Annotated in this window: 90 protein-coding genes and 4 tRNA genes (1 of these 94 only partly in view); 53 read left to right on the top strand and 41 right to left on the bottom strand. The window is 37.1% G+C overall.

Annotated elements, in window-relative coordinates:
* On the bottom strand, positions 1-487 hold the 5' portion of the coding sequence (locus QM491_RS04425) for an alkaline phosphatase family protein (RefSeq protein ID WP_283326036.1). Its footprint begins 743 nt before the window's first position; only the first 487 of its 1,230 coding nucleotides appear in the window; it begins with the start codon at positions 485-487; its stop codon lies off the left edge, out of view.
* A 241-nt stretch (positions 488-728) separates the two neighbouring features.
* On the opposite strand from QM491_RS04425, the gene upp reads away from it, so the two are divergent.
* Entirely contained in the window at positions 729-1,373 is a 645-nt protein-coding gene (gene upp, locus QM491_RS04430; protein WP_283326037.1) for a uracil phosphoribosyltransferase, read from the top strand.
* 98 nt (positions 1,374-1,471) lie between these two features.
* Here upp and QM491_RS04435 read toward each other — a convergent pair whose 3' ends face one another.
* A complete protein-coding gene (locus QM491_RS04435) occupies positions 1,472-2,071 on the bottom strand; it encodes a 3-keto-disaccharide hydrolase (protein WP_283326039.1) in 600 nt (199 codons plus the stop codon).
* Positions 2,072-2,271: 200 nt separating this feature from the next.
* Positions 2,272-3,564 carry a M20/M25/M40 family metallo-hydrolase gene (locus QM491_RS04440; protein WP_283326040.1) on the bottom strand — a complete coding sequence of 431 codons (1,293 nt, stop codon included), beginning with the start codon at positions 3,562-3,564 and terminating at the stop codon, positions 2,272-2,274.
* 283 nt (positions 3,565-3,847) lie between these two features.
* Here QM491_RS04440 and QM491_RS04445 point away from each other — a divergent pair, with 283 nt between their 5' ends.
* From QM491_RS04445 to QM491_RS04460, 4 genes are all read left to right on the top strand, one after another.
* Positions 3,848-4,528: a response regulator gene (locus QM491_RS04445; protein WP_283326041.1), complete on the top strand. Its 681-nt coding sequence runs from the start codon at positions 3,848-3,850 to the stop codon at positions 4,526-4,528.
* A gap of 24 nt (positions 4,529-4,552) precedes the next feature.
* The gene (locus tag QM491_RS04450; RefSeq protein ID WP_283326042.1) at positions 4,553-5,950 is read left to right on the top strand and encodes an ATP-binding protein; all 1,398 of its coding nucleotides are present in this window, start codon (positions 4,553-4,555) and stop codon (positions 5,948-5,950) included.
* A 438-nt stretch (positions 5,951-6,388) separates the two neighbouring features.
* A complete protein-coding gene (locus tag QM491_RS04455) occupies positions 6,389-7,330 on the top strand; it encodes a DUF8428 domain-containing protein (RefSeq protein ID WP_283326044.1) in 942 nt (313 codons plus the stop codon).
* A gap of 113 nt (positions 7,331-7,443) precedes the next feature.
* Positions 7,444-8,628: an endonuclease/exonuclease/phosphatase family protein gene (locus QM491_RS04460; protein WP_283326045.1), complete on the top strand. Its 1,185-nt coding sequence runs from the start codon at positions 7,444-7,446 to the stop codon at positions 8,626-8,628.
* A gap of 66 nt (positions 8,629-8,694) precedes the next feature.
* Here QM491_RS04460 and QM491_RS04465 read toward each other — a convergent pair whose 3' ends face one another.
* A complete protein-coding gene (locus tag QM491_RS04465) occupies positions 8,695-9,045 on the bottom strand; it encodes a LytR/AlgR family response regulator transcription factor (protein ID WP_283326047.1) in 351 nt (116 codons plus the stop codon).
* Positions 9,046-9,601: 556 nt separating this feature from the next.
* Positions 9,602-10,672, bottom strand: a complete 1,071-nt coding sequence (dinB, locus tag QM491_RS04470) for a DNA polymerase IV (RefSeq protein ID WP_283326048.1) — start codon at positions 10,670-10,672, stop codon at positions 9,602-9,604.
* Positions 10,673-11,025: 353 nt separating this feature from the next.
* On the opposite strand from dinB, the gene arfB reads away from it, so the two are divergent.
* The 6 genes from arfB (at position 11,026) to QM491_RS04500 (ending at position 18,807) form a co-directional block, all read left to right on the top strand.
* A complete protein-coding gene (gene arfB, locus QM491_RS04475) occupies positions 11,026-11,433 on the top strand; it encodes an alternative ribosome rescue aminoacyl-tRNA hydrolase ArfB (protein WP_283326050.1) in 408 nt (135 codons plus the stop codon).
* Positions 11,434-11,594: 161 nt separating this feature from the next.
* Entirely contained in the window at positions 11,595-12,632 is a 1,038-nt protein-coding gene (locus QM491_RS04480) for an agmatine deiminase family protein (RefSeq protein ID WP_283326051.1), read from the top strand.
* 58 nt (positions 12,633-12,690) lie between these two features.
* The gene (locus QM491_RS04485; protein ID WP_283326052.1) at positions 12,691-13,443 is read left to right on the top strand and encodes a hypothetical protein; all 753 of its coding nucleotides are present in this window, start codon (positions 12,691-12,693) and stop codon (positions 13,441-13,443) included.
* A gap of 139 nt (positions 13,444-13,582) precedes the next feature.
* A complete protein-coding gene (locus QM491_RS04490; protein ID WP_283326053.1) occupies positions 13,583-15,853 on the top strand; it encodes a peptidylprolyl isomerase in 2,271 nt (756 codons plus the stop codon).
* Positions 15,854-16,129: 276 nt separating this feature from the next.
* Positions 16,130-17,476, top strand: coding sequence for a peptidylprolyl isomerase (locus QM491_RS04495; RefSeq protein ID WP_283326054.1), 1,347 nt, complete (start codon positions 16,130-16,132; stop codon positions 17,474-17,476).
* A 365-nt stretch (positions 17,477-17,841) separates the two neighbouring features.
* The gene (locus QM491_RS04500) at positions 17,842-18,807 is read left to right on the top strand and encodes an AAA family ATPase (RefSeq protein ID WP_283326055.1); all 966 of its coding nucleotides are present in this window, start codon (positions 17,842-17,844) and stop codon (positions 18,805-18,807) included.
* A 260-nt stretch (positions 18,808-19,067) separates the two neighbouring features.
* Here QM491_RS04500 and QM491_RS04505 read toward each other — a convergent pair whose 3' ends face one another.
* The gene (locus QM491_RS04505) at positions 19,068-19,814 is read right to left on the bottom strand and encodes an ABC transporter ATP-binding protein (RefSeq protein WP_283326056.1); all 747 of its coding nucleotides are present in this window, start codon (positions 19,812-19,814) and stop codon (positions 19,068-19,070) included.
* Between the two features lie 82 nt (positions 19,815-19,896).
* On the bottom strand, positions 19,897-21,435 hold the full coding sequence (locus tag QM491_RS04510) for a cryptochrome/photolyase family protein (protein WP_283326057.1): 1,539 nt from the start codon (positions 21,433-21,435) through the stop codon (positions 19,897-19,899).
* A gap of 89 nt (positions 21,436-21,524) precedes the next feature.
* On the opposite strand from QM491_RS04510, the gene QM491_RS04515 reads away from it, so the two are divergent.
* A complete protein-coding gene (locus QM491_RS04515; protein ID WP_283326058.1) occupies positions 21,525-22,394 on the top strand; it encodes a M48 family metallopeptidase in 870 nt (289 codons plus the stop codon).
* Between the two features lie 42 nt (positions 22,395-22,436).
* Here QM491_RS04515 and QM491_RS04520 read toward each other — a convergent pair whose 3' ends face one another.
* The 4 genes from QM491_RS04520 to QM491_RS04535 form a co-directional block, all read right to left on the bottom strand.
* Positions 22,437-23,192 carry a succinate dehydrogenase/fumarate reductase iron-sulfur subunit gene (locus QM491_RS04520; RefSeq protein WP_283326059.1) on the bottom strand — a complete coding sequence of 252 codons (756 nt, stop codon included), beginning with the start codon at positions 23,190-23,192 and terminating at the stop codon, positions 22,437-22,439.
* A 195-nt stretch (positions 23,193-23,387) separates the two neighbouring features.
* The gene (locus QM491_RS04525; RefSeq protein WP_283326060.1) at positions 23,388-23,624 is read right to left on the bottom strand and encodes a four helix bundle protein; all 237 of its coding nucleotides are present in this window, start codon (positions 23,622-23,624) and stop codon (positions 23,388-23,390) included.
* An 83-nt stretch (positions 23,625-23,707) separates the two neighbouring features.
* On the bottom strand, positions 23,708-25,696 hold the full coding sequence (locus tag QM491_RS04530; RefSeq protein WP_283326061.1) for a fumarate reductase/succinate dehydrogenase flavoprotein subunit: 1,989 nt from the start codon (positions 25,694-25,696) through the stop codon (positions 23,708-23,710).
* Positions 25,697-25,766: 70 nt separating this feature from the next.
* Positions 25,767-26,435 (bottom strand): succinate dehydrogenase cytochrome b subunit, encoded by a 669-nt coding sequence (locus tag QM491_RS04535; protein WP_283326062.1) that lies wholly within the window; start codon positions 26,433-26,435, stop codon positions 25,767-25,769.
* Between the two features lie 545 nt (positions 26,436-26,980).
* Here QM491_RS04535 and QM491_RS04540 point away from each other — a divergent pair.
* The 12 genes from QM491_RS04540 (at position 26,981) to QM491_RS04595 (ending at position 39,935) form a co-directional block, all read left to right on the top strand.
* On the top strand, positions 26,981-29,743 hold the full coding sequence (locus QM491_RS04540; RefSeq protein ID WP_283326063.1) for a T9SS type B sorting domain-containing protein: 2,763 nt from the start codon (positions 26,981-26,983) through the stop codon (positions 29,741-29,743).
* Positions 29,744-29,826: 83 nt separating this feature from the next.
* On the top strand, positions 29,827-30,252 hold the full coding sequence (locus QM491_RS04545; protein ID WP_283326064.1) for a thiol-disulfide oxidoreductase DCC family protein: 426 nt from the start codon (positions 29,827-29,829) through the stop codon (positions 30,250-30,252).
* A 215-nt stretch (positions 30,253-30,467) separates the two neighbouring features.
* Positions 30,468-31,346: an ACP S-malonyltransferase gene (fabD, locus tag QM491_RS04550; protein ID WP_283326065.1), complete on the top strand. Its 879-nt coding sequence runs from the start codon at positions 30,468-30,470 to the stop codon at positions 31,344-31,346.
* Positions 31,347-31,506: 160 nt separating this feature from the next.
* Positions 31,507-31,577, top strand: a tRNA-Gln gene (locus QM491_RS04555).
* Between the two features lie 71 nt (positions 31,578-31,648).
* Positions 31,649-31,719 (top strand) — tRNA-Gln (locus tag QM491_RS04560).
* A 73-nt stretch (positions 31,720-31,792) separates the two neighbouring features.
* Positions 31,793-31,863, top strand: a tRNA-Gln gene (locus QM491_RS04565).
* A gap of 285 nt (positions 31,864-32,148) precedes the next feature.
* Positions 32,149-33,543 (top strand): phosphoglucosamine mutase, encoded by a 1,395-nt coding sequence (glmM, locus tag QM491_RS04570; RefSeq protein ID WP_283326066.1) that lies wholly within the window; start codon positions 32,149-32,151, stop codon positions 33,541-33,543.
* A 367-nt stretch (positions 33,544-33,910) separates the two neighbouring features.
* Positions 33,911-35,059 carry a cysteine desulfurase family protein gene (locus QM491_RS04575; protein ID WP_283326067.1) on the top strand — a complete coding sequence of 383 codons (1,149 nt, stop codon included), beginning with the start codon at positions 33,911-33,913 and terminating at the stop codon, positions 35,057-35,059.
* A gap of 146 nt (positions 35,060-35,205) precedes the next feature.
* A complete protein-coding gene (gene eat / locus QM491_RS04580) occupies positions 35,206-36,528 on the top strand; it encodes an ethanolamine permease (RefSeq protein WP_283326068.1) in 1,323 nt (440 codons plus the stop codon).
* Between the two features lie 278 nt (positions 36,529-36,806).
* A complete protein-coding gene (locus QM491_RS04585; protein WP_283326069.1) occupies positions 36,807-37,895 on the top strand; it encodes a hypothetical protein in 1,089 nt (362 codons plus the stop codon).
* Between the two features lie 12 nt (positions 37,896-37,907).
* Positions 37,908-39,302, top strand: a complete 1,395-nt coding sequence (locus QM491_RS04590) for a hypothetical protein (RefSeq protein WP_283326070.1) — start codon at positions 37,908-37,910, stop codon at positions 39,300-39,302.
* Between the two features lie 258 nt (positions 39,303-39,560).
* Positions 39,561-39,935 carry a PH domain-containing protein gene (locus QM491_RS04595; protein WP_166550546.1) on the top strand — a complete coding sequence of 125 codons (375 nt, stop codon included), beginning with the start codon at positions 39,561-39,563 and terminating at the stop codon, positions 39,933-39,935.
* A 92-nt stretch (positions 39,936-40,027) separates the two neighbouring features.
* On the opposite strand, the gene QM491_RS04600 is transcribed toward QM491_RS04595, so the two are convergent.
* A complete protein-coding gene (locus QM491_RS04600; RefSeq protein ID WP_283326071.1) occupies positions 40,028-40,447 on the bottom strand; it encodes a hypothetical protein in 420 nt (139 codons plus the stop codon).
* Positions 40,431-41,243, bottom strand: coding sequence for a hypothetical protein (locus tag QM491_RS04605; RefSeq protein WP_283326072.1), 813 nt, complete (start codon positions 41,241-41,243; stop codon positions 40,431-40,433). The genes QM491_RS04600 and QM491_RS04605 overlap by 17 nt, the downstream gene beginning before the upstream one ends.
* 175 nt (positions 41,244-41,418) lie before the next feature.
* Between QM491_RS04605 and QM491_RS04610 the strand changes: the two genes are divergently transcribed.
* A complete protein-coding gene (locus QM491_RS04610) occupies positions 41,419-41,934 on the top strand; it encodes a helix-turn-helix domain-containing protein (protein ID WP_283326073.1) in 516 nt (171 codons plus the stop codon).
* 475 nt (positions 41,935-42,409) lie between these two features.
* Here the strand turns inward: QM491_RS04610 and QM491_RS04615 are convergent, their stop codons facing one another.
* The 8 genes from QM491_RS04615 to QM491_RS04650 all read right to left on the bottom strand — a co-directional run bounded on the left by QM491_RS04615 (position 42,410) and on the right by QM491_RS04650 (position 53,336).
* Complete coding sequence (locus QM491_RS04615) at positions 42,410-43,123, bottom strand: GntR family transcriptional regulator (RefSeq protein ID WP_166550552.1); 714 nt, start codon at positions 43,121-43,123, stop codon at positions 42,410-42,412.
* 248 nt (positions 43,124-43,371) lie between these two features.
* Entirely contained in the window at positions 43,372-46,962 is a 3,591-nt protein-coding gene (locus tag QM491_RS04620; RefSeq protein ID WP_283326074.1) for an ABC transporter permease/M1 family aminopeptidase, read from the bottom strand.
* A 12-nt stretch (positions 46,963-46,974) separates the two neighbouring features.
* Positions 46,975-47,847: an ABC transporter ATP-binding protein gene (locus tag QM491_RS04625; protein ID WP_283326075.1), complete on the bottom strand. Its 873-nt coding sequence runs from the start codon at positions 47,845-47,847 to the stop codon at positions 46,975-46,977.
* Between the two features lie 313 nt (positions 47,848-48,160).
* On the bottom strand, positions 48,161-49,048 hold the full coding sequence (locus tag QM491_RS04630; protein ID WP_283326076.1) for an SDR family oxidoreductase: 888 nt from the start codon (positions 49,046-49,048) through the stop codon (positions 48,161-48,163).
* Positions 49,049-49,414: 366 nt separating this feature from the next.
* Positions 49,415-50,011, bottom strand: coding sequence for a YceI family protein (locus tag QM491_RS04635; RefSeq protein ID WP_283326077.1), 597 nt, complete (start codon positions 50,009-50,011; stop codon positions 49,415-49,417).
* Between the two features lie 98 nt (positions 50,012-50,109).
* Positions 50,110-50,568, bottom strand: coding sequence for a MarR family winged helix-turn-helix transcriptional regulator (locus QM491_RS04640; protein WP_283326078.1), 459 nt, complete (start codon positions 50,566-50,568; stop codon positions 50,110-50,112).
* A 203-nt stretch (positions 50,569-50,771) separates the two neighbouring features.
* On the bottom strand, positions 50,772-51,227 hold the full coding sequence (locus QM491_RS04645; protein ID WP_283326079.1) for a MarR family winged helix-turn-helix transcriptional regulator: 456 nt from the start codon (positions 51,225-51,227) through the stop codon (positions 50,772-50,774).
* A gap of 213 nt (positions 51,228-51,440) precedes the next feature.
* On the bottom strand, positions 51,441-53,336 hold the full coding sequence (locus QM491_RS04650; protein WP_283326081.1) for a hypothetical protein: 1,896 nt from the start codon (positions 53,334-53,336) through the stop codon (positions 51,441-51,443).
* Between the two features lie 86 nt (positions 53,337-53,422).
* On the opposite strand from QM491_RS04650, the gene QM491_RS04655 reads away from it, so the two are divergent.
* The 5 genes from QM491_RS04655 (at position 53,423) to QM491_RS04675 (ending at position 60,546) form a co-directional block, all read left to right on the top strand.
* Positions 53,423-54,001 (top strand): Maf family nucleotide pyrophosphatase, encoded by a 579-nt coding sequence (locus tag QM491_RS04655; RefSeq protein ID WP_283326083.1) that lies wholly within the window; start codon positions 53,423-53,425, stop codon positions 53,999-54,001.
* A 58-nt stretch (positions 54,002-54,059) separates the two neighbouring features.
* Positions 54,060-54,992, top strand: coding sequence for a 23S rRNA (adenine(1618)-N(6))-methyltransferase RlmF (rlmF, locus tag QM491_RS04660; RefSeq protein WP_283326084.1), 933 nt, complete (start codon positions 54,060-54,062; stop codon positions 54,990-54,992).
* A 339-nt stretch (positions 54,993-55,331) separates the two neighbouring features.
* Positions 55,332-56,780 carry a TlpA family protein disulfide reductase gene (locus QM491_RS04665; protein WP_283326085.1) on the top strand — a complete coding sequence of 483 codons (1,449 nt, stop codon included), beginning with the start codon at positions 55,332-55,334 and terminating at the stop codon, positions 56,778-56,780.
* Positions 56,781-57,065: 285 nt separating this feature from the next.
* Positions 57,066-59,897, top strand: coding sequence for an alpha-amylase family glycosyl hydrolase (locus QM491_RS04670; RefSeq protein ID WP_283326086.1), 2,832 nt, complete (start codon positions 57,066-57,068; stop codon positions 59,895-59,897).
* A gap of 355 nt (positions 59,898-60,252) precedes the next feature.
* Complete coding sequence (locus tag QM491_RS04675; RefSeq protein ID WP_283326087.1) at positions 60,253-60,546, top strand: hypothetical protein; 294 nt, start codon at positions 60,253-60,255, stop codon at positions 60,544-60,546.
* A gap of 281 nt (positions 60,547-60,827) precedes the next feature.
* On the opposite strand, the gene QM491_RS04680 is transcribed toward QM491_RS04675, so the two are convergent.
* From QM491_RS04680 to QM491_RS04725, 10 genes are all read right to left on the bottom strand, one after another.
* Positions 60,828-61,154, bottom strand: coding sequence for a HesB/IscA family protein (locus QM491_RS04680; RefSeq protein WP_283326088.1), 327 nt, complete (start codon positions 61,152-61,154; stop codon positions 60,828-60,830).
* A gap of 76 nt (positions 61,155-61,230) precedes the next feature.
* Entirely contained in the window at positions 61,231-62,160 is a 930-nt protein-coding gene (gene ctlX, locus QM491_RS04685) for a citrulline utilization hydrolase CtlX (RefSeq protein WP_283326089.1), read from the bottom strand.
* A gap of 178 nt (positions 62,161-62,338) precedes the next feature.
* The gene (locus tag QM491_RS04690; RefSeq protein ID WP_283326090.1) at positions 62,339-63,772 is read right to left on the bottom strand and encodes an arginine deiminase family protein; all 1,434 of its coding nucleotides are present in this window, start codon (positions 63,770-63,772) and stop codon (positions 62,339-62,341) included.
* 837 nt (positions 63,773-64,609) lie between these two features.
* Entirely contained in the window at positions 64,610-68,155 is a 3,546-nt protein-coding gene (locus QM491_RS04695; protein WP_283326092.1) for a hypothetical protein, read from the bottom strand.
* 459 nt (positions 68,156-68,614) lie between these two features.
* On the bottom strand, positions 68,615-69,808 hold the full coding sequence (locus tag QM491_RS04700; protein ID WP_283326093.1) for a VWA domain-containing protein: 1,194 nt from the start codon (positions 69,806-69,808) through the stop codon (positions 68,615-68,617).
* 5 nt (positions 69,809-69,813) lie between these two features.
* Positions 69,814-72,750, bottom strand: coding sequence for a DUF4132 domain-containing protein (locus tag QM491_RS04705; RefSeq protein WP_283326094.1), 2,937 nt, complete (start codon positions 72,748-72,750; stop codon positions 69,814-69,816).
* Positions 72,747-75,014, bottom strand: a complete 2,268-nt coding sequence (locus QM491_RS04710; RefSeq protein ID WP_283326095.1) for a DUF5682 family protein — start codon at positions 75,012-75,014, stop codon at positions 72,747-72,749. The genes QM491_RS04705 and QM491_RS04710 overlap by 4 nt, the downstream gene beginning before the upstream one ends.
* A gap of 89 nt (positions 75,015-75,103) precedes the next feature.
* Entirely contained in the window at positions 75,104-76,183 is a 1,080-nt protein-coding gene (locus tag QM491_RS04715; RefSeq protein WP_283326096.1) for an ATP-binding protein, read from the bottom strand.
* 96 nt (positions 76,184-76,279) lie between these two features.
* Complete coding sequence (locus QM491_RS04720) at positions 76,280-77,812, bottom strand: DUF5691 domain-containing protein (protein ID WP_283326097.1); 1,533 nt, start codon at positions 77,810-77,812, stop codon at positions 76,280-76,282.
* Between the two features lie 24 nt (positions 77,813-77,836).
* The gene (locus tag QM491_RS04725; protein WP_283326098.1) at positions 77,837-79,201 is read right to left on the bottom strand and encodes an SWIM zinc finger family protein; all 1,365 of its coding nucleotides are present in this window, start codon (positions 79,199-79,201) and stop codon (positions 77,837-77,839) included.
* 260 nt (positions 79,202-79,461) lie between these two features.
* Here QM491_RS04725 and QM491_RS04730 point away from each other — a divergent pair, with 260 nt between their 5' ends.
* From QM491_RS04730 to QM491_RS04765, 8 genes are all read left to right on the top strand, one after another.
* Positions 79,462-81,096, top strand: a complete 1,635-nt coding sequence (locus tag QM491_RS04730) for a CotH kinase family protein (RefSeq protein ID WP_283326099.1) — start codon at positions 79,462-79,464, stop codon at positions 81,094-81,096.
* Between the two features lie 440 nt (positions 81,097-81,536).
* Positions 81,537-82,304, top strand: coding sequence for a Fe-S cluster assembly ATPase SufC (gene sufC / locus QM491_RS04735; RefSeq protein WP_095160363.1), 768 nt, complete (start codon positions 81,537-81,539; stop codon positions 82,302-82,304).
* Positions 82,305-82,380: 76 nt separating this feature from the next.
* Positions 82,381-83,697, top strand: coding sequence for a Fe-S cluster assembly protein SufD (gene sufD, locus QM491_RS04740; protein WP_283326101.1), 1,317 nt, complete (start codon positions 82,381-82,383; stop codon positions 83,695-83,697).
* A gap of 326 nt (positions 83,698-84,023) precedes the next feature.
* Positions 84,024-84,458 (top strand): GNAT family N-acetyltransferase, encoded by a 435-nt coding sequence (locus tag QM491_RS04745; RefSeq protein WP_283326103.1) that lies wholly within the window; start codon positions 84,024-84,026, stop codon positions 84,456-84,458.
* A 5-nt stretch (positions 84,459-84,463) separates the two neighbouring features.
* Positions 84,464-85,696, top strand: a complete 1,233-nt coding sequence (locus tag QM491_RS04750) for a cysteine desulfurase (protein ID WP_283326104.1) — start codon at positions 84,464-84,466, stop codon at positions 85,694-85,696.
* A 98-nt stretch (positions 85,697-85,794) separates the two neighbouring features.
* On the top strand, positions 85,795-86,211 hold the full coding sequence (locus tag QM491_RS04755; protein WP_166551801.1) for a SufE family protein: 417 nt from the start codon (positions 85,795-85,797) through the stop codon (positions 86,209-86,211).
* Positions 86,212-86,275: 64 nt separating this feature from the next.
* Positions 86,276-86,587 carry a DUF59 domain-containing protein gene (locus tag QM491_RS04760; protein WP_095160368.1) on the top strand — a complete coding sequence of 104 codons (312 nt, stop codon included), beginning with the start codon at positions 86,276-86,278 and terminating at the stop codon, positions 86,585-86,587.
* Between the two features lie 99 nt (positions 86,588-86,686).
* Positions 86,687-87,100 carry a BrxA/BrxB family bacilliredoxin gene (locus QM491_RS04765; protein ID WP_166551799.1) on the top strand — a complete coding sequence of 138 codons (414 nt, stop codon included), beginning with the start codon at positions 86,687-86,689 and terminating at the stop codon, positions 87,098-87,100.
* Positions 87,101-87,419: 319 nt separating this feature from the next.
* On the opposite strand, the gene QM491_RS04770 is transcribed toward QM491_RS04765, so the two are convergent.
* The 3 genes from QM491_RS04770 to QM491_RS04780 all read right to left on the bottom strand — a co-directional run bounded on the left by QM491_RS04770 (position 87,420) and on the right by QM491_RS04780 (position 90,808).
* Positions 87,420-88,823, bottom strand: coding sequence for a tetratricopeptide repeat protein (locus QM491_RS04770; RefSeq protein WP_283326107.1), 1,404 nt, complete (start codon positions 88,821-88,823; stop codon positions 87,420-87,422).
* A 327-nt stretch (positions 88,824-89,150) separates the two neighbouring features.
* On the bottom strand, positions 89,151-89,603 hold the full coding sequence (locus QM491_RS04775; RefSeq protein ID WP_283326108.1) for a DinB family protein: 453 nt from the start codon (positions 89,601-89,603) through the stop codon (positions 89,151-89,153).
* A 77-nt stretch (positions 89,604-89,680) separates the two neighbouring features.
* A complete protein-coding gene (locus QM491_RS04780; RefSeq protein WP_283326109.1) occupies positions 89,681-90,808 on the bottom strand; it encodes an NAD-dependent epimerase/dehydratase family protein in 1,128 nt (375 codons plus the stop codon).
* Between QM491_RS04780 and QM491_RS04785 the strand changes: the two genes are divergently transcribed.
* From QM491_RS04785 to QM491_RS04805, 5 genes are all read left to right on the top strand, one after another.
* Positions 90,807-91,736 (top strand): Ppx/GppA phosphatase family protein, encoded by a 930-nt coding sequence (locus QM491_RS04785; RefSeq protein WP_283326111.1) that lies wholly within the window; start codon positions 90,807-90,809, stop codon positions 91,734-91,736. The two genes, QM491_RS04780 and QM491_RS04785, sit on opposite strands and share 2 nt — an antisense overlap.
* Positions 91,737-92,096: 360 nt before the next feature.
* Complete coding sequence (locus QM491_RS04790) at positions 92,097-92,810, top strand: MotA/TolQ/ExbB proton channel family protein (RefSeq protein WP_283326113.1); 714 nt, start codon at positions 92,097-92,099, stop codon at positions 92,808-92,810.
* Between the two features lie 25 nt (positions 92,811-92,835).
* Positions 92,836-93,234: an ExbD/TolR family protein gene (locus tag QM491_RS04795; protein ID WP_283326114.1), complete on the top strand. Its 399-nt coding sequence runs from the start codon at positions 92,836-92,838 to the stop codon at positions 93,232-93,234.
* Positions 93,235-93,440: 206 nt separating this feature from the next.
* Positions 93,441-94,112: an MgtC/SapB family protein gene (locus QM491_RS04800; RefSeq protein ID WP_283326116.1), complete on the top strand. Its 672-nt coding sequence runs from the start codon at positions 93,441-93,443 to the stop codon at positions 94,110-94,112.
* Between the two features lie 351 nt (positions 94,113-94,463).
* Positions 94,464-95,228, top strand: coding sequence for a response regulator transcription factor (locus QM491_RS04805; protein ID WP_283326117.1), 765 nt, complete (start codon positions 94,464-94,466; stop codon positions 95,226-95,228).
* A 43-nt stretch (positions 95,229-95,271) separates the two neighbouring features.
* Here QM491_RS04805 and QM491_RS04810 read toward each other — a convergent pair.
* From QM491_RS04810 to QM491_RS04825, 4 genes are all read right to left on the bottom strand, one after another.
* Positions 95,272-95,344, bottom strand: a tRNA-Thr gene (locus tag QM491_RS04810).
* A gap of 256 nt (positions 95,345-95,600) precedes the next feature.
* Complete coding sequence (locus QM491_RS04815; RefSeq protein ID WP_283326118.1) at positions 95,601-97,505, bottom strand: DUF349 domain-containing protein; 1,905 nt, start codon at positions 97,503-97,505, stop codon at positions 95,601-95,603.
* Positions 97,506-97,825: 320 nt separating this feature from the next.
* Complete coding sequence (locus QM491_RS04820; RefSeq protein WP_283326119.1) at positions 97,826-99,217, bottom strand: methyltransferase RsmF C-terminal domain-like protein; 1,392 nt, start codon at positions 99,215-99,217, stop codon at positions 97,826-97,828.
* 158 nt (positions 99,218-99,375) lie between these two features.
* Positions 99,376-100,698, bottom strand: a complete 1,323-nt coding sequence (locus QM491_RS04825; protein WP_283326121.1) for a vanadium-dependent haloperoxidase — start codon at positions 100,696-100,698, stop codon at positions 99,376-99,378.
* Positions 100,699-100,999: 301 nt separating this feature from the next.
* Here QM491_RS04825 and QM491_RS04830 point away from each other — a divergent pair, with 301 nt between their 5' ends.
* A complete protein-coding gene (locus QM491_RS04830; protein WP_283326123.1) occupies positions 101,000-101,932 on the top strand; it encodes an NAD(P)/FAD-dependent oxidoreductase in 933 nt (310 codons plus the stop codon).
* A 75-nt stretch (positions 101,933-102,007) separates the two neighbouring features.
* Here the strand turns inward: QM491_RS04830 and QM491_RS04835 are convergent, their stop codons facing one another.
* On the bottom strand, positions 102,008-103,228 hold the full coding sequence (locus QM491_RS04835; protein WP_283326124.1) for an NAD(P)/FAD-dependent oxidoreductase: 1,221 nt from the start codon (positions 103,226-103,228) through the stop codon (positions 102,008-102,010).
* Between the two features lie 609 nt (positions 103,229-103,837).
* Between QM491_RS04835 and QM491_RS04840 the strand changes: the two genes are divergently transcribed.
* The 9 genes from QM491_RS04840 (at position 103,838) to QM491_RS04880 (ending at position 113,810) form a co-directional block, all read left to right on the top strand.
* Complete coding sequence (locus tag QM491_RS04840) at positions 103,838-104,620, top strand: alpha/beta fold hydrolase (RefSeq protein ID WP_283326125.1); 783 nt, start codon at positions 103,838-103,840, stop codon at positions 104,618-104,620.
* Positions 104,621-104,745: 125 nt separating this feature from the next.
* A complete protein-coding gene (locus QM491_RS04845; RefSeq protein ID WP_283326126.1) occupies positions 104,746-105,411 on the top strand; it encodes a CBS domain-containing protein in 666 nt (221 codons plus the stop codon).
* A gap of 200 nt (positions 105,412-105,611) precedes the next feature.
* Positions 105,612-106,502 (top strand): NAD kinase, encoded by an 891-nt coding sequence (locus QM491_RS04850; protein WP_283326127.1) that lies wholly within the window; start codon positions 105,612-105,614, stop codon positions 106,500-106,502.
* Between the two features lie 142 nt (positions 106,503-106,644).
* Positions 106,645-107,688, top strand: a complete 1,044-nt coding sequence (locus QM491_RS04855) for a DUF6089 family protein (RefSeq protein WP_283326128.1) — start codon at positions 106,645-106,647, stop codon at positions 107,686-107,688.
* A 124-nt stretch (positions 107,689-107,812) separates the two neighbouring features.
* Entirely contained in the window at positions 107,813-108,493 is a 681-nt protein-coding gene (gene porG, locus QM491_RS04860) for a type IX secretion system protein PorG (RefSeq protein ID WP_283326129.1), read from the top strand.
* A gap of 352 nt (positions 108,494-108,845) precedes the next feature.
* Positions 108,846-109,595 (top strand): undecaprenyl pyrophosphate synthase, encoded by a 750-nt coding sequence (gene uppS, locus QM491_RS04865; RefSeq protein WP_283326130.1) that lies wholly within the window; start codon positions 108,846-108,848, stop codon positions 109,593-109,595.
* Between the two features lie 83 nt (positions 109,596-109,678).
* Positions 109,679-112,288 (top strand): outer membrane protein assembly factor BamA, encoded by a 2,610-nt coding sequence (gene bamA, locus QM491_RS04870; protein ID WP_283326132.1) that lies wholly within the window; start codon positions 109,679-109,681, stop codon positions 112,286-112,288.
* A gap of 309 nt (positions 112,289-112,597) precedes the next feature.
* Entirely contained in the window at positions 112,598-113,209 is a 612-nt protein-coding gene (locus QM491_RS04875; protein WP_283326133.1) for an OmpH/Skp family outer membrane protein, read from the top strand.
* A 22-nt stretch (positions 113,210-113,231) separates the two neighbouring features.
* Entirely contained in the window at positions 113,232-113,810 is a 579-nt protein-coding gene (locus QM491_RS04880) for an OmpH/Skp family outer membrane protein (protein WP_166551294.1), read from the top strand.
* A gap of 190 nt (positions 113,811-114,000) precedes the next feature.
* Here QM491_RS04880 and QM491_RS04885 read toward each other — a convergent pair whose 3' ends face one another.
* A complete protein-coding gene (locus tag QM491_RS04885) occupies positions 114,001-114,555 on the bottom strand; it encodes a methyltransferase family protein (RefSeq protein WP_283326134.1) in 555 nt (184 codons plus the stop codon).
* Between the two features lie 17 nt (positions 114,556-114,572).
* A complete protein-coding gene (locus QM491_RS04890) occupies positions 114,573-115,244 on the bottom strand; it encodes a lipoprotein signal peptidase (protein WP_283326135.1) in 672 nt (223 codons plus the stop codon).
* Positions 115,245-115,343: the final 99 nt, after the last annotated feature.

The raw sequence follows: 115,343 nt of genomic DNA on the forward strand, positions 1-115,343 counted from the left end.
TATAAGTCGCAGTATCTAACTCATAACCATCAGAATGGTAGTCAACTTTGAGTTGCTTGGTTTGTGTCAAACCATCGCCGACGAGCTTGGTACGATTGTCGAGCCAAGTAGAATATACCGCAATTTTTTTCTGAGGGTATTGTTCTTTAAAGAATCTAAAAATGGTCCAATAATTATAATTAGGCGCTTTGATATCGTTGTCCCATACGTTATGCTTATTCACCCAAGTACCCGTCAAAAGGCTATTATAACCAACTGCTGATATTGTTGGAGTCTGAGAATAAGTCCCTTTTTGACCACCCACATACGCACGTTTAAATCCGCCAACCTTGGCAATTGCCGAAAGGTTTGGAGTTTGTGCTTTTTCAATCACATCGGCAGGAATCCCATCTACAATGATAAATACCGCCTTCGGTGTTAATTTTTGAGCAAAAGAAAAAAGAGTATTTAAGAGAAAAAATGGAATGAGTAAACTGTATTTTTTCATAAAGGTAGTATCGTTATGGTAAGAAAATTGAGTAAAGAAAAGTTTAAGCTACAAACTTGAGAAAGGAATGAGGTAATTTTCAAAAGGTTTGGATTAAGCTTAGATTAATTTAGCAATGTACTCATCTACAAAGAGTTTTTTATCTAGTAGATAAAGCCTAAATTTGGCTTGATGAAATTGATTCTTCATTAATCCAAATTAGGTGCTTATATCATCAAAATACTAAAAATTCCAGAGCCTCATGTTCATACTCAATGCCCAAAATTCGATAGCTAATCAATTTTTAGCAGAAATGCGAGACATCACTGTTCAAAACGACTCTATGCGATTCCGTAAGAATATGGAGCGTTTGGGTGAAATTTTGGCGTATGAAATCTCAAAAACCTTAGATTATAAGCCAGCAAAAGTACAAACACCACTGGCAGAAGCATCAACGGAATTATTAACAGAGCAGCCTGTTTTGGTAGCAATTCTTCGAGCTAGTTTACCCTTCTATCAAGGTTTTTTAAATCTATTCGATAAGTCCGAAAATGCCTTTATTGGAGCCTATCGTGGCAAACATCGAGCTGATGAAACCTTCGATATTCAGATGGATTATCTGGCTTGTCCTTCGTTGGAAGGTAAAACCGTGATGTTGGTAGACCCCATGTTGGCAACAGGTAAATCTTTAGTAAAATCCTATCAAGCCCTTTTGCAATATGGTAAACCTGCCAAATTGATTATTGCCGCGGCCATTGCTGCCCCTGAAGGGTTGGCTTATATTCAAGAACACATTCCAGAAGCATCATTATTTATCGGAGCCAAAGACGAACGTCTCAACGAGAAATTTTATATTGTTCCTGGCCTTGGCGATGCTGGTGATTTGGCATACGGTGGGAAACTGTAAAGCCCAAAAACTGGGTAAAAGATAGAAAATTCCATCGGCAAGCACTCGTAATTTGCTTGCTGATGGAATTTCAAAATCCTATTTCTCTATTGAAGCTTTTATAATTCTACAATATTAATTTTTCTCCATTTTACCTTGATACCACCGCCAGAGTGAATTTGCAACGCAATAGAGCCTGAGCGAGAACCGATTTTTTCATCATCAAGTGTAATCATTTCCACACCGTTGAGCCATGTGGTTACTTTATTACCTACTACCTTGATTTTCATTGTATTCCATTCGCCCATTTTCAAAGCTTTGTCTTTTTCCTCAGCTGGCTTTATCAACCAACCTCTGCCATAAGATTCGTAAATACCACCAGTTGAGTGCCCTGGAGGGGCTACTTCTGCTTGCCAACCGCTAATTTTGGTTCCTTCGATACTCGAATGAAAAAATACCCCACTATTACCATCGGCTTCTTGCAAAAATTGAAGTGTCAATTCAAAATCCTTGAAGGTTTTATCTGTTGCCAGATAACCATATTCTTTGTCGGGACCACTTTCACAGATAAGCAACCCTTTTTCTACGTACCATTTTTCGGTTCCGTAAATTTTCCAACCGCTAAGGTCTTTTTTGTTGAATAATGATTGTTTTTTTTGTGCAATACCAAAACTGGTGCACGCTACCCACATGAGTAGGAGGAGAGATACTTTTTTCATAGTTAAAATTGGGTATAAATTGAGTAAAAGAGTTAAGCAACCAAGTAATGAAGCGCTGAAAATGTTTAATAGCTTACAAGCAAAAGTGTCGCTTACTTGAAAGCAAAATTAAAAGATAGAACGTTATAGAATATCCTTTTCTATGGTAGTATAAAAAAGGCAAAGAGGAATATATCTCATCTTTGCCTTTGCTTCAAAAATTATCTTGTCAATCTGTAAATCAATATAGCAGTGCGCTTGATTAATGCAGGAAGCTCTTTGATATTGAGGGTTTCGCCAGGGGCATGTGCGCCTTTTCCCGATGCACCTAGTCCATCCAAACAGGCTACATATTCTGCCACATACGAGATATCACCTGCACCTCTCGAACCTGGGTCGCCAGCTTTTACTTCGCCATAATCCAAATCTTTACTTACTTGATTGAGTTGTGCTAAAATTTGCTCGTTGGCTGCGGTTGGTTCCATTGCAGGAATGCCATCAGTGAAGCTAATCTCAGCTTTTGTTTCGGTAAGATTTTTGGCTACAATAGCCTTCATAACCTCACGTGCCTTATTTTTTTGAGTTTCTGTTAAAAAACGTAAATCACCATTTACGACTGTTTCGGGCGAAATAATATTCGTTTTTCCTACAGCTGAACCATTTGCTTTACCTTCGTTGTATTTGATTTCTGCACCGCCTAAAATCATGCCTGGGTTAAAAGTGAGATATTTTTCAGAACTTAATTGCTCTCTAAATTCATTTAGGATACGTGCTGCTTCATAAATTGAGCCATACCCCATTTCGGGACTAAATACTCTTGACGAATGCCCTGTTTTTCCGTAGGTTTTTAACGACCAGCCACTTGCACCACGACGAGCAGTAGCAACGGTGTGTAAGCCCACAGCCGTTTCGAATGCCAATGCTACATCATGTGTTTTGGCTCGGTCAATAAAATCTTTACGACTCACAGAGGTTGGTTTGCCTGCGCTTTCCTCATCGCCCGTAAAGTATGCTGTGATGGTAGCATTATCGAGTAGCTTTTGAGCTTGTAATGCTTGAAGCGCTGCTATGACCACCACATCGCCTCCTTTCATATCGTTGACACCTTGCCCTGTTATGGTTGAGTCGTTGAGATAAGTATATGGTGCAAAAGCCATTTCTTTTTCAAAAACGGTATCTAAGTGACCAATCAAGAAAAGCTTTTTACCTGCTTTCCCTTTTTTCTCAGCCACCAAATGCCCTGCTCTTTTGAGCGAATCAGGTAGATTGACCCAAGTGGTAGCAAAGCCTATTTTTTCAAATTCTTTTTTAAAAATATCACCTACTTGTTTTACACCAGCAGTGTTGAGTGTACCGCTATTGATATTTACAGCATCCTTGAGAAGTTGCTCGGTTTGAGCAAAATGTGCGTCAATATATTGGGCAATTTTTTGTTCGGTCGGATTTAGTTTTTGTGCTTGTGTGCCAAAACTCAAACCTAAAGCAAGGAGTGAGGGAAGTACGATTTTTTTCATCTAATTTAGAAAAGCGTTTGTTGGTTAAGAATTCAAATATCTAATATAACTTATAATGGCATTTTTGACAATAAAATAGGTTTTTTCAACGCTTACTTTACTGCATATTTTATTAGAAATTGATTATAAAATGTGTTAAATTAACTCTGAGTAAGTACTTTCGTCCTCTTTTTACGTTTTGGGGCTTAGGTAAAGCATAAAATCATGTTGAAGTATGCTTTTTGTCTTAATTCAAATGCCAAATGGGCATTGCTTCCCCACTCAATGACTTAACACAAGGCTTATGAGAATTTTATTGATAGAAGATGAGGTAAAAACGGTAAGAATTATCCAACAAGGTCTCGAAGAACAACAGTATGAAGTTGATGTTGCTTACGACGGTCCAATGGGTTTTCAGTTAGCCTCACGCCATCCTTACAGTTTAATTATTACTGATATTATTTTGCCAGGCTTCAATGGGCTCGAACTATGTAAAAAACTTCGGGAGGCTCAAATCGCCACGCCTGTCCTGATGCTTACGGCATTAGGCACTACCGATGACAAAATTGTGGGGCTCGATGCTGGAGCCGACGATTATCTTGCGAAACCCTTTGAATTTCGAGAGTTGGTTGCACGTATTCGAGCACTTACACGTCGTGGTAGTGCGCCTTTACAAACCACCAACGTACTCAAAATTGCCGACCTCGAAATGGATTTGGATATGAAGTCTGTAACAAGAGGCGGCAAGGCAATTCCGTTGACCGCCAAGGAGTTTGGTCTGTTGGAATATTTTATTCGTCACCAAGGTCGAGTGATTTCGAAGGTAGAATTAGCCGAAAAAATTTGGGATGTAACCTTCGACACAGGTACTAATGTGATAGAAGTATATGTAAATTTTTTACGTAAAAAAATTGATAAAGACTTTACAGTCAAGCTACTTCATACGCACATAGGCATGGGATACGTACTAAAGGTGATAAATTAGGTAAATCCTTCAGCAATCCAATATATGAATATCCGTCTCAGACTTACATTTCAGTTTATAGCCCTTGTAACCGCCATTATGATTTTGTTTTCGGTAGGGGTGTATTTTTTTAGTAAACTCTATTTAGAAAAACGTTTTTATAAGCGTCTTCAAAATAGCGCAGTTACGACTGCTACTTTACTGTTTGAGATTCAAGCGGCAGATACCACGGTACTGAAACTGGTTAATATTTCGGACAAAGAAATTTTGCACGATGAGTCGGTTTCGGTCTATAGCCAAGCAGAACATAAAATTGTATTTTCGACCAATCAGGGTAATACTATTGTGCATGAGCAAGTATTGCCTAAGGTAACAGCCACACAGGCAAGCTCCTATCTTGAGGCTGGCGCCTATCAAATATTTGGTATGTCTGTACAGTTCAAAGGCGTAAATTATTGGATTATTGTGAGTGCTGTAGATGAAGCAGGTAAAGAAGCTTTGTCGGATTTACGGAAAATTTTGATGGTCATGACACTGGTCGCTATTTTATTGGTGGGACTGAGTGGATGGATATTTGCCGATAAAGCATTAGCGCCTATGTCGGCTATTACGCGACAAGTAAACTCTATTTTTCCTAAAAATATTGGAAAAAGAGTTGAGCACCCAGATCGAGAAGATGAAATCGGCTTGTTGGTAGATACCTTCAATCGGCTACTTGATAGGGTAGAACAAACTCTTTTGACACAAAAAATATTCATTGCAAATGTTTCTCATGAACTCAAAAACCCATTAACCAAAATCTTTTCGCAGCTTGAAATAACTCTGCTACAGCCACGTTCTGTGGAGGTTTACCAAAAACTATTATCGTCTTTGAAAGACGATACTCGTACTCTAACTCAGTTGACCAATACCTTACTAGACTTGGCTAATACTGTCGTTGATTCAAAGGCTATCGCAAAAGCCTCTGTACGGATGGATGAGCTGCTTTGGGATGCTAAAAGTCAAGTCCAAAAATGGCACGAAAACTATCAAGTTAATATTTCTTTTCATGACTTTCCTGAAGAAGAAGATGCCCTAGTTGTAAATGGCAATGAAGCAGCCCTAAAGGTTGTTTTGATGAACTTGATAGATAATGCCTGTAAGTTTTCAGCAAATAATACTGTCAATGTTGATTTTTCGACAAGTAGTAATTGGATAAATCTATCCTTTTTTAATGATGGTCCCCCAATTCCTGTCAAAGACCTTCCTAATATTTTTGAGCCGTTCTATAGAAGCAACGCTACTGCACAATCTGTGAAAGGACATGGTGTCGGGCTCACAATTGTACATCGAATCACCCAGTTGCATAATGGTCAAATAACGGTGGATTCATCATCAGAAGGTACTACATTCCGAGTAAGCTTTCCTAATATTTTAATGCCTGTCACATTGAGTGATTTGTGATTAAGTGATTGTTTTAAAAATTGTATTCTAAAGGTAAAGACATTATACTTTACGTCTAAACAACCTATTAGAATTTAAAAGTGGTTAGGAAATCAATTTCTGACCACTTTTTTGATTTTAATAGGTTAAACGACACATTTAGTAAAGTTTTGAAAGGTATTTTGGAATAATATCGTCAACCATAGGAAAGCTGAAATAGATACTATGTTACAGACCATAAAGATGTTTTTATGAATTCCGCAATCTCTAATCCACAATTTTTAAGGTCGATTTAAGGTTGATTTAACTCCTCTTTAAAAGCATGATAGTTATTTTGCTAATGTAAAACGAACGAAAACAGGAACTTATAAATGATTGTGGTAACTAATTTTTTCCTTACTTTTTAAAATTTATTCTTAAAACAATCCCAACCATTCATTTTAAAGCAAATTAATAACTATGGAGAATAATAATAATCAGACCTTCTTTAAGGTAGCATTAGGAGTTACAGTAGGTGTTATCGCTTTGTTGAGTTATTTGTTCATTGGCGCTCGTAACGAAACATTCGAATTACAGAAAGCACTTACAACAAAAGTAGAACAGTTGTCTAGCACACAAATCAAATTAGATTCTATCTCAAAGTCGTTAGATGAGAAAATCAAAGAGGTAGAGATGTTGGGTGGTAATGTTGCTGAATTAGAAAAAGTAAAAGCTCAATTAGAATCGGATAAGAAGAAATTGAAATCAGATTTGAGTTTCTCTGTCCAAAAATATGAGGCTAAAATCAAAGAATACGAAACATTTTTGGCCACCAAAGATGAGGAGTTAACAAAGCTAAGAGAAGAAAACGGTGATTTGATGGCCCGTAATAAAAACTTAGAAACTGAAAAACAAGCTGCTTTGAATGAAAATGCAGGTTTGAAGTCAGATAAAGATAATTTGAGCAAAACAGTAGCCGATTATACTTCTCAAAACGAAGAATTGAAGCGTAAAGTAACTATAGCATCGGCTATGAAAGCAACCAACGTTGAGGTATATGCCTTGGCTTCTAATGGTAAAGTACGCGATGGTGGACGTTATAAAGCTTCAAAAATTGATCGTTTGAAAATTTCTTTTGGCTTAGCAACAAATCCTGTAGCCGAGAAAAACAACAAAGATATTTATATCCGTATTATGGATGCTACTGGCGCAGTAGTGAGTGCTGATGGTTCATCAGGTACTATGCAATATGATGGCAAAGAGGTAGGATACACAGTGAAACAAAATGTGTTGTTTGAAAATAACGACCAAAAAGTAGATGTAGTTTATGCCAAAGGTTCTGCTTATAAGTCTGGTAAGTATTCAATCGAATTGTATTCTGAAGGATTCAAAATTGGTGCAGGTACTTTCGAAGTAAAATAGTTTTTGCCCTTTATTTACTGAGTATATCTGGAACGGTGTAGGCATGCTTACATCGTTCTTTTATTAAACCGCTAATTGATTTCATTGAAATCAGTTTCTAAAACACAACACACATGAAGACGCTACACATCACTTTTCCCAAACATATTTCAATTCTGTATTGGATGATTCGGACCAGCGAAGCATTCGAAATAATGCAAGAATTTATCCGATTGTTGTGGATGGCTCTTTGTCGCTTTCCTTTTTCGTTTATGGGGCTAAGTTACATGTTTCTGAGTATGGCATTTTGTTATTGGCCAATATCGGGACATTGGTTTGCTGGATTTATGATGATGTCTTTGCCAGTAGCGTTGATTTGGGGTGGTTTAGCAACGATTTTTTTACTTATCAAAAAACAAAGAGTAATAGCTACTGTAGGTGTTGTTTGGTGTATGTTAGCAATGCCACTAGCTCGTAGATTTATGAGTATTGGTAGTGAAAAAACCACTACGGCATTGCAGGATGCTAGCTCACTCAAGGTATTGAGCTTTAATAGTGCTAAGTTTGCAGATTTTCCAAGCGATTTTGCTCAATGGAAAGAGCTAGATGCGGATATTGCGTGTTTTCAGGAATATTCGCCCAATGCCAATATCGAGAAAAACTACACTGAAAAAGCGGTATTATTAGCAGATGATTTGACTGAGGAGGTTGGTTTGGGGCTTTTGTCGAAATATCCGATTGTAAAAAAGTATGGTCGTATCTGGAATCGTAAAGGACAACCTAATATCAATGGCTATATCGTAGCAGATATTGCTTATAAAGGAGATACAGTAAGGGTAGTCAATGTACATTTCTGGTCGATGGGGATTCGTATCAATCAAGCCTTTGATGCCCTAAAAGAAGGTAAAGTTGCAAGCTTTTTTAGAGAACTTGGCGATAGTTTTGGAAGATTAAAATTTGGATTCGATTCTCGTTACCAACAAATTGACGAGGTACAAGAATATGTAGCTGGAAGTCGATATCCCGTAATTCTGTGTGGAGATTTTAATGAGACACCTTTTGGTTATGCTTATGGAAAAATGAGCTTATTATATAAAAATGCTTTTGAAGAAGTAGGCAAAGGAATGGGCTTCACTCTCAATCGTCAGCCCTATTTTGTAAGAATAGATCAGCAATTTTATAGCCATCAATGGGAAATTCAAAGCTGTAAAACCGTTTCATCGGTAAGCTTTTCTGACCATTTCCCATTAATGGCTCACTACAAACTAAATAAGCCTGTTGAGTTTAATTCTCAGGTGCTAGTTGCCAAAGTTGACTAAACAGACAAATCCTATATATCGTACTTATATAAACAAGGGATTAGGCAGTATTGCGCCTAATCCCTTTTAGTTTAATATTGATAATTGTCTTTTTAATTGATATTTGCGACGTCTTGATAAATTGGCTTTTAGGTTATTACTCAATACCAAAGACTCAGTTTTTGAGTCATAGCCAAGCAAATGATCACAGTTGATAATAAAGGTTTTATGAATGCGCTCAAAACTATAGTCTTTGAGCATATCCTCAAATAATTTGATTGTACGAGCGAATATAAATCGTTTTCCATCACTCAAATAAACATGAGTGTAGTTGCTATCTGCTTGTAGCATGACGATATCTTCGATAGCGATTTTAATTTTTTGAAATTTAAAGTCAAGGCTACCTTTAGAGACGATGCAAAAATTTTCAAAACTCATAGCGAAATAATTTTAAGTGTGTTACGATAAGAACAGACGGTAGATAATATGAGGTTTTTCTTACTAAAGTTCAATTATTGATTTCGGGTATTGTCTTAACAGTCACATAGTTATGTAAGTGTTTTTTATGGGAAATAAGAGAAAAGTACAGTAACAAAGATAAAAGGCTGTAGATAAATAAAATCTAAAATTGTGTGAATGTCGGTTTTTAGTATGTGAAAACCGCTTTAAAGTATGTCAAACGAGTTATTTGAAAGATTCGACAAATCTTGTGTGTAATACTAAAAGTGGTGTCTGTTTTTCAAAGCTTTTAAAGCCTATATAGAGATATGTGTTATCTCATTGATTAGCAAAATGTAGCGCTAGATGCGGTTATATAAAAGTCATTACTACTGGGTACAGTAAGACTATCAAATCGTATTGTTGATTGATAAAACTGACAAAAACTATGTGAATTTTGAAACGATTTAAAGTTTTTGTTAACAAAAGATAAGTGTTAAATTTCAGAAAAACAACTTTTTTCTAATAAATTGATTATAAGATAATTAATGCCTTTCTAAAATTCTAGTGTAAGTTGTTTGCCTTCCATATCCTGTTCGTTGGTAAGGTTTGATAGTGAAATTCCCAAAAGCCTAATACCTTTACAAGGGGGCATGATTTGGTCTAGAAGCTCATAAGATATTCTTTCAAATAGAGGTAAATCAAAAATAGGGGAGAGGGTAGTACGACTACGAGTCACAATTTGGAAATCACTGTATTTTACTTTTAATGATACCGTTCTGCCAAAAATCTCATGTTTGATACAGTATCGCCATACATCTTCAATCAAAGGTTCAAGTCCTAGCTGTATCTCGGCACGAGCCTCTAGGTTTTGCATGAAGGTATTTTCAGAGCCTACCGACTTGCGAATGCGCTCAGGATTTACGGCTCTTGTATCAATCCCCCTTGCAATTTGATAGTAGTACCTTCCAATTTTACCAAACTGTTTGATCAGAAAAGACTCATCATATTCTCTTAAGTCTTTTCCTGTAAAAATACCCATTTTGTGCATTTTTTGAGCTGTGACTTTTCCAATTCCATGAAAACGGTCGATTTCTAGGGTTTCTACAAACAAAGGACCTTGATTGGGTTTTATAATATAAAGTCCGTCAGGCTTATTAAAATCAGAGGCTATTTTGGCTAAAAATTTGTTATACGAAACACCAGCAGAAGCCGTGAGCTGAGTTTGTTTCTTGATTTTTTCTTTTATTTCAATTGCAATTTGTGTGGCACTAGCCATCTCTTTGAGATTGTTGGTTACGTCCAAATAGGCTTCGTCGAGTGATAGAGGCTCTATTAAAGGTGTGTATTCTGCAAAAATTTCTCTAATTTGATACGATACAGCTCTGTAACTCTCAAAACGAGGTTTTACAAAAATCAAATTCGGACATTTTTGAGCCGCTATCTTGGATGACATTGCCGAACGAACACCGTATTTGCGAGCTTCATAACTTGCTGCCGCCACAACGCCACGTTCGCTCGAACCACCTACAGCTACAGGCTTGCCTTTCAACGAAGGGTTATCCCGTTGCTCGACCGACGCAAAAAAGGCATCCATATCAATATGTATGATTTTTCGAGTTTCCACGTTTAAAGTAACAGCCGCTATTTGAGTTCTGTAAGGTAGAATTTTGAGTTAGGACTTAAACAATCTCTGATTTGGGAAATATTGAAAAATAGAATTATCAATTAATTTTATCAGCTCTAAGCTCTAGGCTTTATGCCGTAGGCTAAAATTTTCATGAAATAATAGAAGCTTTTTCCCCTACTGCTCATAGCTTAAAGTGTAATAAGACAATTTTATTTTATACTAATACTTGAGTATTCGTGCAGAATTAAGTCTCATAAGTTGTAGAGAAAAAATATTAATAGTCAAAATTTTACATTCACAATTCAGCACACATACTTACAGTTTTAATTTTAATTCAGAAAAACGACTTTATGAATATTTTAGCAATAGATTTTTTACCCGAACTACAATTTCAAGCCTCACGCAGTAGCGGTGCTGGCGGACAAAATGTAAACAAAGTTTCTTCAAAAGTAGAACTACGTTTTAATGTAGTAAATTCCCAATTACTTGATGAATCTCAGAAAGCTTTGATTTTACAAAAACTAAAAAATCAAATAAACTCTGAAGGAGAGCTCATTGTGGTATCTCAGGAAGATAGAAGCCAGCTTAAAAATAAGGTACTTGTAATTAAGAAATTTAAAGCATTGTTGGTCAAAGCCCTAACGGTAGCTTTACAAAGAAAGCCTACCAAACCCACAGCCGCTATGATTGCTGAGCGCTTGAAGGATAAGAAGAAAAAATCCGAAAGAAAGACCCAGCGAGGCAAAGTTGTATATTGAGTTAAGAGATTACAAAATTAACATCTTATTAAAAATAAATTATAAGTATTTGATAACTAAGGTGTTGTTTGTTTTGGATTGTTTGAATAGGATATGGGTAGCCGAAAACTCAGGTTACAAGGCAAGGTTTTTGTAACTTTGTGCTTTAAAATAAAGTAGACATGACTCCGAAGCAACAAGGATTTTTTTTCCCGCCTGAATGGCATCCACACGTAGCTACTTGGCTGACGTTCCCACATAATGAGGCATCTTGGCAAGGCAATAAGCGCCACCTAATGTACTCACAATATTTTGGTCTAATCAAAGCAATCTCTAAAGGAGAGAAAGTAGGCTTAAATGTTAATGATGAGACTTTGAAGAGCTTTATTTTGGGCGAATTGCCAAAATATGAAATCGACCTTAATCAAATCGAAATATTAGTAAATCCAACTAACGATGCTTGGTGTCGTGACCATGGTCCTGCATTCTTGATTAATCCCGAAACTAAAGAGCGCATGATTGTCAATTGGGGTTATAATGCTTGGGGCGGAAAATATCCACCATTTGATGATGACAACAATTTGCCTATGGCTATTGCTAAACATAGAGGATTAAACTATGTAACGCCTGGGATTATTATGGAAGGAGGCTCGGTTGAATTTAATGGCGCTGGTACCATCCTTACCAGCCGTGAATGTTTGTTGAATGAAAACCGTAACCCACATTTAACACAAGGACAAATCGAGCAATATTTGTATGATTATTATGGTGCCGAACAAGTACTTTGGGTAAACGATGGAATTGTTGGTGATGATACCGACGGACATATTGATGATACTGTTCGTTTTGTTAATGAAGACACCGTTATCACAATGGTTGAGCCGAATAAGGCCGACGACAATCACGAAATTTTGGAAGAAAATCTTCAGTTACTCAAGCAAATGCGTTTGCTAAATGGCAAACAATTGAATATTGTTGAAATTCCAATGCCATCGCCAGTGGTAGTAGATGATTTCAGAACGCCTGCTTCGTATGCAAACTTCTTGATTTGTAATGCAGGAGTATTAGTGCCTACCTTCGATTGCAAAAACGATGAGGTGGCTCTAGATATTCTTTCTCAGGTATTTACTGACCGTCCAGTGATTGGATTACCATCTAATAAAATCATTTGGGGACAAGGTAGTTTTCACTGCCTTACACAGCAAGAACCTGCCGTGTAAGTTCATAAGGTATCTCTACTTTTACGAAAATAGAGATACCTATAATTTTTTGCACACCATGAAAAAACAATTAGTGTATTTCGCTTCATTTGGACTTGTATGGGCATTGGGTGCGTGCAAAACCGCCAAACCTGTGACACAATCTACGTCGCAACAAAATACCCCTGTTGCTGAAACAATTGTGAAAACAGATTACCAAACTCGTATGCAAGTAAAGCAATTGAAAGCTGTAGATTTGGAAGAAGATTTATCCTTTGCTGATGAAATAGTGTTAAATTACGCACTCACTGCTGTTGATGACCAAGGCAAAATTGCTCAAGTTGTTACAGGTTCATTTGGGGTAGAGTCAGTCAAAGCTGGACAAATTCTTACTTCAGAACGCTTCAAACCTATCGAATTGGTAGTTCCTGAAAATGGGCGACTATTAGTTTCTGTAGTCTTAAATGAAATCGACGATTATACCAAAGCTCAAGAATTAGTCAAAAAAATCAATGAGTTTGGAGGCATAGCCAAAATTCCTGCCGTAATGGTAAGTATTGCAGAGTATCAAACACCATTAGCCATCGTGTTTGGTAGTTTGCAAGCCGCAGGTTTAGGGCTTAAAGCCGCTGAACGTTTTGATAAAGATGACCTTTTGGGACAAAATACTTTTCAATTGTCTGCTCAGGAGCTGAAATCAGGTAAAACACTTTATACCATACCATTGGTATTTAAAGGAGAACACCTCAAAAATTCATTCCAGTATGAGCTAACGTATGACCTACAACTCAAATTAATCAAAAGTAGCATTCAGAAATCATCTTCCAACTAAGTGGAACATGATGTGTCACTGCCATGACTTAATCTCAATTTTATTGTTATTTTTGTTTTTTTTGTACAATATTCCACTGTGCTTGCAAGTTAAAATGAACAAGTCAGGAAAGTTTTTCTGATTTAGTATGAATGAAAGAATGAACAAGTTATTTAAAATATACACTGTCATAGCTGCCTCTGTTGCATTGGCGACTCATGAGCAAACGGCTCTGGCGCAAAGCGAAGTGCCTGCTATTACTATAGGAACAAAAATCATCAGTTCAAGAGACCTTGAACAAACCTACAAAAAGCTAGTCCAAAGCGACAGCATCAAAAAAGAGAACTCTAAAGTTTTTTTGCAAGATTTTATCAATTACAAACTTAGCGTATTTGCTGCCGAAAAAGCAGGTTTAGACACCTCTAGGGCATTTGTCGATGAGCTAGATACCTACCGTAAAGAGCTAGCTTTGCCCTATTTGACAGATAAATCGATGCTCGAAAAGTTGATTCAAGATGCATACGAGCGTATGAAAGAGGAAGTAAGGGTTGCACAAATCTTTATCCCGATAACTTCACACGCAACTCCTGCGGATACTTTGGCAGCGTATGATGAAATCAAAAATCTTCGTGTTCGAATTTTAAGAGGCGAAGCTTTTGAACAAATCGCTAAAGACTATTCCAAAGACCTTAAGTCTGCCCCTCGTGGAGGTGATTTGGGCTATTTGGCTGTGTTAGACAACAATTACGCTTTTGAATCGGCTGCTTACAATACTCCCAAAGGTGAAGTGTCCATGCCTTTCCGTACCGAAAAGGGTTATCATATTATCAAAGTTTTAGATCGTCGCTCTTTTAGAGGAAAAGTACGTTTGGCTCATATTTTGGTTTCTGTGTCAGCCAGTATGTCTGAAGCTGAAAAAGTCGCTGCCAAAAAGCGTATCGATGATGCCTATGCCTATCTCAAAAAAAATGAGCCGTTTGAAGGTGTATGTCGTACATTCTCAGATGATGCCAGTACCAAATCAAGAGGTGGTGTCCTCGGACGGTGGTATGAAGCTGGTACTTTGATTGATGAAAAAATTACAGATTTAGTATTTTCATTGAAAGAAAAAGGTGATTATACAGTTCCGATTCAGACTTCTTTAGGGTGGCATATCTTCCGATTAGTAGAGAAAAAGAGCTTGTTGAAATTCGAAGAAATGGCGCCATACATTCGCCAAAAAATCAATGCTGATGCTTCAAGAGGCTCATTAGCAAGAGGCACTTTGGTGAGAAAGCTTTTGAGAGATAATAATTTTCTAGAATATATTTCGGTCAAACAAGATGCGTTTGACAAGTTTTATAAAGACCGCACAGGACAAGAAGATTATCTAGGAAAGACTCTCTTCTCGATTAATTCAAAACCTTATAAGACGAAAGATTTCTATGATTTTGTATTAAAACAACAACGCCAAATGTTGAAAGTGGGCGTCGTTGAAGACAAATCTGTAGATACTTGGTATAAGCAATTTGTAGAACAAACCAATATTGCTTTCGAAGAAGCTAATCTTGAAGTTAGATATCCAGAGTTTCGTTCAATAGTACAGGAATATAGAGAGGGAATTTTACAAAAAGAGATGTATGAAAAATATGTTTTAGCCCCTTCTTTAGACTCACTGGGTCAAGTAAGGTTTTTTCAGCAAAATCCAGATCGTTATCAATATACCAATCGTGTTTTGGCAAAATTGATTACTACAGATAGAAAAGAGACCTTGGAGCAGGCAAAGCAGGTATTACAGAAAGGTCCATATCCAATGAACCGTCGTTTCCCTGAAATTTATTTTGAAAAGGATAAAGCTGACTTTACCCCAGACGCTCAGAAAATGCTGTACGAATTGGCGGTTATCATGATTAAAAATCGTGATTATACGGTCGAAATTACAGGGAATTCTGATGCTGACGAACCAGAAAATATTTCAGCAGAACGTGCTAGAAACATCGTGAATAGCTTAATCAATAAGGGTATTTCGGCTACGAGGGTTATTGAGAAAGATGATGGTAAATTTAAACCAGCCTCAAAAAATGACCATAGTAAAAATATGCGAGTGTCTATCAAGTTCTTCTCGACGTCGATGGACGATGTGGTAAAGAGATTTAATACCTTAAAACCAAATAGTCTTACCGCAGAAGAACGCTATTTTAAACGTGGTGAAAACGAATTTGTAGATGTGGCAAATTGGGCAGTAGGGGAACAAACTTTTGAATCAAAAGGTCGTCAAGTTTGGATAGATATCAACAAAGTAGAATTGCCAAGAGCTAAAACTTTTCAAGAAGCACGAGGACAAATTATCAAAGATTACCAGAAGCAGTTATACGATAATTGGATTTCAAAATTGAAAGAACGTTATCCTGTTTCGGTCAACGAAAACGAAGTTCGTCGTATCCTTGAATAAAACTCTAGTTTTAACATAGTGAAATTGTCAAAGGCATTTCTGTGGCAGTTTCACTATTTTTTTTGCTTTTCTACTCGATAAATTTTGCCAAAAAAGGCAATTAACATTTTTTAACGGCATCATCCACAGGTTTAGAGGATAAAAACGCTTAAATTTGTTAATTGAGAACCTAAAATTCTACTCTTTTCTGAGTGAATGGAGGTTTTTGAAAGCGAAGGAGGTTTGTGACGTACGATTAAACCTAATTACAAGCATTACATAAGAAATCATATAACAATGAAGAAACCCTTTTATTTACTCTCATTGATGGGTCTGTTACTAGTGATGAGCTTTTCGGTGCAAGCTCAATCTGTAGTAATTGATAAAATCATTGCAAAAGTTGACAATCACTATATTCTTAAGTCTGAACTTGAAGCACAGTATCAGCAATATTTGCAAAGCGGACAGGGAAATACGCCTACTCGCTGCCAATTGCTTGAGAGTTTGATTATTGGTAAAGTGATGTTAGCAAAAGCTGAAATCGACTCTGTACTTATTGACGACAAGAAAGTAGAAATGGAGTTAAGTTCTCGTATGGATCAAATGGAGCAACAATTTGGTTCTCAAAAGAACATTGTTGAAGCTTATGGCAAAACAATTGCCTCTTTGAAAGACGAGCTTCGTTCGGCTATCAAAGAACAGCTTACTACTCGCAAAATGCAGGAAAAAATTACAGGCGACGTAAAAGTTACTCCAAAAGAAGTACGTAAATTTTTTGAATCTATTCCTAAAGATTCCTTGCCATATTTGCCTTCAGAAGTAGAAGTTGGACATATTGTTCGTTTGGCTAAAGTGACCAAAAACCAAAAGGATGAGCTTATTAAGAAATTATCAGACTATAAACGTCGAGTAGAAAACGGTGAAGACTTTGCTGAATTAGCTAAATTATATTCTGAAGATTTAGGCTCTGGAAAACGTGGAGGAGATTTAGGTTTTGCTAAACGTGGTCAGATGGTAGCACCTTTTGAGGCTGCTGCATTGAAATTGAAACCAAACCAGTTGTCTGATGTAGTAGAATCTGAATTTGGTTATCACTTGATTCAATTATTAGAAGTCCGTGGTCAGGAATATCACGCACGCCATATTTTATTGCGTCCTGATTATCAGAAAATGGACTTAACAGAACCAACTAGCTACTTGGATAGTATTAGAGTATTGGTACAACGTGATTCATTGAAGTTTGAAAAAGCAGCTCAATTACATTCAGAAGATAAAGGTACTCAAGATGCTGGTGGTATGTTGATTGACCCTAGCACACGTTCTATCAAAATGCCTCTAGATGGTACAATGGAATCAGGTTTGTATTTTACCTTGGATTCAATGACCGTAGGCACGCTTACTAAGCCTATTCAATATCGTACCGAAGATGGCCGTACAGCAGTTAGAGTATTATACTATAAAGCAAAACACCCTCCTCACTTTGCAAACTTGGAAGATGATTTCCAAAAATTAGCAACGATTACTTTGAACAGAAAACGTAACAATGCCATTGAAGAATGGTTTACGAAAGCCAAAGGTGAGGTCTTTATCTATATTTCGGACGAATACAAAGATTGTAACGTCATGAAAGGTACAGGACAATAAGTGGGTGTTGAAAGATAAGTGTAGCGTTTTTACGCACTACTTAACAATATTTAGAACGGTCGGCTTTATGCTGACCGTTTTTGTTTTCCAAAAACTCGATGAACGACCCAATAACTTTGACATTAAAGACGTTAGCATACTATTTGGTCGAAAGTTTTGCATAAACCCTACCAAATCGCTACAAATTGGCAGGTTATTTGATTAACTTTACAGTACACGCTATTCATTATACTCTCGTAGCTCAAGTGATTTATTTGAAGCAATACGTCTAAGAATTACCTCTGTATTCAGAAAATACCTATTTTTAGGATAATATCATTGAGTAAAAAGAGTTCAAAAATCTAAACATAGTTAATATCACAAGCATGGCGCAATACAAGTCGGATGTGGAAGCGGTAAACGCTTTGAAAGAATCTTATCAAAAACTTACTTCAGAAATCGGTAAAGTCATCATTGGTCAGGAAGATACCGTTAGACTCTTACTCACAGCTATTTTTTGTCAAGGACACTGTTTATTAGTTGGGGTTCCTGGATTAGCAAAAACCTTGTTGATTCAAACAATTGCCGAAGCTCTAGATCTGGATTTTAATCGTATCCAATTTACCCCAGACTTGATGCCGTCGGATATTGTGGGTTCAGAAACCCTCGACAACGAGCGTAATTTTAAGTTTGTAAAAGGTCCAATTTTTGCGAATATCATTTTGGCGGACGAAATCAACCGTACTCCTCCCAAAACACAATCAGCACTTTTGGAAGCTATGCAAGAGTATGCAGTGACTGTATCAGGTAAAAAATATCCATTGAGTCGCCCATTCTTTGTATTGGCTACGCAAAACCCTATCGAACAAGAAGGTACTTATCCTTTGCCAGAAGCACAGCTTGATCGCTTTATGTTTATGGTAAATTTGGATTACCCATCGTATAGAGCCGAGGTTGAAATTGTGAAAAACACCACAAATGCGACGAAGTACCAAGTACAAAAGCAAGTTTCTGGAGAAGAGATTTTAGCATTCCAAGAGCTAGTTAGAAAAGTTCCTGTAGCAGATAATGTGGTAGAATATGCCGTAAAATTGGTACACAAAACACGTCCTAAATCAGAATTGAGTGATGCCGTGACCAACCAATATTTGGAGTGGGGCGCAGGTCCACGTGCCTCTCAAAACTTGATTTTGGCTGCTAAATGTAATGCTTTAATTAATGGAAAATATTCTCCAGATATTGAAGACGTACAAGCAGTAGCATTGCCAATCTTACGCCACCGTATCGTACGTAATTTCAAGGCAGAAGCCGAAGGTGTTTCAGTAGAAGATATTATCAAGAAATTGGTATAGATTCACTAAATATGGGGCATCTTGAATTTTAGAATTGAGTTTATTCTCCATATTTTCATCAAAAAAGCGGTCGGAAATTATTTTCCGACCGCTTTTTTGATACTACTATGTTATTTCTGATTCGGCTTAAGACGTAAAGCATTGCGTCTCTGCTGTTAGGATAAAACTTTCATAAAATCATTCATTTACTCTATCTCAATTCCCAAAATTTGATGATTTGATTCAAATTTTCAAATCATCAAATTTTCAAATTATTAAAGCTATTTTCTCAAATCCTGTAAAAGTTTACTTGAAAATAGGAATTCATTCAATTCTGGAACGGTATTTTGAAGAATATTTGAGTTGTCGCCTTCCCACATTTTTTTGCCCTTATACAAAAACATAATACTTTCGCCAATCCCCATTACCGAACTCATATCATGGGTAATTACTACAGTGGTAATCCCAAACTCATCGGTAATTTCTTTGATAAGCTCATCGATTCTAACTGAAGTTAAAGGGTCAAGACCAGAGTTGGGTTCATCACAAAATAGATATTTGGGATTCATCACGATAGCACGGGCGATGCCTACACGCTTTTTCATACCACCCGAAATCTCGGAAGGTGTCCGTTGCCCTGCATTTTCCAATCCTACCCTTTGAAGACAGAACTCAGCACGGTCGATTTTTTCTTTTTCCGACATATTGGTCAACATATCCAATGGAAATTTGACATTTTCTAGAACAGTTTTTGAGTCAAAAAGTGCCCCACCTTGAAATAGTACACCCATTTCTCGACGAATATCCTTTTGTATCTCTTCTGAAGAATTATGGAAATCACGACCATCGTACAAAATATGCCCCGACTCTGGTTTGATAATTCCAATCATACATTTGAGCAGCACACTTTTTCCTGTACCACTACCGCCAATAATCAAGGAAGTATCGCCAGGCTTAAATTGTCCACTGATTCCTAATAATATATCTCGGCCATTGAAGGCTTTACAAACGTCTTTTATCTCTATCATACCCAAATTTAGTAGGCATTCAGAACTCAACAATATAGTTTTTAAGTTTTTTTTAGAACGGTAACAAACCTTGATGTACGGTTTATAATTTTTCGATATGCTCCAAGTAAAAATCTGCTTGTTTCAGTAGCTCTTGCCTTTGATTGGTCGACATTTTATTGAGTGTTACATAAGACATACCTATTCTTGGATTTTTTTCTAATAGGCTACGATTTCTTTCAAAAAAATGCCAATAAAGACTGTTAAAAGGACAAGCCTTATCTCCTGTTTTTTTGTTTTTATCATAAAAACAGGTGCTACAATAATGACTCATTTTATCGATATAATTGGCCGAACCCACATAAGGTTTCGACCCTATAATTCCACCGTCAGCGTACTGACTCATTCCTCGAGTATTGGTAATCTCGACCCACTCAATGGCATCAATATAAATACCCAAATACCATGCGTCTGCTTCATCAGGGTGGACACCCGCTAATAGCATAAAGTTTCCTGTCAGCATCAGCCTTTGAATATGGTGGGCGTAGGCATAATCCAAACTTTGGGTAATGGCATGACGCAAACAAGCCATTTTTGTTTGACCACTCCAGAACCACGAAGGAAGTTTTCTGTCATGTCCAAAGAAATTCATTTGGGCAAATTCAGGCATTTTAGCCCAGTAAATACCTCGCATGTATTCACGCCAGCCAAGAATTTGTCTGACAAAACCTTCAATTTGAGCAATCGTAATCGAATCCTGATGTTGTTCCCAATATTCTACGCTTTTTTGAATGACTTCCAGTGGATGCAGTAATTTCAGATTAAGAGAAAAAGATAGCCGAGAATGGTAAATAGACCAATAGGAGGGATGCATGGCATCTTCATAAGTGCCAAATTGCGCCAGACAGTTTTCCAGAAAAAAGTCTAATAAGGCTAAACTCTCTTGTCGGGTGGTAGGCCACAAGAAATTTTTAGCATCGATGTTTCCAATAGATGATACGCCAGATTGAGAAAGTAGTTGAACGATATCTTCTACGTTTTTTGAAAAAATTAGCGGTTCGATTGGACGATGATCTTTGGGAAGTTTTTTGCGATTATCGGCATCATAATTCCATTGTCCCGAAGTGGGTTCATCTCCATCCATCAGTACCTTGTACTTTTTGCGCATCATGCGATAAAAGTTTTCCATAAGAAAGGTTTTCTTTCCTTTAAAAAAAGTAGCTAATTCTTCTCGCTGACTCAAAAAGTGTTCTGAATCAACAGCTTTTGAGGGTATTGAAAGGTTGTGGCAAAAGTCTTTAATTTGTAAATCAAGGCGATATTCGTCAGGCAATAGGTATTCAAATTGTTGAATGTCTAATTCTTGAATAAGCCAATGAAGATTTTGAGGAAGTGATTGGGTATTTATTTCGTCATCTAAGGTAATATAAGCTACTTGATGCCCTTTTTGTTTTAGCTCTTTAGCAAACTGTCGCATAGCCACAAAAAAGCCTACAATTTTCTGGATATGGTGAGTGACATAATCAGTCTCCTGACGCACTTCCATCATGACATAAATGACATCCTGATTTACAGATTCAAACCATGAATGTTGGCTATTGAGTTGGTCACCAAGAATAAGTCGAAGCGTTTTTATTTTCATGTAAACAAAACCGCTTGAAGGGAGGGATTGTTTGGTTTTTTAATGGTATAATTACTTCAAAAATCTCTAGTTCTAAATCGCTTGGTAACATGCTACACTCATTATCAATTGGATTTTACCTCACTGTACTTTTTACGCTCATTGGATATATTGTCCAAATCTTCTCGTTTATTCCCATAAAAAAACTCATAGAAGAGTTTGATTGGAGAGAAAAACTAATACAAGTACTTTTGGGCACTCTATTTTTTACTGGTCTTCTTGAATTACTAGCTGTCACTGGGAATATACCTACCTTTATTTCGATTATTTTCTCTATAATAGCCTCTTCCTTTTTGATTAATTTCAACTTTCTAATATTCCCTATTATTATCCTTTTGAGAAAAAGTAAATACACTCCCGCATTCGAATATGAGAAATGGGCTCGTGAAACGATCGATTCAACCTTAAAAATCAAAGTTCTTAAGAGTTCTATCGTAAATGCTTACGCTACTGGTATTTTACCTCAACATAAAGTGATATTGCTTACTGACAAAATGCTTGGCTCTATGGAGGAAAAGGATATTAAAAATCTTATTTATCACGAGTATGGACATTTAAAATACCATCATTTATTCTGGATGTATTTGATACAACTTGTATGTACTACAGGAGCTTGCTTAGGGTATTTTTATCTTTCAAAAATGTTAGGAGGAAACTACAATGGTTGGATAGTTGGTATGAACGGAGGGTTTTGGGGTGGTGTGACGGTTGTCCTAGCAGGAATATTACAAAAAAGATTAGAACATCAGGCAGATAAATTTGCAGCTGAAAGTGTCGGAAGGGATGCTTATGCTGAAACCTTACAAAACCTAAATATTGCTACTAATAGAGGCTTAGAAAAAGAAAGCATATATTATCCGACTCTTTTTAATCGAATAAGATATGCTTGTGGTGAAGAGTTCGCAAATAAAAAGCTCTAGTACCATAAGGAACTAGAGCTTTTAAAAATATTAGTATTCGACTTACTCGTGTTCTTTTGATGCCAATACTGCCCCAAAGTATTCACGGTTCATACGAGCGATGTTTTCCAACGAGATACCTTTTGGACATTCAGCTTCACAAGCACCTGTGTTTGTACAAGCACCAAAACCTTCTACGTCCATTTGAGCAACCATTTTCTCAGCACGCATTTCACGTTCAGCTTGACCTTGTGGTAACAATGCTAATTGTGAAATTTTAGCTGAAGTAAACAACATGGCAGAAGCATTTTTACAAGCTGCTACACAAGCACCACAACCAATACAAGCTGCTGCTGCAAATGCCTCATCTGCTTTTTCTTTTGCGATTGGCAATGCGTTAGCATCTTGAGCATTACCAGTGTTTATCGACACAAAACCACCCGCAGAGATAATACGGTCGAATGACGAACGGTTTACAGTTAAGTCTTTAATTACTGGGAATGCTGCTGCTCTCCAAGGTTCAACAGTAATAGTATCGCCAGATTTGAACGAACGCATGTGCAATTGACAAGTAGTTACACCACGGTTTGGACCGTGAGGACTACCGTTGATATACATCGAGCACATACCACAAATACCTTCACGGCAGTCATGGTCGAAAGCGATTGGTTCTTGACCGTCGTTAATTAATCTTTCATTAAGAACGTCGAACATTTCAAGGAATGACATATCCTCAGAAATTCCTTTTACGTCATAATTTTCGAAGTTTCCTTCTGTGTTAGTATTTTTTTGACGCCACACCTTAAGCGTCAAGTTCATATTTCCTTCCATTTTGATACAATTTGAAGATTTGAAAATTTGAAGATTTGAAAATAGAATCTATTCAAAGTTTTTGCTAGACTCTACTTTAGCACTACTAATAATCCGAGTTAGAATTCGAATTATCTGAGTTAATTCTTCAATGATAACTTGTTTTGGTTGTGGGTAGGTCTCAGATAGTTCACAAAGCTTTAGCTAATAGCTAGTTTCATCAGCTTCTTTGGCTGCAATTTTCATTTTGTGAATGAAATCTGCTTTGCTTTCTGCATTTTGAGTTTCCCAAACATTAGCTCCTATAGATGTGCCTGCTTTCAAGAGCTGATTAGCAATGACAAATTTCTTTTGGAGTTCTAATTGCTCACTGAATTTGATGATTTCAATTGAAAATGAAAGCGTTTTGTCGACGATGAGATTAGATTTATTATTCTGCATAATACTTGTAGGAGAGAAATGGTATGTTCAAACCTACAAGTAATCTTTTCATTTTCAAATTTTCAAATCATCAAATTTTCAAATTATTTATAGCTACGTTGTGCAATTTTGATGTTTTCGTACACTAGCTCCTCTTTGTGTAATTCGTAGTCAGAATCGCCTTTGTATTCCCATGCAGCTACGTAAGCGTAGTTTTCGTCATCACGTTTTGCTTCGCCTTCTTCAGTTTGGAATTCTTCACGGAAGTGACCACCACATGATTCGTTACGGTTCAAGGCATCGATACACATCAATTCACCAAGCTCTAAGAAGTCAGCTACACGAGCAGCTTTCTCTAATTCAGGGTTAAATTCATTAGCATCACCAGGAATACGTACGTTTGACCAGAATTCTTTGCGAAGCGCTTTGATTTCTTCGATCGCTTCTTTCAAACCAGCCTCGTTACGAGCCATACCGCATTTATCCCACATAATTAAACCTAATTTCTTGTGGTAATAATCAACTGATTTAGTTCCTTTGATAGACATCAGTTGGTCGATAGTGTCTTGAACAGCTTTCTCTGCTGCAACGAACTCAGGCGCATCTGTTGGAATTGCTTTTGTACGAATATCTCCAGACAAATAAGCACCAATTGTATATGGAATTACGAAATAACCATCAGCCAAACCTTGCATCAAGGCAGAAGCTCCCAAGCGGTTTGCACCGTGATCTGAGAAGTTTGCTTCACCTAAAGCATAAAGACCTGGTACTGTAGTCATCAAGTTGTAATCTACCCAAAGTCCACCCATTGTGTAGTGAACCGCAGGATAAATACGCATTGGCACTTCGTAAGGGTCTTCACCAGTAATTTGTTTGTACATGTCAAACAAGTTACCATATTTCTCTTTCACAACTTCTTTACCCATTACTTGTAGCTCTTCTGTGCTAGCATTGTGCATACCTCTCTTAGTAGCTTCACCACGTCCATAACGTAAGATAGCTGCTGCAAAATCAAGGTAAACAGCTTTTTTAGAAGCACCTACACCATAACCTTCATCACAACGTTCTTTAGCTGCACGAGAAGCAATATCACGAGGTACTAAGTTACCAAACGCAGGATAACGACGCTCTAAGTAGTAATCACGTTCGTCTTCAGGAATTTGTGCTGCTGGACGGTTATCATCTCTCTTTTTAGGAACCCAGATACGACCATCATTACGCAATGATTCTGACATCAATGTCAATTTCGATTGGTGATCTCCAGATACTGGAATACAAGTAGGGTGGATTTGAGTGTAACAAGGGTTACCAAAGAATGCACCTTTTTTGTGCGCTTTCCAAGCGGCTGTTACGTTCGAGCCCATTGCGTTGGTCGACAAATAGAATACGTTTCCGTATCCACCTGTACACAACAACACCGCGTGACCGAAGTGACGTTCTAATTTACCAGAAATCAAATCACGAGCAATGATACCACGAGCTTTGCCGTCAACCATTACTACGTCCATCATTTCATGGCGAGTAAACATTTCTACGTTACCTAAACCAACCTGACGTTGTAATGCCGAATAAGCACCCAACAACAATTGTTGACCAGTTTGACCCGCAGCATAGAACGTACGTTGTACTTGAGTACCCCCGAAAGAACGGTTTGATAACAAACCACCGTACTCACGAGCAAAAGGTACACCTTGCGCCACGCATTGGTCGATAATACTACCTGATACTTCAGATAGACGGTGAACGTTAGCTTCTCTTGCACGGTAGTCACCACCTTTGATAGTATCATAGAAAAGACGATACACAGAGTCACCGTCGTTTTGGTAGTTTTTAGCAGCGTTAACACCACCCTGTGCAGCAATAGAGTGAGCACGACGAGGAGAATCTTGAAAACAGAAAGCTTTTACTTTGTATCCCATTTCGGCCAAAGAAGCAGCTGCCGAAGCACCCGCCAAACCTGTACCTACTACGATGATTTCGATATTCCGCTTGTTTGCGGGGTTTACTAATGGTACTGTCGAACGGTATTTTGTCCATTTATCCGACAGTTGTCCATCAGGGATTTTAGCATCTAATCTTGGTGAAGTTGCCATAACTTAAGAATTATGTAATGAAAAAAGTTATTAGATATAGTGTTGTTAAAATTTAACAAACAGCTATGAACTATTTAATAAGTCCTAAATGCATTGCGATTGGCATTGCAGCAAACACAACTGGAATGATAATAGCAAACCAACATCCAAATGATTTTACAAACGGAGTGTATTTAGGGTGATTCCATCCAAGTGATTGGAATGCACTTTGAACACCATGTAATAAATGGTAAGCCAAAGAAATACAACCAACAACATACACAATTACAGGTACTGGGCTAGCAAAAACCTCTTGCATTTCTTGGAATAGTGTTTTTTGACCACCAGTAATTACGTCTGTAAAACGGCTTACTACCCAAAAATGCTTTAAGTGCATCACTAAGAAAAGTAATAATAATGTACCCAATAAACCCATTGAGCGAGAGTACCATGTGCTATTATCTTTTGATACAACAGCATATTGTACAGGGCGTTTCTTCTTGTTAGCCGACCACAACATCAAACCGTCTATGATGTGAGCAATTAAGCCTACAAATAATCCGATTTCAGCAGTACGGATGAAAAAGTTTTTAGCCATAAATTCTGCGGCCTCATTGAAGGTTTCGCCTCCGTCATTCAAAAAAATGCACGCATTGATACCACAATGGACGAGAAGGAAGGCTACCAACGATAAGCCTGTTATCGCCATGATGAGCTTTCGGCCCAACGAACTTGATAATGTTTTTGTTACCCAAGACATTTTTTTATAAGTTATTGGTTGTTAATTAGTTAACAATTAATAGGGCTGGTTCTTAATCCATATAAAAAAAACTTTATATGGATTAATTGCTATTAACTATTAATTAGTTGAAAAATTGAACCCAAAACTACAATTGAATCACCTGTCAATCAAATAATCTATAAGATTTTAGCAATTATTTATAATCTTTCTACGTTTTTGTACTGTATTATTGGATTTAGCCAACGATTTAGGAATTGTACCAACCAATCGGTTTTACTATAATTAACGATACTTTGGAGGGTCTTTCATGGGATTTCTGTATTTAGTTCACTTTCCCAACTTTGTGTTTGATTTTTTTGTTTTGTTAGTTGTAAAAAAAATTATTCTCTAAATTGTGCCAGTAAAGTGTGTAGGCCAGTAATCAATACCTTATACCAAGGCTTTTGAAGAGGCTGTCCTCAAAACTTTTTATTCACTAACGTATGAGACCAAACTTTATCTACATTCTCATTTTTACCTTTTTTGTAGGCCTTTTTTCATTTCATTCCGCAAGGGCAACCCACATGAAAGGGGGCGAAATTACTGTACGTCGTGTATCGAGTACCGCTCTTACTTACGAATTTACCCTCACGATATATTGCGAAAATAACGTGGCTTGGCAGCAACAGCGCGAAGTCCTTTTTTGCTTTGGGGATGGGCTCGGCTCTCAATGGGCGCCTCGTTCCAATGGAAATGGCTTAGGCGAAGATATTGGTAACGGTACTATGAAAGGGATTTATAAAGTTACCTATACTTATGCAGCGCCAAGTATTTATAAGGTAAACGTCGGTATCGAAAACCGTAATGCTAATGTTCGGAATATCCCTAATTCGGATATGGTGGGCTTTTATGTCGAAACTGTATTTAAAATAGACCCAGGTTTGGGACTTAATTCAACGCCTCTGTTGATGAACCCTGCGGTAGACCTTACAGCGGTGGTTGGACAAAAGTTTATTCATAATCCCAATGCAGTAGATATTGAAGGCGATAGCTTGGCTTATCGTCTAATCGACTGTCGTACAGGTTTACAAACTACTTGTACTGGACGTGGTAATGCTATAGCTGGTTTTCGCCAGCCTAACTTGGTAGCAGCTACTTCATCTAGCTTTACCATCAATAGCCGTACAGGTGATTTGATTTGGAATGTACCTCAAGAAACGGGTCTCTACAACTGTGCATTTATCATTGAAGAATGGCGGAATGGGGTAAAAATATCGGAGACTGTTCGTGATATGCAAATTGAGGTAAAAGACGCCGATAACAAGGCTCCTATTATCAAAGTGCCAGATGATATATGCGTGGAGGCTGGAACATTTATTCAGCAAAATGTTACTGCTGATGATACTCCTTCTAGTACTGGACGTAAAGACCAATTGAATTTGTATTCGACAGGGTCTGTTTATAGACCAACCGACGGAACGGCCTATTTTGCTCAACCTTATGCTACATTTACGGCTACCAATCCTTCAAATCCTATTGCTACTGGGGTATTTAGGTGGCAGACAAGCTGCGCACACATACGAGAGCAAGCCTATGATATTCTCTTTAAAGTAGAGGATGTTCCTCCAAGTAGGGTCGGAAGTACCATACCAAAATTAGTTGATAGTAAAATTTGGAAAGTAAAAATTGTAGCTCCAAGGGTCAAAAACCTAAAAGCTACTGGCGATGCTGGTAATAAGGCTATTACTTTGACTTGGGATGCATATTCGTGTCAAAATGCAGGAGCAGAGTTAATCATTTACCGTAAACAAGGTTGTGATAATTTTGTGCCAGATGTTTGTCAAACAGGTATTCCTGCGGGCTTGGGCTATGTCGAAATTGGGAGAGTACCTATCAACGCTACTACCTATATAGATAACAATGGCTTGAAACGTGATACTGATTATAGCTACCGTATAGTTGCATCTTTTGCAGCGCCTTCGGGTGGTAAAAGTGTATCGTCAGATCAAGTTTGTCTGAAATTAGAAGCACAAGTACCTGTTATTACCAATGTGACAGTAGACAAAACTTCTGCTACTCAAGGGGAAATTACGGTAAAATGGACTCGTCCAATTGATTTTAAACCAGAGCAATTCAAAGGACCATATCAGTATCGTTTGTTCCGTGCTACTGGCTTGACGGGTACGTCTTTTGCTCAAGTAGGAGCAAACATTAATACCGATTTATCTGGAACAGTAGCTGATACTGTATTTGTTGATAAAAACCTCAATACACAAGATAATGCTTATCGTTATCGCTTGCTATTTTATTATACAAGCGCTACAGGGTTGACTTTATTGGATAGCACAGAAGCTGCTTCTAGTGTGCGTTTGACAACAACAGCAGATGTTCGTAAAGTAGTATTAACTTGGCAAGCAAATACGCCTTGGTCTAACGATAACCAAACGCATCGTGTGTATCGCGAAACTCGCCCAGGTTCAGGAGTATTTACCCGTATTGCCGATGTAACCGTGCAAGGAGCATCTACTTATACCTTTACAGATGACGGACAAGATAAGATTGCTTCTGATGGTAGCTTCCCAGTGAAAATGTCGCCAGATTCATCGTATTGTTATAAGGTGGAAACAGTAGGCTCGTACAATTCGACCAAAATCAAACCTAGTTTGCTGAATAACTTCTCACAGATTAGTTGTGCAACGCCAAAAAGTGATTTAATTCCTTGTCCGCCAGTACTCAACATCGACCTTTTAGATTGTGATGCTTACACAAAAGATAATAGCAATTGTAATCAAACGACTTTTGAGAATAAGCTTACATGGACAGATGCAACTGGAGCTAACTGTGATAAAGATATTGTAAAATATACTTTGTATTATGCGTCTGGACCAGATGGTGCATTTACGAAAATTGCAGATATTACCACACCGAATCCTCCAGCACACAACTATACGCATACCAAAACGGATTCGTATATGGGATGTTATTATGTTACTGCCACCAATAAGTACGGAACCGAAAGTACTCGTAGTAATGTAGTTTGTAAAGATAATTGTCCTAGTTTCTCATTGCCAAATGTCTTTACGCCAAATGGAGATGGCAAAAATGATATCTTCCAAGCATTAAAATGCCCACGTTTTGTTCAAGAAGTGACTATTTCGATTTATAATAGAAACGGACAAAAAGTGTATGACTACACAGGTCCAAAACTTGAATGGGACGGTCGCGATAGTGCTGGTAATGACTCTCCTTCTGGAACTTATTTCTATAATTGTTCTGTAAAATTCCTGACGTTAGATGCCGCTAAAAATAGCTTAACACTAAAAGGATATATTGAGCTAATAAAATAATAATCAAAGAAATACCAATAAAAGACGAGCTTATGGAATACATAGGCTCGTCTTTTTTGTTAGATAAAAAATAAAGTTTCTGAATGATGAAAAAAGACCCTTCTAAACATCAACCAAACGACCTTATCTTGTTTGATGGGGTGTGTAATTTTTGTAACTCTTCAATCAATTTTGTCATTGACCACGATACACAAAAACGGTTCAAATTTGCTTCCTTACAATCTGAGGTGGGACAACAATATTTAGCTCAGTTTTCTCGAAATACAAGCGATTTTGATTCTGTTTTGCTAATAAAAAATGGACAATTATTTGAAAAATCAGATGCAGCTCTTCAAATCGCCCGGTATCTGGATGGTGCTTGGAAGGGATTATATTTTTTTAGATGGATTCCACGGGCGATAAGAGATATCATATACGATTTGATTGCGAAGAATAGATACCGAATTTTCGGAAAATCAGACGCTTGTCGTTTACCAAATCCAGAGATTCGTGAAAGGTTTTTAGGCTAGAATTGGGAGATGTAGAGCATGAAGTAGTATTTTTGCTGACTTCTTTGAAAATATCTTCTACAAGAAGAGCGATTCAGAGACAGCTATTTGAGAAATATTTTAGGTACTTTTTCTCAGACAATTGTGGTGACAAAACATAAAGCTGATATTAATTTACTAAATTGAGCTTGTTGTTTCCACTAGAACTAAATCAAATATCACAAAAATTCCCAAGAATGAAAGCATACGTTTTCCCAGGTCAAGGTTCTCAATTCATTGGTATGGGCAAAGACCTTTACGAAAAATCAGAATCAGCAAAGGCATTGTTCGAAAAAGCTAACGAAATCTTAGGTTTCAGCATTACAGATGTAATGTTTAACGGAACAGATGAAGAATTAAAACAAACAAAAGTAACTCAACCTGCTATTTTTCTTCACTCTGTGATTTTGGCAAAAGAAACACCAGATTTTCAGCCTGATATGGTTGCTGGACACTCTCTAGGTGAGTTTTCTGCCTTGGTTGCTGCTGGAGCTTTGAGCTTTGAAGATGGCTTGGTATTAGTTTCTAAGCGTGCGTTGGCAATGCAAAAGGCTTGTGAGGCTAATCCTTCGACTATGGCGGCTGTTTTGAATCTCGCAGATAATGTAATCGAAGATATATGTGCTTCAATTGACGATGTTGTGGTAGCTGCCAATTATAACTGCCCAGGACAAGTAGTAATTTCAGGTACAAACGAGGGTGTTGCATTGGCTGGTGAAAAATTAAAAGAAGCTGGCGCTAAGCGTGTATTACTTCTGCCAGTAGGTGGTGCATTCCACTCTCCATTAATGGAGCCTGCTCGTGAAGAATTGGCTGCTGCTATCGAAGCTACAAACTTCAATGCTCCTGTTTGCCCTATTTACCAAAACGTAAATGCACAGCCCTCAACCGATGTGGACACAATTAAAGCCAACCTGATTGCTCAGTTGACTGGTGCTGTTAAATGGACTCAGTCTGTACAAAATATGGTGGCTGATGGCGCTACCAGCTTTGTAGAGTGTGGCCCTGGTAAAGTCTTACAAGGTTTGGTGAAAAAAATCACACCAACTGCCGAAACAAGCGGTGTGACACTTTAAGAACCGTATCAGCGTAAAAAAAATGTTTTTTTTTACGCTGATAAACTTCAAATATTCAGTAACTTAAGTAGGGTGATAAAAAATTTGTAAGATTTTTTTTGAAAAAGGACTTGACAAACAAAATAAATCGCCCTAATTTTGCACCACAATTCAGTTGTACTGACCGATGGTGTAACGGTAACACTACGGTTTTTGGTACCGTCATTCATGGTTCGAATCCATGTCGGTTAACAAAACCTCTCTTCTTAATCCATTTAATTGGAGAGGTTTTATTTTCAAGTCAGCACAACAACGAATTAGATTGACCGATGGTGTAACGGTAACACTACGGTTTTTGGTACCGTCATTCATGGTTCGAATCCATGTCGGTTAACATTAAATTAGGAAATCATTCGTGATTCTTCGTTCAGCTAAAAGCTAACAGTTATTAATTTTAAAGTGTGTATTGACCCATAGTGTAAGGGTAGCACATCAGATTTTGGTTCTGCTAGTCTAGGTTCGAATCCTAGTGGGTTAACAAAAGCCTCTCAAGTTCACTTGAGGGGCTTTGTTATTTTATAAGTTTTCTATTTAATTCACCGAGGAAAATTTTTGTTTTTGGAACAAGTTTTGTGGTAAAATCTGTTCAACAAAATAAGTACGACCGAATACTATCTTTTCTGTAGAATCCGTTTTAACTTGGTTGTATTAAGGCAAAATTTCTTCAAATTATATTAGATTTGCACAAAATTTGCTCGTAAATTAATAATTTTCTAACACACTCGACGTGTTTTAATAATCCATTAAACCTCCCATCGCTAACGTGACATTAATTAAATCTATATCAGGAATTAGAGGAACTATCGGAGGAAAGGCAGGGGATGCCCTTACACCCTTAGATGTAGTGAAGTTTACGGCCGCTTATGGTACTTGGCTTAAACGTAAAAACCCTAGCAATAAAAAAATTGTCTTGGGGCGTGATGCACGTTTGTCAGGCGATATGGTATCTAAGTTGGTGGTTGGTACTTTGCAAGGACTTGGACTAGATGTCTTAGATTTAGGTCTTTCTACTACTCCGACAGTTGAAGTAGCAGTGCCCGTAGAAAATGCGGCAGGAGGTATTATCCTTACAGCAAGTCATAATCCTATTCAATGGAACGCCTTGAAACTATTGAATGAAGTCGGAGAATTTATTTCAGGAGCCGATGGTGAAGCCCTATTGACTATCGCAGAGGCAGAAGATTTTGATTTTGTGGATGTGAAAAAATTAGGTTCTTATGCCCAAGATGACACTTGGATTAAGAAACACATCGACATGATTTTGGCTTTACCTTTAGTAGATAAAGAAGCCATTAAAGAACGCAATTTTAAAGTAATTGTAGATGCAGTAAACTCTACAGGTGGAATAGCGGTTCCTATGTTGTTAGAGGCGCTTGGTGTAACACAAATTACAAAGTTGCACTGCGAACCTACAGGTAACTTTGCACACAACCCTGAGCCACTTCCTGAAAATTTAACCGATATTACTAAGGCTATCGAAAAAACAAAGTATGACCTTGGTATTGTTGTAGACCCAGACGTTGACCGTTTGTGTTTTTTCTGTGAAGATGCTTCTCCTTTTGGTGAAGAGTACACGCTTGTAGCTGTGGCTGATTATATTCTTCAGCATACAAAAGGAAATACCGTTTCTAATTTATCATCAACACGTGCTTTGCGTGATGTAACCGAAAAGCATGGAGGTAAATATTATGCTTCTGCGGTAGGAGAAGTCAACGTTGTAACTTTGATGAAATCATCAAAAGCTATCATTGGTGGCGAAGGCAATGGCGGTATTATTTATCCAGAATTACACTACGGACGTGATGCCTTGGTTGGTATTGCTTTATTTTTAACGCATTTGGCCAAATCTGGCAAAAAGATTTCGGTTATGCGTAAAGGATATCCTGAGTATTATATTTCGAAAAATAAAATCGAATTAACCCCAGAAATTAACGTTGATGATGTATTAGAGGCTGTTAAAAGAAAATATGCCAAAAATCCTATCAATGCAATAGATGGCGTTCGAATAGATTTTGATAAAGAATGGGTACATTTGCGTAAGTCAAATACAGAGCCAATTATTCGTATTTATTCAGAATCAGATTCAATGACAAAAGCTGAAAATTTAGCAAAAAAATTAATCAGTGATATCAAAGAGGTAGTGGCTGCTACAATGTAAGCTGTTTCTTTGTTCTTTATAGGTATAAATACAAAATGTCAGAAGGGGTACTTCTGACATTTTGTATTTATACCTTTTCCAAGTAAGCATAGAGAAATGGTAGAGTTTTTGGCGTGGTGTATGCTGAATTTTGAATCATGAGTTTTGATTGAATATTAAGTAATGACTTTAATATATTGTATAAACCTTATAGCCTATTTGGATAAAATTAAGGTGAACTTTCTAATAATAATTGTTTGTTAGTCAATATATTGAGTTAAAACTAAATATTTACAATTGAAAGCTCATCTATCTTTATCAACAAATATTTTCAACCTTTTTATATGAGCCATTGATTTGGCTCGTACATTTCCCCAACCAAATTAATATGATACAACAACGTGTTTATTTGGACAATGCCGCTACCACACCGCTTGACAGAGCAGTGATTGAGGCAATGTTACCAATGATGGAGAAAAACTTCGGTAACCCATCGTCGATTCATGCACATGGACGTGAAGTACGAAATGCGATTGAACGTGCCCGTAAAACTGTTGCTGGTCTTTTGAATACGTCTCCTGCTGAGATTTTCTTTACTTCTGGTGGTACTGAAGCCGATAATACTGCGATTGCTTGTTCAATTGAGGAATATGGTATCAAACACGCTGTAACGTCGTCGCTTGAACACCATGCGGTGTTGCATACATTGGAACACTTACAAAAGATTGGTAAAATTAAGTTGAGCTTAGTCAACGTAGATGAAAAAGGTCATATCGACTTGAATCACCTTGAAGAGTTATTGAAGGCAAACCCCAATACCTTGGTATCGTTGATGCACGGTAATAATGAGATTGGAAATTTGTTGGATATGGAAAAAGTAGGGGAGTTATGTAAAGAATATGGCGCTACTTTCCATTCTGATACTGTACAAACTATGGGACATTATAAGCATGATTTGCAAAAACTCAATATTGATTTTATTGTAGGAGCAGGTCATAAATTTCATGGACCTAAAGGTGCAGGCTTTTTATATATCAATGCTGATAAAAAGATTCATCCATTTATTCATGGTGGTTCACAAGAGCGTAATATGCGTGGAGGCACCGAAAACGTGTATGGCATTATAGGCTTAGCAAAAGCTTTGGAAGTAGCCTATAGTGATATGGACGGACACCGCAAGCATATCGAATCAGTAAAATCCTATATGATTGAAAAGTTGAAGACCTCTTTTGACGATATTCAATTCAATGGGGATTCCGATAACTTAGAGAAAAGCTTATACACTGTACTCAATGTAAGTTTTCCTCCTTCGGAAGAAGCGGATATGTTCTTGTTTAACTTGGACATCAACAAAATTTCTGCTTCTGGTGGTAGTGCTTGTACTAGTGGGTCTAATATTGGTTCACATGTGTTAGGAGGTATTGGTGCAGATCCAAATCGCCCATCGGTGAGATTCTCGTTTTCTAAGTATAATACAATTGAAGAAATTGATTATGTGATTGAAAAATTGAATCAGATTTTAAAAGTTGAAGTATAATTCTTTTAGTTAGGTTCTTTTTTCTTGTCAGAAAGATTAATTCTTTGTAAAACCCTAGAGTTCAGGTTTGAATTCTAGGGTTTTTTTTGTAAATTTTGTTTAGTGCCCATTTTTGAATCAACTTGGTATTTTTATAAAATTTAATCATGATGGAAGAAACAAATGTAAGTCAAACTCCGCAACCTACACTTAAAAAAGCAATCAATGCTATTCAACTTTGGAGTATCGCTGTAGGGTTGGTTATTTCGGGTGAATACTTTGGCTGGAATTATGGCTGGCAAACTTCGGGAACGATAGGTTTCTTGATTTCTACTTTGTTGGTTACTGTTATGTACATCACTTTTATATTTTCCTATACCGAGTTGACTACCTCTATTCCTCATGCTGGTGGGGCATTTGCCTATGCTCGTCGAGCAATGGGGCCTTGGGGTGGATTTATCGCAGGTTATGCTACTTTGGTAGATTTTTTGTTGGCACCGCCTGCCATCGCCTATGCATTGGGGAGTTATACCAATTTCCTTAATCCAGCGATTCCTGTTGTGCCAACGGCAATGGGTATGTATGTTATTTTTATCGCTATCAACTGGTTTGGAATCAAAGAATCTGCTCAGTTTTCATTGGTTGTTACCATTCTTTCGGTACTCGAATTGGCGGTTTTTATGGCGGTGGTAGCTCCTTATTTTAAGTACGAAAACTTTGTCGCAAACAATCCCGAACATATTACGGCTGATGGAATCTTTGCAGGGATTCCCTTTGCTCTCTGGTTTTTTGTAGCCATAGAAGGCGTCGCAATGGTGGCTGAGGAGGTCAAAAATCCACATAAAACGATACCAATCGGCTATATCACGAGTATTTTGACATTGGCTATATTGGCACTTGGTGTTATGATACTCAGTGCAGGAGTAGGTGACTGGCGTAGATTGATTAGTCTCGACCATCCAATTCCTGAGGCTTTGTCAATGGCTTTAGGTGAAAAAAATGCTCTGTCCAAAATCTTTGCTAGTTTAGGGCTATTTGGCTTGATTGCTTCTTTTCATTGCAATACCATTAGTTACTCTCGCCAGATATATGCGCTTGCTCGTGAGGGATATTTACCAGAGTTTTTATCTGCTGTTAATAAAAAGTATCAAACTCCGCACTGGGCGCTTATTGCAGGTGGTTTGATTGGCTTTTTAGCCATTTTTACGGGCACTACTGATAAGATTATTATTATGTCAGGACTTGGAGCTGTAGTTATGTACGCTGTAAGTATGGTTAGCTTGTTTGTATTACGTATGCGTGAACCTGCACTCGAAAAACCTTTCAAAGCTCCTTTATATCCTTGGTTTCCAATCATAGCCTTGGTGCTATCGGTGGTTTGTATGATTGCTATTATTTACTACAATCCTGAAATTACTTTACTATTTGTTGGTATCTTTTTGTTACTACTTCCAATTTTTCTTTGGCAGAAAAAAAGAAAGAAATGGTAGTGTTTAATTTGAAGATGTGCTGATTTGAAGATTTGAAAATTAGGTTTAATTTGAATAATGGTTGATTTGAGGATTTGAAGATTTGATAATTTGAAAATTTGGTAGTTTGAAAAATATGGCTTTGGTGTAAATGCGTGGAGGGCTAAATGATACTTATTCTTATTAATAAACTATTCGCAACTGAGCATCTTATCGCTCCGCTCTTCCTATTTTGTTGGGTAAAAAGGTTTTTTTTTATCATATTCGAATTGTTTTGATTTATATAGAAAGGGTGTCGTATGTCGATTGTTGATAAAATAAAAAGTGTTTTTCTAAAACAGCACAAAGAAGAAGTAGTGGAAGTTAATGAGCAAATTACTGAAGTACAGTCTTTTGAAGCTTCTCCTACTGTGGAGGTAATTCCTGTTTTGTCGCCTGAAAAAATAAAAACCTCATCAATTAATCAGCCTGATTGGTTGATTAATGAAGATATTCTGCGTGATGAAGGGGTGATTTTTGGGCTTTCTGGCTCAAACCCTGAAGAAAAAATTTCAATTATTCGAAGTTATTTTCATCAACAAACTGCCGATACCGAAAAGCTAATTGAACACCGAGAGGAGAAAATCGGAGAGTTGAATTATTGGATTAATGAAAAAGAAGGTTTGGTAAAAGAATTAGAGCGAAAAATAGAGCTACTCAAAGAAAAAGAATTTACCGAACAACATCATCTTCCTCGAACAATTACTGGACTTTCGTTGGCGATAGGTATAGCTATCGGTAATTATTTTTTGATTGAAGAAGCTCTTCGTGGACACTTTGAACAAAATAAATTGATTGCTTTGGGCGTATTTATGGCAGGAATGTTCAATTTGTTTGGACGAATTTCATTTTTACACGATGATGCCCGTCAAAGTAATTGGCGCAAAATCCTTGAGGAAATAGGTATGCCACTGGCTTCTGCGTTTTTTGTATTTGCTCAAATTTATGCCTCTCAGCCTGCGTTAAACGCTTGGGCATTGTTTGCCTTTATCTTTTTCTTATTTATGTTTTCGGGTAAACTCCTGTTGGGCAATTTAGCAGTGTTGAAGGATGATTTAACCATTTTTCAAAAACGAAATCAATTACAGAAAGATAAAGTTAGGAAAGTGGCTGAGTGGGAAAAGGAAATAGAACAACATAAAGCCGAAATCAAAGAGTATCGTGTTGAGAAACAATCAATTTTGCCAGAATTGAGCCGATATATTGCAGAACGTACGCGTATCAATGCTCAAAGAGATATGCTAATCAAAGTTTTTGAAAGTGAATATCACTTGGCTTTAAATTATCGAAGTCGTATCTCGCAGAAAGATATACAGTCGATGCTAGGAGAGGAGGAAGAGGAATTTTAATATTGAGAACTGATGGACGAAAATAAATCTCATGCCGAAAAATATGATTTCCAACATGGTTATACCAGTGGATTGGAGTCGGTAGATAAAAATAATTATGAAGGATATTTGTCTAGCCAAGTCAATTTTGAATGGCTAGATAAACAACTTCAAGAACAAAAACAGGAGTTAAATAAGCTAGAGGAAAAAATTACTCAAGCGAAATCTGCTTACAAATCAGCTTTTGATGCGCTTCAAGATAGAGTCTTGAAGGTGGGTTTGGCAGGTAAGAATAAAGAAAGATTAGAATCTGAACTTTTTGAAATAGATGAAAAAAAGCATCAACTCGAAAAGCGCCGTTTAACCGCTGTACACAAGTATTCACTTTTTGCGGGTATTATTTACTTTATTGCGGGTGTCTCGTTTGTGGCAGGTGACTTGATTATCTCGCATGAGATTGTGGCTTATGCGCTCAACATTCATAATACGGTAGAGGCTTGGTCTTTTGCGGTTGGTTTGGCGATGGTTTCTATTTTACTCAAACCTGCTTACGAACGCTTGATTGAATCACCGTACTCGGATGGGGAAAGTGCAAAAGCTAAAAAAACTTATGCATGGTTTAAAGGCGTAACTGTGGTTTTTGCTGTAATTACACTCTTTGTGTTGGGTTGGTTTAGATACGAAGCGTACAAAACCGACAAAATGAAAGAAGGAATCAATAAGGCGATAAAAAATCTTAATAACCAAGTTTTTGACCCGCTCAATCCTACCGCTCCACCGCCTCCAGCAGTTCAGGCACAGATTGAGGCAAAAATGCGCAGCTTTGACGCCCTCAATCAGGACTTGGTGAATAGTCCTTGGGCTTTAGCTTCATTTGTTTTGTCAGGCGTATTATTTGCTTTAGCAGGTGCGATTTGTTTGGGAATTGCCTTTCCTGTGTTGCAGTGTTATTGGTATCGTTGGCTTCAAATCGATCCACAACTTAAGCGTTTGAATAAACAAAGAAATAGTCTTCTTCCTCAAATTAAGGCAGAGGATGAGGCGTTGGCAGAGCATTTGATTCAGAAAAATATTCTCGAAAATGATTTACAGCTTGTAGATGATTTTCAAGCTTTAGAAAAAGAAAGAGCGAATCTTTCACAAGAAATCAAAGAAATTCATGAAGGAATGAGACTATCGGAGACTGATGCTCGAATTGCTTCGTACAATGATGGTTTTGGAAAAGGCTCGATGGTTCGCGATGCGATTAATGATGAAGAATTATCGCAATTTGTTCGAGAAAGCTATTTTACAACTTCAAATCTCGCAAGTAAAGCAAAATCTTCGTCGCCTGAAAAAGCATTATTTAGTCGTAAACCACAATTACGTCCGCATCAGCAATTGCGCAAATTAATTTCAGAGGATTTTGATTCATCAGAAGAATTGTGAGTGGTGAATTACGAATTGTGAATTAGGATTGTACGAAGGGTTTTATCTTGTTCAAAAGAATTCTTATTATTAGTGTTTTTTATGTAGTGGCAACACTAAACCTTCGTACAGCACTAATTACGAATGATGAGTGTAAGTTTCTGATAGTCATATTTTATTGCAAGTAGAATGGTGTAATCATTCATTCTTTTTTATCTAAAGCCTACGGCTTATAGCCTAAAGCCTCAATATTTATTTACTCTAAAAACTAGGAAAATTATGGGATTATTTGATGCATTGATGGGAAACGCCTCGGAGGTTTCCTCTCATAAAGTTGCTGAGGAGTTTGCACCGATTTTGATTCATGGTGAAGAAGTTGTAAAGTCATTTCGACTGATTCGAGATATGTTTGTATTTACCAACAAAAGGTTGATTTTGGTAGATAAACAAGGTTTGACAGGCTCAAAAGTAGATTTTCATACCATTCCATACAAAAGCATTAATCATTTTTCGAAAAGAAGTAATGGTTTGCTAGATTTGGATGCAGAGCTAATTATTTGGGTAAAAGGAAGCGATGCGCCACTCATTAAAGAATTTAGAAAAGGCGAAAATATCAACGATGTTTATAAGGTTTTATCTACTTATGTTTTGTAGGGAATAACGTTATAATAAAAAGCAGAAGGTGCGATAGAATCCAAGTTAAGTTGGGTTTTATTGCACCTTTTGCTTTTATGAGGAAATCAAAACTAGTCTTTTATCGGAACATTATTTGCATCTAATAACTGAAGCTTAATTTTAATATTGCCCTTGGTTGCTTTTTGATGTTCATAATAGAGTACATAATTTTGAGCATAAATCTCATTCCTTTCTTTTTTTGAAAAAACACCTTTATCTAATCTAAAATTGATTATACCACCATATTTTCTATAATTTTCATGATGATGTTCATAGAAATCGATAGCTGCAGTACTGTCAATACTACCTTCAATGGCGATGGATACCCTACAGTTTCCCATAGAAGGTTGTAAATTATCTACGAGAATAGCAGTATCTTTTTCACATTGAGTAATGGTGTATTCACGGTAACTGGGTTCTTGGCTGGTGCAGGAACCTAGTGTAGCTACAAATAATAAAGCTTTGATAGAGTTTTTAAGGCTGATTTCCATTGGATTTACTTGGTAGAATTAATTTGAATTGGCCTAAAGTTGGAACACCATTTATCTTTACAATTGACCATAAGCTACCTTGAACACCAAGATTCTTTAATAAATCTTCAGTCCAGTAGTCTAAAGATAAACCTATGTTATTGTTTCTGACATCCATGATACTATTGAGTGCATTACCTTGTCCACTTTCATGTGCAATTAACATGTTATTTGCCGTAGTATAACCAAAAGCAACTTTTAAATTGTATGCTATTTGGGTATGGACAAAAGCATTATTTATTCCTTCGTCAATCGACCAACCTGCGAACAAACTTCCAGGTTTGATGAGGTTCTCTCCATAAGTTTTGGCATTATAATAAATAAAACCAAATTGTACAATTTGTCTATAAGTTAAGGTTTTCAAAATATTGATCTCAGCATCATTTAATTTCATTTTGAATTTTGAAAGCATATTGTTTATATACGCAATTACCTTTGCTTTAAATTCTTCAGAATTTAAGACTTCATCATCCATTGAAATACCTGCATAGGGACTAAATGTTACTGTTTGGCGTTCTTCAACATGAGTAGAGTTATTGTACCAACTCAATATCATATCAAAATTATTTCCTCGCATAGAAATACCGTAAACTGTTACTTCACTTAGCATGACGTCTCCGTCACCTATACGGCTTGAATTAGCTCTTATAATTTTAGTCGGTGAAGATGGTTGTACATTGTCCTCCTTCTTATCGCAACTTACTAAAGATAATAATAAAGTTACGAATAAACTTGAAAATAATAGTTTTGCTTTCATTTTAATAGATTTTTAAATAAAAATTAAGATAAGTGATAGAATTTGGCGCCATTTTCTGTTGTAAAATTCAGCTTATTGATTTACTTTTACTATACTAAAAAGTTGTTTTACAAAACCTATATAGTTGTATTTTGAAACCTTAAATAGTTCTTAAACCGTTTATCCCTTAATTAATATGAGATTAGGAAACAAGATTAGAATGATCCGTGAATTGAAAGGAGTTTCACAAGAGGCAGTAGCTATTTACTTAGATATTTCTCCTCAAGCTTATGGAAAAATTGAACGTGAAGAAACAAAACTAGATTTTGACCGATTAGAAAATATAGCCAATTACCTAAGTTTATCTGTTGAGCAAATTCTTGGTTTTAATGAAAATAAGTTACTAGGTTCGAAGGATGAGTTAAAGGGGAAGATAGCTTCAGAAGCTCCAATGTTAAGTGAAAATGGTAAAATTATAGAGAGGCTTTTAATAACATTAGAGGCTAGATTTAATCGATACGATATTCTTCTAGAAAGAAATTTAGATATCATCGAAAAATTTGGGGAGCTAATCAACTCTAAAAAAAAGGGGTGGATAAGTCAGACGACATATCCAACTCTTCTTTATTTAATAACTACAGTATCTTGTGAGGCTAATAATGAAATTATCTCACAATTAAGTATTCCAGACTTGGCATTTTTGTGTTTATAAACCAAGTTATAGTCATCCTCATAAATTTCATTTTTTAGAACAGTATCTATTTTTCCTTTTGATAATGCCACAAAGAATGGACCCATATCATGACCTATTGAAGTGAGACTAATATGTATCGAATCATCAATGTTACCTTGAATTTTTAAATAAATTGCTTTAGCAGGTTTAAATCCAAGGAGTCCTTCTACTTTGATTAGAGTATCTTTTTCACATTGAGTAATGGAATATTCACGGCAATTGGGTTCTCTGCTGGTGCAGGATAACAGGCTTGCTACGCCAAATGGAATAACAATACGAAGAAATGATCGAGTGTTTAAATACATGGTGAAGAATTTTAAAGGTTGAAACTATTTATAAAATCTTGGTTTGAAGGTGAATTAAGTGTTATTTCAATAGACTTTACTTTTAGGGTGCGACTTTAGTCGCACCCTAAAAGTAAAGTCTATTGAAATAAAAACAGGTTCTCAATTTTCTACACAATCAAACTACTCAACGAATACTGTTGTGTATTGCAAAAAGAAACGCTGTAGAAATAATATCCCATACGGTTGGTGGTGTATCGGCGCCATACATATACGAGCGGGCTACCCACACTGACTTTCAAGAATTGTGCTTCTTGGGCTTTGGCCAACACACATGATACTTCTTGTTCAACACCTGAGGCTTCTACGTGATAATTGACGCGCAATGATTCCATGATTGAATCATTGACAAAAGGCGTCATTATAAAACCTGGCAAATTGATATTGGGCAAATAATAGTATTCAAACATCACAGGCGTAGCTTGAGAATGGTGTAGATTCATCGCAACGATACAACCTGCTTGTCGCTCAGCTTCTGAAATTGGAAAGAAAAAGGCAGGATCCCATGCCTGAATGGAAGGTCTACCAATGATTTTGGATTGTAGGGCTACCTCTTCATTACTATTGAGCTGTTTGGGGTCTCTAAATGCCAATAATCCTACCGTTTTGCGTCTAAGATTTACAAAACTCCCTTTTCCCTTTTGCTTACGGATATAGCCATCCTTTACAAGCTCGTTGAGGGCTTGTCGAACGGTCATACGAGTGATTTGATGTAAATCGGCTAACTGATTTTCGGATGGCAATAAATCATCTTGCTGATAAATACCCGAAATAATCTGATGTCGAAGGCTCTCGTATAGTTGTCGATATTGTGGAATTTGCATACGCTCTTAGGAATTAGGGTGCAAAAATACAATTCTTCGGCAAGACTTATACACTTCTAAGAGGAGCTTTCGTAAAAGAGATACTTGAATTGAGAGTAATTGTCTGAAATACAGTTTTTTATAAAATAAAACATGATAAAAATTAGTATTCAAGAATATATTTACTACTGCTATGCGAAAGCAGATAGGCACAAAGCATCATATATAATCTGATAACTTTGTGCCCAATGCCATGATTTGCGATATGTTTACTCAACAGATACTTTCTTTACGTTGTCGATGATATGTTTATCAATCAACTTATAAATTGGGTCAATTCCTGCTTTGAAAGGTTCTTCTTTTAGGATAAGTTTAAGTGTTTGCACTTTTTGATTAAAACGATGTTTTTTTAGATAAATTAATTTATCTTTTCCTTCTGCATCTTTTCTATAAACGCCCACATCAATCCAGTCGTTCATACCAATCACCTTTTGGTTGCCAGATTTGTCTGCTCGGCTTTTTTCTGTAGCAATTTTCAAGGTTAGTTCATAACTATTATTTTTCAGCTTTTTGGCAGTAGCTACATCTGTTTTATTTTCATACAAAGTAATAGTTTCAAAAAGGTCTGTAATCAGATATTTGAGCGAATCAGGCGTTGCTTTTTTCAGATAACCCAATAAATCTTGGGTTGTTGGATAACGTTTTTGAGGACGATCTGGACCTGCGTATTTCCAATCTTTAGCATATTCGGATAAGGCTTGATTTACCTTATCTTCACCGATATAATCTTGCAAAGCATACAAACATACAGAGCCTTTGTTATAATGGATATATTGTTGATTTTCACATAGATATAAAGGTTGTTCTTTCTTGCGCTCGGTGGCACGACCGTAAAGATATTCATCCAAATTATATTTCATGAACTTTTGCATTGCTTCGGTCGAAACATGATTTTTGAGTACCATCAAGGCTGAGTATTCAGATAAAGACTCCGAAAGCATTCCATTGCCTTTTACGTTGGCTTCAATTACTTGATGTCCCCACCACTGATGACCTAGTTCGTGCGCAGTTACATAGAATGGAATATCAGGGTCATCTTTTTGAATATCCATCACAAATCCCATACTTTCTGAAAACGGAACCGTATTAGCAAAAGATTGTGCAAAAGAAGCATATCTCGGAAACTCCATAATGCGCATTTGTTTGTATTGAAAAGGGCTGAAGTTTTTCGAATAATATCCCAAAGCCTTCTTCATGCCATTCATGATTCTATCAAGATTTTTATCGTGTCCTTTGTGATAATAAATCTCCAGATTGATACCATTCCATTTTTCACGTTTTACCTCATATCTTGCCGAAACTATCGAGTAAAAATTAGCCATAGGCTGATCCATGCTATAACTAAAATAACGGCGATTATTGGCATTCCACGTTTTTTGAAGATAACCTGGTGCTATAGCAATTTGGTCAGGCTCAGTACCAATGGTCATCGAGAATCGAATTAAATCGGCATCATCGCCGAAGAGATTACTTGATAACCCATGTGGGTCATTTTGATTCGGTAAGCGGTCTTCTTTGGGTTTGAGCCCATTATCTTCTCGGTCGTCTTTATCGCTCAGTTCGGCATCTTCAACGTACCCCAATTGCGGAAAATAGGAGCTATTATTGAAAAAAGTACCGTTATAGACGATATGAGTTCCTGTGACGCTCGATAAGAAGCTTTTGGCGCCAACCTTTAGTTTAAAGTCCATTTTTATAGAATCTTGTGGCGCAAGGGCTTTTTGCAAACGATAAATAGTAAACTGAAAATCTTTCCATTCTTTTTGCTTAGTAAAAGGTTGGTCAAACGTCAGTTTTTCGACATCTACATCGGCTGTAAATGAAATATAGATATCCTGAATAGGTTGGTTAGTTTTGTTTTTTAAGTAATAAAAACCCACAGTTTCCATTTTTCTTTCAGATGGAAACAATTCCACCTTTAGATTGGATTCTACGATTTTGGGCTGAGGAGTATTTTCGTATTTTTTTAGCGTTTTCTCAAAATCCGCTCGTAGTTTTTTCTCATTCTTTGAAGAACGATAGGTTTCTAAGAAATTGGTATTATAAAAAATATAGCCACCTGTGCCAATCAAGACTGTCAGTATAAGAATAGTTGCCGTGAGTAAGGGTTTACTAAAACGATGATTACTAGCAGCAATACGTGTTTCGAGCAATTCGTCGGCACCTCGTACGGAGAGAATCGTCGCACCAATAAACATGATCATGACAAAGGCAAGCCAGTAAGAACTCATCCAAGAAAATGGTGTCACAAAATGCCCATAAATATTCATGTCAGAATATTGCCCCAAACTTTGTCCTCCAAATTGCAAAAGAGGGTGTTCGACCCCCATCAATCCAAGTACTGCTGTAAGAATCAAAAAACCGACCGAGATAGCAATGCCCAAAAACTTATCATTGACTATCACCTGAATGAAAAAGAAGAAAAGCAGATATTCAACAATAGAGACAAGAGTGGATGAAAACAAAGTGCCAAAATACACCGATAGTTGAAAGTCAAAATATCCCTGAACAGCCTGAACTAGCACACTCAGCCCAATAAAAAAGGTAAATAGCGTACAGAATACCAGCAGCAGCGATAGAAATTTGCTAAAAATCCCAATAAAATCAGGGATTGGCATCGAATCAAAAATTAGGTTGAATTTGACAGTACGCTCTTTCCATACTAGCTCGCCAGCATACGTAACCGCAATAGCCAAATAGAAAAACTCTAAAATCCCTAAAGCACCAAGCATATTGGCAGTAGTAGGTAGAGTTCCAACCCCAAACCAACGTTGAGTATTACCGACTGTTGCTACAAATAGGGCAAAACCCGAAATAATGATAGTCAGAAATGGGACTTCTTTAAAAATGGTTCGGTAATAAAAGGTCGTTAAGCTCCAAAACTGGCGAAGATAGGTGCTCGTATTCAGCAATTGTTGCACTTGAGGAATAACCACATTTTCTGGTTTGATGCGTACTTCTTCTTGTTTATTAGATTTTTTGGGTTTAAAGAGTGAACTTTTGACTACATTAAAACTAAAACTCCAATACGTGATGGCTAAAATAATCAACCCCAATCCTGTGACAATAAGGCGATTGTAAAGAAATACTCCTGAAAGTGGAATCATCCACATGTTGCGTTCGGCAGGTGACCAATAGCGAATGGTTGTATTAAGACTGATAATACCGAAAGGATCTATATAGCTTGCTAGTTCACGGTTATCGATATTTGAAAGGAGCTGTTGAGCAATATTATAGACGACAAAAAGGATAATACCTTGTGTGTAAATCATCACAGATTTGCGAGTGAGTGCCCCTGCTGCAAAAAATAATGCCCCTGTGAAAAGTAAATTAGGTATTACCAAGACAAAAAATGGCTGAATGAAATGCAGCAAATTAAAGGGAAGCAAATTTTCAGCTTTGCGGTTTGGTAAGAAGTCCCCGATTGCTAAACCCAGCCAAAAACCAGAGAAAATAAATAGCAACACTAGAAATGAGCCAATAAAGCGCCCCATCAAGTAGTCGAACTTTCTGATAGGATTACTAAACATCAATGCTTCGGTATTGTACTCAAAATCTCTCAAAACCGCTACGCCCATGACTGCGGAGGTAATCATACAGAAAAAGTAGGAGACAATTCCTTGTAAAAAAGCGATGATGAAGGGTGCGTTTTCTTTGATTTGTTCACTTCTTGTTACAATGTCTTTTAGCTCTGTCGTAACAAATAATATAGCAGTTACAAAGAGTAACAAAAAGTATATCCAAGTTGCGGGTCTTCGCTTACGATAGTTAATTTCGAATCTAATAAATTCTAAAAGCATAGTTTAAATAGGTTAGGCGTTAGCAAATATTTTTCCGAAATATACGTCTTCTAAATCTGGATTTACAGCTACAAATCCAGCTTCTGGCTGAGTATCTGCTAGCACATTGATAACTGGCGTACCGGCAATCAAGCGATCAGAAATTACCGTAAACTGCTCTTTGTAGGTGTTTAGTTCGGCTTTTGTAATACGTTTTTGCCAAACCTTACCTTCTAATTGTGTCATAGCATCAAAAGGATTTCCTTTGTACAATACCTGTCCACGATTAATGATTGCCATGTCAGAACAAAGCTCTTTGACGTCTTCAACGATATGTGTTGATAAAATGACGATGGTGTTTTCGCCAAGTTCAGACAATAGATTCAAAAAGCGATTACGTTCAGCAGGGTCAAGACCAGCCGTTGGTTCGTCTACAATGATCAATTTTGGACTAGCAATGAGAGCTTGGGCTATGCCAAAACGTTGTTTCATACCTCCCGAATAGCCTCCCAAGTTTTTGGTGCGAGCTTCCCAAAGGTTGGTTTTTTGTAATAATGATTCAACAAGCTCTTTACGTTCAGATTTATTAGTGATACCTTTTAAAACAGCAAGGTGGTCGAGTAGGGTAAGGGCATCGATTTTAGGATAAACTCCAAATTCTTGAGGTAGGTAGCCTAAGGTTTTACGAACATCATCTTTTTGAGTAAGCACATTGATGTCTCCCAACATAATACTACCAGAGTCGGCTTCTTGTAAAGTGGCAATAGTTCTCATCAACGAAGATTTTCCAGCGCCGTTTGGTCCCAGCAAACCAAACATTCCTTGATTGATAGTTAGATTTACATTATTGATGGCATGTACACCATTCGAGTAGGTTTTGTTGAGATTGGTAATTGTTAATTGCATGAGGTCAAAAGGTTTTTTGAAAAAAGAATTAAGGTAATATAGCAAAAATGTATAAAAAATCATTGAGAGGTGAATGAACTGTGAAAATAGTACTACATCTGTTTGAGGAAAGTGTCTTAAAAGTTGGTAAATACAATACGATTAGAAATTAATTGTCACCTTATGTGAGTCAAAAAGTGGATTTTATCTTGATACTTATAAGACATAGACAAAAAGCACCGTGAGTATGATTAGACTAACTGTACAGTCTATCACACCCACGGTGCTTTTGAGTAAATCTGATAGCAGATTACTGAATTTTAATCTCTAAAATTTATTTTTTACCTCTAACAGCACGTGCAATCATATCCCATTTTTCATCTGGTACTTCATTTAAGGCTGAGAACTCACCAGCACCCATCAACCACTCACCTCCGTCGATAGTAATTACTTCACCATTGATATAAGATGAGAAATCTGACATTAGAAACGCTGCCAAATTAGCCAATTCTTGATGATCACCCACTCGCTTGAGAGGAATACGGCTTGCTGGATCAAACTTCTTAGCAAGGTCATGTCCCATAGCTTCAGCAGGAAATAGCCTTTCCCATGCACCCTCAGTTGGAAATGGTCCTGGAGCAATAGCATTGAAACGGATACCATATTTATAGCCCCATTCAACGGCCAACGAGCGTGTCAAGGCTAAAACACCAGCTTTGGCAGTTGCAGAAGGAACAACATAACCCGAGCCTGTCCATGAGTAAGTGGTCACAATACTCATCACAGTTCCTTTAATCTGGTTTTCTATCCAATATTTTCCAAATGCCAAACTAAAATTATAAGTACCTTTCAACACGATATCAACCACCACATCAAATGCCTTGTGAGTGAGTCGTTCGGTAGGACTAATGAAATTCCCTGCTGCATTGTTGACTAACCCTTCTACACTCCCAAAATGTTCAATTGCTGTTTTAAGGACATTTTCTACTTCGTCATAGTTACGTGCATCACATGCCACTGGAAGAATTTTTCCACCAGTTAATTCTTCTAATTCTTTGGCAGTTGCTTCCAATACAGGGAGTTTTCGGGAAGCAATTACCACGTTTGCCCCTAATTCTAGAAAGTATTTTGACATAGACTTTCCTAGTCCAGTGCCTCCTCCTGTCACTACAATGGTCTTACCTTGTAAGGCTCCGTCTCTTAGCATGGGTTGGTTAAACATAGCTATTGTAAGGTTAAAAATTTTCAACAAATACTTCTGATAGTATATACTTTATCAAAGATTGAATCGTAGTTCCTTGTCAGTTCAAACCATTAGAATTTACAGGTTATCCTATCTGATTACTCGTAATTTCACAGAAAAATAGCTTATAAGGTTTAAATAGTTAGCTTTGTTTTTCTATATTTTTTAAAGATAAAGTTCTATCTGAAAGCAATTTCGGATAAATAAAATTATTATGCAAGCATACTAATTGAGAATTTTAGAAAAAAATGAAAGCAGCAACATGAGATAAAAAATATTGGAAATGAAAAAAGCCCTGCAATTGTTGCAGGGCTTTTATATAGTACTCGGAGAGCTTTGGGTAGATTATTTACCAGCTACCAAAGTTACGTCCAAGTTGAATACATCGTCGATAGCTTTATCACCGATTGATTCGAAGAATTTCTTAGAACCATATTTGATGTTGAAATCTGTACGGTCAACTGGGATTTTAGCAGTTGCAGTTACTTTCCCAGCAGCAGAAGTAATTGTAGCAGGGAAAGTGATAGATTTTGTAATACCGTGCAAAGTCAAATCACCAGTGATGTTTGAACCAGCAACTTTAGTGATTTTGAAAGTAGCAGTTGGGAATTTTTCTACTTCGAAGAAATCACCTGTAGTGATGTGGCTGATGAATTTTTGGTTGTAACCAGCATCAGTGATGTCAGTACAAACGATAGATTTCATATCGATAGTGAAAGTACCACCTGTTACTTTACCTTTAGCTACTGAAAGGTTACCGTTGCTGATGCTGATAAATCCTTCGTGCTGACCAGTTACTTTTTTAGCCAACCAGTGGATTTTAGAACCTTTAGTATCTACTGCCAAACCTTCAGCAGCTTTTTTAGGAGCGTTACCAGCGATAGCTGAACTCAATACTGTTGCAGATACAAATAAACTTGCGATGAATTTAATAGCTTTCATTTTATTGAAAATTTTTTTTAGTGAATATTAATAATAAGGAGTTTAATACAATTTTGATTTAGCTCAATTGAGTACTAAATATCAAATTAGGATATCGATTATTCAGTCGAACCTCTGAGTTTATCTAAAAGATGACTAAGTGTAAGGGCTTCTTCAGGCGTTAGCTTATGAAGTGCCGTTTCCCATTCTGATTGTTGGTTGTCTAATTCTGCCAATAAAGCCAAACCTTTATCTGTAATGATAACATCTACTTGACGACGGTCGTGTGGACATTCTCGGCGGATTACTAAGTCTTTCAGAATAAGCTTGTCAACCAATCTTGAGGCATTTGACATTTTATCAAGCATACGCTCAATAATTCCGCATACTGTAATAGGGTTTGGGTGTTGTCCTCTCAGAATTCTCAAAACATTATATTGCTGTAACGTTACATCATAACGTTTCAGTAAATCACTTTGTAATGTGCAAAGCCAGTTGTTTGTGTACATAATGTTCACAACGGCCTTGGTATAAGGTGATTTGAATGCTTTTTGCTGTATGTCTTGTTCGATACTCATAATTTGATGATACAAATTTAATGTAAAAACATTTGATGTCAATACATTAAAATGTTAATTTTTTGTTAACGTTATTTAGTAGTCTGTAAATCAATGTGTTATATTTTATAAAAAATGTAATTAAATGAAATTTAGAGATTTTATTAACAAATTTTTCTAAAATGATTGTTAAATTAATAGAAGATGGTTCTTCTTTGGTAGCTTTAAGCTTCATCTTGTAATTTTTGAAGCAACTCATCTAATTGTTCAAGTTCTGATTGGCTCATTTGAATGCTTTGTGATTCCCAAACCTCAATCAGCTCGTTGAGTTCGTTGGTGATTTGGATTCCTTCTTCCGTAATAAGTACCTCAACGACTCTTTTATCGGTTGAAGACTTTTTTCTTTCCACAAATCCTTTTTGTTCAAGCTTATCTACAAGCCTCGAAACATTTGACATTTGATCTCTCATACTATCGATAATTGTGTTGATACAGAGCGGAGTAGGATAGGAGAGCTGCAAAATCTTGAGAACACTATACTGTTGTTCGCTGAGCGAATACGGTTTTATAATCTGGCTAAATTCAGACACTAACCAGTTATTGGTAAACATCATGTTGACCGTTAGTTTCTGATAAGGGTTCGCAAAAGATTTTTGCTTAATATCTTTTTCAATGGACATAATTTTAAATTTTGTGTGTACAGACCTAGAGTTGCGAAAATTATAATAGTACAAAATAGCGTTATCAAGAGTAGCAAATACTCTTCCGATAATGTCCATTAATGTGGATTTTGTAAAATTATAAATGATGTTTTTCTGCAAGAAGCCAGAGCTTTACATCAATTTAAGAGAAGTATTTAAAGGAGGTGGTTAATTGCTCACAAATATACTCAATTATCGGAAGGGCACGATTTCTGGTGCTGAAATATCAAAATCTTTGAGTCGATAGTTATATGTATCACTAAACGAAGCATTGAGTACTGCTATATTGGGCAAGTTGGGGAAATAGGTGAATTTGAGTTGAAAAGTATTAAATGTCAGGTTTTCGTTTCGTAATCTTACACCTAAACCTATCCCAGTATAGGGATATTGAGTAAATAAAAATCGATTTCTAGGTGTGACAAAAGCCATATCTAACTGAAAAAAAGGCGCTAAGCGAAATCCTACAAAGTTGACTTTCGAAAACCAAACGGCTTGATATCCTAGGGCTAGCTTTTTGCTACCCCATAGTCTATCGCTATTGATTCCCAAAATGCCATTTTCGCCATTGATATTGAGATATTCACCTGTATAGCGTTGTACACCAAAAGCATATTTGAGATTGATAAAATGACGCAGTTTGGCTTTTGGTAGTGTATATAATCTCGAAAAATAATTAGATTCGATACTTACCCCTGCTGTGCCATTGGTATAGGCACCGGCATTGAGTAAAGCATACAAATAGCCTGAATTGTTGAGATATTGCCCTCTCGCCAGTTTTATCCCCGAATAAAAGCGACTGCCAAAAGCATCAGAATATTCTTTTCCCGCCACAAAAGTAGCCAGATAACCATAGGGAACGTCTTCTGTGATCCCGAAGCCATAAATCAAAAAATCACGTTTATAACGTCTATTCGAAAAGCCAATGCCTACTAAGTATTGTTCTTGATTGCGAAAAAGCTGATTGGTATCGGCTGTTACTACAGGGCGCTGGGTGTAATTAATACTGGTAAATCTTAGCCCGACGATAAATCTTGTGCGAGCTTGGTTTTCGGGACTAAGAAAAGGAAGTTTGTATGAACGAGCAAGCCAAAAATCTACATAATTTCTTGCCGTTGGAAAATACAAAGGTAAGGTGTCATTTTGCATGAGTGTTCGAGCGTCAAATCCTCTTGTCGTAACTCTCAAATCTCGATCATGACTCATTTCAAAGCCTCCTGCCATTTTCATTTCTGGCGTTAGAAATGGTCTGAAAAAACGCAAAGCATAGCGATTTGTTTGTCTGCGAAACGACAAATCTAACTGCCCCGTAATAAAGGAACGACCGATATATGGAATGGTATAAGTGGTAGCGTATTCGAGTTTGGGTGATTCTTTTTGATTGATATAAAAAGTGTTTCTCCACGAATGACCTAGTCCTCGAAAGTTTACTTGATTGATACTCAAATCATAACGGTCAAAACCCCCAAAGTTGACATCAGGAATTAATGACCAAATATCTTGCGTGATTACCAACAAATCTACCAAGTTGGGATATTGTTCATCAGGAACTACCAAAATGCGGGCATCGTGCAAAATGGTACTATTACGCATCACACGCTCATTGTCACGAAGGCGGTCGGCATCGATAATATCACCAGTATGAAATAATAGAAAGGATTTTCGGATGATACTTTCTCGGGTATTGGTATGTAGTGCACTAAAAAACTTCTCAAATCCCTGCGCTTTACGAGTGGTATCATTGACACTTTCGCCAAAAACACGAAGGGTTTTGACATAGATTTTACGCACAACTCGACCTTCATATTCCTGAAAGGGATTTTCGTCAATTTTTACAACCTCCTGACCTGCTGAGTTTTGGTTGTAAACATCTTTGAAGAGTGCATGATAAATTTCGTTGAGAATACGATTTTTTGAAAATCGTTTTTTTAGATTTGAATAAAGCAGACTATCATCTTTATTTTTCTTTACTTGATAATCTTCTGGAATAAAGGCTTGAACAGAATCTTTTTGTTGAGCGTGAGTAGATATTGGCACAAATACAAGCCAAAAAGCCACCGTAACCAGTGCGAGAATTTCACTCAGGCTCATGTTCCTACAAGGTTTTGTGGGTATAATTGGCTTATTTTGTAGAAATTTGCATATCATATATAAACAAAAATACGAAAACTCTCAGAATGCTAACATTAAATTATCCACTTGTTTTAGCTTCAAATTCGCCACGTCGACAACAATTACTTAAAGATGCTGGTTTTGAATTTAGTGTCAAAGTAAAATCAACTAATGAAGATTTTCCTGATACGATGCCCGCGCCTGAAGTTCCTGTATTTTTGGCCCAAAAGAAAGCTTTGGCTTTTCAGGAAGAAATCGAAAATCAAATTATCCTGACAGCCGATACAATCGTAGTGGTTGATGGCTTGATATTGAATAAACCACAAGACAAAGCTGAAGCTAAGTGGATGTTGCAAAAGCTTTCGGGACGCAAACACCAAGTAATTACAGGAGTTTGTGTAATGACAAAAGATTCTCTTGAAAGCTATAGCGATACCACAGATGTATTTTTCAGAGAATTAACGGACGCCGAAATTGATTATTATATCGAAAACTGTAAACCTTTCGACAAAGCGGGAAGCTATGGTGTACAAGATTTTGTAGGAATGGTGGGTATTCCTCGTATCGAAGGCTCATATTTTACCGTAATGGGTTTGCCCGTACATATTGTATATGATGCGCTTAAGAAATTTAGTGAATTGTGAATGAGTAAAAGGCCATAAAATTCACCATTCACAACTCACTCAATTACCAATAAAACACATGCTTCATTCAAGAAATAAACATCAAGAACGATATGATATGGAGGCACTTATGAAGGTGTCGCCAGAGTTAAAACCTTTCGTATTTATTAATCAATATGGTAGTCAAACCATCGATTTTGCTAACCCTGCTGCTGTAAAGTTGTTGAATAAAGCTATTTTGAAAGCTTTTTACAAAATCGAATATTGGGATATTCCATTGCATTATCTGTGTCCACCGATTCCAGGACGAGCAGATTATTTGCATTACACCGCCGATTTATTGGCAGAAGCCAACAATGGTCAGATTCCTACAGGTAAGGAAATAAAAGTTTTTGATGTTGGGGTAGGGGCTAACTGCGTCTATCCTATCATCGGTCATGCCGAATATGGCTGGCGTTTTGTAGGCTCGGAGGTAGATAAAACTGCTATGAAATCGGCACAGAACATTGTTATTACCAATTCGAATCTTAAAAACAATGTGGATGTTCGTTTACAAAATCGCCCCGACCAAATTTTGGAAGGTATTATCCGTACCCAAGAATTATTTGATTTGGTAATTTGTAATCCGCCCTTCCATGCTTCGGCTGAAGAAGCCTCTGCAAGTTCTATTCGTAAGCAACAGAATCTTACTGGCAAAAAAGTACAAAATGCTTCACTCAATTTTGGCGGACAAAGTCTTGAACTGTGGTGTGAAGGAGGAGAGCTAAAGTTTATTTGGCAAATGATTCAGGAAAGTAAAATGTTTGCTAAAAACTGCCTTTGGTTTTCTTCTTTGGTTTCGAAAAAAGATAACTTAAAAAGCTTGTACAAAGCCCTCGATAAAACGGATGTTACCGATTATCGCATTATCGAAATGTCGCATGGTCAAAAAATAAGTCGTATTTTAGTATGGACGTATTTTTCTGAAGAAGAAAGAAAAGCTTGGGCAAAAGCTAGATTTGTGAATAAGTAAAATAAACTTAACTTAACAGTAGAGACGCAATAATTGCGTCTTAAGCTGAGTAAAATCTATCTAAGTTTTCATCAAAAAAGCGGTCGGAAAATATTTTCCGACCGCTTTTTTGATGAAAACTTAGAGAATAACCCCAATCTTAAAATTAGGGATGACTCATGTTTATAATTTCAAAATTCGAGAGACCTTTTGCTAAATCCAAATATCCTATCTGCAAAAAAATAACTTTAAGACTAGTAGGTGTAAATCAATACTTTGTGTACTTCACATATAGAGGAGAAAATCTCCTTATCTTTATGAAGTTCCATTTTTCTTTATCTCAAACTTATTTCATTTATTATGTTCAAAAAACTATTTGCACTAAGCTTTTTGCTTAGTATCTCCCTTATGGGCTTGGGTCAAACGCAAAAGCCTCTTTCAAAAGAAGATAGTCTCCTCAAAGTTTACCGAAAAATTGCCGATACTGGCGATGCCATCGAGCTGAAAAAAGTAGATACTGAAATTGCTCGTTTACTAAAATCTTCCGAAGAAAAGGATTTTACTTTTGCCGTTCGTGTGGCATATTCCATCAAACAAAGCTCTTTGGCTGATTCTATTAACAAGTTGGCAGTTCAGAAATTCCCAACAGGAAAAGCGGCGTTAATGGCTGCTTATAATTTGGTCATTCAAGCACCACAGGAAATAAAAGTTAAGTTGGACGCTTATGAAACATTCCTAAAAAAGTTTCCTGAACCTGCCGAAAAGTCTGATATTGTTTATGACTACGCTCGTTCAGAGGTTGCCTCTACGTACGCCAAAGCAGGCGATGCCGTAAATAATGCTTTGTGGCTGTCCAAAATAAGAACGCAATCTTATAAAGGGATAGCTCAGGCTTCTAATTCTCAAATGTTTTTACAAAAAGGCGATTTTGTAACGGCTGAAAAATTGGCTTTTGAAGGGCTACAAAACTCAAAGGCATCTTTGGAAAACAATCCAAACCCTAATGCAAAAAATGACTATTTTTATTACTTGCAAAACTACACAAGCTTATTGTATAAAATCAAAAAGTATGATGAAGCATTGAAGTACATCAACGAACTTCGTAGCAGTCTTGAAGGAAATAAGGTAAACCAAACCAACGAGATTTATGCGCTTATTTTGACAGGAACAGGTAAGGGAAAAGAAGCTTTACCCATGCTAGCTGAACTCGTGAAAACAGGTAAAGGTAGCAATGAGGTGGCTGTGGCGATAAAAGAAGCCTATATTCAAACTAATGGAAAAAGTGATGGTTTTGAAAAATACTTGAGTTCATTGCATACCGACATGAAGAAAAGTATTCAGGCAAAATTGGCAAAAGAATTGATTTCTCAACCAGCGCCTGCATTTTCGCTTGTTGACTTGGAAGGAAATAAAGTATCATTGGCTGAACTAAAAGGTAAAGTTGTCATTTTGGATTTTTGGGCTACTTGGTGTGGTCCTTGCAAAAAGTCATTTCCTGCTATGCAAAAGGCATTAGATAAATACAAAGCAGATCCAAACGTGCGCTTTTTGTTTATTGATACTTGGGAACGTATTCCTGAACCTAAAAAAGCAGTTCAATCATTTATTACAGAAAATAAATATACATTCTCAGTATTGCTCGACGATAAAAATACCAAAGTGGTGGATAAATTTGGTATCGTAGGTATTCCAACAAAATTTATCATTGATGGAAAAGGAAACATACGTTACAAATTGATTGGTTTCGAAGGTTCTGACGAAGCTGCTGTAGAAGAAATTTCTTATATGATTGAAAGTGTGAGATTGTAGTTTTATTCTTTCAAGTCTATTTAAAAGCACGAAGGCTGTCCCCAAAGGATAGCCTTTTTGTTTTTAAACTTTCTGGTTCAAATCTTAGACTTGGATCTATTTTTTATATAGTTTCCAAACCATAAATCAATATATAGTACTGTGAAATTATAGGTTCTTAATAAAACTTGAGAAAAAATAAGCCCAAGTCATAGACTTGAGCTAGTGTTTGCATCCCATTTTATTGTACTTAACTAAGAAAGCCTCTATCTTCGTACTTCCATTAACCAATTTTATAAACATTTTATGAAAAAATTATCTCTTCTGCTCACCCTTATTTGGGTGAGTTGCTATCCTATTATTGGTCAGGTGGTAACAACTGATCCTCTTCTGCCAACTGGCGATAAAGAAGTAACGCTTATTTTTGACCTAAAACAATCCAAAGATGCGAGAGCTAAGGGTTTATTAGGAAAAACGTCTGATGTATATCTTTGGTCGGGTGCTGGTACAACTGCCACGGGTAATGCCTTCGAATACGTTCCTACGGGTCAGAGTAACTTTGCAGAGCCTTTCACCAATGGCAAAATGACTTCGCTTGGCAATGATGTTTGGAGTATCAAAATCACTCCTCGAACATTTTATAATGTGCCTACTAGTAAGTCTATCAAACGCTTGGGAGTGCTACTCAAAAATGGTAATGGCACAGCCCAAACAGAAGATTTTTTTGTTACCATGTACGATGCAGCTTTTAGCGTAGCATTTTTGACGCCAACCGAAAGTACTATTGTTTTGAAGTCAGGTCAAGATTTACCTATTAGTCTAAAATCCTCTTCCAAAGCTATTTTTTCTGCTGAAATCAGTGTTGGCTCGACTTTAATTTCTAATTCAATTCTCAATTTCTCGACCGATAGTACCGATACTTTTACCACCACTGTTCCTTATAATTCATTGGCAAGATTAATCAATGAAAAATCGTCCACTATTACTATGAAAGTTCAGGCAAAATCAAAACTAGGAACCTCGACCGCACAATTAACGGTATTGGTACCTCCTCAAATAACCACTGCTGAAGTGCCTGTTGGCTGGAAAGATGGCATAAATTATTTGTCCGAAACGAGTGTTGGATTGGTTTTGTATGCCCCTAACAAAGATTTTGTTCATGTTATTGGAGACTTTAATAATTGGGAAACAAATAATAGCTATTTGCTAAAAAGAAATACCTCTGCCGAACGCTATTGGATACAGCTAGACGGTATCGAAAAGGCAAAAGAATACGCTTTTCAGTACTTGATAAATGGAACTTTGGCTGTGGCAGACCCTTATGCTGAAAAAATTCTTGACCCCAATAATGACCAATATATCTCTTCGGCAACGTATCCTAACTTGAAGACTTTACCTTCGACAGTAAAAACGATTGCTTCAGTATTTCAGACTGGGCAAACGGCTTATTCTTGGAAAAATACAAACTTCAAACGTCCAGCTAAAGAGGATTTAGTAGTTTATGAATTACATGTGAGAGATTTTGTAGCCAATAAAAACTATCAAGCAGTTATTGATACTTTATCATATCTTAAAAAATTGGGTATCAATGCCATCGAGCTGATGCCAGTTCAGGAATTTACTGGAAATGACTCTTGGGGCTACAATCCGATTTTCTATTTTGCTCCAGACAAGGCTTATGGGACAAAGGACGACTTGAAGCGCTTCATCGACAAATGCCACGAATTAGGTATTGCGGTGCTGATGGATATGGTATTTAACCAAGCAGATTATGAGTTTCCTTATGTAAAAATGTATTGGGACGGCTCAAAACCTTCGGCAGATTCTCCGATGTTTAACCAAACTGATCGACATCCATTTGGCGTATTTTTTGACTTCAATCATGAAAGTTTAGCCACCAAAGCCTACGTAAATCGTGCGAATGCTTTTTGGTTACAGGAATATAAAATTGATGGTTTTAGATTTGACTTAGCTAAAGGTTTTACCCAAAAACAAACCTCTAATGATGCACAATTTAGACTTTATGATCAATCTAGAGTTGATATTTGGAAAGGATACTACGACAATATTCGCAAAGTAGACGCTTCTGCTTTCGTGATTTTGGAACTTTTTTCTGAGGATTTAGAAGAAAGAACCTTCACCAATATGGGTATGATGGTTTGGGGAAATCATAACTACGATTTTAGAGGAATGATGAAAGGTGAAACGGTTGATTTGACGAGACTTTCCTATCTAACTAGAGGCATGACAACGGCAGGGGTTGTAAGCTATATGGAAAGCCACGATGAAGAGCGTTTGATTTATGATGCCGTACAGAATGGAAAAACGGCTAACTCTTACTCAACTAGAGATTTAGCGACAGCCCTAGAACGTGAAAAAGCAAATGTGGCGGTATTTATGGCGGTTCCCGGTCCAAAAATGATTTGGCAATTTGGAGAGCTAGGCTATGACGTAAATATTGACTTTAATGGTCGTACAGGTCAAAAGCCTTTGAAATGGGAATACTTGACCGATGCCCGTCGAATGAAGTTGTACAAGGCTTATGCTGCAATGATTCAGTTAAAAACCTCTCAGCCTGTGTTTAAAACTACAGATTTTAGTATCGACTTGACAGGTATGCAGAAAAAAGTAACCCTTCGTTCAAGTGATAATACGGTTTTAATTGTTGGAAATTTTGATATTCAAAGTAAAGGAATGACACGCCTTTTCCCGAATACAGGCAAATGGTATGATTATTTTACAGGAAGTACCATCGATGTAGGTGATTTAGATTTACCTTTATTCCTAGAAGCAGGGGAGTTTCATATCTTTTCAACAAAGCCATTTCCAACACCAGAAGCCAATATTGTACCTTGGAAAGTACCTTCGGCATTAGTGATTACAGGAATCGAAGAGGAGGCTACAGCTGTGAAATTATTCCCAAATCCTGCTACAAATATGGTTCGTTTGTCAGTTCCAACTTTCAGAAAAGGAGATACGCATTACGAAATGTACGATTTTTACGGAAAAATGGTAAAACAAGGAAAAGTAGAGGAGACAAACACAGATATATCTATCACCGACCTAAAAGAAGGACTGTATTTGATTCATATCCAAGACGCACAACGTAATCAGGTGCTAAAAATGATTAAACAATAGCTCAATTGGGGAATTGGGATTTTTGATTTCGGAATGTATGGATATTCATCGAAAATTCCCTATCAGTTCTATTTTGTATTGATAATAAAATTGCTGTAGTGGCAACCCTTACGGTTGCCGCTACAGCATAATGATAAGAATGATTTTGAGTAAAATGAAATCCAACGTACAGCTCCAATTAAGGATTTTCTGATTTCGGAAATATTGAAAATACTCTTTTTCTAAAATAATGGTCAAAAGCGTATGTTATAATTCCGAAATCCAACATCCGATATCTGAAATACAAACAGGACTTTGAGTCTAAGAATAGGTTCCCTATATTTGCTACTATTCATCTTAACTAAACTATGAAACTATGAGTGCAGATACCACTAAAACTATTCTTTGGATTCTCAGTATCCTTTATGGGATATTGATTGTTGGGTCATTTTTCCCGATTATGATGAGCCCTTTTTTGTTTGATGCTGGCGCCACTAAAGGGCGTTGGGTTACGTTTTTCTCAATTCTGTCTTTTCCTGTATTAGCTTTGATTTCGATTATTGCGGCTTGGTGGTTGTTTCGACATGGGCATTATTCGGCAGCTAAATGGGTCTTTACATTACCTGCTTTGAGCATCATTGGTTTTTTTGTAGGATTTTCGATGCCCTAGTTTTAACGATGCTTGTTCCAGAAAAATAGTATACCAGAGCGATAGGATTTGATTTATGTTCTCATAAATATCGACTGCTTATTCCTCCACTTAGCGGGTAAATTTATTCATCCCTGACGAAAGAGTTTAATTAACTTCATTAAAAAAGGGGTCGAAAATAATTTTTCGACCCCTTTTTTAATATTTGACTTAGCATTAGACGTAATACCTTACGTTTCTACAAGTGAAAATCATATTAAAAAAAATCACTCATCACTCAGTCACAATTCACTAAATGCTTGCTATACTGCAAAACTTTCGCCACAGCCACAAGTACGAGTAGCATTAGGGTTTTTGAATTGGAAACCTTTGCCATTCAAACCGTCAGAAAAATCTAATTCTGTACCTGCAAGATAAAGAATAGATTTTTTGTCAATCATGATTTTTACACCTTTGTCTTCAAATACCATATCAGTGGCTTGTGGTTCAGAAGCAAAGTCGAGGTCGTACATCAAGCCTGAGCAACCACCGCCTTGTACGGCTACGCGTACGTTGTAGTTGTTGCTTAAACCTTCTTTATCACGCAATTCTTTGATTTTTGCTGCTGCTATATCTGTTACTGTTACCATGATGCTATATCGATTTTAGGAAAAACAAGTTGTTATGATTTTTGAACTACAAAAGTAATCGAAAAGTTCCGAAAATCTATTTCATAGGTAAATGAACCTCTGCCATCATACAACGAGCCGAACCTCCTCCATTTCCTTCAATCATACTCAAATCGAAGTGTAAAATAGTACAATAATCTCCTAAGATTTTGGTTTGTGCTGGTGTAAGCGAATAATAGGCTGCATCTGACATGACTAGATATCGATCTCCTTTTTCGCTACGAATTTCGAGCATATTTCCTGCAAACTGATTCATTTGGTCTAGCGTGATTTCAATTACCTGCTTTCCACTACTTTCTAACGAATTACGTACTTGCAGGCGCTCGTCCAAATCAGGAATTGCTTCTAGACAAATTACTGTAAACATATCACCAATACACATCAATACATTTGTATGATAAATTTGTTTACCAGCGCCATCTACTGCGGTGAATTTTATGATTTCATAATTCATTTGAATTGCAAACTCATTCAAAACGGCTTCGTTAGTTCTTGGAGACAAACACGCATACGCTATTTTGAATTTTCGGTCTAGTACCATCGAGCCTGTTCCTTCTAGGTATTCGCCTTTTTCTTCAAAATAGGATAAATCAATTTTTCGGTTGATATAAAAATCTTTTTCCAGTAGGTTAACTATGTCTTGACGTCTTTCCAATCGGCGATTGGGAGCCTGCATTGGATACTCGATGACCGTACCATTGTTGTGAAATGAAACCCAATTATTAGGAAAGATCGAATCAGGTGTATGCGGCTCAGGTGTGTCTTCGACTACAATGACATTGACACCATGTTTGCGGAGACGAGCCACCATTTCATCAAATTCACCTAACGCTTGGGCTTGGGCAGTATCTTGTGTCTGTTGACCAAATGCTTTATCCTGAAAAGCATTCGACTCGGCTGTTTGTTCATTAAAGCCAAATCGCACAGGACGAATCATCAAGATATTTGAAGTTGTTTGTGAGCGCATAGTTTGAGCCGTTTTGTTTGTTGAAAAGTAGTTTATTTGTAAGTAGTGTAGCCATTAGCATGCAAAAAGATTGTGCTATTGGGCTTTCGGCAATGAGCTATCGGCATTCAGGAAAGATGTTTCTATCACTTCTTTAGCAATCCCCGATAGCTGAATGCTCATTGCTGATACCTTGCTACTAAAATCCCTCCCTCAGAATTGGCATCGACATACAGTGAGAACCACCACGAGCACGAGATAATTCTGCTGATGGTAGTAGGATAAAGGTATTTTGCATATTTTCTGGTGATTTTCGACCATCTTCAAAGTCTTGAATTAAATCAGCGGCTTTGATGGCTTCAAATCCTAATGCTTTAAAAGCCTCAAGTGTTTTGTCGTTTCTATCGTAGCCGATTACGACTCCTTCTTTGAGTGCCAACAAATTGCAAGAGTCTGTCCATTGCTCACGGTCGCCGTAAGGGAATTCATTATTTCCAGAATACACAAATTGTACATCGAGAGGCATACAGCCTAAATCATTCACTGAAATTTCTGTCAACAAATCTTCCAAATAATCAATTACACGTGGTTCTTTGGCATCTTTGCGAAATTGTATAATACGTAATTCGTCTTTTACTTTGGCTTTGATTAAACCTGCCTTGACGAATATCTCATTTTCTTGTTTAGCTTGTTTCCCAAGCGAACCCAGCAATACCCAGATATTTCGTTTTACCTGTGTAAATACGGTATCGATATGCATATAATCACGCTTTTTGGGAATTTTGACCAAGGTGATTTTCTCAACAATATTTTTTTCAAAAAGAGCCTCAATAACTTGTTTAGCTGCATACACCGTAGTTCTTTCCGAAATACCAATCAATAAGTGATTAGGAGCTACCATCATGACATCGCCACCTTCAAGGGTAGCAATGGTGTCAGCCTTTTGGTCGTCGGGCATCAAAAACTGATGTTCGTTATCAGGTATTTCAATAATATTGCTTCTTATTTCTTCAAAAATTGGATGATTAAAGAAAACGTATTGCATCAACAAAGCTTCACGGGTACGAGCAATTTTGGCTGGTTTGTTGAGTAATAAATGATTATTGATAGTAATCCCAATATCGCGAGTGAAGATAAAGTTTGGAATAGGCGCAAAAAGCATTTCTTTTTCGGGCGTCATGCCCGAGATGAGTGTTTTGGCCAGTTCGGTAGAAGGGTAATTCAGTAGTGTATTTTGAATAGCAAACGAACAATGTTCGACCGCACAAACGGCAGCTACAAGTCGTGTCCTGATAATAGAGTTGTCTAAAACTTCTGCCAAAAGTCTTTGGACTTCGATTACTTTATCTGATTTGAAATAATGAGGGCTTTCTGGTTTGAAGAATTCTCTAGAACTATCGGCGTCGATTTCGTGTAAGCGACCTTTAATTTTGTCTGGATCAAGGAAGTAAAGTAAAGTTTTTACGTAGTAATCATATTCATCTTTTCGCATCGTGTCCAGATGCACTATATCTTCAAAGAGCCAATCTTGAGCTTTTGAAGGAATAACCTTCCCTAATCCACTGTCTGGGCTATGAATCAATAACCTCTTAAGCGTTCCTACTTCCGATGAAACATTGATAGACTTTTCCATAATTTGATTGTCTTTGAAGTTTATTGCTTTTTAGGTAAAAAATGGTAAAAAACTCATTTTTCGCAATAAACGATTTTTTTTTTGCAAAGTCAAGCCAATAGGAGAACATAACGTTTTTTTCATTTTAAAGCTGAATAGATTTTCATAATGACTCGAAATCTTTCGTAAAAAATGAATATTATATAATCGAAGTTTTTTCTGTGTAAAAGGAAATAATACTAGGGTATTCGTCGAAAATCCAGTTGAATGAACACCTTAAATGTCCTTTTTACAAGAAATTCTAGTACATAAGCTGAATCCAAATCATGATTTCTTTCGTAAGTTTAGGTATCTATATAGGCACGGGAGGGAAGTTACTTGGATTGATAGTATTGATGGTAATAAGTCATTTGCTCATGACGCATTCGAATAAGCAGTAATTAGGCGGTTTAATTGCACGGTATTGAATGTTTTTTTAGCCTTACTACAATTCGAGACTTAACTCCCTTTTGCTTTTTATTTCTTCTTTAAAATTCTCCTATAAAGTATTTCCCCAATCTATTATTCTGTTGAAATTATAGCTATCAGAAAACTCTGAAAGTGATGTGTCATTTTTGCTCAAGCAATCATGTAAGAAGAAGTATATATACCAGAAGCATTTTGAGACTAAGGAATATTATAAGTTAGTGGGCAAAATTAAGTTGAAGAAATTAATGGGATAAAATATTAGTAATCAAAAATACACTCAAAACTCATCGATCACAATTCAGCACTCATACTTACCTATCTATTCAAACAACAAAAAGGGAGCCCCAAACAGGCTCCCTTTTGTAATTATCTCGCAAAATAAGATTTATACTATCTCACTTTTGTAATTGTAATCGGCACACAAACCTGAGGACAAGATGAACATGTCGCTGGAGGCGTGATTGTCACGTTGTTTAACGAACATCCATTTGCATCTGTGATTGTGATTGTTTTAGCACCACCGCTGATTAAGAATGGACCAAATGGACTTGATGGAGCACCGTAATTGGCCGTTGCAGTTGTGATTCCAGAACCAGAAACAGTGTAAGTAGTACCACTACCACCCGATGGGTTCAATGTGAATGTATAAGTATCATCTGTTGATGTTGCTGGAGTATTTGCGTCGTTACAGATAGATACTGCACCTGCCAATGTTGGAGCTGCGTTCACAGTTACGTTAAATACATCTACGATTGAACATCCTTGAGCTGAAGTTTTCGTTACACGGTATGTTGTTGACAAGGTTGGAGAAACAGAGATTGATGCTGTTGTTTCGCCAGTATCCCATGAGTATGTCGAACCTCCAGTTGCAGTCAATGTTGTTGGAGTTCCTGCACAAACTGATACGTTAGAAGTAGCACCAGCAGGAGTTGCGTTAACTGTTACACTAACTGTTGCTGTTTGGTTACAACCTAAAGTACTTGTTACCACAACTGTATAAACACCTTGGTTAGCAGCAGTTGCTGTAGCTGTTACAGTAGGATCTGCTACAGTTGATGTGAATCCATTTGGACCAGACCAAGCGTAAGTTTCACCTGTTTGTTTTCCACTAAGTGTAAATGCAATTGGAGTATCTGAACATACTGTGATCGTTGGACCACCTGTAATTGTTGTAGTAGGAGCAGGGTTAACAGTTACTGCTACAGAAGCTGTACCAATACATCCTTTATTATCTGTTACTGTTACTGTATATGTACCAGTCATAGCAGCTGTTGCATTAGCAGAAACTACTGGACTTGCATCTGTCGAAGTAAAGCTATTTGGACCTGTCCAAGCGTAAGTTGGGTTAGTTCCATCTGTTGTAGCTTTTAAAGTAAGTGGTACACCCGAACAGTTAACAGCTACTACTGTAGTTGCAGTAACCATTGGTTTAGGATTCACCATTACGTTTACAGTAGCAGTTGCGCTACAGTTATCACCACTAACACCTGTTACTGTATATACACCTGCATGCTGAGTCATTGATGCACTAGCAGTTACTGTTGGGTTTGCCGAAGTAGAGGTAAATCCATTCGGACCTGTCCATGAGTAAGTAGATGCACCTGAAGCAGTCAATGTGATTGGTGTCTGTTCACAAACAGCCAATGCTGTTGGAGTAATCGTAATTACAGGAGCAGTGTAAAGACTAATCGATGTTGTAGTTGTTGCGGTACAACCGTTAATATCAGTTACACTTACAGAATACGTACCTACATTAGCACTTGTTACAGATGCAATTGTTGGACTAGCTGCTGTAGATGTAAATCCTGCAGGACCTGACCATGAATAGCTTGCACCAGCTGGGTTACTGCTTACAGAAAGGTTAGCTGTACCATTCAAACAAACTTGAAGAGGAGCATTTGCTGTAGCTGTTGGAACAGGGTTAACATTTACCTGAACTGTAGCTGTTGCAGTACAACCTAAAGATGAAGTACCTGTAATTGTATATACACCAGCGTTGACTGAAGTAGCAGAAGTTGTTACAGTTGGGTTAGCTGTAGTCGATGTAAATCCATTTGGACCAGCCCATGCGTAAGTTGCAGTGTTAGTTCCTGTTACGCCCAAAGTAATAGTTGAGCCAGTACAGTTTCCATTAGCAGGTTGTGCTGTAACTGCCAATACTGGGATTGGAAGAAGTTCTACAATTACAGGACAACAGTTACCTGTAGGACAGTTTCCTGTAAGTGTACCATCTAGCGTATAGCTACCAGCTTCTGTTACAGTTAGTGTATTGGCCGTAGCACCAGGGATATTAACGCCATCTTTTTTCCATTGATAAGAAGTAAGCGTAGTTGGTGCTGTCAATGTTAATGATTCGTTAGCACAAAGTTTTACAGGTACACTGATACAAACAGTTTCAGATTCTTTACCGCTGTTAGTGTTTCCATCTTTCGCTGTAATCGTTGCTGTGTTGAAGATAACACCTTCATCTTTTGCCGTAACTGTAATAGTGAGGGTTGCTACCAATTTATCGCCACCAAGTAAACTACCAATATACCATTTACCAGTCGTTTGATCATAAGTTGTTCCAGATTCTGCCGAGTGAGAAACATAAGTTACACCTGTAGGAAGTAAATCTGTAATTTCTAAGCCAGTTGCAGCTGCAGATCCGCTTGCTCTTGTTGCTTTGATTGTGTATGTAACTTGAGTACCTTGTGGAACTGGAGCACCGTTGTTGCTACTTGTTTTTGATACCGCTACGTTTATGGTATTTTGGTCACAACCATCAGGAAGACCATCACCATCTGTATCTAATAAGTCGTTACCACCAGCACATTTATCTAAACAGTCTGATACGCCATCGTTATCTGAGTCAAGTTTTGAATAAGCATAATACACTCTCAATGAACCTAAGACAGATACTAGTCCACTTGTTGAAATAATTCTAATCTTATTGAAAGCTTTAGTAGTCTTGAAACCTAGTTCATAAGAATTAGTGTTTCCTAATAGTCCAAGTTTAATTAAACTACTGCTACCAGCAATACTTTCTTGTTTGATCGTTCCGTTGTATGTTTCGATAGTAACAGCATCTAATAAACTTACATTAAGTAAGGAATTTCCATCTGAAATCACAAAACCTGCTTCTGAACCAGCTGGAATCGTTGATGGTGATGCTACCTCGATATAACTGTTACAAGAACCTAGAGCAATAGCTAATAAGACATCCATTGAAGCATAGTCGGTTGTACTTGTATTAACTACATTACCTTCATTATTTACACCAGAAGCGCAAATAGCAAGTCCTGTTGAATAGAGTCCCTTGTTAACAGTATATGTACTGCTACCACCATTAACCCATTTGGTTGAACAATCTAAATTTGTTGTTGCAGCTGGACCTTCAAAAGCGTAATACACCTTTAAACTGTTAAGTAAACCAACAATTCCACCACTGTAGAAGAGTTGAACTTGGTCAAAGTCTTTGGTTGTTGTAAAACTCAAGACTTGCTTTCCAATGCTACCTCCTAATACGGAAGCATTCAATAACCCACCCGATACAGTAGCTGTTTCTTGAAGCACACCATCACGGAAAGTTTTGATTGAAATGTTAGATAATGCAGAAGCTGAGAGAATACCAGCTCCAGGAGCTACTACAAAACCAACCACATTACCAGCAGGATAATATTGTTTAGCGTCTTGTACTGTTAGGCCAACACCACCACCTAGAAGAGAGAGTGTTAAATCGATTGTAGAAAAATCACTAAGGTCGCCGTTTACGACGTTTGAAGTGTTTGTTGCGCCACCAGTAAGAGACGGCGAGGAGTTGATTGTAACGCCAGTTCCAACGATTGGATCCATCGGGATTTTATTATTCTCCAATGTCTTCACCTGCGCATGTGTTTGAAATATACTGAGCATGGAAATACACAGTACCACAACTACTTGGGTAAATTTGTTCATGAGCATAGATTAATTAAATTAAACACCTTTTTACAGCCCAATAGAAATACGATCAAAGGCACAATCGGATGATTGTACTTTAATTGGCGGCGATGTTTTCTACTTAGGAAATTATAATTTTTTAAATACAACTGGCGGTTGCTTGTCTTAAAAAGTAGCAAAAATTATGCCACTGAGACTCAAATTATGACTATACGCAGGAGTTTTGAACGAGTGAGGATAATAGGGGATAAGCATACTAAAATTAGTACGAAGTTACATTTTGGCAATTACGCCCTATTTGGTCTAAAACCGTGCCAAAATGTATTTTGCTGTAGATTTTTTTGAGGGAATTATTTGAAGGTAATCGGCTTCAAATATTGAAGTTGGTACTCTTAATTATGGAGAAAAACTCTATCCTTAAAAGTACTGATTTTTAGCTTATAACGCCACATACTTGATATGTGGCGTTACTATTACTTATGAGTTTGATCCTTTCAAAACTACGTCATTTTGACTTGCCCATGCACTCATATCTTGTCGATTAATAGCTGACGCCATCATATCTGGAAACAAATCTGGTGTGCAAGCAAAAACTGGAATTCCTAAATTTGAGAGAAACTTAGCATTATCTTTGTCAAAAGAGGGTGCTCCCGAATCGTCTAATGCCAACAGACAAATTATTTGAATCCCAGACTCACTGAGCTCCACTATACGTTTGCGCATCTGTGCTTGGTTACCTCCTTCGTACAAATCTGTAATCATGATAAGAATGGTATCGTCGGGTTTACTAATAATCTCTTGACAATACCCCAAAGCTTTGTTGATGTCGGTGCCGCCGCCTAGTTGTACCCCAAAGAGTAATTCTACTGGGTCTTTCAAATCTTCTGTTAAATCGACTACTTCGGTATCAAACACGACCATCTGCGTTGTAACCTGTGGTAACGACGCCATTACTGCACCAAATATACCAGAATAGACAACAGAGGCGCCCATTGAACCACTTTGGTCAAGACACAAAACAATGTCTTTCAAAGAGCGTTTGTTTTTACGTCCAAACCCCACTCTTCTTTCTGGAATAATGGTTTTGTATTCGGGTAAATAGTTTTTGAGGTTTTTCCGAATAGTCGTATTCCAATCTATCTCATTATAACGGGGGCGATTGTTGCGAACACCTCGATTGATAGCACCCGTAATGGCTTGTATCGTTTTTTGTTCTAATTTGCCCATTAACTCCTCTACGACCTGTTGCACAACACGGCGAGCGGTTTCTTTAGTTTTGGAAGGAATTAGTTTGCCCAATTCCATAAGTGTTGCTACCAAGTGTACATTGGGCGTAGCTTGTTCCAAAATTTCAGGTTCGAGCATAAGTTTTTGCTGTAACTCTGGATGTTTTAGAGCATCGCCTTGCATTACTTGCACAACCGATTGAGGGAAATATTTGCGAATATCTCCTAACCAACGTGCTACCGAAGGGCTTGAGCTTCCGTTACCTCCTGCACCACCACTATTTTGTCCGTAATTAAATTTTCTTTTTCGTTCAAAGTCATATAAAGCAGAAAGTGCGTCATCGATTTGGCTATCTCGCCCAGACAGTTGATATTGGGTGCCATCGGCTTCATCGCCTCCCAAGATAAGGCGCCAGCGTCGGAGTGATTCTTTTTCGTCTGTCATAATGCTTAGTTACCGTTGGTTTGTCTACTATCATTTTCTTTGAAAAACTGCATATCTGCCATTACTTCTGAGTAAATGATAGGAGAGATTTGCTCAAATGGAATGAGTCGTGAATCGTTTGTGTGTCCTGGTTCATCATAGGTATAACTTCCAAATTCGACACTACCGTATTTTACAAACATAAGGTTGCCAATACCTCCGATAGAGTCCAAATAACCTACACATATATCTCCTTCTTGTGTAATGATAGCGGTAATGCCCTCTTCTGCAAAGTTTTTGTAATAATTGCTGATGAAGCCTGCATCGACAACAGAACCCCTAAACCAGCCTCTTTTTTCAAGTACAGACACAAAGGTGTATCCTGACATTTCGATGCCTCTGAACTTCGAGGAAATAAGTGTTCCTTTATCAGCAGGATCAAAATTGACTACCGAACGATTGAGTTGTAAAAATGCAGGTGATAGTCCTTCGTCTTCTAATACTTCCGACCAATGGTTGATGGTATCTTTTTCAAGAATTAGTGGGTGTACCATTCTAATCATTTGCCCTTCTTGGAATTCTACTTCGTCGCCATCTTGGTTGATACAAGTTTGGTCTTCTTGCACTTTGAAGGTAAATAAAAATTGTTTTTGGTCGTTGAAAGCACCCCATATTAACCTCGTTGCATAGACAAACATAATGGGATTGTTGAGGAAAAGGCTCTGCCATTTTTCAGTATCCCATTGACGCTGAATAATCAAGTATTGCTCCAAACGAGGTGTTTGGGATTTTACGATGTCTTTGATTTCTTTTCCTATCTCTTTAAATTCCTCTTGTAAATCCACTGGCGTACCTTTAGGAAGAGCTTTTAGGGTTTTGTTATCTTCATTTAAGAATAGGATTTTAAAATCTTGATTCACAAAGGCACGATATTCTTGATCATCGACTTCAAAGGTTTTAAACAATCCTTCAAAGCCAAAATCAGGAATGATTTGGTCCGCTAAGTCATACGGAGAGATGCCGAGTTCTTCAGCTACTAATGTAAAGGACTCCGTTGCAGCAGCGCCAACGTTTTTATTTTTGTTTTTATATTTTCTAGAAAAGAACTCTACATTACGCAAAGCCTGTGTTCCACCATTAAGTGCCAAGGCTTTTACGACATATTCCGCCATTTTAACACGATTATTATCGGCAAATTCTTGCACCTTATTACGCAATTGACGGATGACAGTAGTATCTCCAAAAATACTGGCGAGGGTCAAACAGAACTTGAAATTTGCTAATGCTCCATTGACAAAATAGGTATCTAACAAGCTAGAGGCATATTCGTAGTTTTTGTCAGTGTCCAAATGCTCAATGAGTAATTTTGCTTCTAGGTCAATACGAATTTCTTTCGCACGACTCATGCGGTAATGCAAGAAACGAAACGCCTCAACGCTTAGCTGAGTGCCATCTTTAACGTATAGCGGAGGAAGCACCTTTTCGTCGAGCCATGGGGTTAATGGAGCATTGAGCTTACCTCTCTTTTGAGCAAATGCTATTTTGGTATTAATTTCTGCTAAAGACTTTTGTTTACTAACTAGCTGACGCAATGACTCCAGAATAATATCACGAGCCTCATCATTCTTTTCTTGTTCCAAAAGCTCAACCAAAATAACCTTTGATTCATCGGTATTGATAAGCGATAAAATCAAAAATCCCATTTGTCGGGTCTCTGATTTTTTAGATTTTGTTAACTCAGAAGCTTGAGGAATGGCTTCATTGCCTAATTTGCTCAATAGACCAGCACCTAATCTGCGTAACTCTTTCGATTTGTTTTTACTCAAATTCCAGAAATACTGCTGATGCGAGCGAAAATCAAGTGTTTCAATGATTTTGAAGTACTTTTTGAAGAAATCTTTATCATTCCAGTAAAGATTATTAGGGTCTTGATGAAGGGCTTCTACTAAAATATCTAAACCATCTTCTTTTAGTTGATTTGCTATTGCTGCTAATAGATCAATTGGGATTGAATAGATATTTCTTAGTTCTTTTTGGAATAGTGTTTTAGTTTCTTGTGTTTCTTTTATTATCAAAAAATTAAAGCAGTGAGTAAGTACACTTATTTGCTCAGGGCCATAACTATAAATATTGGCATAGTTTGTATTACACCGTGTCAATTCAATCGAAAGAGTTTTTTGAAAAGCTTCTATTCCTAGTGGGCTGTATTTTTCAGGAAATTGTATCTCCAAAAACTCATACAACTTAATGAATTTAATACTATCTGTTAGTTTTTGCCATTTGGTAAAAATAAAAGGCTCATACTTCTGTGCATTTTTGTTTAGTAGCCATTCTGCAACCTCTAATATATGTTCATTGGTAGCCAATTTATCAATCGCCACATCCAAGAAATCATCTTGCTTGGAATACCATAGAAACATTGCTAGGCGAAGTTTCTGGTAAGCTTCAACGCTTGTATCCAACAAAATTCTATTGTAATGCTCGTTATTTTGCAAAAGATAACTACCCCATTTTGTTAAATTGAAATTTTCATCGAGAAGTGAACCTCTAGTATTTATATAGTGAATTAAGAACTTTTCATCAGGAATAAAACGACTTGCTAATTGGATTACTCTTTGAATTTCAACGTTATTATTACTACGGAGAATTTGCATATTAACCCAATCGATAAAATCACGAAAACCACCGTGTAGAAAATAGCCTAATGCTTGAGGTTGATACCAGTAGGAAGGGTGAGTCATTAACGCCATGATTTTTTCTTCCCATTCATCCCATTCGTCTACATTGCCCAATAACTGCTCAAATCCTGTGATTACCCAGTAGTTTTCTATGGAAAGTATAGGAATCGTAGGGTCATCACTTCTCAAATATTCGATGCAGCTATCAAATTCAGCACTAGCCCGTGCATAAATTATTTGTTTTTGATTTTCGATAAAGCTTTCTAACTTCTCTAAATTTTTCATAGTCTAGTAATACCCAAAAGCGTTTCTAGCATAGGCAGAACACTTTCGGCGCGTTGATGGTTAAAGTTTTCGTTGATAGTGGTAAGCTCTTGTGATTGAATAATAGTGCCAGCTTTGGCTTTTTCGCCAAGTTGTTGGCGTTCGTTAGGTACAAAATGAGAAAAAGTACGTCGTAAAATGGGCAATAGCTCCGTAAAGTATTCCTGTGAAAGTTCCGCTACCCATTTGTAAAGAATATTCCAAAGTACATGGTCATATATCAAAATTACACCACTTCCTTTGAGGAACCCTTCGAGCCAACCTGCCGAAAAACTAGGTTCTTGTCCTTGCGACAAAGCCCAAGCAAATCGCTCTGCTGTTTCTTCGGTATCCATCTCTTGGGCATCGAGCAACAAGCGACAGGTACACCCTTGAATGATACTATGAATACCTTCTTTATTCAATAGTTTTTTGAGGGTATCAAACCATAATTGTGTCAGCTCGTCGTTTTCGATTAGTCTGGTTGCTTCATTTACTTGTTGAATATGCTCAAATACTTTTCTTGAATTGTCATCGTCGAGTCCGTAGCAGGTATTGGGCAAGCCTATACAGATACGGGTGAGGAGGCTATCTACAATCTGACGAATTGCTCCTAAGTCTGTTTTGCGAACATTTCCGTATCTGCTTACTTCCACCATAGGTTTGAGGGCAGTCATTAAGTCAAGAATATCGGCTGAAATGGTGGCTACTTCGTCGATTTTTTTAAGCAAAAATTCTATTGCTACAAACAGCTCCGCAGGTATTGCTTTTTGGATATTGTTGGCAATTTTCCCGATATTTTGTGATTTTTGACTGGTATCTATCAGGTATTTGGTACAAGCATCTTCGAGGGTATTGCCCCAAACGGCTTTATCAATCAAAGACAAATACATTTCGGGTTTCCAAGCCAAAGTCCATGCTTCTTTAAAAGTCCCTTTGCTACGAGCATAGAGTTTTTGTCCCCAATTGATTTCCAAAATATCCAATCGATGAATCATTTTACTTCGATTGAGGTCCAACTCTTTTCGAAGGTCTAATTCATAATCTTTCTTTTCGGCGGTAAGTGCCAAACGATTGCTTTTGGCTAATTTTTCAAAATCAAGTTGTAAAGGAACTTTGGGTAACTCGTCGGGAACTTCGCCCAAGCGATTGGCTACGATGAGTTTATCTTTGACCAAACTCAGCAAAACGGTATCGCCCATACACATGACGGTTTGGGTGGCCTCGTTAAGTTCGAGTAAACCGATTCGAGAAAGTCCACGTAAACTGGTTAAGGTTTCGGCTAAACGAAATGCCTCAATGACATGAGCTGTAGAAATATCAACTTGTTTTTTTCGGAAAAGACGTGCCACGTGACTAAGCCACTCTATGGCAAAATCTTTTTGTTTGCCTTTTTTCCACAAAAAGTCATACCAACCCGGCGAGGTAATCCCTGCACCATATCCAGAGTGCATGGATAAACGCTGGTTTGTCCAAGGAATCCAAGTAGTAGCTACTTTGATTTTGGTTTTGGGTAAAGACTTAAGAAGCTTTGTATCAGCTTTGGCAGTACTGTCTACATCGAGTAGGGCAGGGGCGTGCCAAGCACCACAAACCACTACGATATTGCTATAAAGTTCGTTTTGAGTTTTACGAATAATATCCCGCATATAGGCTTCACGGGCAATATTTTCTTCATCCAAAACGGACGGGATATTGGCATGGCGAAGCTCGGACATCATGAGCATTACCGCATCAAAATGTTCTTTGGCACTGTTAGAAATGTAATTATGCTCAAAGTGATGTTCCCACCAAAGCTCCGAATTTTCATAACCCGCTATTTCAGCAAAGTATGAGATAGGGTCTTTATGGATGGGCGGAGGCACTATGGATTCAGAATCTTCAGGATTGGGTTCCTCTACTATATTGCTTTCTTTTTCATTCTTATTTTGTTGAAAACCTATTGCCAAAGGCAAATCCAACATTTTGACTGGAATTTGACGATTGTTTGCATAAAGGATGGCTTGCCACTCAGGCGAAAATTCCGCAAAAGGGTAGAAGGTCGCCTGTTGGGGTTCGTCTATGTTATAGCCAAGTACAGCCACGGGAGGACGAAGCTGTTCGTTGCCTATCCAAGAAATAATCGAATCTAGTTCTGGAGCGCCTTCTACCAATACCATATCTGGCTGGGTTTGCTCCAACATTTCGATTACATTTTGGGTCGAACCTACCCCATGATGTCGTATTCCCAAAATTGTTAAGGGCATAATTTTGAGTGCAGATTTAAGCGTTAAAGATTCTGTTTGTCATGAATTTATCTTGTTTAAATATCCAATGCAGGCTTGAAAGTGGCATTTTATAAGACAATTTCTTTGCAAGCACGATACACATCTTTCCAGTCTTCACGTGTTTTGACGACGGTTTCTAAGTATTCATTCCAAACGACTTTATCTTGAATAGGATCTTTTACTACGGCACCAACCAAACCAGCAGCTAAATCTTCGGCATTGATACGGCCATCACCAAAATGGGCAGCCAATGCCAATCCGCTATTTACTACCGAAATGGCCTCGGCCGTACTCATGGTACTGGATGGCGTTTTGATTTTAGTTTTGCCGTCGGCGGTTACGCCAGCACGTAGTTCACGGAAAATGGTTACGATTCTTTGAATTTCTTTTAAGGCAGGCGCTTCAGCAGGAAGTTCGAGCGCTTTTTGCAAACTAGATACACGATGTTGTACAATTTCTATCTCCTCCTTCATGGTTTCAGGAACAGGTAAAATTACGGTGTTAAAACGACGTTTTAGAGCACCTGATAATTCGTTTACTCCTTTGTCACGGTTGTTGGCTGTGGCAATCACATTAAATCCCCTTACTGCTTGCACTTCCATATTTAGTTCTGGAATAGGGAGTGTTTTTTCAGATAAAATAGTAATTAAGGTATCTTGAACATCGGCAGTGATACGCGTTAGTTCTTCAATTCGTGCAATTTTTCCTGTGCGCATCGCCTGCATCATTGGGGTGGTTACTAAGGCATTTTCGCTCGGTCCTTCTGCCAACAATTTTGCATAATTCCAGCCGTAACGAATAGCTTCTTCGCTAGTCCCAGCTGTACCTTGAACGAGCAATGTCGAATTTCCCGAAATGGCCGCTGCCAAATGCTCTGCTACCCAAGATTTTGCTGTGCCAGGCAATCCATATAATAGTAATGCTCGGTCGGTAGTAAGAGTGGCTACGGCGATTTCCATCAGTCGACGATTACCGATGTATTTTGGCGATACCTCAAAGCCGTTAGGTAGTTTTCCTCCCATCAAATATTGCACAACTGCCTGTGGCGAAAGATTCCAACTGGTTGGACGCGTATTTTTATCTTGTTTAGTAATTTCTTCTAATTCATGCGCAAATTGCTCTTCTGCGTGTTGACGTAATACATTCATGGTGTTGAAGGTTTATTTGAGTTTTTTATAATACGTTATTAGTTAATAGTATATCCGTTATTGGAAGGGGCTTATGATCAGAATGAACTTTATCAGTTATACAACAGTGCTATTACCTATTTCTGCTTGAATCATTTCTTTGAAATATAAGGAAGTTTTCAACGGAGACACGACATAATGTGTCCACAAATTCTTATGTATTTCAGTTTGTAGCTTTTCGTGAGGTATGTCTAAATATTTCAAAATCTTCGTTGATAAGCATCTCCCTAGCGCATTCATCAAATCATGTTCATAGCTCAAGGCGTAATGATTTTGAGGATGAATAATAACCGAAGCTAAAATTGATAACACATAGTTGGAAAATTTGACAGAAAACTCTTGTTCTGGATTTGACAAAACAAACTCTTTGAGTGATACAAGATCTATAGCATCACTTTTCATCAAGATTTGTTCCTGTTGCTCAACCCCAAGATATGGCACCAACGAAAGCCAAGGGCATTTGGAATAGTCGCAGTGCGAAAGGAAAGTATAAATTTGCTCAGGCGTGGCAAGCTTCATGTTTTGAGCAAAAACATTTAATAAAAGTCCATCTGGTGTGGTTACCAACTTTTGTGTGAGCGTTTGCATATCATGGCCAAAATAGTCAATGATATATTGAGGATGCAAAAAGGTTAGGATTTCCGACAACCAATACAGTTCATCCGAAACCCTTTTGTATGGACTCAGTGATTCGATTCCGATTATATCTCTTATTTGGGTTTCTTCCCAAAATGCTGAATTAACAGGTTTGGTTATTAAGTTAGGCTCGGTGTATTTAGGAAGAACCTCCGCCATATATTGAGCAATCTGATTTGTTTCATCACTGCCATAAATCCCAAGTTTCAAACGATTGACGATTCGAATCGTCTCGATAATAATTGTTTTTGGATTTTTGATTTGGCGTAATTCAACAAGAATATTTTCGAGAAAATCAAGATCATGGCTAGACAGATTATGGAAAAATTCCATTAAAAAATCTTTACGGTCTCTGCCCGTTTCCGAACTCCATGAAGCTTGTAGAAGTGCTAATGCTTCTTGTGGTTTTTCTTTTCGGAGCTTACTGAAATATAGTTTTCGAGCAGAGGGTTTACCCTCCGTCCATACGTTATCTGTTAAAATAGTATCCTGCCAGTTTGGGTTGAACTGGGTAAGCCAAAGTCCTCTTTTTCCTAAAATAGGATATAGTTTCACTTTAAATCTTGAAAAAAACTTGTTCAATAAAGGAACAATCAGGTTATCGCGTATGATCCACTGATTTTGTGTACATAGTTGAATTAAATAGGCTACCAAATACTCATTTGGCTTAGCTTCATTCAAGAAGCCTTGCCAGATGGCATGAATATTTTTGGAACAATACGCTAACGTTTCGGTTTCGGTAAAAGTCTGATTAGGAAGTACTACTTTTTCATGACGTACTCCTGCTTTTTCATAGAGCAGTGTCATGGCAGAGGCTTTTAAGAATATTTCCTCTGTATCTTTAGTGTTGGTTTTAACAAGTGTTTTTTGAATGGGTTCGGGTAATAACTCAAGATGCAAAGGCATTTTGGCAGTACCTAAAAGGGCTGTTTTTTTGAGGTGATTCCAGTACATGGTTGAATGTTGGCGATTTTGAGCTTAGTCCAATAAGTGATATGCAAAGTTGTTGATGATTCCCAAAGGAGTAACCGAATCGAAATGATACAGCACCATAAGCGACACTGAGTGACCACCCGTAAGTGCCAATAGTTTCCAAATTTGTTCCTGACTCACCGCTGAACTTAGTGGAACAATGGTTTGTGTAGTATCTTGTAAGTAATATTTTCCTTGGTTGAATACAAGATGGACTTGTTCAATAAGTATGGGAAAGATATCTGTCCACGGATTTTGTGCCAAAACCTCTACTGCTTTTTCATGTACTTCATCCCATGAATTGAGCCCAGTTATAGGTTCGGGAAGATAATCAATAGTTGAAATGTAATTTTTGATGGAGGCTCTCAGTGGCGTATGACTTGGATAAAAAATCAGATTGGCATGAGCAATAGTGCCAGGTAAAATAGGTGTTTCGATGCCCACTCCTTTAAACGAAAAGTTTAATACCAACGCATTTTTTTTGCTTTTGAGACCGTATAGCCAGTTTTTTTGTATAGTAATATCTTCTTCAATCGTAGTTTGTCTACCTGCTACCAACCAATGGTCTTTGAGTGATTCGACATCATCTCGTTCCAACAAATCTTTGGTTTGTATATTCCAACCTATTCTTGATTTGACTTCTTCCTGAATAAGTGGAGGCAGTTGTTCGAGGTGCTTGAATGACTCTATGAGCAAATATATTTTGGACATCAATTCCAAGGCAGATTTTTGCCATTCATCATTCTTAAAATAGTCTAATTTGTTAAATGCCTTCGCCAATCCCGCTAGTCCTGTGGCCTGAGAGTCAACCAAACGGGCTGCCATACGCTCAAAATAAGCATACCCTTTTTGTGGTAAAGCCAAAAGCCCCGCTTGTGCCAAATCCTTGAGCCAAAGCTCTAACTCAGCTATACCATTTTGAACTTTAAGATAGCGTTCTTCCTGACGTTTGGCTTTTGCTTGAGCTTGCTTTTCGGCTTGTTCCGATAATGTTTCGAGCGATTCCACCTCCACTTCAGGTTCGGGCTTGTTGACTTTGGCGCTTCGCTTATTAATCCATTCGCTTACCCATAAAGGTTCTTCGGTAATTTGCGGGATTTCGCCATTTTTTTTGGCAACTAAAAACAACAAACCCAAACCATGTTTACAAGGAAATTTGCGACTCGGACATGAGCATTTGAAGGCGGTGTTGGTTAAGTCAATTTGAGTTTGATAGGGATTTTTACCACTCCCTTGGACTTCTCCCCACAATACTCGTTCATTGGATTGAAAATTGAGCCATTTGGGTTCATGTGATAAGTCTCGTCCTGCTTTTAAAGAAGAAGCGTCTGGAGCAAGTTGAGCAACTTGCTCGTCAGTTAAATAGTTCATAGATAAAGTTCAACACTAGGGTAAAAGTTCGGTTTTAAATTTAGCTTGTTTTTTTAGTTAAATACAAACCTTTTGTCATCTTTTATTTTTGAAAAAATAAAAAAAGTGGTTTTGATGCAGAAATAAACGATTTTTTGCCTAAAAAAACTGACTTTATTCTGCTAAAAATATATTTAATAGATAATAGATGCTACAGGATAGATTATCACTATTCGGCTAAAATATTGACTATATTTGTGGATAACTATTCTATCCAAACTATGAAAAAATTATTCCTTCTAACCTTCATTGGTATATTATGTCATCATTTTGTTATTGCACAAACCCTTGACCAATCTAATTTACCTATCCTGAAAATTACGACGAAAAATGGCGCAATCATCCCCGATGAGCCTAAAATTTTGGGCACATTACAACTCATTAATAATGGCAACGGACGAGTAAATACTCCCAACGATACGCCTACAGGTTACGATGGATATTTGGGAATAGAATTAAGAGGGTCGACCTCCAAAGACTTTTTTCCTAAAAAACCTTATGGCTTTGAACTTTGGGCAGACACAACAGGAAAAAGTCAGAAAATAGCTTTTCTAGGAATGCCCGAAGAATCTGACTGGGTACTCAATGCCAGCTACAATGATAAAACCTTTATGCGAGATGCTTTGACCTATGATATTTCGAATCGTATGGGTAGATATGCCACGCGTACTCGTTATTGTGAAATTACCTTGAATGGTCGTTATGATGGGTTGTATTTGGTCATGGAAAAAATCAAAAGAGATAAAAATAGAGTCAATATTTCTAGCATCAAAACCACCGATAGTACTGGCGATGCACTCACGGGCGGGTATATCCTTAAAATTGATAAGGTTAATGGTTCGCCTGCTTGGTCTTGGAAAAATACGATTGGGACACCAAGTGTACTTTTTCAGGTAGAATATCCCAAGTATGCCGATTTAACCTCCAAACAATTGACCTATATCAAAGGCTGGATGACGACTTTTGAAAAAGAACTTTATGCCAATACTGCGCTTGACAAAGACGCTGCTTGGCGCAATATGATAGATATGGATTCTTTTGTAGACTATTTTATCTTGACGGAGCTAACCAAAAATATTGATGGTTATCGACTCAGTACGTATTTCTACAAGGATAAAGATAGTAAAGATGCTCGCCTAAAAATGGGACCAGCTTGGGACTACAACTTAGCCTATGGCAATGCTGATTATTATGAAGGATACAAAACTACAGGTTGGCAATATCAAATCAACGCATTGGCATCTCCAACGGGCGACATTTATTTGTCTCCTTTTTGGTGGTCAAAACTCGTGCAAGATGAAGATTTTAGAACCAAAGCTTCTACTCGTTGGGGAGAACTTCGAAAATCTATTTTATCCACCGACCGTATCAATCAATGGGTCGACTCAACGGCTATGATTATTGCTCCTGCGGTAGCACGTAATTTTAAAAGATGGCCAGGAGTTTTAGGAACAAAAGTATGGCCTAACTATTACGTTGGAACAACTTTTCAAGATGAATTAAATTTTATGAAAGATTGGATTCGCTCGAGATGTTTATGGCTGGATGGACAATTTCAAAGTAAGTCGCTTGTACTTGGAACAGAAGCCTTTTTTGAGCCTAAACAGAGTTTAACTATTTTTCCCAACCCTATATCTTCTCAAAGTCAGGTCAAATATGAAGTATTATTAAAAGGTCATGTAGAAATTAATCTTTACGATTTGTCAGGAAAAAAAGTACATGAAGTAGTCAACGAAAATCAATCTGTAGGCGAATATCAAGTACCATTCAATAAACTACTTCCCCAAGGAATTTATATCCTCGACTATCGTATCGGTGGAATACCTGTGGATAGGATAAAAGTGGTGGTTCAGTAAATAGGAGATAGGCAAGGAGGCATTAGGCATGGAGTGTTTTTTTAGTGGTAGAGTGAACAGACATAGAGTTACAAAGGCACAAAGTTTGACTCATTCACTTTGTGCCTTTGTAACTCTGTCCCTTTGCCCCTTGGAGTCACTGTCCCAGTGTCGCTCACGCCCTCCCGATGTCAGTCTTAAAAATTCCAGAAAAAAAATCACTGACTTTCGTCATTTTTTTTAAGAAAAATGTGGATAAATATAAACTTTTTCAATTTGTTTAGAGTTGTTCTAAATAAAGTATAGTATTTGAAAAATCCAATAATTAATTTTGTGCCTAAATTAAATAGGTGTTGTCTCCTGACAGATGAAAGTGTACTTTCAAATGATAATCAGTAAGTTTTGATTGAGGAGGCCAATCCTACAACGTTTGTCATAGGTCAAATATCACTACCAAGAAAATGTTAAAGATAAATAACTTACAAGCCAAAATTGGTGAAAAAGAAATTCTGAAAGGAATCAACTTAGAAGTTAAAGCTGGTGAAGTTCACGCTATCATGGGACCAAACGGTTCAGGTAAAAGTACTTTAGCTTCTGTTTTGGCAGGTCGCGAAGATTATGAAGTTACAGGAGGTTCGGTAGATTTCTTTGGCAAAGACCTTTTGGATTTGGCTCCAGAAGAACGTGCTGCTGAAGGTATCTTCCTTGCATTTCAATATCCTGTCGAAATCCCAGGTGTTTCGACAACTAACTTTTTGAAAACTGCTGTAAACGAAATCAGAAAGTACCGTGGCGAAGAACCATTGGATGCAGTTCAGTTTTTGAAAATGTTCAAGCAAAAAATGTCTTACGTAAATATCGACCAGTCTTTGTTGAACCGCGCGTTGAACGAAGGTTTCTCTGGTGGTGAGAAAAAACGTAATGAGATTTTCCAAATGGCAGTATTAGAGCCAAAGTTGGCAATCCTTGACGAAACTGACTCAGGTTTGGATATCGATGCACTTCGTATTGTAGCTGAAGGTGTAAACAAATTGAAATCACCAGACAACGCAACTATCGTAGTAACTCACTACCAACGTTTGTTGGATTATATCGTTCCAGACTACGTACACGTATTATATAAAGGTAGAATCGTAAAATCAGGTACAAAAGAATTAGCGCTTGAACTTGAAGAAAGAGGTTACGATTGGATTAAAGCTGAAGTTGACGCTGCTGAAGTAAGCGCTTAATTTTCGGTAATCTTTGAGGCGTTTTACTCAAAGGTAGTACTGTAACAATCTACCAATTATCAAATCATCGAACAAAATGAATAGTAATACTGATTTGAAGGCACAATTAATTGCTGACTTTAAAGATGCTGAGGGCAAAATGAATGGCGAGGCCAAAAGCCCGATTCATTTGGTACGTCAGCAGGCTTTGCAAACCTTCGATCAATTGGGTTTCCCAACAATCAAGCATGAAGAATGGAAGTATTCTAACGTAAAAAACTTGGTAAGCCAATCGTTTGCGTTTAATGCCCCTTCCGACTTTAGTGCTGCTGATGTAGAGCAAATGGCTATTCCAAACTTGGATGGCAATATTTTGTATTTTATCAACGGTGTTTACAACGAATCTTTAAGTACCATTGTAAGCCCTACAGACGAGGTGGTAATTCTTCCATTAGCGGAGGCTATCAAGTCGCATGCTGATGTGATTGAAAAATATTTCAACCAATATGCCGATTCTGCCGACAATGCTTTTACAGCTGTAAATACTGCTTTTGCTAAAAATGGTGTATTTATTTATGTACCAGAGAAAAAAGTAGTAGAACAACCTATCATCTTGCGTTTTATTGCTGATGCTCGCGAAACCAACGTAGCTGCACAACCACGTAACTTGATTGTAGCTGGCAAACGTGCTGAAGTGAAAGTAGCTGAAGCGTTTCGCTCTTTTGGTGAAAATGTATCGTTTACCAATGCTGTTACCGAAGTTTACGTAGCAGAAGAAGCAAACGTACACTACTATAAAGTACAAAACGAAACAGACCAATCTTATAACATCGGTACTACTGCTGTTTATCAAGAAGGTCGTTCGGTATTTACTGCAAATACAGTGACAGCCAATGGTGGTTTTGTGCGTAACAACCTCAATATCAAAATTGATGGTGAGTACGCTGAAGCTAACATGTTTGGTTTGTACATTCCAAACGGAAAACAACACGTAGATAACCACACAGCTGTTGACCATGCCAAACCTAATTCGAACTCAAACGAATTATATAAAGGTATCTTGAAAGATAAGTCAACAGGGGTATTCAACGGTAAAATTTATGTAAGACAAGATGCACAGAAAACAAATGCATTCCAGTCTTGCAAAAATGTGTTGATTTCAAACGATGCGACGATGAATACAAAGCCTCAGTTGGAAATTTGGGCAGATGATGTGAAGTGTTCACACGGAACAACAACTGGTCAATTAAACGATGATGCTTTGTTTTATATGCAAGCGCGTGGTATCTCTAAAGATTCTGCTCGTGCTTTGTTGATGTTAGCATTTGCGCAAGAAGTAATCGACAAAATGGAAATTCCAGCTATTAAAGAATACTTGGAAGGACTTATTGTTGAAAAAATATATCAAGCGTAAGATTTATCTTATAGAAAAATCAAAACTGTGTCGGGTATTAAGTAGTTATAAGTGTTGAATTATGAATTGAAATTTTGATAACCAATTCATAACTCTACACTCACAATTCACAACTTATTTATTACCCGACGCATTTGTTTTTAGTAGTGATACAAAATTAATGTGCTTATGAGACAAGTGATTGGTTATTAGTTACTTAAAAAGTAATCATGCCAAATATGATTTAATCAATTGAAAATGTAAGATATTGATAATTAAAATTTTACATTCACAATTCACAACTCATCATTCAGCACTAATTCATAACTCCTACTTACTCAGGTACTATGCAAATCAAACTGGTTCAATCACATGAAGATTTGCTTCGATGCTTTCCTGTAATACACGAGCTACGGCCACATCTTACCATAGAGCGTTTTGTGGAAATGTATGAGCAAATGCAAAAGGAGTCCTATCAAATCGCTTTTGTCGAAGAACCGAATCAAGAAATTTGGTCAGCTGTAGGATTCCGATGTATGAATCTGTTTTATGCTGGCAAAATTATCTATATCGATGACCTCAGTACATTGCCCCAAGCCCGTGGAAAAGGTCGTGCCAGTCAACTCTTAGATTTTGTCAAACAATTTGCTATCAAATTAGGCTGTGATGCCATTCACCTCGATTCGGGTCACCAGCGACACGATGCACATCGTTTGTATCTTCAAAAGAAATTCAGAATTGCTAGTCACCATTTTATTGTAGAACTTCCCAAAAACACGTAACTGCCATGACACTCACCGAAATTGTAGATATTCAAAAAATCAGAGCAGATTTTCCTGTACTAGATCAAGAAATCAATGGGAAAAAATTAGTGTATTTTGATAATGCGGCCACAACTCAAAAGCCTATTGCTGTTATCAATGCGCTTAAGCATTATTACGAATTTGATAATGCCAATATTCACCGTGGGATTCACACTTTGGCCGAACGCGCTACGCGTGATTTTGAAGCTACGCGTGAAGCAGTACGTAAATTTTTGGGAGCCGCTTCGACCGAAGAAATTATCTTTACCTCTGGTACTACCAATGGTATCAACCTAGTAGCTAGTACTTACGGACGTAAATTTATCAAAGAAGGTGACGAAATTATTATCTCAGGACTTGAGCACCACTCTAATATTGTACCTTGGCAAATGCTTTGCGAGGAGAAAGGAATCACGTTAAAAGTTATTCCTGTAAATGACCGTGGTGAGTTGGATATGGAGGTGTATGACCAATTGCTTTCTGAAAAAGTAAAATTAGTATCAGTAAACCATGTGTCAAATGCTTTGGGAACAATTAACCCAATAAAAGAAATTATAGCCAAAGCGCATGCAGTAGGAGCGGTAGTGATGATAGACGGTGCGCAGGCAACTTCTCACTTAGACATTGATGTACAAGATTTAGACGCAGATTTTTATGCGTTTTCTGCACATAAATTGTATGGACCAACAGGTGTTGGGGCTTTGTATGGCAAAAAAGCTTTACTAGAAGCTATGCCTCCATATATGGGTGGCGGTGAGATGATTAAAGAAGTAACTTTCGAAAAAACTACTTATAACGAACTTCCTTACAAATTCGAAGCAGGAACGCCCAATATCGCTGATGTAGTAGCGCTCAAAGCAGCCTTAGAGTATATGGATTCTATTGGTCGTGATAAAATTGCGGCTCATGAAGATATGCTTTTACAATACGCTACCGAGCAATTATTACAAATCGAAGGTTTAAGAATGATTGGTGAGGCTAAAAATAAAGTTTCGGTTGCTAGTTTTGTGATTGAAGGTATTCACCCACAAGATATAGGTGTTTTGTTGGATAATTTGGGGGTTGCTGTACGTACAGGTCACCACTGTACACAACCTTTGATGAAACGTTTTAATATTCTTGGAACTACAAGAGCCTCTTTTGCGGTTTATAATACAATTGAGGAAGTAGATCGTTTAATCGCAGGACTTCACCGTGTGAAGAAAATGCTTGCTTAATATTACGAGTTTGAGAAAGTGAATAAATGTGTGAATGATTTAGTTTTTTCAAATTTACTAACCACACATTCACAAGTCACTAAATGAAATAAAAATCAATGACAATCAACGAGATACAAGACGAAATTATCGAAGAGTTTGCTTTATTTGATGATTGGGCAGATAAATACGAGTATATTATTGACATGGGAAAAAAGCTGAAAGGCTTGCCCGAAGACCAAAAAACAGAAGATAATATTATCAAGGGGTGCCAAAGTAGAGTGTGGTTAAATGCTCATAAAGATGGCGAAAACTTGGTATTTGAAGCTGATTCTGAAGCAGTAATTGTAAAAGGATTAGTGAGTATGTTGATTAGAGTGTTGTCGGGTCATTCTCCTAAAGAAATCGCAGAGTCAGAACTTTATTTCATTGACCAAATCGGTATGAGTCAGCATTTAGCTCAAACACGTTCAAATGGTTTGGTATCGATGGTAAAGCAAATGAAAAATTACGCTATCGCTTATCAATTAGTGTAAGAAAAAGATATTAAAGAAATAGACTATCTTTTTATAAACCACTTAACAAGTTTTTTACAAAACAATGACTGAGGAAGAATTAAAAGAAGAAGTTATTGGGGCGCTTAAAAAGGTATATGACCCCGAAATTCCTGTAGATGTATATGAGTTGGGGTTGATTTATGACATTAAGGTTTTTCCCGTAAACAACATCTACATTCTCATGACTTTGACGTCGCCTTCTTGCCCATCAGCAGAGCAAATTCCTGTTGAAATCGAGCAAAAAGTTAGAGAAATTGAGGGTGTTTCTGACGTAAGTGTTGAGCTTACTTTTGATCCACCATATTCACAAGATATGATGTCAGAAGTGGCAAAGCTTGAGTTAGGGTTTATGTAGTCGATGGCTTTGGGCAATAGGCTATAAGCCTATAAATCATTGCTTAACTACTTTTGTATTAAAGAAATTCCAAATTTTTAAATTTGTTTATAAGTAATTATGTATCCAGAACATTTAGTGGCTCCAATGAGAGCTGATATCGTAGAAGGTGGTTTCAAAGAATTGAAATCAGCAGGTGAAGTAGATTCAGTAATGACAGAAAAAGGCACTACGTTAGTGTTTATCAACTCAGTTTGTGGTTGTTCTGCTCGTACTGCTCGTCCAGGCGTGAAAGAAGCAGTTTGGAATGCTGCTAAAAAACCAGATCATTTGTACACAGTTTTCGCAGGTGTTGACCAAGATGCTACGGCTAAAGTACGTGAGTACTCATTGCCTTACGCTCCATCATCTCCATCAATTGCGCTTTTCAAAGATGGTGATTTAGTTCATTTTGTTGAGCGTCACCATATCGAAGGTCGTTCGGCTGAAATGATTGCTGCACACCTTGAAATGGTATTCGAAGAGTTTTGTTAATAGGTGATTAGCCAAAATAAAAAATCCCCAAAGTCTGACTTTGGGGATTTTTTGTTGAGAGCATGTTTAAATATTATAAGCCATTAAAAGTGAAAAGGTTTGCATTGACACTTATGAAATCCTATTGTTTGAGCCGTAGGCGAGGTGGGTCGCCACTCCGATTAGGATTTCTTGACTTTCTTTTGCGGCCGCCGCTGCGGTTACTTTTCTTGTGTTAGACGGGCACGCCCAGTGAAGAAAAGTAAGGAGTGTCGAGTGGAAATTTTGTTTTTTCAGCAAATGCCAAATTAAAATTTTCAACATACCCAGCAAAAGAATTTTACTTTTTCTGATATTGCTCAATAATTCGATAAATCGCTTTTTGAGTTTCTAAATTTTTGAAATATTCAAACATAATTTCATGACCATCAAAGTTTAGAATCAGTCCTGTTTCCAAGTAATTAAAAGCCTCTCTATATTTTCCTGCCTTAATCAAATAAATCGAAGCTCGATAATACAATTCTGATTCTTCTGGTAATTCGTCGATAGCACTCAACATCAAGTTGGCGGCATCGTCATAATTGCCTTGTTCATGATTCAATACCGACCATTTAATCCAAGCTTCGGTATTTTGTGGGTCTAACTCAGCAGCTTTTTGGTAAGCTTCTAAAGCAGATACTAAACTTCCCAAATTGGCTTCGGCGTCTGCCAATGCCAACCAATAATAAGTATTGTGTTTGTTGAGCTCAAGTGCTTTTTTAAGAAAATGAATGGCTTCAAACCATTTCTTTTTCTCGCACAAACAAATACCCACGCCAAAATAGCCATCATCCCAAAGAGGGTCTAATTTAATAGACTCTTTGTAATAGTGCATTGCTTCATCAAAGCGTTCTTGTCGCTCGATACTTGCTCCAAGGCAGCAATACACCTCTGGGCTTTTTTCTTCATGCTCTAAACAATAACGATAACATTCTTCAGCTTTATTCCAATTGACTAAATTCATGTAGGCATTTCCCAAATTGAAATAAGCAGAAGCAAAATCGTCCTGAATTGCTACGGCATATTCGTAGGCATTGGCTGCCTCTTCAAATCGCCCTAACTTAGAATAGGCAATACCGATATTATACCAAGCATTCTGAGAATAAGGGTCATTGTCAATAAAGCTTTCGTAGTAAGGAAGGCTTTCTTCTAGCTTACCAGTTATTTCTAAGCTATTGGCAAGCTCATACAGCGCATTTTCGTTATTAGGATTTACTTCAATAGCCTGTTTGAAAGCCGCTACCGCATTGTGATGGCGCTCCCAACTCTGGTACGCCAAGCCAATATGATAATACACTTCATCTTTATCCTCTGCATTTTCGAGGGTTTCAGTCAGGATTTCAATGGCAGCTTGATAGTCGCCTTTGAGACTGTAAATAGTTCCTTTTAAAAAAGTAATATCGTTGTCGGATGGATTGAATAACTCGGCACGAGCCAAAATTTCTAGGGCTTCATCATACTCACCAAGGCTGGAACTGAGTTCGGCTTTACATAGCATCAACTCAACCGAATAAGGATATTGCTCAAGTGCGATTTCGCAAGCTTGAGAAGCCTCTTCGAATTTTCCTTCCTCCATATAATGCTCTACAATTTGCTCAAAAGTATCTAAGTCGAAAAAAGAGCTCTCGGCACGTTTTAACATAGATTCAAAACGTTTTACCGATTGGAGAACATCTTCATGACGGTCTTCAAAGTCTTGTTCCATAATGGTTCTAATTGGATAAGATACAATTAATACGAGGTGAAATAACGTTTTTGAATCTAACAATTTCTCAAAGCTAGAAATTGCAAGAGGTTATTAATAGGGGAACAATCTTCCTCAATTATTTTTTACAAAACGACTTATTGCTAAGATAAGATTTTATTTTCAAAATCGCAAACGAGATTGCTGCCGAAAACCTGTCTTAAATAGCTCGAAATAGTTTTGTATTTTTCTAATATGAATCTGGTTTTTGTTGTCCTGTTTCTCTACTTAATTGTTTGATTGAAAGTTGATTAGTATATGAATAATGGCAAGAGTAATTAGTCTTATTTACGCCTTATCTAACAAACGACGGTGATAGTTGATTTGACCGAGGTGATAGGTAAGGTGAGTGGTAAGATGAATCAATAAATAGCCTGTTGATGTTTTTTGTTCGAACACTAATTGAGGATATATTTCCTCCAAAGCCTCTTCTGGTAGAGTATTGAGACTTTCTTTTATCACGTCGAGTGTGTCACTGATTTTGCCGACGAGCTCTTTTTTGGACAAACCTGTCTGAGAAAACTCCAAAGGGCGGTTTCTTATATATCCAGTTTTACCGATTTCTGCACCGATGTAGGTATTCAAATTGCCTACTAAATGAAGAACCAAATTCCCTGCGGAGTTATTGATTTCAGGAACAATTGTCCAGATATTTTCTTCCTCAGAATATTGGACAATTTCAGCTTTGAGTTTTTGTAAATCTCGCTCAAATAGTTGTATCAAATTGGGTATTACGTTCATGGTTCGGGACTTGATTCTTGAGGAAATGGTTCAAAAAATAGGCAACTTCAATGGATGATAAACAGATATTTTTTTGATTAGAGCTGCTTCTTTGATAAATTTTGAGTCACTCTAGCAATAGTTTCCTCAAAACTTCTGAAGTCACAATTAAGTTGTTTTTTGATTTTGGCATTATCAAAATAAAAATTGAACTTGGAAGAGCGAGCCGTTTCTTTGGTCAAAATGGGTGTACTTCCTGTAAACCAACTTCTGATTGCTTCGATTCTCCAAAGTATTTCTGACATGGTTTCTGAAACAATTTTATTTGGCGCTTTTTTGCCCAAAGCATTTGCAATTTGTGCGAAGAAATTTTGGTATGGAATAACGCCTGCATTCAAAATAAATCTTTCGCCAGCAATATCAGAAGTGGCTAATTGATAAACACATGCTGAAAGGTCTAAGATATCGATATAGTTGATTGTGCCTTTGGGGTAATAAGTAGGTTCGCCAGCGGCATATTTAAAAAGTTGTGTTGAACTTTTGTTCCAGTCGGCCTCGCCCAAAATGACTGATGGATTCACAATCACAGCATTGAGCCCTTCTGCCACGCCACGCCACACTTCCATTTCGGCCAGATACTTGCTTTTGGCGTAGGTAGAATTGAGCGGGTCTTCTTCCCAAGTAGATTTTTCGTTGAGTATTACTTGCTGTCCCTGTACATATTCTTGAGGCAATTTGCGCCCCAAAGCAGCTACAGAGCTAATAAAGCACATTTTGTGAACAGCAGCATCCAAACAAGCATTAACCACATTGGCAGTACCTTCAATGTTGACTTTGTTCATCAGTTCTGCATCTTTAGGAGCAAAAGAAACCACTGCTGCGGCATGCACAACGATATCGATACCTACTAAAGCTTTTTCTAATGACAAAACATCCAGAACATCTCCCTCAATCCAATGAATTTGAGCTTGAATATCAGCCACCAGCGACAAATCACTACTGGCTCGGCGAAGTCCTGCCACTTGGTGTCCTTTGTCCAAAAATTGCTTGGCAACAAAGCTTCCAACTAATCCTGTAATACCTGTTATTAATACCATACTGTAAAGATAACCTAAGAGTTTTTTACAGACAAAGAACACGAAGTTTTTCGGTGAAAGTTCGTTTGTAGGAGAAGAATCCTGTTTCTTTGTAATTCTCTCTGATGGGAAAACAGCGATAGCAAACATGAAAAAAGCAATTATTGATTTAGGAACAAATACTTTTCAACTTTTGGTAGTTGAACAAGAAGGACAAGATTTTCAGATTATTCATGAAGATAGTTATGCTGCCAAAATTGGACAGGGTGGTATTTCGAAAGGCATCATCACCCAAGAAGGAATAGAACGTGCTATTATAGGGTTAAATTATTTTAAAACTATTTTAGAAAAAGAAGGAGTAACACTTGCTAACGTAAAAGCAATGGCTACCAGTGCGGTACGGAATGCGTCTAATGGTCAGGATTTTTGTGACAAAATTGCAGAGGTCACAGGCATTAGTATCCAAGTCATTTCGGGCGATGAAGAAGCAGGTTTGATTTATGAAGGAGTTAGGCTAGGAACGCAAATCGGACGAACACCATCGATGATTATCGATATTGGCGGAGGTAGTGTCGAGTTTATTATTTGTGATGCAACCAAGGTGTATTGGAAACAAAGTTTTGAAATAGGTGGTCAGCGTTTGATGGACCAATTTATGAATACCGATCCCATTTCACCCCGCTCGGTAGGCTTAATGCGTGATTATTTGGAAGATGCCCTTTTGCCATTGACCAATGCTGTTCACCAATATGCTCCCGAATGTATCATTGGCTCGGCAGGGTCATTTGAGACATTAGTGGATATGTACTGGCACCAACTTCATGGCGATTGGCCGCCCCGCGAGCAAGTGAGTTTTGAGCTACCAATGGAATCATTCAAAACATCTTTTTTAGCCTTAGTGTCTCAAGATAGAGAAAAACGAATGCAAATTCCAGGGATGATAGAGTTACGTGTAGATATGATTGTAGTGGGTGTTTGCTTAATAGATTTCATTTTGAAAAGATATGATATTCAGCAAATTAAGGTTTCGACTTATGCTTTAAAAGAAGGTGTTTTGGCCAAATTGCTAAATCAGTAGATTACAAACTACTTGAATACTACAAATAAATTATTGAGTCGTTTTTTCATTTTTATCAAACGGTAAACATTAAGTCATTTTTCTGTACTATTTTAGTAGGATAAAGGATTTTGTGCGTCGTACTTGTATATGTAACCTCATACCCTACAGTACAGCAACTGGCTTTTTTTTGGCTGAATTATATCATATTACTTAAAATTTTTCGTTAAACTTGTTGAAAATTTAGTTTGTACAAGTAAGTACTCGTGCGACAATCGCAATAATTTTCAACCAAGGTAACTCAATAATTAATCAATTTCCTACAAATCAAAATAGCAGTATTTTTCAATTGAGGAAATACGCTTTTACCTGTAAAAACTTATGACTACTCTTCTAAGTATCTTATTACAGACAACTACTTTTGAACCCGACACAACATCGACTACCGTAACAACTGTTACCAAAGTGGGAGAAGATTTAAACTTATTTGGCCTTTTGGAAAAAGGAGGATGGGTAATGGTTCCTATTTTTGTTTTGTTCTTTATTGCTCTTTTCTTGTTTATCGAGAGATACAGATATATCAGTAAAACATCAAGATTGGACAATACATTTTTGTTTTCAATCAAGGAAATGCTTTTTGCTGGTAATATCCAAGGAGCAATTAACTACTGTAAAACGTCACCTTTCCCGATTGCTCGCTTGTTAGAAAAAGGCTTGAATCGTATTGGCTCACCTATGCGTGACATCGAAAATGCCATTGAAAATTCGGCTCGTGTTGAGATTTACAACATGGAGAAAAACTTAGGTATTTTGTCTGCTATTGCCAAAATTGCTCCAATGTTTGGTTTCTTGGGTACAGTTTCGGGTATGATTCGTACTTTCCACAATATTTCGGTAGCCAACAAAATCGACATTAGTACGATTGCGAGTGGTATTTATGAAAAAATGGTGACTTCGGCAACAGGTTTGATGGTGGGTATCATTGCGTATTTCTTTTATACCATCTTGACAACGATGATTGACCGTACTGTAAATAAAATGGAAGTTACAGCTATTGACTTCTTGGATATTCTTCACAAACCAGCTTCTAAGTAATAGAGCTCTCTAATTTGAAGTAAATATGAATATTAGAAAAAGAGCTAGAGAACAATCTGAAGTAGAAACAGGAGCCTTGGCGGATATCCTGTTCTTCTTGATGATGTTTTTCTTGATGATATCAACCTTGGCAAGCCCAGATGCTATTAAGCTTCTTTTGCCAGAATCAAGCTCGGCAGAACAAACGGCTACTAAAGAGAATATTCGTTTGACTGTAGACGAGCAAGACCAATATTTTGTAGATGATAATCCTGTGCCTGTTGAACAGCTTGAGACTTATTTGGCTGAACAAGCTAAAGCTAAGAATTCTGAAACAGTAGTTTTACGTATTTCAAAGGACCGTACTGTACAGGAATTAGCCAAGATTTATGATGTAGTTGCCAAGTTAAATTTGGCACTGGTTATGGCTACCGAAAAGCAATAAGGATAATTACTCGTAAAATAGCCGTTACGAAAGTGACGGCTATTTTTTTTGCCTTGAAAATATCTATTAATTTCACACCTACAAAAGCTTAGAAGAGATTCTACCTTAGTTCTTAGGCTAATCTGCAGAATGATTAGCTTACGTTGTTTCTATATGTCTTTGCTGTTGTTTTCTTTTGAAATAAAATCAATAAATAAAATATACGTATGTTTTTGATGGGTGATTGGGAAATTCTCTGGAACCATATTGTTCATAATGAAGATTTGGTGAAGCTCATTGCTTCGGCCTTAGTGGGTGCAATCATTGGGGGCGAACGAGAGTACCATAGCAAATCCGCAGGATTACGGACTTTTACACTTATTGCGATTGGGTCTACTATCTTTACGATTCTCTCAGAAAAAGTAGGAATGGGTGCTTCTCCAGATAGAATTTCTGCTAATATCGTAACTGGAGTAGGTTTTTTAGGAGCAGGGATCATCTTCAAAGTTGACGATCGGGTAAAAGGCTTAACTACTGCTGCAATTATTTGGGTTACGGCATCGTTGGGGATGGCTATTGGCGATGGACATATTTTGCTTTCCTTTTTTGGAGCTATTATGGTGTTTATGATTTTACAGTTTTTTATCATATTGGAACGTTGGATTCACAAGTATGGCGAAACTCGTAATTATAAAATCGTCGTTAAAAAAGGTGATGAAGGCTTTTTGAAAATGGATGAAATTTTCAGACAATTTAACATGCAAGCTAAAAAAGGTAAGCAAATTTATAAAGAAGATACTATTACTTGTTTTTGGTCGGTACGAGGCAAAACCTCTAAACATGAGCGATTAGCTAAGAAGCTTATTGCAGAGCCTCATGTGATAGAGTTAGAGTTTTGAAGAAAGGCTATTCCATAGGCAAGTATTAATGCAAAATAAAATTGCATTAAAACGCTTTAGGCTGTAAGCCGTAGGCATTAGGCAAAAAAGTTTCTATTACTTCATGAGAAATACTATTTAACTTTTAGCCTACCGCATAAAGCCTAGAGCTTAAAGCGGGTAAAATTTAAGACTGGGCTTTGGGCTTTCAGGTAACGGCTTTCGGCTGTGGGCTTTAGAAAAAAGCATGGCTGTGGTTATTAAAAAACATTTTAACACTCTTTGCCTTGTGCCTGTTGCCTAAACACATAACTTAAATATAATCCTGCACGATTACTTAATTTGGTTAATATTTTAATTTGAAAATGCAAAATGAGATTTGAGATATTCCAACCTTCAGAGATATTGAGACCTTACATAAAGCAATTTGCTATTTCAGAAATAGAATATGAATCGGAATATAAAGTGTTCCCATCTTTAGGAATAGTCATAGGCTTTCAATACAAAGGTAACCTTGCAATCATTCAAGACAATGACATTTCAACACTTCAATCAGCAGGCATTACGGGTATCGTTGATAGCTACAAAGTATTTAAAAACTCTCCTGGAATTGGAACATTTCTCGTATTTTTCACAGAAATAGGTCTAGCACATTTTACAAATCATCCTGTAAACGAATTGTTTAATTTAAGTATTGGTCTTGATTATATTTTTGAAAAATCTTTAGTTTACGAGGTTCAAGAGCGCTTCGTATTAGCACAAACAGATGAGCAAAAAATTCAGGTAGTAGAGCGATTTTTTCTTTCTCAATTAATGAGCATTAGCACAGACAAACTTATTGTAGAGGCCGTTCGGATGATTTATCAAAGTCATGGAAGTATTAGAGTGAAAGAACTAAACGAAAAGCTTCATATAAGTTCAAGCCCATTTGAAAAACGTTTTCGCAAGCTTGTAGGTACTTCGCCTAAGAAATTTGCTTCAATTGTGCGTTTCAATGTAGCGTTAAGTTCATTAGAAAATAACAAATCTCTTTTGGAGATTTGTTATGAAAATAACTTTTTTGACCAAGCTCACTTTATCAAAGACTTCAAGCAATTTACAGGAGTGACTCCTGATAAGCTAAAAAAGAGTATTTGAGATAGCTATAAAACAAAAAAGCTCGACATTTGTCGAGCTTTTGAGCCTTCTATCGGGATCGAACCAATGACCTACTGATTACAAGTCAGTTGCTCTACCAGCTGAGCTAAGAAGGCTTTTTTCAACGATTTGCAATGCGTTTGTTGCTTATCGTGATACAAAATTAGTAGCTTGAATTGTAATATGCAAATGTTTTTGAACTCAAAAATGAAAGTTTTTTGTAAGTTGTTCGTAATTTTTTGATAACAAGAATGTTATAGAAACCTTACAAATGAATTTTTTTTAAAAAAATAAATCAAGCATATCTATCAACAAAAATAGGATACGAATTTCGTATCCTATTTTTGTTTTATATTCTATTTTGAACGAGAATTATTTCTCTGCTTCACGAATTACTTTCAATTGATGTTTAAAATGAGCTAAATCTTGTTCTGCTTTCTTGATTTTAGCTTCAACGTCAACACGAAGTTTGTCCGCATTTTTAGATTTTGCAAAGAATTCTAAATTGTTTTTGTACAACGAAATGTCATTCTCGATTTGCTGAATCTTGCGACGAATATCATTCTCTTTTTTGTTCAACTCTCTTGGCGAGAAATCACCTCTTGATTTCAAGATGTCAACTTCTGTTTGAAGAGCTAATTGTTCTTTCTCTTTGCCAGAAAGTTTGCCCATCGCACTTACGTACTTATTGATAGCAGAAATATAGCGTTTGCCTATTGACTGCATGTCTTTCTTAGGTACAAAACCAATACTTGCCCATTGTGCTTTGAAATCAGCTAATTTAGAAGTTTCAGCTCCTTCAACCGCTTCTGCCTCGATTTGTTCACAAAGCGCAACTTTTTTAGCTAGGTTTGCTTCAAACTCCTTCTCGATATTCTGGTTTTTAGCACGTTTAGCATCAAAGAAACTATCACAAGCTTTCTTAAAACGCTCATAGATATTGTCTTTATCTTTTTCTGGAACGTGACCTACTTCACGGAACGCTTTCTGTAATTGAATTACGCTATTAGTTGCATCCTGCGAATCATCACCAGAAGTCAAAAGTGATTCTACTTGTTCGATAATAGCCACTTTTGCTTTTAAGTTTTCTTCACGCTTGCCTTCCAATTGACGGAAAAACTCACCTTTATTTTTGAAGAAAGTTTTGATATTACCCCAGAATTTGTCGCTAAGGTCTTTGCCTTTTTCTTTCGGCATGAAACCTTTTACGTTATTCCACTGATCTTGCAAAGCCAAAAGTGCCTTTGTGCGCTCATTCCATTCTGAAATAGATTCGGTTGTAAAATTGGCAAATGTTTCAACCAATTCAGCAATAGAAGATTTGAGCGTATAAACTTGTTCTGATTCTGCTTTTTGCGTTTCTAATTGCTCACGGCGTTTGCCATAAATCACATCTAACGCCTCTTTTACTCTAGTCCAAATCAGCTCGTTTTCTTCTTTCGGAGCAGGACCGATATGCTTATATTCTTCGAAAATTGCTACAGCTTCGTCCAAAACCTTACCAGTTACGGTTTCTGATTTAGCGGCTTCAGCAATTTTTTCGATTTTAGAACAAAGTTCAATTTTGTGTTGAAGATTACGTTTTCTGTCTAACTCCAACAACTCAAAGTAAATACTTCTGTTACTGTAAAAACGGTCAACCAAGGCATGATAAGTTTGCCATAAGGTATTGTTGTGAGGTGAGTTGATATTACCTGCTGATTTCCATTCGTCTTGAATTTTCTTAAATTCAGCAAAACCTGCTTTGATTTGAGCAGGATCGGTATTGTCTTCTCCTTCAACAATAGCTCTAAGACGATTAAGAAGCTCAGTTTTTAGACTGAAATTCTTGTCACGCTCTTTTTCAATTTGATTGAAATACTTTGCACGCTCTTCCTTAAGTGCTTTAAAGAGTTTGTCGAATCTTTCGATAGTTTCATCGAACTTAAACTCAAATCCATCTTCAGAGCCATCGTTAGCCTCTTTGAATTTAGCAAGAGCTTCAGCACGTTCTGCCGCTTTGATTTGTTCAAAAAGCGGACGAACTTCCTTAAGAACATCTTCTGATTTGCGGAACGCAGCTACCGAAGGTTGCTCTTTGACATCGTCAAGTAATTTTGACAATAACTCAACAAAGTCATTTTTTGGGAAAGTAGAATAATCAACTGTGTGAACGTCAGTTGTTTCAGCTTCAGTATTTTCGGCCAATTCTAATACCTGTGCGGTAGTCGCGTCGATTTCCTCCTGAGGATTGGCAGCCTGTTGCTGTTTAATTTCGTTTGCTTCTTCGTTAACCATGCGATTCTTTTTACAGCTTATTTACTAAATAGTAGTTTGAGGTGCATGTTTGTCTTGCGAGCTACTATTGAGCTTACTTACTGTGTGCTATTTTCAGTTTATAAACACTTAATTTTCAGATTTTTCAGAAACATTTTATTGTTAAAAATAGAATCTAAAGACTTAAAGGTCTTTTTTTCAAAATCTGATTTGCAGACATTACAATTTCAGTACAAAAATAGAAAAAATAGTTAGAGTATGAACGTCTGATTTTTTTTTCGGTTACAAAACTCTCTAGTTTTTCTATTTTTTGGGGTGTATGTGGGAGAATAATGCGAAATTTAGGGTAAACGGCTCAAAATACGTAATTCTTTGGGATAATAATTATTGAATCTGTTTCCCAACGCCTTTCCCCAGCCAAGAATATGTTCTTCGTATGCGATACCACACCAGCCTCGTTGATTGGTATCGGGCACAAATTCATCTTTACGAAGGTACGCAATTGCTTGTTCATAAGAAACATTCAAAATAGGTACTTGCTCAGATAGTATAGTCGAAAGGGCTAATTCATGCTCTGGTATCAAATCTTTTGCCCCAATTTGCCCCAACAAAATCCCTGCCTTTTTGATATATAAATTACTTTGTAAAATCTTTAAATCACTTTCATGCTCTGGATTTATTAGATAGAAATTGTCGTTTTTCTCAAACCACATGTAGTTTTCTAAGCCTGTAATCCATTGACTTAAAACACTTTTTTCGTGTTTGAAACTTTTTGTGCGTTGAGGCTTAATATGTGGTCGATGAAAAGGCTTATAATCTGTTTTTGTTTTTTGGAATGCTGCTAAGAAAAAGCCTTCTCCTTGGGCTTGGTCAGGATAAAAACGATAACCAATAGCTTGATGCTCGGGTGATTCTGTTCGAACTATGCCCCATTGCTGTATTGTACTAGTATCTTTTTTATCTAAAACTATATTTTTGGCAGAAAGATTATTGATTACCCAGTCCATGATGGTTTCATTTTCTGCTTCAGAGTAAGAGCAAGTTGAATACAATAAAATTCCTCCTTCTTTGAGCGAATCCCAAACATCCGCCAAAATACGCTGCTGACGTTGACTACACATGGCAACATTATCTAATGACCATTCAACAACTGCCTCGGGATCACGACGGAAAAGTCCTGAGCCTGAGCATGGTGCATCTACGACAATTAAGTCGAAGTAGCCACCTATTCTGTTAAAATCTTTTGGGTCATTGTTAGTCACATAGGTATTGGTCAAACCCCATTTACTCATGTTATCAACCAAGATATTTGCGCGACTTTTGATAACCTCGTTGCTAACTAGTAATGAATCAGAACTAAGTAGACTTGCCAAAAGGGTACTTTTGCCACCAGGAGCGGCACATAAATCTAATACTCTAAGGTCTTCGTCAAGGTCGACACTTTGTTTGACGGCATACTCCAAAAACATAGAGCTTGCTTCTTGTACATAATACGTACCAGCGTGAAAATAAGGGTCGAAAGTAAATGCTGGACGCTCGTTGAGATAATAGCCATATTGATTCCAAAGTACAGGACTTTGAATATTGAGGTGTGCTGGGGGAGTATTTATTTTATCAGGATTAATTCTGATTGAAGTTGGAGACTCTCCTAGTTCATGCGTTTTGATAAAAGAATCAGCTTGGTATCCAGTAACCTGACTAAGTGAATCTAATAAAGCTTGAGGAAGGGACATTATTGACTTTTATTTTTAGAATTTACATCATTTATAATGTAAAAATCTTGTTTGTGAATTAGCTCTTAGTTGTTTGCGATTCAAGACAAACAAAGAAGTCCCAAATTTACAATGAAATTTGGGACTTCGTGAGATTTATATAGATAAACCGTTTTATTTTATTTCTTGCGTGTCTTTACCTTAGTAATTACCCAGCCACCTACTTTGCGACCTTGTTCTAGTCCTAAATCTAAAGCAGGACGAAAGTGAATACCTCCATAAAGTCGGCTAATAGATGCTTCTTCAGCGGCATCTTTATAAGATTTGAAATTACGAACAGGTAAGCCGTATTGCATTTCTGAAGAGTCTGCAAATGCTACACTATTTCCTAATACACTTGAAAGTGCCACCTCGGCTGCACCTGAAATTACGGAGTGTCCAGAAGTATATTCAGGGAAAGGAGGTGTTTGAAGAACTGGCTGCCAGTTTTTATCTACAACCTCATTGATAACAGTTTCTGGACGAACTTTGATAGAGCGATACTTTTCATCCCAACAAGAGATAAATCCATCAAAAATAGCCATTGAAGTAAGTAGATACGCTTCAGATGTTTGATAAATATCCGCTTTGAGTTGACGTGATGTTTGTGTTACAATTGCCATCCAGTGACCACCAGGCGAAACTTTTTTAGTCGCAAACATGGCATGTCCAGTAATATTCATTTTGAATGGATTGCAATCCCAGAAATTAGCAATGTTTCTTTGTTCTTCGGTCAAATTATTAATAGTATTGTAAACATCCATAACCATATCATAGTATTTACTTCCCTTAGTCATATCATACTCATAAGGCTTTGGAGGCATAAACTGTGATGATGTATCTAAGGTTGCTGGACGGATTTTTGACCAATATGGCTCAGCTGCGTCAATGTATGCAGGAGGAGTTGGTACCCAAGTACCTTTTTTCTGAGTTACAGTGTAGCGAAATCCACGAGTTTGCTTGTAGTTATCTCCCTTAGAATAGTTCATGATAGAGGCTGCTACTGAATCTCCAAAAGCAATAGAACGCTCATATACATCACTCGGAATACCTGTTGCTTTGTAATCTTCTTCGAGCTTTTTTTCAAAATCGACATATATCTCCTGAGCAAATGTTAGATTTTTACCTATAGTTAAATAGGCATGTACTGCTGCAACTGGATAACAGTATTCTTTGCCAGTTTCAGGTTTTGCTACTTTCTTAAAACCTCTCAATTGTCCTACCATAGATTGGTAGTTAGTATTGCCTGCGGCTAAAGCTTCATAAGCAGCTAAAGCAGAGTACATATAAATACGACTCGACACAGGTGGAGCAAAAATATCGTGAATAATAGATTCTGTGAGTTGTAGTTGTGTTCTTCTTAAAAATTCGGGATTTGCTGCTGCTTGTTGCCAATTTTCATTACTTTTTTTACAGCTAAAAATAACAGTAGCGAGTAATACAAAAAGGAATAGTTTTTTCATCTGAGAAGTATAGTTTTGGGTTAATGCAAAAATGGTTAACGAGTAGGCTCTTTTTGCAGTTTTCGAAATAGATTCTGTGTTTTATATATAATTGTTTACCAACAATGCTTGTCTTGCCAAAGTTAATAAAATCTTTGAAGGAATTATGGCTATATCCATCAGTATTAGAGCTGATTTTTATAACTATTTGATAAAATTTTGAAAAATTCAGAGAAAAAATAGCTTTTTGTAGACAAATCAAAGATTGCTCTAACAATTCTTGACGAATGAGGTTTTGTTGTTAAATACCAATTTATAGGATATGTCAAAACAAAAAATTCTTATCATCGGAGCTGGAATAGCTGGACTTCGAGCGGCGCAAGTTCTTTCGCAGGATTCATTTCTAGTTACGATTGTTGACAAAGGAAGAGGGGTGGGAGGTAGAATGGCCACCAGAAGATTTGCCGATACCAAGGCTGATCATGGCGCGCAATACTTTTCGGTCAAATCAAAAGCTTTTCAAGATTTCATAGATGAAGCTGAGAAACAGCAAATTGTAAAACCTTGGAAAGTAACTGACAAAACGCACCTTCGATATATTTGTCCTGATGGCATGAGCACTCTTCCAAAATTTATGGCTCAAGGACTTGAGGTAAAATTGGCTCAGAAAATTGTACGAATTTCGAACAATATAGCTTTTGCCGAATCTGGAGAGCAATTTGATTTTGATAAATTAGTTATTACTGCTCCTATACCTCAGGTGTTACAATTGTTTGAAGAGTCTGAAATTGAGCTAAATGATGATGAAAAAAATATACTAAATGCTATTCAATACGACCCATGCTGGGCGGTTATCGCAAAAATCAATACATCAAGCAACGATACTATAACTGGAGGTAAAATATTAGAAAATAGTTCTGTTTCATGGGTAGTAGATAATGCTGAAAAAGGATTGACTGTTAGTCCAACCCTAACTATTCATGCTTCACCGAGTTATTCACAACTAAGTCTCGAAGAAAAAGCCGAAAATGTTGCAAAAGAATTAATTACTTCGATTTCGGATATAGTGAATCCCGAACAAATTGAAACTTATCAGATACATCGTTGGAGATATGCCTTGGCATCACAACGCGCTAGCGAGCCTTTTTTGCAATTAAAAAACTATCCTATTTATATTGGTGGCGATGCTTTTGGTGTTGGAAATGTCGAAGGAGCGTTTGTGTCTGGCGATGCTATAGCAAAAGCCATCTGCTAAGTTGAGAAGAGATATGCCAAAAGGTTTTAAGTTTGTAATAGTGCTTAAAACCTTTTGCTTTTTGTGATTTAGCTATTAAGAGTTGGCGATTAGTTCAGCTACTTTTCTTCCCGACATCATGGCAGCATTGAGTGAGGGATAGCTAGTCCAGTCACCGCATTTGTACAAATTATCTGATATTTTGAACTGAGGATGCAATACACTTCCCGCTGGAAAAGCGCTTAAAGATTCTTTAATTTCATATTTCTTCAAAAACCTCCATGAATCTACTTCTGCTCCAAACCAACTTTTTAATTCTATTCTTAACTGATTTTCCCAAGTTTCATCCGAAAGAGAAGGGGCATTCTGCGTAGAAACCGAAACTAAAGCCTTTCCTTCAGGGGCATAATGTGGAGCTATGTCGCTAGGCACGCACAGGTTATGTATTAAACCATTTCTGTCTGGATTTAATGCTAACATAGGCTTGTTTAAAGGCGACTTGGGGGCTTCAAAATAGCTACAAATCGTACTATTGAATTGAGTGGGTAAGGGTTGATTCAACAATTGAGCTGCTTGGTAACTATCAGTAGCAACCACAATTTGATTCACCAAAATTGATTCTCCATTGGAAAGAACTACCGTATTTCCCTGAATTTTATTCACTTTCGTATTCAAGCGAATGGTATTTGTGGGTATTGTGGCGGCTATCTGTTCTGCAATTTGTTGCATTCCATTAGCAGGAATAGTGGCTTCGCCCTCATAAAATTTACCAAAAATATATTTGAAGAAAGAAGCCGAAGTCATTAACTCATTTTCTAGAAAAACGCCTCCAAAAAATGGTTTGAAAAACTGATAGATAAAGCTTTCTGAAAATCCGTAGGCTCGTAGGAAATCTAGCGTCGATTGCGTAGGATTTTCCATGATTTCCTCATCGAGTTCTTGCGTTTCCCAGCTTAGTCTGGCAACACGAAGTTTGTCGCTCAAGGAACCAACTGACGAAAATAAAGAAGCTAGTAACTCACTAGGTTCTTTAAATGGATTGGCAAGAGTAGTAAATCCATGCTCAGTTTTGATAAGAGCTCCAGATTTGAATTTCTTTAAATCTAGGGCTTCAAAGTTTAGTAATTGCTGTGCTTCAGGATATGACGTCAATAAAATTTGAAAACCTCTATCTAGTAAAAATCCATTTTTTATGTCAGTTCTCACACGCCCTCCAATGCTATCTGAGGCTTCTAAAATGAGTGTTTCAACGCCCTTTGAATGTAAGTAAGATGCGCAACTTAAACCAGCAATTCCAGCTCCAATTATGAGTACCATATACTTCTATTTTATGTCTTTGTATAAGCTTTAAGCACGAAAAGGTACATTTTGTTTGAAAAATGTTAAACAAAAGTATTCTCTCTGACAAAAATCTGTTTTGTGGGCATTGTAATGCTGTATGACAAAATAAAGGAAAATTGTATTATTTTTATATATCCCTTTTTGGGGATTTTAAGCATAAAATACTGAATTATTAATTTTTTATAAAATGAATAAAATCAATTTTGTTTCGTTTTATAATATAAATATCTGATTTTTAGTATTTTGTTATTTTTATTGTGTGTTTTTATGGGTCTTTTTTTTTAAGATTTTTGAACATGTATAGTAAAAACTAGGATTATTTTAGATATTTTTTGTTATTTTGCATAGAGATAATTCATTACTAAAATTGAACAAAACCATTTTGGGGTTTATTCAAAAGCTAATTTTACGAATATTAAGACAAAGACTATTTTACAATAAATGCTAAGACAGTCTATTGCTCATATAGATTATGTTATGCTCGCTTTTATTCATAAAATTATTGAATTTATCCAAAAACTAATCGAACCATGAGATTGAAACATGAATACTTGATTCAATCAAAATTTCAAACCTCAAATAGTTATGAACTACCAGATTCACGAAGGAAACGGATATAAATATATCGACGAAGGACAAGGCGAAACCTTAATGTTATTGCATGGCCTTTTCGGTGCATTGAGCAACTGGGAGGGAGTTATTGAAGGCTTCAAAAAAGACTATCGTGTAATTATTCCAATGATGCCTATTTACACTATGCCTATTACAAAAGCTGGCTGTGAAGGATTAACAGAATTCATCGAAGGATTTGTTAATTGGAAGGGACTCGATAATCTTACACTTTTAGGTAATTCATTGGGAGGTCACGTGGGATTAATTTTTACGTTAAAAAATCCTACAAAAGTGAAAAGATTGGTATTAACAGGTAGTTCTGGACTATTTGAAAATGGTATGGGGGGCTCATATCCGAAACGTGGTAGTTACGAGTATATCAAAGAACGTGTTGAATACACATTTTATGAGCCTGAAACTGCAACAAAGGAACTAATTGACGAGGTTTTTGATATTACTAATAGTGCACAGAAAGTAATTCGCATTATTGCTATCGCAAAATCGGCTCAAAGAAACAATATGGCGAAAGAAGTTGTTAATATCAAAGTACCAACCTTATTGGTGTGGGGACTTAATGATACTATCACTCCGCCGCAAGTAGGGCATGAGTTTAATAGACTGATTGAAAACTCAGAGTTACATTTTATCGACAAGTGTTGCCACGCTCCAATGATGGAACGTCCTGAAGAGTTTAATAAGATATTGAGTACTTGGTTAGAAAAAACACCCATCACGCAGTTAGAATTGGCGTGTTAGCAAGCAAATATTTGACTTATCGAATTGGGAAGTTGCCATTAAATCATTAATTTTAGAAAATAGAGAACAATAAGAAAACCATTTCTTGAGTTTTGCTATTGAGAACAACTTACCACTTTATTACAATGCTTGCAAAAGATATAATAAATCATGTTTTACCCATTCTGAAATCCAGTGATACCGTTGGAGACGCTTTGGGATGGATGGAGGATTATAAGGTTGGGCAACTGGCAATTGTAGAAGATACCGAATACAGAGGATTGATAAGTCAAGATATATTGTTAGATGCTGATGAATCATTGCCAATAGTGGCCTTACAACCAGAGTGCCCAGAAGTTTTTGTATTAGAAAATCAACACCTTTACGAGGTATTGGCTCAATCTCAAAAATTTGACTTAGAAGTGATTGCAGTGGTTAACCACGAACAACATTTTGTAGGGACTATCCTTGTCAATGAGCTTCTTAATGAACTAACCAAAAGGTTAGGTTCGCAAGAATTAGGAGCTATTATCGAAATCGCTATTAGTAATCGAGACTATTCGCTCTCCGAAATCAGTCGGTTAATAGAAGCAAACGATACTAAAGTAATCAGTAGCTATTATACAAGTGGGGATGAATCATCTAACTATCGAGATGTTTTGACCCTCAAACTAAATCGAAGAGACATCTCACCAGTAGTAGCTACCCTCGAACGCTTTGATTATCATATAATTGGAGCTTATGCTTTTGAGCCAATTGTGACTCCTGACAAAGAGCGCTTCGATATGTTGATGAAATATTTAGATTTATAATAAAATTTTGAAAACCCATAAGAATGAACTAAATCTTATGGGTTTTATTATTTCTTGTAAAATCGAGCCTTAAATTTGCCTTTTCCAAAATGAATCTCTTCTTTTGTTTTTGGGAGAAAAAACAAACCCCTCTTCTCTGTGGATTTTGTTGAAAAGCCCTTTTTGTTTGATTTTATAGTAATAAAGAATTGATAAGTAGAATGAAGATAGCCATTCATGGGCGTAATTTCAACGATTCCGTAAAGCCATTTGTACAAAGTATGTTTGATACCCTCGAAGCCAAAGGGGTATCTCTACAAATTTCTGAATCGTACCATAAATTTCTCCAAGAAAAAGGGATTGTTTACAATTCATCCTCGATATATGCTTCTCAAAAAGACCTAGCTGGTGCCCAGTTTGTTTTTAGCTTGGGAGGCGATGGTACCCTGCTCGATGCTGTCACTCATGTAGGAGATTATGAAATACCTATTTTGGGTATCAATACAGGTCGTCTTGGTTTTTTGGCGACTATTTCACCTGATAAAATTCAAGAAAGCCTAGACGAACTGTTCAACGAACAATATAGCCTCGACAAACGTACGCTTGTGAGTATTAGCACGCAGCTAAACGGAAAACCTATTGATATATTTGATGGGTTAAATTTTGGGCTAAATGAGTTGGGAATCATGAAGACCGACACCTCTTCCATGATTGTTGTTAAGGCATATCTCAACGGCGAATATCTCAATGCTTATTGGGCTGATGGCTTGATTATTGCCACTGCTACGGGCTCTACAGGATATAATTTGAGTGTTGGTGGACCTTTAGTAATGCCAAGTTCTGATATTTTTGTGATAGCACCTATGAGTCCTCACAATCTGAATGTTAGACCGTTGGTAGTTACAACAGACTCAATATTAGATTTTGAAGTCGAAAGTAGAAGTGCCAATTATTTGATTTCACTAGATGCCAGATCGAAAGTGGTTGATGGAAATGTGAAAATTAGAATGGAAAGAGAAAAGTTTAAAGCTAATTTGGTAAAACTATCTAATATTAATTTTCTCAACACCCTCAGAAGTAAATTGAATTGGGGACTTGATATCAGAAATTAGTAGGATGGGGTGTTCGATAATTAACGTTTCAAAAAAATAGTCAGCATACCAAAAGCAAAATATTAACGTTTATTAACATATATTTACCTTAACAATTGCAAATAATCACGCTGTCAAACCAGAAGTTATTCAGACCCAACTTATGAAAAAAAATATTGCACTAGTGTTTTTCTTGATGTTAGGTGTGTTTGGTTTCCATGAGAGTAATGCTCAATTCAAGTTTTCGAACTTATTCGGAAGTAAAGATCAGCCAAAGAAAAGAAAAACATTCGAGGCTTATTCGTCAGTGAGCATTGGAGTAGGATCATCACACTATTATGGAGAACTATCGCCATACAACCGCTTTTTACAGTCAACTATCAATGGTGTTCGTTGGAATGCTTCCTTTAATTTTACTCGTCAGTTGTCGCCACAATTTGGCTTAAGATTTGGTTTGACATGGGCCAGAATTTTTGGAGATGATAACTACATGGATGGTGTAGCTGGTTATGAGGCAAATTTTATGCGTAATCTTCATTTTCGAAATGACATTAAAGAATTCTCGATTGTAGGACAATATGATTTTGTAAGAACTACCAAAGGCTCTGCACGTCGTGCGGCTGTTATTCCTTATGTTTTTGGAGGGATAGCTGTTTTTGCTCATGATCCCATGGCAAAGCCTGATAAAACTTTATTTCCTGACCAAAGTGAGTGGGTGCGTTTGCAACCTCTTCATACTGAAGGGCAAGGTTTGCCAGGCTATGTGCAACCTTATTCTTTAATCAGTGTTTCGGCGCCACTTGGGATTGGTGTTAGATACAAACTCAATCATAATTTCGACTTAGGATTTGAAATCGGATATAGATTTACTATGACCGATTATCTTGACGATGTAGGTGGCTATTATGCCGACCCTGCCGATTTAGGGACGCAAAGTGCTTTGTCTGTTGCAATGGCAAATCGTACTTTGGAGAGAACAGCAGCATATTCGGGTAAAGACCGTACCAATGGTTTTGTCAGTTATCTAACTTCGATAGGTTATAATCCTAGTCCAGGAGTCGATCCTTTTACATTGTCTACAGTGCCAGGTTTTTCTGATCGTACTGATTCTCGTGGTAACAGTAAATATAAGGACTCATATATGCTTACTTCCGTGAAGTTGATTTATTATATTCCAACTAAAATAAAGTGCCCTCCACTTCGTTAGAAGATTATAAAAAATTGGTATAATTTTTACTTCTAAAAGTAATTTAAAATACTCTACAAGCCTAAAAGTCAGGATTTAATGCCTGACTTTTTTGTTCCGTAAAAAACTACTTTTCCATTATTTTATGACCAACTTGAGAGTTTATGTATTCATTGTCGCAATTGTAAGTGTGTGTTCTCCGCAGTTGTGGGCTCAAAAAATTGAAATTGGTGCAGGATTAGGGGCAATGAATTACAAAGGAGATATTTCCCCAGATTTACAAATAGGCACAGCAAAGCTGGGGGGTAATTTATTTTTTCGTTACAACCTTAAAAAAGATTTATCATTTCGGGCAAGTGCTTTGATGGGAAGTATTGCTGGAGATGATAAAAATAGCAGTGATCCGTTCAATCAACAGAGAGGCAAGAACTTCTCAACAACCATCAATGAATTGAGTTTAACGGCTGAATATAATTTTTTTAACTACCAGTATCATCGCTACCATAAAGATTGGTCTCCCTATGTTTTTGGAGGCATTGGTTTTATGAAGTTTTCACCAAGAGACAATCCTTCGGCCGACTACAAACAAAACCAAATTGTATTACCTTTTGGTGTGGGTATCAAATACAATATCAAAGGTCCTTGGGATTTGAATTTGGAGTTTGGCACAAGGAAGACTTTTACAGATTATTTGGATAATTTAGGAGGAAATGATCCTACTTTGCCTAAAACACAACAAAGCGATTATTCCAAAGGCGATATGTATTATTACACGAGTTTGACGCTGAGTTTTAAATTCATCAAAATTTATTGCCCACCAAACTAAGTTGCAGATTACGAGAGAAGAAACAAATGAGGACTTATTTAAGCCTCAAAATATTATACCAGCAATGGCGCTCATTTAGGCAATACTAAATGGGCGCTTTTGATTTTTATAGTTCAAAGACCATTGGAAGAGCCCAATATGGCTTCTTGTCATTTTGAATAGGGGGTTTATTTCGTTAAATTTGCAATAATCTTAATAGATTCATGTAAATTAGAGGCTTTTAGGGCATTTTAGGATAGAATAGAGCTTGAGTTGAAAGCTTTTTGAAACCATCAAATTGGTTCAAAAACTAGCAAATGAGCGTAGAATAAGCCCTTTTGAATCCAACTGTTTGTTAAAAAGTGTTAAATCAGTGAAAGAACAATTAGACAGAAACAATCTACCAAAACACATAGCCGTTATCATGGACGGAAATGGCCGTTGGGCCAAGCAAAAAGGCTTTACTGATAGAATTTTTGGACATCGTAATGCCCTTAAAGCAGTTAAAGACGTGATAGAAGGCTGTGGTGAATTAGGAGTAAAATATTTAACGCTTTATGCTTTTTCTACCGAAAATTGGAATAGACCTAAAGCGGAGGTAGAAGGGTTGATGAATCTACTTGTAAAAACGATTAAAGAAGAGGTACCAACGATGCACAAAAACAATGTGCGTCTGGACACTATCGGTGATACGAATGCTTTACCTGATTATTCACGTAGAGAATTGTTGTCAGCCATTGAAGACACCAAAAATAATACAGGCTTAACCGTTATTTTGGCGTTGAGCTACAGTGGTAAATGGGATATTGTCAATGCAGCTAAAAAATTAGCTCAACAAGTGAAAGAAGGAACAATTGAGCTTGAGGATATCAATGAATCTACTTTTGAACTTTCACTTGACACCAAAGGCATCCCGAACCCAGACTTAATGATTCGCACAGGTGGCGATCACCGTATAAGCAACTTTATGCTTTGGCAATTAGCTTATGCGGAACTCTACATCTTTGAGGATCTTTTCTGGCCAGATTTTCGTCGTGAGCATTTGCATATTGCTATTGGCGATTATCAGGTAAGAGAAAGAAGATTTGGCCGAACATCCGAACAGATTAAAAAAAGTATATAAAACAAAGAGCGTGTCACAGAATAGTTAGCCAAAGGTATGCCACACACAACATACCTCTAATTATGACTAACAAAAACTATACAATGAAGAAATATTCCTTTCTGTTTTGCTTAACCCTTCTTTCATTTATTACGCAAGCTCAGTTGAGATTTGGTGGTATGGGGCGTCCTGCAACTCCAGCTCAAACAGAGCTTAACTATGCTTCACCTCAAGAGTATGAAATTGCGGATATCGTGGTAACGGGTTCTAAATTTTATGATGGAAACTCGATGATTACTCTTTCGGGGCTTCGTGTCGGTGATAAAATCAAAGTACCAGGAGATGCCATTGCATCTGCTATCAAGAAATTGATGGATCAGGGAATTCTTGAAGAAGTAGAGGTACAAGCAGCCAAAATCGAGGGTGATAAAATTTGGCTAGTGATTCACTTAAAAGAGCGCCCACGTCTTTTTAGAATCGAATATAATGGTATCAGAAAAGGAGAACAAGAAACTCTTTCTGATAAGATTAAAACCTATAAAGGTAAAATCATCACAGCTACAGTAAAGAAAAATATTGAGCTGGCTATCAAAAAACATTATCAAGAAAAAGGATACTTGAATGTAGGTATCAAAATTGCTGAAAGAACTGATACTTTGCGTGGTAACAATGCTACCATGAAGATTTATATCAAGAAAGGCGATAAAGTAAAAATATCTAAAATTGTGTTTGATGGTGTGTCAGAAATGAAACTAAGCACATTGAAACGCAAGTTGAAAGGTACGAAAGAAAAGAAATTTTGGAGAATATTTACTCCTTCAAAATATGTCCCTAAGAAATTTGAAGAAGACAAAGGTAAGCTAATTGAGTACTACAATAAGAAAGGGTATCGTGATGCTCAAATTTTGAAAGACTCAGTATTTAAGGATAGTGAGAAAACGGTAAAGGTGATTTTCAGAATGGAAGAAGGTCGTCAGTATCACTACCGTAATATTTTCTGGGAAGGTAACTATATTTATCCTGACTCGGTACTTACTGAAATTTTAGGAGTTAAGAGAGGTGATATTTATAATACTGAAGATTTAGAAAAACGTTTGAACGGTAAGCCTCAAGAAGATGTTAGTTCAGCTTACATGGACAATGGTTATTTGTATTTCCAATGTGAACCAGTTGAAACAGCCGTAGTAGGTGACTCGATCGATATTACTTTCAGAATTACAGAAGGTAAACAAGCAACTATCAACAAAGTAATTGTAAATGGTAATACCAAAACTTCTGACCACGTAGTAATGCGTGAGATTAGAACATTGCCAGGACAAAAATTCAATAAATCGGCGATTATTCGTACAGTGCGTGAATTATCAACAATTGGATACTTCAACCCTGAAAAGATTACGCCAAACCCAATTCCAAAAGCGGATGGTACGGTAGATATTGAATATAATGTAGAAGAAAAACCTTCTGACCAAATTGAATTGTCTGGTGGTTGGGGTGGTTATATCGGATTTGTGGGTACGCTAGGGGTAACTTTCAATAACTTCTCTGCCAAAAATATTGGTAACTGGGAATCTTGGAAACCACTTCCTTCAGGTGATGGACAAAAATTATCAGTACGTTTTCAGGCTAATGGGGTTGCTTATCAAAACTACTCATTGTCATTCACAGAGCCTTGGTTGGGTGGTAAAAAACCAAACTCATTCTCTGTTACTTTGAGCCGTAATATCTCTTATCCGTACAAGATTCAGCAGTATAATTATTTGTCTAACCCTTATGCTTATGGAGGTTATGGTTATGGATACGGCTATGGATATGGTACAGGTACATCTTCTTCGACTTTGACAACAGCTCAACAGGATAGTGCTACTACTGCTCAAAACAGTGCTCACTTCAACAGTACAAGTTTGTCATTTAGTTTAGGAAAACGTTTAAAATGGCCTGATGACTATTTCTCATTGAGTAACTCACTTTCGTTATCATTGATTGATATTGCAGGCTTAGGTTCAAGTTATTATGGATACCCAGAAGGAAAATCATTGTCAATTGCTTTTGTAACAAACTTGTCTCGAAACAGTATTGACAACCCAACTTTCCCTCGTTATGGTTCTAGTTTCTCATTAACAGCATCTTTAACACCTCCATACTCGTTAATCAGTGGTAATACCAATAGCACATTGATTGAATACCACAAATGGATGTTTGATGCCAGTTGGTTTACTGCAATCACCAATAAGTTGGTGTTCCACATGCGAACTCACATGGGTTTCTTGGGTAGTTATAACCCAAATAAAGCCATCTCTGTATTCGAGCGTTTTGACGTAGGTGGTTCGGGTATGATGACAGGTTATACGATTGCTAGCCGTGACATTATTGGTTTGAGAGGTTATAAAGATCGTATTTTAGGCTCGCAAGGAACAGTGCCAAATGGTGGGGTAGCTTACAATAAGTTTGTAATGGAAATGCGTTACCCAGTATCGCTTAACCCATCAGCAACGATTTTCTTATTAGCTTTTGCTGAAGGAGGTAACAACTTTGCTAATTATCAAGAATACAACCCATTCAAGTTATATAAATCAGCGGGTGTTGGTGCACGTATCTTCATGCCAGCGTTTGGTATGATTGGTATCGATTATGGTTGGGCATTTGATAAAGTTCCTGGTGTGTCAGATTTTGGTCGCCAAGCCTTTACTTTCTCAATCGGTCAACAAATCCGATAGTTTATTGATACTTAACAAAGGGTAATAAGAATCATCATTCTTATTACCCTTTGTTTCTGTAAAAGACAGAATCCATAGTTGCTGAAGTAGTTTTATCAGTAGTAATTTTACACTTGACAAATTCAGTATATATTTGTTAAGCATTTGTTAATCTCTGAATTTAGGGATTTCAAGATTCAATATTACGAAGAGCTTCAACGTTAATGTTCTACCAAATGCTAATAAGGGACTGTAGATATTGCCTCAAATAATACATTTATAGACACATACAGAACCTTCCTTAGTTTTAACTAAATAACCCTTATCACCGTGAATAAGCAGATTTTTTTACTAATTTTGGTTTTCTTTAGTGCTTGTATGAGTAGCTTCGGACAAAAGTTTGGCTATATCGATACAGAGTACATTACTTCCAAAATGCCAGAATACCAAAAGGCACAAGAAGATATTGAAAAGCTCACGACTAAATGGGTGAAGGAAATTTCTGAAAAAAATGAGGAAGTTACCAAACTTGAAAAAGCGTATCGTGCCGAAGAAGTATTGCTTACAGAGGAAATGCGTCAGCAGAGACTCCGAACCATCGCTGATAAAGATAAAGAGGTAAAAGAACTTCAAAATCGAGTATTTGGATTGAATGGAGAGCTTTTTAAGAAGAAACAAGAAATCATGCGCCCTATTTTGGACCAGATTGTGAAAGCTACAGAAAAAATCGTTAAGCTAAAAAGACTTGATTTCATCTTTGATAAAGCATCTGATAGTTTAGTGATGATTTACACAAACCCTACCCATGACTATACCGATTATGTGATGGAAGAATTGGGTATCTCGGTTGAACAGTTAAAGGAAAAAGAAAAAGAAGAACAAAACAATGCCAAAGAGGAGCCAGCAGGAAACTCAAAAGCGAAAACAAACAAAAAAAACTAATTAACAAATCCAAATGACAAAAATGAAGAACAAATTTTTTATCGCCTTGTTTGCTATTGTGGCATTGGCTACCTCTAACGTAAATGCACAAACAAAAATTGGTTACATTAGCTTAGATTACGTATTGAACCAATTGCCAGAAGCAAAACAAGTAGAAGCTGAATTGAAAACTACGCAAACTCAATATGAAAACTTGTTGCAAGGTAAAATCAAAGATTTTCAAGCTAAATATGCTGATTACGAAAAAAATCAAGCTACAATGAATGACGTAATCAAAGCTGACAAAGAGAAAAACTTGCAAAACCTTCAAAACGAGATTGAAGAGTTCCGTCAATCTTCAGCTACTTCTTTGCAAAAGAAACAAGCTCAATTGTTGCAACCATTGTTGAAGAAAATCGAAGACAATATGCACGTAGTAGCTAAAGAAAATGCTTACACTTATGTATTCAACTACGATGCTGGTCAAGGTACAACACCAATCGTATTGCATGCACCAGACGATGCTAATATCTCTGATTTAGTATTGAAGAAAATGGGTGTAACTCCTAAGCCAGTAACTGCTGCTCCAGCGGCAACTACTCCAGCTGCTCCAAAGAAATAATCATTGATTATTTTTCGACAATAAAAAAGCCCAAGATTAATCTTGGGCTTTTTTATTGTCTATGTCTAGTCCTGAAATAGGTTGTCATATTAAATGGAAACAAGTGCAAAGAGCAAAAAAAAGCTGCTACAAACATACGTTTGAGCAGCAAATATATTTTGAGTACAAGTTTTATCTTCGAAAAACCTTCCTACAATTTTGGAATTAACATAGGTACTTCCTTTTGGTATTTTTCATAAGTTTTACCAAAAATCTGAACTAACTTTTTTTCTTCAAAATAAATTCCAATACGAATATATGCCGTCAATGCTAATGCCATGGCTAGATTGTTGGCTGTTCCAGTGATACCAAATACTCCCCAAACGATTACAAGTGTGCTTAGATAGAGAGGATGTCTGACAATACTCATAATGCCATCGGTAATCAACTGAGCAGGTGCTTCGGCCTGAAAACCTAAGAATGCTTTTAAGTCATACTGTTTAAAAGAAATAAATAACATGTAAACTCCTAAGCTAATCATTAAGCCTCCAAAAATATTATTTGCCGTACTTGCAGGCATTAGTAATTGCGAGGGTATCGTTATTTGAAAATATAAGATAGGCAACATCAAAATAATCGAAAGAATCGAATATGCCAATCTGTAATATGGGAAGTTTATTTTATTCTTAACTTCATTCGAAGCTAAAACAGAATGAAATGTCCCATATACAATCCATAATATGCCAATGATAATTTCTATTTTCATATTTGATCAATTTAAAGCTATTCTTGAGTAGATACAGGTTCACTCGTATCGGTAGCATTCATGTCTATATCAACTGCTGGCTCTACCTTTGCAGGTTGGGGCTCCAAAGATGCAAAGAATGTATTTTGCCAAATCATAATAGCCATTACACCACAAAAGATAGCAGCATCGGCAAAATTGAATATCGGTGTTGAATACCAGCTTCCTCCCCAAATAGGAACCCATTCTGGAATCCATCCTTGATAGAAGTCAAAGAAAAACATATCGATTACCTGTCCATGAAACCAAGGGGTAGGAGAGTCGTAAGGAGCATTATGTAATGCTACACCATAAAATGTACTGTCAATTACATTTCCTATTGCTCCACCCAAAATAGCTGCAATACTCCAAAGCAAACCCTCATGAGCATTCTTTTTTGCAAGCTTTGTCAGGTAATAGCCAATGCCAATCATCGCAAAAACTCTGAAAAGGCTCAATACAATTTTGCTATATCCTTTTGGAAGAAAATCGAGGGTAATACCAAATGCCATGCCTTTATTAAGCACATAATGAAGCTTGACAAAATCGCCAATGATTGGAACTTCGTTGCCTTCATATTTTAAAAAATGATAGATAGCAAGCTTAATAATTTGGTCGATGACGATAAGTAAGAAAGTAAGCCAAAAATATTTGTATGGGGAACGAAACATTTTGTTTAGAATTTTGCCACATCAAAACTCTCACAAGTCCATGAGCAAGGTGGCAGTTAGTACATTAAATAGTTGAGCAAACTAAAGGTTTGCTTTTGA

Source organism: Flectobacillus longus (genome assembly GCF_030056705.1).
GTDB lineage: Bacteria > Bacteroidota > Bacteroidia > Cytophagales > Spirosomataceae > Flectobacillus > Flectobacillus longus.

Excerpts from the sequence above, each read along its gene's own strand:
- upp (WP_283326037.1), top strand. The coding sequence starts at position 729 with ATGTTCATACTCAATGCCCAAAATTCGATAGCTAATCAATTTTTAGCA.
- QM491_RS04435 (WP_283326039.1), bottom strand. The coding sequence starts at position 2,071 with ATGAAAAAAGTATCTCTCCTCCTACTCATGTGGGTAGCGTGCACCAGT.
- QM491_RS04440 (WP_283326040.1), bottom strand. The coding sequence starts at position 3,564 with ATGAAAAAAATCGTACTTCCCTCACTCCTTGCTTTAGGTTTGAGTTTT.
- QM491_RS04445 (WP_283326041.1), top strand. The coding sequence starts at position 3,848 with ATGAGAATTTTATTGATAGAAGATGAGGTAAAAACGGTAAGAATTATC.
- QM491_RS04450 (WP_283326042.1), top strand. The coding sequence starts at position 4,553 with ATGAATATCCGTCTCAGACTTACATTTCAGTTTATAGCCCTTGTAACC.
- QM491_RS04455 (WP_283326044.1), top strand. The coding sequence starts at position 6,389 with ATGGAGAATAATAATAATCAGACCTTCTTTAAGGTAGCATTAGGAGTT.
- QM491_RS04460 (WP_283326045.1), top strand. The coding sequence starts at position 7,444 with ATGAAGACGCTACACATCACTTTTCCCAAACATATTTCAATTCTGTAT.
- QM491_RS04465 (WP_283326047.1), bottom strand. The coding sequence starts at position 9,045 with ATGAGTTTTGAAAATTTTTGCATCGTCTCTAAAGGTAGCCTTGACTTT.
- arfB (WP_283326050.1), top strand. The coding sequence starts at position 11,026 with ATGAATATTTTAGCAATAGATTTTTTACCCGAACTACAATTTCAAGCC.
- QM491_RS04480 (WP_283326051.1), top strand. The coding sequence starts at position 11,595 with ATGACTCCGAAGCAACAAGGATTTTTTTTCCCGCCTGAATGGCATCCA.
- QM491_RS04485 (WP_283326052.1), top strand. The coding sequence starts at position 12,691 with ATGAAAAAACAATTAGTGTATTTCGCTTCATTTGGACTTGTATGGGCA.
- QM491_RS04490 (WP_283326053.1), top strand. The coding sequence starts at position 13,583 with ATGAACAAGTTATTTAAAATATACACTGTCATAGCTGCCTCTGTTGCA.
- QM491_RS04495 (WP_283326054.1), top strand. The coding sequence starts at position 16,130 with ATGAAGAAACCCTTTTATTTACTCTCATTGATGGGTCTGTTACTAGTG.
- QM491_RS04500 (WP_283326055.1), top strand. The coding sequence starts at position 17,842 with ATGGCGCAATACAAGTCGGATGTGGAAGCGGTAAACGCTTTGAAAGAA.
- QM491_RS04505 (WP_283326056.1), bottom strand. The coding sequence starts at position 19,814 with ATGATAGAGATAAAAGACGTTTGTAAAGCCTTCAATGGCCGAGATATA.
- QM491_RS04510 (WP_283326057.1), bottom strand. The coding sequence starts at position 21,435 with ATGAAAATAAAAACGCTTCGACTTATTCTTGGTGACCAACTCAATAGC.
- QM491_RS04515 (WP_283326058.1), top strand. The coding sequence starts at position 21,525 with ATGCTACACTCATTATCAATTGGATTTTACCTCACTGTACTTTTTACG.
- QM491_RS04520 (WP_283326059.1), bottom strand. The coding sequence starts at position 23,192 with ATGAACTTGACGCTTAAGGTGTGGCGTCAAAAAAATACTAACACAGAA.
- QM491_RS04525 (WP_283326060.1), bottom strand. The coding sequence starts at position 23,624 with ATGCAGAATAATAAATCTAATCTCATCGTCGACAAAACGCTTTCATTT.
- QM491_RS04530 (WP_283326061.1), bottom strand. The coding sequence starts at position 25,696 with ATGGCAACTTCACCAAGATTAGATGCTAAAATCCCTGATGGACAACTG.
- QM491_RS04535 (WP_283326062.1), bottom strand. The coding sequence starts at position 26,435 with ATGTCTTGGGTAACAAAAACATTATCAAGTTCGTTGGGCCGAAAGCTC.
- QM491_RS04540 (WP_283326063.1), top strand. The coding sequence starts at position 26,981 with ATGAAAGGGGGCGAAATTACTGTACGTCGTGTATCGAGTACCGCTCTT.
- QM491_RS04545 (WP_283326064.1), top strand. The coding sequence starts at position 29,827 with ATGATGAAAAAAGACCCTTCTAAACATCAACCAAACGACCTTATCTTG.
- fabD (WP_283326065.1), top strand. The coding sequence starts at position 30,468 with ATGAAAGCATACGTTTTCCCAGGTCAAGGTTCTCAATTCATTGGTATG.
- QM491_RS04575 (WP_283326067.1), top strand. The coding sequence starts at position 33,911 with ATGATACAACAACGTGTTTATTTGGACAATGCCGCTACCACACCGCTT.
- eat (WP_283326068.1), top strand. The coding sequence starts at position 35,206 with ATGATGGAAGAAACAAATGTAAGTCAAACTCCGCAACCTACACTTAAA.
- QM491_RS04585 (WP_283326069.1), top strand. The coding sequence starts at position 36,807 with ATGTCGATTGTTGATAAAATAAAAAGTGTTTTTCTAAAACAGCACAAA.
- QM491_RS04590 (WP_283326070.1), top strand. The coding sequence starts at position 37,908 with ATGGACGAAAATAAATCTCATGCCGAAAAATATGATTTCCAACATGGT.
- QM491_RS04595 (WP_166550546.1), top strand. The coding sequence starts at position 39,561 with ATGGGATTATTTGATGCATTGATGGGAAACGCCTCGGAGGTTTCCTCT.
- QM491_RS04600 (WP_283326071.1), bottom strand. The coding sequence starts at position 40,447 with ATGGAAATCAGCCTTAAAAACTCTATCAAAGCTTTATTATTTGTAGCT.
- QM491_RS04605 (WP_283326072.1), bottom strand. The coding sequence starts at position 41,243 with ATGAAAGCAAAACTATTATTTTCAAGTTTATTCGTAACTTTATTATTA.
- QM491_RS04610 (WP_283326073.1), top strand. The coding sequence starts at position 41,419 with ATGAGATTAGGAAACAAGATTAGAATGATCCGTGAATTGAAAGGAGTT.
- QM491_RS04615 (WP_166550552.1), bottom strand. The coding sequence starts at position 43,123 with ATGCAAATTCCACAATATCGACAACTATACGAGAGCCTTCGACATCAG.
- QM491_RS04620 (WP_283326074.1), bottom strand. The coding sequence starts at position 46,962 with ATGCTTTTAGAATTTATTAGATTCGAAATTAACTATCGTAAGCGAAGA.
- QM491_RS04625 (WP_283326075.1), bottom strand. The coding sequence starts at position 47,847 with ATGCAATTAACAATTACCAATCTCAACAAAACCTACTCGAATGGTGTA.
- QM491_RS04630 (WP_283326076.1), bottom strand. The coding sequence starts at position 49,048 with ATGTTTAACCAACCCATGCTAAGAGACGGAGCCTTACAAGGTAAGACC.
- QM491_RS04635 (WP_283326077.1), bottom strand. The coding sequence starts at position 50,011 with ATGAAAGCTATTAAATTCATCGCAAGTTTATTTGTATCTGCAACAGTA.
- QM491_RS04640 (WP_283326078.1), bottom strand. The coding sequence starts at position 50,568 with ATGAGTATCGAACAAGACATACAGCAAAAAGCATTCAAATCACCTTAT.
- QM491_RS04645 (WP_283326079.1), bottom strand. The coding sequence starts at position 51,227 with ATGTCCATTGAAAAAGATATTAAGCAAAAATCTTTTGCGAACCCTTAT.
- QM491_RS04650 (WP_283326081.1), bottom strand. The coding sequence starts at position 53,336 with ATGAGCCTGAGTGAAATTCTCGCACTGGTTACGGTGGCTTTTTGGCTT.
- QM491_RS04655 (WP_283326083.1), top strand. The coding sequence starts at position 53,423 with ATGCTAACATTAAATTATCCACTTGTTTTAGCTTCAAATTCGCCACGT.
- rlmF (WP_283326084.1), top strand. The coding sequence starts at position 54,060 with ATGCTTCATTCAAGAAATAAACATCAAGAACGATATGATATGGAGGCA.
- QM491_RS04665 (WP_283326085.1), top strand. The coding sequence starts at position 55,332 with ATGTTCAAAAAACTATTTGCACTAAGCTTTTTGCTTAGTATCTCCCTT.
- QM491_RS04670 (WP_283326086.1), top strand. The coding sequence starts at position 57,066 with ATGAAAAAATTATCTCTTCTGCTCACCCTTATTTGGGTGAGTTGCTAT.
- QM491_RS04675 (WP_283326087.1), top strand. The coding sequence starts at position 60,253 with ATGAGTGCAGATACCACTAAAACTATTCTTTGGATTCTCAGTATCCTT.
- QM491_RS04680 (WP_283326088.1), bottom strand. The coding sequence starts at position 61,154 with ATGGTAACAGTAACAGATATAGCAGCAGCAAAAATCAAAGAATTGCGT.
- ctlX (WP_283326089.1), bottom strand. The coding sequence starts at position 62,160 with ATGCGCTCACAAACAACTTCAAATATCTTGATGATTCGTCCTGTGCGA.
- QM491_RS04690 (WP_283326090.1), bottom strand. The coding sequence starts at position 63,772 with ATGGAAAAGTCTATCAATGTTTCATCGGAAGTAGGAACGCTTAAGAGG.
- QM491_RS04695 (WP_283326092.1), bottom strand. The coding sequence starts at position 68,155 with ATGAACAAATTTACCCAAGTAGTTGTGGTACTGTGTATTTCCATGCTC.
- QM491_RS04700 (WP_283326093.1), bottom strand. The coding sequence starts at position 69,808 with ATGACAGACGAAAAAGAATCACTCCGACGCTGGCGCCTTATCTTGGGA.
- QM491_RS04705 (WP_283326094.1), bottom strand. The coding sequence starts at position 72,750 with ATGAAAAATTTAGAGAAGTTAGAAAGCTTTATCGAAAATCAAAAACAA.
- QM491_RS04710 (WP_283326095.1), bottom strand. The coding sequence starts at position 75,014 with ATGCCCTTAACAATTTTGGGAATACGACATCATGGGGTAGGTTCGACC.
- QM491_RS04715 (WP_283326096.1), bottom strand. The coding sequence starts at position 76,183 with ATGAATGTATTACGTCAACACGCAGAAGAGCAATTTGCGCATGAATTA.
- QM491_RS04720 (WP_283326097.1), bottom strand. The coding sequence starts at position 77,812 with ATGTACTGGAATCACCTCAAAAAAACAGCCCTTTTAGGTACTGCCAAA.
- QM491_RS04725 (WP_283326098.1), bottom strand. The coding sequence starts at position 79,201 with ATGAACTATTTAACTGACGAGCAAGTTGCTCAACTTGCTCCAGACGCT.
- QM491_RS04730 (WP_283326099.1), top strand. The coding sequence starts at position 79,462 with ATGAAAAAATTATTCCTTCTAACCTTCATTGGTATATTATGTCATCAT.
- sufC (WP_095160363.1), top strand. The coding sequence starts at position 81,537 with ATGTTAAAGATAAATAACTTACAAGCCAAAATTGGTGAAAAAGAAATT.
- sufD (WP_283326101.1), top strand. The coding sequence starts at position 82,381 with ATGAATAGTAATACTGATTTGAAGGCACAATTAATTGCTGACTTTAAA.
- QM491_RS04745 (WP_283326103.1), top strand. The coding sequence starts at position 84,024 with ATGCAAATCAAACTGGTTCAATCACATGAAGATTTGCTTCGATGCTTT.
- QM491_RS04750 (WP_283326104.1), top strand. The coding sequence starts at position 84,464 with ATGACACTCACCGAAATTGTAGATATTCAAAAAATCAGAGCAGATTTT.
- QM491_RS04755 (WP_166551801.1), top strand. The coding sequence starts at position 85,795 with ATGACAATCAACGAGATACAAGACGAAATTATCGAAGAGTTTGCTTTA.
- QM491_RS04760 (WP_095160368.1), top strand. The coding sequence starts at position 86,276 with ATGACTGAGGAAGAATTAAAAGAAGAAGTTATTGGGGCGCTTAAAAAG.
- QM491_RS04765 (WP_166551799.1), top strand. The coding sequence starts at position 86,687 with ATGTATCCAGAACATTTAGTGGCTCCAATGAGAGCTGATATCGTAGAA.
- QM491_RS04770 (WP_283326107.1), bottom strand. The coding sequence starts at position 88,823 with ATGGAACAAGACTTTGAAGACCGTCATGAAGATGTTCTCCAATCGGTA.
- QM491_RS04775 (WP_283326108.1), bottom strand. The coding sequence starts at position 89,603 with ATGAACGTAATACCCAATTTGATACAACTATTTGAGCGAGATTTACAA.
- QM491_RS04785 (WP_283326111.1), top strand. The coding sequence starts at position 90,807 with ATGAAAAAAGCAATTATTGATTTAGGAACAAATACTTTTCAACTTTTG.
- QM491_RS04780 (WP_283326109.1), bottom strand. The coding sequence starts at position 90,808 with ATGTTTGCTATCGCTGTTTTCCCATCAGAGAGAATTACAAAGAAACAG.
- QM491_RS04790 (WP_283326113.1), top strand. The coding sequence starts at position 92,097 with ATGACTACTCTTCTAAGTATCTTATTACAGACAACTACTTTTGAACCC.
- QM491_RS04795 (WP_283326114.1), top strand. The coding sequence starts at position 92,836 with ATGAATATTAGAAAAAGAGCTAGAGAACAATCTGAAGTAGAAACAGGA.
- QM491_RS04800 (WP_283326116.1), top strand. The coding sequence starts at position 93,441 with ATGTTTTTGATGGGTGATTGGGAAATTCTCTGGAACCATATTGTTCAT.
- QM491_RS04805 (WP_283326117.1), top strand. The coding sequence starts at position 94,464 with ATGAGATTTGAGATATTCCAACCTTCAGAGATATTGAGACCTTACATA.
- QM491_RS04815 (WP_283326118.1), bottom strand. The coding sequence starts at position 97,505 with ATGGTTAACGAAGAAGCAAACGAAATTAAACAGCAACAGGCTGCCAAT.
- QM491_RS04820 (WP_283326119.1), bottom strand. The coding sequence starts at position 99,217 with ATGTCCCTTCCTCAAGCTTTATTAGATTCACTTAGTCAGGTTACTGGA.
- QM491_RS04825 (WP_283326121.1), bottom strand. The coding sequence starts at position 100,698 with ATGAAAAAACTATTCCTTTTTGTATTACTCGCTACTGTTATTTTTAGC.
- QM491_RS04830 (WP_283326123.1), top strand. The coding sequence starts at position 101,000 with ATGTCAAAACAAAAAATTCTTATCATCGGAGCTGGAATAGCTGGACTT.
- QM491_RS04835 (WP_283326124.1), bottom strand. The coding sequence starts at position 103,228 with ATGGTACTCATAATTGGAGCTGGAATTGCTGGTTTAAGTTGCGCATCT.
- QM491_RS04840 (WP_283326125.1), top strand. The coding sequence starts at position 103,838 with ATGAACTACCAGATTCACGAAGGAAACGGATATAAATATATCGACGAA.
- QM491_RS04845 (WP_283326126.1), top strand. The coding sequence starts at position 104,746 with ATGCTTGCAAAAGATATAATAAATCATGTTTTACCCATTCTGAAATCC.
- QM491_RS04850 (WP_283326127.1), top strand. The coding sequence starts at position 105,612 with ATGAAGATAGCCATTCATGGGCGTAATTTCAACGATTCCGTAAAGCCA.
- QM491_RS04855 (WP_283326128.1), top strand. The coding sequence starts at position 106,645 with ATGAAAAAAAATATTGCACTAGTGTTTTTCTTGATGTTAGGTGTGTTT.
- porG (WP_283326129.1), top strand. The coding sequence starts at position 107,813 with ATGACCAACTTGAGAGTTTATGTATTCATTGTCGCAATTGTAAGTGTG.
- bamA (WP_283326132.1), top strand. The coding sequence starts at position 109,679 with ATGAAGAAATATTCCTTTCTGTTTTGCTTAACCCTTCTTTCATTTATT.
- QM491_RS04880 (WP_166551294.1), top strand. The coding sequence starts at position 113,232 with ATGAAGAACAAATTTTTTATCGCCTTGTTTGCTATTGTGGCATTGGCT.
- QM491_RS04885 (WP_283326134.1), bottom strand. The coding sequence starts at position 114,555 with ATGAAAATAGAAATTATCATTGGCATATTATGGATTGTATATGGGACA.
- QM491_RS04890 (WP_283326135.1), bottom strand. The coding sequence starts at position 115,244 with ATGTTTCGTTCCCCATACAAATATTTTTGGCTTACTTTCTTACTTATC.